The sequence below is a fragment of the Psychromonas sp. SA13A genome (genome assembly GCF_011378715.1).
Lineage (GTDB): Bacteria > Pseudomonadota > Gammaproteobacteria > Enterobacterales > Psychromonadaceae > Psychromonas.
Genome location: NZ_WTKU01000008.1, coordinates 57,672 through 173,014, shown reverse-complemented (window position 1 = coordinate 173,014; position 115,343 = coordinate 57,672). Strand labels below are relative to the sequence as shown.

Below are 115,343 nucleotides of genomic sequence, written 5' to 3'. Positions count from 1 at the left end.
CGGCCAAAGGCTATGGTTTATCTGAACAACGAATTGGCCAATATATTAGTCATCGTCGAGATGAGTTTAAATTATCAACCAAGGTGGGGTATGGCGTTGAAGGGCAACAAGACTGGACCTATGACTGTATTATTACAGGTGTAGATCAAGCGCTTAAAACCATGAAGACTGACTTCCTTGATGTCGTACATTTACACTCTTGCCCTACTTCAGTATTGCAAGATGGCCAAGTAATCGATGCGCTTGATCAAGCCAAACAGCAAGGAAAGATTAAAGCTATTGCCTACTCTGGAGAAAACGAGGATTTACAATACGCAGTATCAAGTAATCGATTCGACAGTATTATGGCGTCATTGAATTTTTGTGACCAACGCATTATTCATAATCAACTGCCAGAAGCAAAACAGCAAGGCTTAGGCATGATTGCCAAACGCCCCATCGCTAATGCGCCCTGGCGTTTCAATAGTCAGCCAAACGATGACTACGCAGAAGAATATTGGCTACGCCGCAAGAAAATGGCTTTAGAGTTTGGTATGTCCGAATTAGAACTTGCCCTGCGATTTACAGTATTTACCTACGGAGTAGATACCGCTATTGTTGGCAGTGTCAATATCGCACATTTACAAAAAAACATTGAAATAATCAAAGCAGGCCCGTTATCTCAAGAGATCGTCCAATATATATACGCCCGTTTTAGGGAATGTGATGATCACTGGATAGGTCAAATTTAAGGTGAATGATAACGATTAGAAATCAGTTAAAATAGAAGAAAATAAACAAGGTTAAGTTTACAACAAAGTCTAAAGTTGATAGTTCAGACATTGCAGAGCAGTAAGCTGCACAGGTTGCTATTAGTAATACTAACGGTGAATTAATCTGCTTTATGCGTATGGGTATGGGTATGGCTAATTGTAGCTTGCAAGCGGCTGTGTTGCCTAAAAGATAAAGATTATGCTTACGCAAGAGACCTTAGACTTACAGCTTTGAGCAAAAGAAACAGCTAATAAAAAAGCCTGAATATTGCTATTCAGGCTTTTTTTAACTACTTAAAGTAATCTGTATAGGGTTAAAAAACCACTACTACATCATACCGCCCATGCCACCCATATCAGGCATTGGGGCAGCTGATGCTTCTACTGGTAGGTCTGTGATCATACATTCAGTTGTGATCATTAGGCCAGCTACTGACGCTGCAAATTGAAGTGCGCTACGAGTAACTTTAGTTGGGTCAAGAATACCCATTTCTAACATATCGCCGTATTCGCCCGTTGTTGCGTTGTAACCGTAGTTTGCAGTGCCTTTTTGTACGTTGCTTGCAACTACTGATGCTTCTTCACCACAGTTTGAAACGATTTGACGTAACGGAGATTCCATCGCACGAAGTGCAACACGAATACCTACGTTTTGGTCGTCGTTGTCGCCTTTAAGATCTTTTAATAGACCGGCAACACGTACTAGTGCAACACCACCACCAGCAACCACACCTTCTTCAACTGCTGCGCGCGTTGCGTGTAATGCATCGTCAACACGATCTTTTTTCTCTTTCATTTCTACTTCAGTTGATGCGCCAACTTTAATCACTGCAACACCACCTGCTAATTTAGCAGAACGTTCTTGAAGTTTTTCTTTATCGTAATCAGATGAAGAAGCTTCAATTTGTTGTTTGATTTGGCTAACACGTGCTGAAATAGCATCTTGTTGACCTGCACCATCAATGATTGTTGTTTCGTCTTTATTGATAACGATACGTTTAGCTTGACCAAGATCTTCAAGTGTTACTTTCTCAAGGTCTAGACCAATCTCTTCAGAGATAACTGTACCAGCTGTTAGGATGGCAATATCTTGTAGCATTGCTTTACGACGATCACCAAAACCAGGTGCTTTAACAGCTGCTACTTTCACGATGCCACGCATGTTGTTTACTACTAATGTTGCTAACGCTTCGCCTTCAACGTCTTCAGCAATAATTAATAATGGTTTTGATGCTTTAGCAACTGCTTCTAATGTTGGTAATAATTCACGGATGTTACCGATTTTTTTATCAACGATTAGGATGAATGGGCTATCTAGCTCAACAGTACCTGCTTCTTGGTTTGTCATGAAGTAAGGAGATAGGTAACCACGGTCGAATTGCATACCTTCAACCACTTCTAGCTCAGTTTCTAAGCCTTGACCTTCTTCAACAGTGATAACGCCTTCGTTACCTACTTTTTGCATTGCTGTTGCAATTATTTCGCCGATTTCCACATCAGAGTTAGCAGAGATAGTCCCTACTTGTGTAATCGCTTTAGAATCAGAACAAGGTGTCGATAGTTTTTTCAATTCAACAACAGCCGCTTTAACTGTTTGGTCGATTCCACGTTTCAGGTCCATTGGGTTCATACCCGCTGCAACTGCTTTTAGGCCTTCAGTGATGATTGATTGTGCTAATACAGTCGCTGTTGTTGTTCCGTCACCAGCTGCATCATTAGTTTGAGAAGCAACTTCTTTAACCATTTGTGCGCCCATGTTTTCAAACTTGTCAGAAAGTTCGATCTCTTTAGCAACAGTCACACCATCTTTAGTGATTTGAGGAGCACCAAAGCTTTTGTCGATAACTACGTTACGGCCTTTAGGACCTAGTGTTACACGTACAGCATTGGCTAAAATGTTTACGCCATCTAGCATTTTGATTCGAGCATCGTTACCAAATTTTACTTCTTTAGCAGACATTATATTTTCCTTTTACTTTTTCTTTAATTTTTGTTTTCAAAACAAGAGAATAAACAGCAATCGTTAACGATTATTCAACAATCGCTAAAATGTCATTTTCACTTAAGATCAGAACTTCTTCACCTTCAATTTTTTCTGTTTTCAAACCGTAGCCTTCACTGAAAATAACAGTATCACCTACTTTTACATCTAATGGTCTTACTTCACCATTTTCCAAAATACGACCTTTACCCACGGCGATAACTTCACCACGAGTTGATTTTTCAGCAGCGCTACCAGTTAAAACGATACCACCAGCAGATTTAGTTTCTTTCTCAGTACGCTTTAAAATAACACGATCATGTAGAGGACGAATAGACATTGTGACTTCCTTTGATAGTTAACAGACTTAGTTGTTTGATTAGTTGTTTAAACTGATGGGGCCAAAAAAATATGATTCAAGGTGATTGATAAAAAAATTGCTAAAAAAATTTCGTTTCGGGCATAAAAAAACCAGCTTAGTGAGGCTGGTCTTGTTTTAGACATAAACAACTGTATTGAAAATTAAACGGTAATCGTTTTTGGTTGAGAAAGCTCTAAAACCATTTTATTTATTTCGCTTACTGCGATCATTATTTTTTGCTCTGCAATAAGGTGTTTATAGGCAACAACTTTACCATCCACTACCCTAAAGCGACCTAAGCCAGCAATAAAAATACGTCCATTAAAGAAACCTTTGGCAAATTTTGCAATTTGACGCGGTTGATATTTTTTAAAAACTCTTAACGTGCTAGAACGACTAATTTTCATCGTTATCCCTCTGCTATTTATCACTTTTATAATTCATTATTATTTGCAGCGCATATCCTACTTAGGAATGATGACACTTTTATTAAAAAAATGTCATTAAAATAACGATATTAAAGTGATGTTATTAAAATAGTTTGATCAATCACTAATTAATCTAGTTTTTTATCTTCTTTATGTTCGAATTCACCTTCGATGATTGAATCATCTTGTGCTGTTCTTTGTGTAAAACCTTGGCTAGAAAATCCGCCCATACTTGCTTGAGGTGCAAATTTAACATTGGCTAAGATAACTTTGGCAATGCCAGCTCGAATACTTGGCTGTAACAATAACAAACCACAGATGTCGGTTACAAAACCTGGTGTCACTAATAACACACCAGTAATAATTAACATCATGCCTTCAATTAACTGTTGTCCCGGCATTTCACCAGCAGCCATACGTTGTTGTAACTTTTGAACCAATTGTAAACCTTGACTACGCACTAACGCAGAGCCAATTAAAGCGGTTAATATCACTAATGAAATAGTAGGCCAAGCACCTAAAAAACCACCGACTTTTACTAGAACAAATATTTCTAGTAAAGACACACCAGTAAAGATTAAAAATAATCGTGCAAACATAGAGACCTCAATTAACAAAGTGAATACCTAAATATAATGGGGGTTATTTTGCTAATATCAACCTATTGGATAATAAAAGGGGCTAAAAGTTCAAATACAAAAGATGATCTCATCACTTAAAAGGAGTGAATAGGATGCTTGCCATCGATAGAGCAACACTATTGCAGTTGTCCGCGATAGTGATGCTCTAAGCAGAATCGAGACTAACTGTCTCTTAATCAGTGGATTCAACATTGTTGTCTTGATCGCAATTCCATCGTTTTAACAATAAGAAAACCGGTAATAAAATAACTGCCATCCAAACAAAAAGCGTGCTTTCCTGTGGTACATAGATCCAACCAGATACGTAGGTTAATATTGCCATCACTAACCCTAAAGCAACACTGGCATATAAAGTTTGATAACCGACCATTAGGTGCTCTGGTTGTTTAGCAATAAAACGCATGGCAGCTAAATGTGCTAATGCAAATGTGAAAGCATGGAATGTTTGTACCAACAATAGCCAAAAAAGATCCGTTGTTTGCGCCAATACGCCCCACCTTATCAATCCAGCCACGACGGCTAACAAACACATTTGCTTAATTGTCCAATGATGGAACCACTTATCGTTAAAGCGCATCAGTAGTACTTCAGCAAAAACACCTATTCCCCATAATAAAGCGATATTAAATTCAGATATATTCATTGAATTCCAATATAAAGCACTAAATGAATAATAAGCAGCATGGCTACCTTGGATCAGTCCCATTACTAAAATAAAATAAATAACACTCGGTTTTTTCAGCAAAGACAGTAAGTTGTTGTGTTTATTTTTAGGTGGCAAACTTTGTTGTTGTAATTGCGGCTCTAGACTTATTAGGGTTAAACAATAGTTTAAGAAAATCGCTATAATAATTAACCACAAAATACTTTCATGTCCAAACTCACCAATTGTCCAGCCGACAAAAGTTGAACCAACAATAAAGCTGACGGATCCCCATAACCTGATCTTGCCATAATTAATTTGGATTTGTTTAACTAGGCGAGTACCGATAATGTCACCAATCGGTACCATCGGCGCCATTAAAAAATTAAGTAATAAGGTGGCAGCAGCTAGTGCATACCAGCCCTGAAAATAAACCAATAAAAGCAAACACATTAAGCTTGTGAAGGTTAAATAACAAGCCAAACGTATCGGTCCATTGGCTGTTTTTAAGCGCGGTAATAAACCAATGGTGCTAACAAAACGCAATACTAAACCTAGTGAAAATAAAGTACCTATTTGTGCAGGACTCACGCCTTTTTCAGCTAACCAGATGCCCCAGAAAGGTAAAAAAATCCCCCATATAAAAAAGAAACAAACAAAATAAGAGGTTATCCAGGACTTAGCAGCGATATTCAAAAGTATTACTTCCTATTAGTATTTTATGGCATTTAGTATTGCATATTTAGCATTTCATAGTGGTGAAATGGCACATTGATGAAGTTGTATGCTCAAAAAAATACCATTGTATCGCTTTTTGATATTTAGTAGGTATATAAAATATTAAAGGAGGTTTATTGAATATTATCAATGAAATTCAGGGTTGCGTACTTGTACCTTTGTGGTTATTTGGTGGGTATATTCGCTGTTACTTTTCAACTGTGCTTTTATTGTCACTTCAACACTACGCATTGTTGCTTGTGCGTTGGAAGCGATACTTTCCACAAAGCTCAACTCTGTCACCTTTAGAAATTTAGGATCCGTTAAATTGACCCAACTACCACTACTATAACAATTGATAGCCTGCGAGTTTAAACCTCTTCCAAACTGTACACTATGCGAAGTTGATGAATAACGAAAAGCCATAAAATGGGAAGGTAAAGCAGCAACCGCATGATTATAGTTATAAGCATAAACAATACAGTGTTGCGTACCGCTATTGATACTATCAACAACTTTATTATTGGTTTGGCCTACCATAAAATGACTACCACCAAATCCAGCTCGGCGGATATCATTTTCCATTACCCCTACAAGCGATTGTATATCTGCATGGAAACGAGAGAGCTTCATGCCTTTGTGACCAGCACTGACATTAGTAACGTATAAACTAATGATCATCGCCAATAGTAAGGAACCTAGTAGTAATGAAATCAGCACTTCTATCAGGCTAAAGCCAGACTTTAATGATATGGGCGCTAACATTTTTTATATCCAAGTTGAGCTTGGTCTGGCGCACAGACTCTTAAACGCATCGCACTTTGTATAATCGATAAAGAATGTTGCTCGCTATTAGTCATTGTGACGCTGCCAGTTTCTACTGAAAAGCGTAATGAGCCATAGGATGCCTGTGTCCCTGTAAAAGTTAATGTTGAACTATCAATAACAATCGTTTTTCCATCGGCAAGATCTTGTACTTTTTCAACACCATCTAATTGGCAAGAATTAGCACTAAAACAATCACAATGATTGGTATCACTGATACCCATCTTCCAGAGGTTACCTTGTTGACAAAAATTAACGTAAATCTTTTGATTGCGTTTAATTGCTTCTACTTTTGCAAGTTGTAGTGTGTAATAAACTTCTGACGTGCGACTCAGCAAGGTTTGGTTTGCCAGAATCCCTTGGTATGAAGCCGTGGATATTGAAATAATAACGCCTAAAATAGCGAGCGTAATGATTAACTCAATAAAGGTAAAACCGTGATCATGGAAGTGAGTCATTGCTCCTCCTAATATTTTACAGTTTATAATTTGAGGTTAAATATTGCATCGTAATGATGTTTAAGACTGTGCACCTGTATTGCAGAAACATAACTGAAGCATCAAACAATAATCTATTCAGCGTAGAACAAAAAAATCAATTTAGCATGAGTCACAGTTCGCAGTTATGTTGATTTCTTTAAACGTGGGCAGTGAAATTTACACGGAGGAATAGCTTAGTTTATAAGGTAAACAAATATAAATGATTGTTCTCTTTAGCAAATTAAGAACAAGTAAAAAGCAAATGCGGCCAACTTAAAAGGAATGCCACAATTAATAAAAGTGCAATATATTTGTCATAAAAATGCCATCTCATCAGCTTATTGTATTCAGCACACACACTTGGACAGTAAAGTTAAGGGGATAACATGCAACAGCTTCAATTAAATGATAGCGATATCAAAATTAATAACCTATTCCACACTCCCGTTAAACGTAAACCTAAACCTCGTAAGTGGCGAGAAATTGAAAATGCCAAGGCGCAGTTGATGCTTGCTAAAGAGTTACGAGAGATTGATCCTTCATTTAGCTTTTCTCAATCAGAATTAATATAGCCCGCCACTAGAACAGATATAAAATTTATCGGCAGATATAAAAAACACATCCATTGGATGCGTTTTTTTATTAACTTTTCAATTAAACTATTGAGTTAAAATATTGATTTCAAACTATTAAGATTGAAAAAGAGCTTCAATAGATAACCCTTGTTTTGATAACACTTCACGTAGCGCTTTTAATGCTTCTACTTGAATTTGACGCACACGTTCGCGTGTTAAACCAATCTCTTTACCCACATTTTCTAATGTCGCCGCTTCGTATCCTAATAAACCAAAGCGTCTTGCTAATACTTCTCGTTGTTTTGCGTTTAAATCCTCTAACCAATCCACGATACGCAATTTCATATCGTTAGTTTGTAATGTATTTTCTGGTGTTGACTCGTTACTGTCTGGAATAATATCTAATAATTCTTTGTCTGAACTATGGCCAAGTGGTGTATCTACAGAACTTATACGTTCATTCAGCTTTAATATCTTTGATACTTCTTTTGCTGATACATCCAACTCTTTAGCGATGTCTTCCGGCGTTGGCTCATGTGTCAGTTTATGCGCCAATTCTCGTGCTGTGCGTAAATACACGTTCAATTTTTTAACAATATGAATAGGTAAACGTATCGTGCGAGTTTGATTCATGATCGCTCGTTCAATGGTTTGACGTATCCACCATGTCGCGTAAGTAGAAAAACGAAAACCTTTTTCTGCATCAAACTTCTCAACCGCGCGAATTAGCCCTAAGTTACCTTCTTCGACTAAATCTAATAATGATAAACCACGATTATTATAGCGACGTGATATTTTAACAACGAGACGCAAATTGCTTTCAATCATGCGTTTACGAGACACTTCATCACCACGATGAGAACGGCGTGAGTAATAGACTTCTTCTTGGGCAGTTAATAGCGGAGAGTAACCAATTTCACCCAAATACAATTGAGTGGCATCCATTACCTTAAATTCACTGCCTGTTGCATAGCGTTCAGGCTCTGCAGGGGTTTCTGCCTCAGCTTTATCAATATCTAATCCATCATCCATTTCAAGATCATCAACGATTGGCTGATTATAGTTGTCTAAATCCTTGTTCTCTGAATTAACTGAAGTTGTTCCTACCATGGTTGCACTCCCTTTTTACCGCTTCAATTTGATGAACTATTACTTTTAAATTGGGCCTTTTAAATATTCCTAAATTATTTCAATCATTAACTGAAAACTTGATCGCGTTATTAACGTTTAGGTAAGTAACGCATGGGATCAACAGACTTACCACGATAGCGAATATCAAAATGTAATCGCACGGTATCTGTATCACTATCTCCCATCACAGCTATTTTTTGGCCCATTTCAACTTGTTCATTCTCTTTTATTATTAGTTTATCATTATGTGCATAAGCACTTAAATAATCATAATTATGCTTAATAATGACTAGTTTTCCATAACCTCTTAAACCGCTACCTGCATAAACAACTTTCCCTTTTGCCGCTGCATATATCGGTGTTCCTCGAACGTTAGAAATAGAGATACCCTTCATTCCTTGCGGGGAGTTAGCAAAGGTTTTTGTTAATTTACCTTTAGTTGGCCACTGCCAATCCGCCACTTTATTATTCGAATCTTGTTGATTAATCGTTTTCTTTTTAATCACTTTTTCATCAACATCATTAGCAGAATATGCTTTCGATGATTTTTTGACAACCTCTATTTTATTGTTTTGTTTACAGGTTTGAACTGTGCAACTTCCTGCGCTATTTTTTGCCTTATTTGATGAAGAAACCACCACTTTTGAGGTACTTGAGCGTAAATTTAGGACTTGTCCCTTCTTAATAATATAAGGCTTTCTTAAATGATTACGTTTAATTAACGTGTTCACCGCCATACCCGCTCGCCAGGCAATGGAATAAAGTGTATCGCCCTTTTGAACAACGTACTTTTTTTGCCCTGGTTTAATACTTTTACCACTTGCAATATAAGTGCCACCACCTTTGTTGAGCGCACCTTTATTTGATTTCACATCATAAACTGGTGCCCTACCACCGGGAGAAGAGCATGAAAACAAAAAAAACAATGTAGTAAATAATATAATTTTCACAATAAAACTAATGCTTTAAAGTAAAATATAAAATAGCAGCGGCAACAATTGTTAACCAACCTAAGACGTCGATATATTTACTTAATTTCGCTTCCATTTTTTCACCACCTAATACCATTAAACCTGCGACTAAAAAGAAACGTAATCCACGTCCCACTAAAGCCGTCAATAAAAAGGGCCAAAATGCCATATTCATGACACCTGCAGTTATGGTAAATACTTTAAATGGAATAGGTGTAAAGCTGGCAATAAAAATCACCATCACTCCCCAGTCATTGAACCATAATTGTGCAGTTTGCATTTTATCTTGATACCCCATCACCTCTATAAATGGCAACACAACGGGTTCATATAAAGCACTACCAAGGTAATACCCTACGGCACCACCTAACACTGAAAATACAGTTGCCCCGAAAGCAAAGCGCCATGCAAGATGGCGTTTTGCTAAAGCCATTGGTGCTAACATAATATCAACAGGAATTGGCCAAAAAATCGACTCAATGAATGCTGTTAAGTATAAATAAAAAGGAGCATATTTATGCTTAGACCAACGCATTACTTTTGTATAAAGTGGGGCAAATATTTTCACAGTTTTCTCTTTTATGAATAAAAATAATGGGAGACGACTAATTGCCGCCTAACCAATGCAATAAACAGTTAATTTTTGAGTCGCCGTTAAATCAGGTATTAGTGGGATACCACATATAAACGTCAAACTCAGTTGTCCTAATCAAATAGGATTGTATCGTTAAGATGATGTTAAGGAGCAATCGTCAATACTTGTTCCTATTTCATGCGGCTTTATTGTAGCTATATGAATAACCTAATAGCTCGCCACCACATAACAACTCATCATAGACTTGTATCAATAAGCTCGCGGATCACACTGGTTGCATAGCAGCCCGCAGGCAAATAAAATTTTATTGTTAACGTTGTTTCATCCAACCATTGATAGCTAAACTGCTCAGGAATTAATAATAGCGGTCGACGCTCTTGTTTTAAGCCCTCTTTCGCCAATCCTTTTTGTATATCTTCAAATGAAGACAAACACGCTAATTCATATTGCTTTGCTTCGTCAGATGAAGTGAGCTCTCCCGCTCCCCATAAAGGGGCCGTTAAACAAACTTCGCGTATAGCTAAACGTTGTAATGTTTGTTCGGATAAATCAGGTAATGGAAAAAAAGAACGGTTAGCAACAAACTGAACACAATCACCGAGTAGAGGTTGCACCTGTAAATTATCAGCAATACGCTGTGATATAACGCGATTAAATAAATAACTTCTCGCCGCACTCAGGTAGATACCGCGTTTAAAACGATCTTTTATTTTTCGCCCATTAAACATTTGTAATGCAGCATTAACGTTATGACCATCAAAACCAAAACGTTGATTTCCAAAATAATTTGGCACCCCTTGCGCAACTTGTTCTAATACTTTTTGTAATCTTTCTTTATCTGATATTTCACGTAAAACAATGGCGAAATGATTACCGGCAAGGCAGCCTGTACGCAGTTTTTTATTGTGCCGTATCACCTTTAAGATACTCACACCAGGTGACTCAAAAGTACTGAAGTCAGGAGTCACTTTGCCTGGAATATAAAGCGAAAACCATTGATAGGTTTCAGCTTGACGATCTTTCAATCCTGCATAACTCACATTCTTAGCTGCGATACCTGCAAACTTAGCCAACTGTCTCGCTAAATAATCAGTATTTTCACCTACTTTTTTAATCCATAAACAAACATGCTCGCCTTCACCAGTTAAATCAAAATCTAAATGTTCTTCAACACGAAAATCTTCACAATGCTGTTTAAACCGACCTGTACTGCTAGGTTTTCCATATAAATAATTAAAGTCTAATGGATAAACCATTTTTTCAGGTTGTGTATCACTCATTGTGCATCCTTTAACAAAATAACCACAGCATGCGAGGCAATGCCTTCTTTACGCCCCATTGGTCCTAATTGCTCAGTGGTAGTTGCTTTAACATTTATGTTACCTAAGTCTGTATCGAGCAGACGGGTTAGTTCTGCACACATAGCATCAATGAAAGGTGCCATTTTAGGTGCTTGAGCAATAATGGTGATATCTGCATTACCTAAACGATAGCCTTTTTGTTTCGCTTGTTGGTACACATCAAGCAATAATTCTCGGCTATCAATACCTTTGAAAGCCGCATCATTGTCAGGAAAGTGGCGGCCAATATCACCGAGCGCTAATGCACCTAGTATCGCGTCACAAAACGCATGGATAGCAACATCTCCATCAGAATGTGCAAGTAAACCTTGGCTGTAAGGGATCTTCACGCCAGCAATGGTAATTGGGCCTTCGCCACCAAACTTATGTACATCATATCCATGACCAATACGGATCATATTATTTCCTTAATTGTGGGCGTTAAATTTAGAGAGATAAAATTCAGCGAGTAATAAATCTTCAGGCTGAGTTACTTTTAAGTTATCACTGCGCCCTTCAATGACAGTGATTGCTGCACCAACTAATTCGATAGCAGACGCTTCATCAGTAATTAAGTGCTGATCTTGTATAGACGTTATAGCAGAGATTAATTGCTGATTGTTAAACATTTGTGGGGTGAGTGCGTGCCATAGATTGTTGCGGTCGACCGTACGTTCAATATTATTATGTAAATCAGTTCGTTTCATGGTGTCACGGACTCTACAACCTAACATTGCACCAGATTTATAAGTGTTTGCATGAGCGATCAGCTTATCGATATCCTGTGTTTGTAAACAAGGTCGAGCGGCATCGTGAACTAAAATATACTCACTATCAGGCAAAACTTTGAGGGCACTCAGTACTGAATCCACACGTTCTTTGCCACCCTCTACTATCCTCAGTTTAGGGTGGTTAGCTAGACCTAACAGGTGAAACCATTGATCATTTTGAGCGATAGAAACCACTACTTTATTAATATCAGGGTGATTAAGAAAAGGTGTAATACTATGTTCAATAATCGTTTTATCTAAGAGAGGTAAATATTGTTTAGGGATCTGCGCCCCAACTCGCTTGCCAATACCTGCAGCGGGTATCACCGCAGAAAAAGAAAGTTTACTCATTTAATTTTCTTCCTTCGGTACAATACGGAAAAAGGTCTCACCTTCTTTAATCAACCCCAGTTCATTTCGTGCACGTTCTTCGATTGCATCCGTACCAGTTTTTAAATCGTCAATTTCAGAAAACATCATTTGATTACGAGTGGTTAGCTCAGCATTGCCTGAAATAGCTAATTCAACCTCCTGTGTAAATTCATGATGATCCTGCAATCCATTTTTACCGAACCATAAATGGTACTGTAGTAATGCGAATATAAAAATAAAGATAAACAACAGTAAGCGCATGATTTTATGACTCAGTATTAAAAAGTTAATCATCCCACATTCATCGGAAAATTAAAATCAACCCAAGACAGCTAAATCGTACTTATTGTCAGAATCTAAGTATCAAAAAATGCAGGTTAACGATTAAACCCACTTTAATAAAAGATTGAGCTGCATTGTAAGATTGACTATAAGGTTGGCTATAGAGTTGATGGTGGTGAAGGATAAAGCCTAATACACCATAGATTTAGTCGTTGCGAAGCTTCAAACTAAGGTAAATACCTAAGTAAAATAAATGATTGTTGGGTGAGATATTAAGGACAAATCTTAATAGTAAATAATAGGCCCAACCAAAACGAAAGTTAATTCAACAAATAAATGAGCCTTTTGGTACCCGCTATAAAAACTAATAATGGAGATAGAAGATCTGACTTAAGTACTCTCCCCCGTTCTTATTCCACAGGGGAAGCATAATATTTAAATGGCAAAAATCAATTTTTCCAAAACAGTAATTTACCTTCAAGTTGAGGATAAAACGGATGGATGAATAACTTATGCGTCATAATTAATGCAACAATAGTTTTAATTACAATCATTTGTTCAATTCCTAACAGGTAATAAGCATAACCACCGACGAAAGCCGAAATCCACATAAAATACTGGAATAGACGTAATTTCTTAACGCTTAGGGCAGTCAAAATAATCGCAAAATCAGCCCAAGTAAGTAACAAACCTAATGATGGATTTGCAAGATAATCATTGATAGAAAAATACGTAGCATACAATAAAAAAGCGATCATAATAACAAGAATAAAACGCGTCATCTTGCGAGAGAGTTCAGTAAAGTCACATAAGTAACGGTATAAAGTCACACTACCCACTACCAAATTTAATAATACTTTAGGCATCACACCAATTAAAATCCCCCAAGATACATCATTAATAACCGAAAGGAATGAAGCAAGACGCACATTTTTCATGCCATTAAAAATCATTAAAAATATGTAAAAAAAGACACTTGTCCAACCAAGTAGATCAATAAGTGAAGGCATAGTAGCTCCAATAAGGGGGTCAATAAGGGATTCAATATCAATAAAGCGCGCATTTTACGCTGAGTTAGCAAAATAAGATATGATTTAGCACATTGTTAATGTGTATTTATGAAAGACTATAAGAATTGAATACCTAATGAATGTAAACCTGTAACAAGTTCACAATACTCCTTATCCAATCCAAAGATCAACCTGCGTTGAGGACTTCTAATCTAAGGATTCAAAGTAGAATATTAGCCCAAACTGAAGTTAAGAATGGTGCTGCTGCGCCTAAATCAATCGATAGGCAAAAAAAATCCCCAACCTAAGTTGAGGATTTTCTAATCTAAGATTTAAAAATCAAATTCTATTAAAAGAATTACTGACCTTTAACTTCTTTAAGACCATTGTAAGGTGCAGATGCGCCTAGCGCTTCTTCGATACGTAGAAGTTGGTTGCCCGTAGTTAACAAAGAGTAGCAACAGGGTCAGAACGGCTTAATGCTCTTTCGCCAAACAGCAGGCAAAAAAAATCCCCAACCTAAGTTGAGGATTTACAAATCAAAGCAGAATACTTTTCTTAACCCAAGTTAAGATTAAATATTACTGACCTTTAACTTCTTTAAGACCATTGTATGGTGCAGCAGCGCCAAGAGCTTCTTCGATACGTAGAAGTTGGTTGTACTTAGCAACACGATCAGAACGGCTCAATGAACCAGTTTTGATTTGGCCAGCAGCTGTACCAACAGCTAGGTCAGCGATAGTTGAATCTTCAGTTTCACCTGAACGATGAGAGATAACAACAGTGAAACCAGCATCTTTAGCCATTTTGATTGCTGCTAACGTTTCAGTTAGTGAACCAATTTGGTTAAATTTGATTAAGATTGAGTTAGCAATACCGTTGTCGATACCACGCTTAAGGATCTTAGTATTTGTTACGAATAGATCGTCACCAACTAATTGGATTTTATCACCCATTAGTTTAGTTTGGTGTGCAAAACCATCCCAATCAGACTCGTCAAGACCGTCTTCGATAGAAACGATTGGGTATTTGTTAGTAAGATCTTGTAAGAAGAAGTTAAATTCTTCTGAAGTGAATTTTTTGCCTTCACCTTTAAGGTCATAGATGTTTGCTTCTTTGTCGTAGAACTCAGATGCAGCACAATCCATCGCTAATGTGATGTCTTTGCCTAAGACGTAACCAGCATTTGCAACTGCTTTTTCGATAGCAGCAAGTGCAGCTTCGTTAGACTCAAGGTTAGGAGCAAAACCACCTTCATCGCCAACAGCAGTTGAGTGACCGTCAGCTTTAAGTACTTTAGCTAGGCTATGGAATACTTCAGCACCCATACGTAGGCCTTCACGGAAGTTAGGCGCGCCAACAGGTTGGATCATGAATTCTTGGATATCTACAGAGTTGTCTGCGTGCTCACCACCATTGATGATGTTCATCATTGGAAGAGGCATAGAGTAAACACCAGAAGTACCGTTTAAGTCAGCAATGTGAGCGTATAGAGGTACTTTTTTAGAGATTGCAGCAGCTTTAGCAGCAGCTAGAGAAACAGCTAAGATAGCGTTTGCGCCGAATTTAGCTTTGTTTTCTGTTCCATCTAGGTCGATCATGATTTGGTCAAGCTCAGCTTGTGCTAGAGCATCTTTACCAGCTAGTGCTTCAGCGATTGGACCATTTACAGCAGCAACAGCTTTAAGTACGCCTTTACCTAAGTAACGAGCTTTATCGCCGTCACGTAATTCAAGAGCTTCACGAGAACCAGTAGATGCACCAGATGGCGCAGCAGCCATACCGATAGAACCATCTGCTAAATGAACTTCAGCTTCTACCGTTGGGTTACCACGTGAATCCATGATTTCACGACCAAGTACTTTAACTATGTTTGACATGATTATTCCTTTGTTTAAGTAAAAATAAAATTTTAAAAATTCTTTAAAACAAGCTGCTATTACATCCAGCAGCTTTTATTGTGTAATTTTTTAACAAACTAATGCGATCGGGTCAACAAAAACTATAAAAAACGACCTTGTTGATGATCTATCGCAGCTTTTATAAACCCTTTGAATAACGGATGTCCATCACGCGGTGTTGAGGTGAATTCAGGGTGGAATTGCGCAGCAACAAACCAAGGATGATCTGGGTTTTCAATTATTTCGACTAATTTTTTGTCTTCTGATAAACCAGTAATTTTTAAGCCTGCTTTCTTGATCGCAGGTAATAAATTGTTATTAACTTCATAACGATGACGATGGCGTTCAAAAATTTCTTTGCTACCGTACATTTCTAATACTTTAGACTTATCGGCTAAATGACATTTTTGCGAACCTACACGCATCGTACCACCTAAGTCAGAGTCTTCAGTGCGTTGTTCGACTTCACCTGACTTATCAATCCATTCGGTAATTAAACCAACAACTGGGTATTTAGTCTCTGCATTAAATTCTGTTGAATGTGCATCTTTAAGGCCTGCAACATTACGTGCATATTCAATCAATGCGACTTGCATACCTAAACAAATACCTAAATAAGGTATTTTATTTTCACGAGCATACTGCGCCGCTAAAATTTTGCCTTCAACACCACGCTCACCAAATCCACCAGGGATTAAGATAGCATCGATACCTTCTAATACGCCTAAACCTTTAATTTCTACATCTTGTGAATCAATATATTTAATTTTCACTGTTGCAGCATTTTTTAAGCCGCCATGTTTTAAGGCTTCGTTAACCGATTTGTATGCGTCTGGTAACTCAGTGTATTTACCAACCATACCGATAACAACCTCACTGGTTGTATTTGCTTCTTCAGAAACAACTTTAGCCCACTCACTTAAATCAGCTTCAGGACACTCTAAACCAAAACGTTCAATACAGATTTGATCTAGCCCCTGTTGTTTTAACAATGCTGGAATTTTGTAAATTGAATCTACATCACGTAATGAAATAACTGACTTTTCTTGCACATTACAGAACAACGCAATCTTAGCGCGTTCATTTGCAGGGAAACTCACTTCACTACGGCAAATAAGAATGTCAGGTTGAATACCTAAACTACGTAATTCTTTTACAGAATGCTGCGTTGGTTTAGTTTTAACTTCACCCGCTGTTTTTAAGTAAGGTAACAATGTTAAATGCATAAACATCGCATTAGCTTGACCTACTTTTAACGCTAATTGACGAATAGCTTCAATGAAAGGTTGTGATTCAATATCACCAACAGTTCCACCTAGCTCAACAATGGCTACATCATGTCCTTCACCACCAGCAACAACACGCGCTTGGATTTCATTAGTGATATGAGGAATAACCTGAATAGTTGCACCAAGGTAATCACCACGACGCTCTTTTGCTAATACATCAGAATAGATACGACCGGTTGTAAAGTTATTACGTTTAGTCATCTTGGTACGAATAAAGCGTTCGTAATGGCCTAAATCGAGATCCGTTTCAGCACCGTCATCGGTAACAAATACTTCACCATGCTGAGTTGGACTCATTGTTCCAGGGTCAACATTAATATATGGGTCAAGTTTTAGAATAGTCACGTCTAAACCACGTGCTTCTAAAATTGCGGCAAGAGAGCCAGCTGCAATACCTTTACCTAGTGATGAAACAACACCACCAGTTACGAAAATATATTTTGTCGTCATAGTAACCCTAAGAATTAAAGAGTAGAAAGAAGCCGGTATTCCACATAAAAACAATCACACAGCAAAAATCATCAACTTAGCTAAGTTAAGTGATGTTTATACGTTATGTGACATTGTTATCAAAAATGAAGAATATTGAACATTTAAATGGGATGACATTATAGCAAGCGCACTTATTTTCGACAATCTTTTCTCTGCATTTACTCATATTATTTATTTTACCTGCAAAAACAAGGTTTAAGCTCTCTCTTAATAACAACTAAAGCAACAATAAACGCAACATAATGTTTCATAAATGGTATTGCGCCAGTAAAAGATGCTGCTTCATTGATTATACAAATATAAGGTGATTAGTAATGCTGGCTATTATCACTTAATAAGTTGAATTTTTAAGGCTAGAAAAGTCATAAAAAACATTACCTTCTCTATTAATAGCGGTATGCCCAAGCCCTTTATCGCATAGACTATCTAGCATTTCGGTGGCTCGTTCAATATTAACTCGACAATGAGTTGCGATATCAAAAGGTGTGAGCTGATAGTTATTTGCTTTGATCATGTTGAGCACTAAACGTTCAAATTGCTCATCTTGAATTGTTTTTAATGACTTCGATGCATGTTGAAAACAAAACCAACCTAACCCACCTAACAGACAGGCAAGCGGTAGAAATAAAATTCGACTAAAGGTTAATAAAACCAGTAATGCTGCAATGCCCATCAATAAATAAGATAAAGACTGTAGTTTTTTATATTTATCTACCGCAGCTTTATTCTCGGCTTCAAAGGAAGCGATCTCTTGCTGTAACGTATTCGATGCTACGCTAGCTTTAGGAGCGACATAACGTAACTTAGGTGGAGAGAACTGATAACGTTGACCTATTTTATCTAATCCACCTGAAAACCCTTGGCCTACGGCTCGAATCGACCACCCCTGTTGATTACGATAGAAGTTCAGCAGCACCATAGTATTATAATTTTTATCAGTGGTTTCGCAGACGTACTTAGCCATCTTTTGTTCGGTATAAGTATTACTCACGCTCAGCTCAATAAAATCGGCGCTATTGATACGCTTACTGGTCGCACGCCTAGTTACTAAAATTTGAATCTTAGTGACATCATGAGGTAGTTTATCTAAGTTAATCGATACTTCTGCATCGCTTAGCTTGACTCCTTCCCCACGTAATATCGTATTTTCATGATATAAAAAATCTTTAATATTATTGACTTTATTATCACGATTGATAGCAACGACGTTAAGTGCCAAATCATCTATTTTAGGTACAACATTAAGCTTACAAGTGATCGCAGTGCAATGTGTAAAATGCTCACTAAGTGATAAATTCTGACCTTTTTGTAGTTGTACATTCTCAACGATACTTGGCTCTAATGGTTGAGTTATAACCTCTGCCTCGGTGCTTTTATGCTCAGAAGTCACTGAAGGCTTTTGTTCACGTTTTTCAGGCTTGATAAAGTTCACCCCTAGCTCTGTTAACGTCGTTAAATATCCTGTTTTTAGTGGCTGGCGTTTATAGCCTAATTTCCATACGTTATTATGTAGGTAAAACTCAAAAAACATCACACCTTTATGCGTGTCATTAAAAGATTCAACATCCATTTTTGCCAATCGACCGAGAGATAAATCATTAACTCTAATTTGAAAGTGACTCATCTGCTTTAAAGAATAACGACTGTTTTCAGGTAAAAAACCATAAAAAGCAAGACGATCTATTTTTGTATCAAGTTGTGGAAATTGAACAGTAAAATGCCGGCCTGATTTATCTAGACTCAACGACTTGGGTAGCGGCCATTGATTAGGATCTATATTCGTTTCAGCGAGTACTTTCCCATCGCTAAAAGCCACAGCATAAATCGCGAGATTTAAATCACTTTTCAGGCTACGCCATGCAAAATCGATTTCAACACTCCCAATTTTTTCAATTAAGATATTTTGGCCAACTATTAATGTCATAAATCACTACTTTCAATGAATAAAAAGGTACTTAAACGATTGCTATCAAAACCAATCAGACGATATTAGTAAATATAAAAAAATCTAGCACAATCAATGTTAAGTTAACGAATAAGCTCAACATCGCCCTCTAAGTCCATAACAATGCAACAATGTTAATATTAATGATATGGGGTTAAAATTTAATTTTTAAATACTTTCTCAACGGATCTTTACCTTGATGTTACAACAATGCATATCAGCCAAGCTAAGTAATTACTTTAATATCGCATTAAATCCGACGCACAAAATAAGAGATAGCAAATTATTTGATAGGGATTAATTTTAACTTTTAGTTTTTAGTTTTTTAATGTCATTCCATATGACATCTAGCTCGTTTAACGTACAATCCCCCATCTCTTTACCTAATGATTTTACATGTTGCTCAACTAAACGAAAACGAGATGAAAACTTTTGATTTGCTTGATTTAACACTTGTTCAGGGTTTGCTTTTAAATGGCGAACTAGATTAACGTTAGCAAATAATAAATCCCCTAGCTCATCTACAATACGCGCTTTTTGCTGTTCCTGTGTTAAATCAGTTCGTTTCACTTCGACTAATACTTCGTCAATCTCCTCATGGATTTTAGCAATAACAGGTTCTAACTCAGCCCAATCGAAACCAACACTGGCGGCACGTTTTTGAATTTTATAAGCGCGTGTAAGTGACGGTAATGCTAATGGGATATTATCTAAAATACTTTCTTCGGCATTTAATGATTTAGCTTTTTTGAGACGCTCTTTTTCTTTTTCAGCTTCCCAATTGGCGTTGATTTCTGCATCACTTGTAAACTCAGTGGTCGAGAATACATGCGGATGACGTCGAATCAGTTTTTCGTTTAAGACGGCTAAAATATCATCAAACTCAAACAAACCTTGCTCTTTTGCTAACTGAGCATAAAAAACCACCTGAAATAAAAGATCGCCAAGCTCACCTTTTAAATCATCAAAATCTTTATTAGCAATCGCATCGGCGACTTCATAGGCTTCTTCTATGGTATGTGGCACCACACTATCGAAGGTTTGTTTGATATCCCATGGGCACCCTGTTTCAGGAGTGCGTAATTGCTGCATGATAGATAATAATTGCGATAAATTTGCTGACATGATGATTCCCAAAGCGATGATAATTAAAAACTTAGGTTCAAATAGTAAATGCTCAGGTCGGCTTATGCAAAGCTTTAATCGATACGCTGAAAGATGAGAAAATAGAGATCAAGTTAATGGGTGTGTAAAAGTCAGAGGCTGTATTTATAGACATATTGATGAAAACGTCTATAGGCAATAATGATGGGCAGTATTTATGCGAATCTAGGTGAATAGAAAAGTAGTTTATTTTATAACATGTGAATGGTGAGCCAATAGCCTTGCTTTCTTTGCTTCTATATCCACTACCAATCAACATGCATTTTTTGCACATTGAATGGTAACGGGTAGATATATTAGTTAAATGCTCGGGCCACACGGCCTGTTGAAGTTAACTGGTATTGTTTTGTGTAGGCAGGAATAAATACTGATTGCCCTTTATTGATCACAACCGTTTCGCCACTTTCATGGGTTAGGGTGACATCATTATCCAAGGCTAATAATATTTCAGCACTATCAACTGTTAGCGTCAAATCTGTAATAGATTCAAACAATGCAAATTTAAAATCTTCAACTGGGATTGCGTAATACTCACCCCCCTCTTTTAATTCAGGAGTGAATTGTAATGAGTCAAAAGGAATAGCATCGAATTTAGTACATGCAACAAGCTCTTCAACATCCATGTATTTTGGCGTTAAACCCGCACGTAATACATTGTCAGAGTTTGCCATAATTTCAAGACCTGTACCTTTCAAATAAGCATGTGGTGTACATGCATATAGGAACATAGCTTCACCTGGTTGTAGCGTGATCACATTCAGCATTAATGGTGTAAACAAACCAATATCACCGGGGTGTTGAAGTGATAGTTCTAAAATAAGGGCAAATAATGGATCTTCTTTATTTTCATTGGCATATTCAAGCAGCTCATTAACGGCGCATTCTTTTACTTCGCCTTTCAAAGAAAGTAACTCAGAAAAAAATGTTTCTAATCCAGCTGAATTTAATGCAGAAGAAAAGGCATCAACAAGATCACCGATCGCTGCTACGTTAATTTTTTTAAATAACGCGATAGTCTGCTCGAACTCACGAAAGCCATTCATTGCTTGGTAAGGTGTTAATGCATAAACCAATTCAGGTTTATGGTTTGGATCTTTATAATTACGATTGCCAGCATTACGTGGAATGCCTGCAGCTTCTTCTTTTGCAAAACCGACTTCTGCTTGTGCTTTACTTGGGTGAACTTGCACAGATAGCGCTTCGCCTGCGGCTAGTACTTTAAATAAATAAGGTAGTTCAGCAAATTGAGCATTCGTTTTAGGTGTTAAAATAGCATCTTTGTCTTGTGCTATAAAATCAGATAAAAGCTGTGTATTACCGTTGTTGATAATTTTAGAACAACCATTAGCATGAGCGCCCATCCAGATTTCAGCTTGATGCTTATTTTCTGGATTGTTAATACCTAATAGTTTGCTAATAGAAGTACGGCTTCCCCATATATAATCTTGGATCACGTTTTCCATGGGGAAAAAGCAAGGTGAAAGTACTTGAGTCATGATGAGCCCTTATCAATTCGTTTTTAGTTTTATAAGTAGTAATTTAAAAGTAGTAACTTAAAAATAGTTATTTAAAAAAAGCTATTTAAGAGAAAGTTTATTTCCCATCGCTAATGTTGCCGCTACGTTTCTTGCGGTACGTGTTAAGTTTTTGTCTGCTTCATTTAATACTTGCGGTAGCGATTGTGGTGACCTCACCGTACCAAAAATACTGCCCATGGAGTCATACAAAGCATCCACTTCAGTACCTAGCGAGCCCGCAATTGCAATCACTGGAATACCGCGTTGTACCGCGCGTTGAGCAATACCAAAGGGTGTTTTTCCGTTCAGCGTTTGGTTGTCCATCATGCCTTCACCGGAAATGACTAAATCAGCCCCTTGAAGTAGTTGATCGACATTCAAAATATCCAGCACCATATCAATGCCAGCTTTTATTTGAATATTAAACGCTAATGACAAACCTAAAGGAGCCCCACCGGCCGCGCCAAAACCAACACTTTGTTGATGATTAATATGCGTTGTTTTTTCTGCGATGTTAGCAAAGTGACTTAAGGCATTATCAAGTAACTCAACCATCTCTGCAGTGGCACCTTTTTGCGGGCCAAAAATAGCACTGGCACCATTTTCACCGGTTAATGGGTTAGACACATCACAGGCAACAATAAATTCAACATTGGCACAGCGTTTATCAAGATGAGTTAAATCAATACTCGCGAGGTTAGCTAATGCAGCACCGCCAAGGGGTAATTCATTACCTTGTGCATCTAATAACTGACCGCCTAATGCTTGCAATATTCCTGCGCCACCATCATTGGTTGCACTACCACCTAAACCAATTAGAATCTTTTGCACACCTAGGTCTAATGCTTGTAATATGGATTGTCCAGTACCAAAACTAGTTGCACGTAGCAGGTCACGCTGTTGCGGTGTAATTAAATCAAGACCAGAAGCGGCTGCAATTTCAATTAATGCGGTTTTGCTTTCGCCATCATCCAGTAATGCCCAAACTGCATTAACATCATCTTTAATAGGCCCATGCACGATTTGCTTTTGTCTTTGTCCATTAAGCGCATCAACTAATACATCAACAGTCCCTTCTCCACCATCGGCAAGAGGGACTTTGATGTATTCACTATCGGGGAAAATTTCTGAAAAGCCATTTTCTATACAGGTTGCTACGTCAGCAGCAGAAAGTGATTCTTTGAATGAATCAGGGGCAATAACAATTTTCATCATTTCACCTATAAACCCCTCTGGCGAGGGGTTCTAATTATAGTTAACTAAAAAATAGTTTATATCAAGGGAGCGAATCAACTCATTAAGTGTATTGCCCCTTTTTGATTAAAACTTAACGCGGAACGTTTTAGCCTGACATGGACCTAAATCACCAAAATCTTGCGATTGTTGAGCAACTACGCCTGGTTTTGGCGTTTCATCCATTAAGGTTTCTAACCATTCAGTGACCGGTGTTGTAAATTCGATATCACCTTTAACCGTTTCTGTTTCTGAAGGGTTGTAAACACGGATAATTAACGCATCTTCATCTTCAGCTTTTTTCAGAACACTTAACACTAAACCATTTTTATTTGCACTACATAAACTATAAGTTAATGGGATATTTTTCTCACCCACATTTAGTTTCATCGCATTAAATGGAATTTTGTTGTAACACTGAATAGGTGTTACGTTATCACGTGCTTCAGCCATTACATTAGCAGTAATATGATCACCAGCAAACCCAAACAAAGTGAATTCACAAACAATTTTACCACGTACTTGCGAATCAGGAGCTGGGATCTTGATTCCAGACGGACGACCAGGGCGAAGTAATAAATTCTCTTTACCTAATACACCGATACCACGGAATAAAGTTAAAGCAAATGTATCACGCTGTTCAGTTTCATTAGCAATGACTTCAAATTCACGTAAACCATTAGTCATAACAGCCATTCCAGCTTGACCATTTTCAAGCGCAGCAAAGTTCATTAATTGGTAAACAGGTACTGGCGCTTCTTTCCATTTTTCAGCTTCCCAAACTTGCATTGCAGGGTCATCGGTCGTACGAGTGATCAGACCAAACTGGTTATCAGCGACGACTGTATCTGTTACAAATGGTGTTGGAATAAGCACACGTACACGGTGATCATCAGCTTGGTTATCTAATTCCATGCGTACTTCGATGCGACGAGTATCTTGTTTTAATACAACCTGACAGACCACATCAACATAACCATCTTGGTTGCTACGTTGTTCACGTGACTCAAGGTTGGTAGGCACATTCATACGGAATTTAATATGCGCAACAGATTGTAATGCTTGATGCTCAACATTGGTTTCAACATCAAAGTCATTTGAATATAATAACCACTCTTTACGTGAAGGAGAGTAATCGTATTCATCACCATCATCAGAACCATCTTCAAGGCGTAATACCTGCTCAAACGTTTGCTCTGTTTCTTTATCAAATACAGCCAACGTGCCGTCATTGTTTACAGTAATTTTGTAGAAGCTGTTTTCTAATACGTTTTGCTCATTTTGTGGTGCAACTTGTAGCGCGCCTTTTTCATTCGCTTGTACATGTAACGTAGTAAAGCCCATTGCCGGTACGTTAACTTTCAATTGAATATTGAATTCCATGAACGGGTCATAGTTACCATAATGTACAATTTGACGGTCAATTTTACCTGGGTCAATTTCTTGTTGATCTTCAATAAAGTACTCAACATCATTGCCAGCATCATCAAAGATTTTAAATTCTTGAGCACGAATAGTAATCATTGTGTTAACAACTTCTTCACGTGCATAAGGCGATAAGTTAAATAATGCTAATTTATCACAGCCCTCTTTTTCAGGCATATGATCGACGATTTTACGTTTGTAGAAATTAATCAGGTTAGTGGCCATATCGTCAGCAAGAATATAACGATTTAAGATTTCTGCGTGAACCTTATCGCTACAACAACAACCGATAGAATCATGAGCATGATTTTTCATGCTTTCTTTCCACATTTTTTCAATTAAACCATGGTGATAATCAAAACCAAGTTTGAATGCAATTGAAGCAAGCGGCTCTAGAATGTTAACAATTTTGTTTTCAACTTCAGCGTGAATAAGTTTAATATCCATACGAGTAGAAGAAATTGTGCGGTGAACACGCATGTATTTACCATCGTTAAATTCACCTTTAATAGTATCTAATTGATCGCGTTGTGCTTCAATTTTTTCAAATACGTCTTCGAAACGGCTCATCAAGAATTCACGGTCAGGGTAAGCTTCGCGTAAAATGTCCATAACCTCAAAGATATTTTTTTGAATAGGCATTTGATCATGGCCATTCGGTAATAGAATATCTTTAGTGACAGATGCGTTTTCTAATACTTTTAAGTAGGTATCTAAACGTGTGGTTAATGCATCTTTATCTTCTGGTAAGTATTTACCAATTGCATAACCTAATGGAAGAACTTGTGCAGTGACTTCACTACCGTCATTTGACTGCCATAAGAATTCGGTTTTGTTAGTGCCGTGACGTTCAGAACAACCACGCCAAAACATAGTACGGTCAATACCAAAGCCGTTATAGATCATTGGTAATTGAGAACTCATTGAGAAAGAGTCTGGTAGGTAACCAATTTTCATCGGCTCACCTAATGCTAAACAATCACGCATGCCGTATAACATATTACGTACAATTGATTCACCAGAAACCTGCATCGTATCGGTTTGTGAATACCAAGGACCTACAATTAATTTACCAGCTTGAACCAATGCTTTAACACGTTCTTTACCACCTGGGATAACGGCAAAGTAATCTTCTAATAATGCTGTTTGTCCATCAAGTACGTAGTATTTGTAATCAGGGTCTGTTTCCAGACGACCCATAATTTCTTCCATGTTGTTCACTAATAAAATACGAGATTCTTCCGTAGTGAAATACCATTCACGATCCCAGTGCATGTGTGGAGTAATGTGTACGCGAGATGTAGTCATAATTTTATACCTTAAGATAAGTGGTTAATGGATAGAATAACCAGCTACTTTGAGAAAATTGCAAAAAAGGCATAGTGATGAAACTCACTATGCCAATCATTGTTTTTACTAGTTAGTTGCAGTCATACCCGCTAATTTTTCTTTTTTAGCGTGATGTGCTCTCCAAGTAATTAACATTGCTGTCGAGATAACCGTACCAATCAGTGCAGCACCGAACCAGATACCTGCTGCCATAAAGCTACCAATACCAGCATCATGCAATAAGAAGATTGAGAAGATACCAGCGCCCGGTGTTGAAAGGCCAATACCCGCACCACCAACAATTGCACCTGTCACCATAGAGCCTACAAGGAATGAACCGATAACACGTACTGGATCTTCAATCGCCATAGGAATCGCACCTTCGGTAATACCTGCTAGGCCTAACAACCAGGTTGATTTACCCACTTCAATTTCAAACTCTTTAAATAAGCGAGGAGCAATCATAGTAGAGAAAGTAACGGTAAAGGCAGAAACCATTTTAACCGAACCAAAGATTGCGTAAGGGCCATAAACACCATTTGCCATCGCACCTAAACAGAATGCATAAGCCGCTTTGTTAACCGGACCACCTAAGTCGAAAGATACAAATATACCGATAATTGCACCTAGTAACAATGTGTTGCTACCCGAGAGGCTGTTCAACCAATCAGTCAATCCTTGGTTTAGGAAAGCAACAGGTTTGCCAACAACAAATAGCATCAAGCTACCGACTACAACCGTACCAATAACAGGGTAAAGGTAGAAAGTTAAAAAACCGTTGAATGCAGGGCTTAAACGTACGTTTTCTTTTACCCAACGCATTACATAACCGGCTAATAGACCACCAACAACACCACCTAAGAAACCAGAACCGATTAAGTTAGCCGCAAGACCCGCAGCAAAACCAGGACCTAATGCAGGTTTATCGGCAATAGAGTAAGCCGTATAAGCTGCTAATACCGGTACCATCAAGGTGCCTAACATACCGCCACCTAATTTACGGTACATCCATAGCCATGAACCATCTGTTCCGTACAGTTCTTGCAAGTCAAAAATTTGTGCAATCAATACGGCAATAGCCAATACTGAACCACCTGCAACGATTAATGGAACAGCAAATGAAATACCACTTAATAAAGCACGTTTCAATTCTGTTTTAAGCGGTAATCTTTTAGGTTTATCTTCTGTCTGTGCAACACGTGCCGCACCAGTACCGTTTTTACCCGCTTCTAATGCTTCATTAAGAATGCGCTCTGCATGTTTGATAGGCTCAGCCACTGCTGTTTCAACACGTGGGATACCATCAAATCGTTCAATATCTTTAATCGATACTTCAGTAGCAAAAACACAGGCAACCGCTTCATTTAATTGTGCAGCAGTTAAACGGTCTTCAATGCCGTTTGCACCTTGTTTTTCAACATAGACATTAATGCCTAATTTCTTACCTGCTTTTTCTAAGTATTCCGCAGCCATGTAAGTATGTGCAATACCTGCTGGGCAAGCTGTCACACAAACAACGGTTGGTTTGCTTGAATCTAATTCAACTTGTTCCTTAGCAACTTTTTTACCGTCTAATAAAGCAAGCACTTGCTCTGGAGTAGTTGCATTAAGTACTGCTTCACGAATGTCATCATCTACTAAAGTAGTTGTTAATTCAGTCAACACTTGCATATGTGTAGACCCCGCTTCAGCATTAGGGATCGCAAGTAAGAAGATTAAATTAACATCTTCGTCTTCATCTTCATCAATACCTTTCCACTTTAAATCTTGCTTCAAAGTAGCAACGGCAAAGCTTGCTTCTTTTACTGCATCAGATTTACCGTGCGGTACAGCAAGCCCTTCACCTAAAGCGGTAGGTCCTTGCTCTTCACGTGCAAATACTGCCGCTAAAAATTCTTCTTTGTTATGTAATTTACCTTGCTGATCTAACTTTTCAGTTAGCGCATGAATAGCATCATCGCGACTAGCAAACGTAGTTTGCAATGTCATCAAAGATGCATTCGTTAATGTTGTCATTTTCATAATCTTTGTCCTATTTCCACAAGTCCCACAAATAAAATCGGTTACATTTCAACGAAACGAATTGTAATACCTATTTGATACAAATTGTGTGATTTAGATCACCCAAAGCAATATTTGTATTAAAATTTGTATTGAAAAACACTAATTAGCTCAAAAATACGACTTAGATCGCACAAAAAGTATCTCTAAAATAAATTGTAGACAATAACAAAATAAAGAATTTAATTTGTATTACTTTTAAATATTTGTATTAAAATCTATTTACCAGTACTCTATAAATATTAATAAATTGATTCACACCTGCTAAGAGGATCACATGGCTAAACTACCAAGATATCGTCAAATAGCCGATATTATCCGTACCAAAATAGATACTGGAGAGTGTAAAGTAGGAGAAGCGTTACCCACTGAAGCAGAATTAGTTGAAGAGTTTGCAGCGAGTCGCGTCACTGTTAGACAAGCTTTAAAGCTCTTAATTGAAAATGGTGAGCTTGAGAGTGTGCAAGGTAGCGGGACTTACGTTAAAGAAAAAAAAGTTAATTATGATATCTACCAACAATCCAGTTTTGATGAAAAATGGGCGCATTTAAATTTAGCCACTCACAGTGATATACTTACTTTCGAAGTAATGAAACCTAGCTTAACCCTGGCAGATAATCTCAACATCACAGAACAAGATCCTGTTTATTATGTCAAACGCGTACGTTATATCGAAAATAATCCGATCACTGTAGAAGAAACTTGGATGCCACTAGCGCTTTTTCCAGACTTAACTTACGAAGTAATGCGCAAGTCCAAATATGAATATATCGAAAAACAGAAAGGACTAGTGATTGATCGCAGTGAACAAGAGATCATACCAATATTGCCATCAATAGATATTGCGACGTTATTAGGTATTGACCCCAATCAACCTATTATTGAAAAACGAACGCGCAGCTTTTTACAAGACAATACAGTATTTGAATATAGCATTAATTATTTCAAAACCACCGATTACAAATTTACCTTGATTTCAAAACGTCATTAATGATTAGGGCAGTAGATCTTTTAAACTATTATTTACAGCTAATTACTGGTTTTATGAACTTGACTGAGCTTAGCTAATGTTGTCTTGTCACTTGGATTCAAGAATAAATAAACTTATAAATAAGCTAGTTAGGCAACTAGCTTATTTTCTACATAATATCTTTCAACAAGTATTATAATACTCTATGAATTTAAGCTTATAAAACGGTAAATACGTCGTCCATAGGCAAACGAGCTTTAGGAAGACCGTGGTTATAATCTTTTTCGCCTAAATGATAACCCATTGCTAGAGCAACGTGACATACATAACCATCTAGTTCCTCTTTAAAGACTTCACTGATTAACTCAGGATCTACCCCTTCCATTGGTGTCGAGTCTATTCCTAAACGAGTAAGAGTGTGTAATGCGTTACCAAAAGCGATGTATGTTTGCGCTTTTGACCAATGGCCATTAAAGCCGGTTTCGTCTGTATTTAAATCAACAAAACCAAAACCGCCCTTCATCATGTTTTCTTCCATTTCAGCAGGTAAATGCCCTGAAGATACTTCGACATCGAGCACTTTTTGGAAATCAGATTTAGTATAGTTTGGATTGTGAGCAAACAAAATAGTGTGTGACGCTTCTTTTGCGTGATGTTGATTAAATTGAAATTTATTAGCAAAAGTATCATGTAAACGTTGTTTCGCTTGATCACTTTCAATCACGATAAACTTCCAAGGTTGGGAGTTAATAGAAGAAGCTGATAAGCGCATTGCTTCTTTGATTATTTCCATATCCTCTGCTGAAATACGTTTAGTTGCATCATACATTTTAGCGGTGTAACGATTGTTAAGATCTGTAATAATTTGATGAGTCATGATTTTTCCAAATATAAATTAATAATTAAGAGTGTTACCGATGGCAGTCATCTTAGAGTTAAGCGAGCTTAAGAAAAAGAGATAATAAATCCAATCATTGTGGATCAATACATCCATAATAATTGGATTTTTTATTTTAAAAATGCTTTGTGTAGCTTACATTTCTGCGGTCCTAGCTTGCGAAAATCAACATTAAGCTAGTCCGTATGAAAAATACTATCGTAGAAATAAATAGTACTTTGGAGTAAATATCCGTTAAGTTTTTTACTTAACTTTAACTTCGGTAACAGCATTTAAAAATACTTATAACCAAATGATATAAGTCATGCATTATCTGGCTTTGTCATTTTGCGATTAGATAATTAAAATCTCAACTTACTATCATCTAGCTCTACAGTTTCAAAGTACAAATAACGTTAAAAGCTGTTCATTTCACTCATATTTATCATTATTAAGGAAATCCCATGTCAATTGCAGTTATCGCTAATCTTGCGATATTTGTTTTCATCCTTTTGTTCCTGTTTCAACAACAAACAAAAGCGACTACCTTGTCTCGTCAGGTATTACTCGGTTTAGTTTTTGGTAGTGCCTTTGGTCTTATTATTCACATGTTTTATGGTGAAGGAAACCCTATCATCAGTGAAACATTAGCATGGGTAAATGTAGTAGGCAGTGGTTACGTTGGCCTATTAAAAATGGTGATTATGCCATTAGTATTAGTGTCCATGATTGCAGCAGTAGTGAAGCTCGAAAATTCAGGATCATTAGGTAAAATTAGTGCATTAACCATTGGCGTTTTATTATTTACGACCATGATTGCAGCGCTGATCGGTATTGCGGTCACGCAAATTTTTGGTCTTTCTGCAGCGGGCCTTTCTGAAGGCGTTCGTGAGACCGCTCGTATTAGTGTGCTTGAGACTCGTCTAGGTAGTGTAGCCGATCTCACTATTCCGCAAATGCTAGTCAGTTTTATACCTACTAACCCATTTGCAGATTTAACAGGCGCACGCTCAACCTCGATTATTGCAGTAGTTATTTTTGGTATTTTAGTCGGTATTGCAGCACGTCGAGTGATGATTGAAAAGAAAGAGCTTGAATCGCCAATCCGCACTTTTATTGAAGCGGCTCAATCAATTGTTATGCGTCTTGTTAAAATGATTATTGCGCTAACACCTTACGGTATAGCGGCATTAATGACAAAAGTTGTCGCAACATCGAGCTTAGGTGATATTTTAAGTCTGCTCGGCTTTATTGTTGCTTCTTATATCGCGATTTTCTTAATGTTTATCGTGCATGGATTATTAGTTTCATTAGTAGGAGTGAGTCCAACACAATACTTTAAACGTATTTGGCCTGTACTAACATTTGCTTTTACATCACGTAGTTCTGCTGCCACCATTCCACTGAATGTTGAAGCACAAATTACTAAACTAAATGTGCCACCTGCGATTGCAAACTTATCTGCGACCTTTGGTGCAACCATTGGCCAAAATGGTTGTGCTGGTATTTACCCTGCGATGCTTGCTGTTATGGTTGCTCCAACCATGGGTATTAACCCGATGGAATTTAACTTCATTCTTTCATTGGTAGCGATTATTGCAATCAGTTCATTCGGTATTGCGGGTGTTGGTGGCGGTGCGACTTTTGCAGCTTTGATAGTATTACCAGCAATGGGCTTACCGGTAACGATAGCTGCTTTACTGATTTCAATTGAGCCTTTGATCGATATGGCTCGTACTGCGTTGAATGTTAGTGGTTCGATGACAGCAGGCACCATCACATCACGCTTATTAGGTGATAAAAAAGAGATCAACAAAGCGTTTAAGTTAACACCTACACAAGCCGTAGAGTAATTGATGCACTAACTGCAATAGTTAGCAGTTAGCGCTCATTTCAATAATAAAGCGTCATAATAAACAAAAGTCCCACTACCCTTCTCTGTAATAAAAAGCAGAGAAGATTAGTGGGATTTTTAATTTGATGAGACTTTTAATTTAATCGACCTTTAATACTTTTATCTAATGGCCCTTTTATCTAGTATCCTTTTGACCTAGCTTGATTTATTCCTGCAACATTTGAATGACGTTTTGTAGTGCCTTAATAAACACTTTCGCTTCGTCTAGCGTGTTATAGACTGAAAATGACACACGAATAGTGCCACTGTATTGCAGTACTGACATCAATGGCATAGCGCAGTGTGAACCACTTCTAACGGCAATGCCCTGTGCATCTAATAACATCGCAATATCAGTACTGTGTTCGCCTTTAACAATAAAACTAATGGCACCAGATTTATTTAAATCTTGAGCAAATACAACAACATCTTGTATCCCTTTTAAAGCAGCCTCGGTATAAGCTAATAATATTTGTTCATGTTTTTCAAGAACACTTCTTTCTAAGCTATTTACAAAATCAATGGCAGCGCCTAAACCAATCGCGCCAGCAATATTAGGCGTGCCAGCTTCAAACTTAAAAGGCAGTCGATTATAAGTCGTCTGTTCAAAGCTAACCGTCTCAATCATTTCTCCCCCGCCTTGCCAAGGAGGGAGTTGTTGTAATAAATCATATTTTCCATACATTACACCAATACCCGTTGGGCCAAATAACTTATGTCCGGAAAATAAGTAAAAATCACAATCTAAGCCTTGTACGTCAACCTCAAGGTGCGCCACTGCTTGGGCACCATCAATAATGACTTTAGCCCCTTTCTGATGCGCTAAATCAATTATTTTTTTAATTGGATTAATAACACCTAAAACATTGGAAACATGGGCAATAGAAACCAGTTTAGTATTTGCGGTTAATAATGCTTTAAACGCTTCAACATCTAAACAATGCTCTTGAGTTAAGGGAATAACCTTAATGATAGCGCCCGTTTGTTTAGCAAGCATTTGCCAAGGGACAATATTGGCATGGTGCTCAAGGGCACTGATAATGATTTCATCGCCTGCTTGCAATTGCCGAGCAAAAATATTTGCTAATAAATTAATGCCTTCTGTTGTACCTTTAGTCCAAATAATCTCTTCTGAACGACGTGCATTAATAAACTGTTGTACTTTAGTGCGGCTTTGTTCAAAGCATGTAGTTGCCTTGTTACTAAGGGCATGGCTTGCACGATGCACATTAGCATTACTGGTTTGATAATAATCACAAATAGCATCAATCACAGACTGTGGTTTTTGCGTAGTAGCAGCATTATCAAGATACACCAGCTGATGCTCATTGACTTGCTGATCTAAGATAGGAAACTGTGCGCGTAATTGCTCAATATAAAGATCTGAACTCACGTGACACCTCTGTAAAGGAGAAGAATAAGGAATGTGTTCTGAATTGCCAACTTACGAATAAAAGCAGATTAATAAGCACTAATCTCTCTGAATGACTAATGCTTATCTTCAAACGTTGATTTGTTGGCTGTCATTTATAGACTGTGATTTCGGCCTTCAATCATTAAACGTTTCATTTCGCTAACAGCAACAGCAAACCCATCAATTAACGCACGAGCAACAATTGCGTGACCAATGTTAAGTTCAATAATCTCAGGTAAAGCTGCAATCGGTTTAACGTTATGATAATTCAAACCATGCCCAGCATTCACTTTAATACCCGCTTGATGACCATAAGTTGCGGCTTTAGCAACACGTGCTAATTCAGCTTCTTGAATCTCTTCCGTTTTGGCATCAGCATATTGACCCGTATGCAATTCAACATAAGCAGCCTTCATTTTTACAGCGGCATCTATTTGCGCAGCTTCTGGGTCAATGAATAAACTTACCTGAATATTAGCGGCGTTTAAACGGCTCACTGCTGCGGCTATTTTGTCGTAATTACCGACAACATCTAAGCCACCTTCTGTCGTCAATTCTTCACGCTTTTCAGGCACTAAACAAACAAAAGTAGGTTTAGTTTTTAAGGCAATCTCAACCATTTCATCGGTTACTGCCATTTCTAAATTCATACGTGTTTGTAGTGTTTGTGCCAGTACAGCAACATCACGATCGTTAATATGACGGCGATCCTCACGAATATGAATAGTAATACCATCTGCACCAGAGGTTTCAGCTACCGCCGCTAAATGTGCAGGTTCTGGATAACATGTACCACGTGCATTACGAAGTGTTGCAACATGGTCGATATTCACACCTAATAATATTTTGCTCATGCTCTTTCCTTTATTGTATTTATTTGGCCGCAAACAAAGCACGGCTATGTAATGGTTTATCACCTAATAAGTTAGCAAGTGCCTGTCGACAAAAGCGCTTAGCCATCTTTAATGTGGCTTCATTATCAAGCTTACGCTGTGATAAGTTAATTATATCTGCACCATCATAAACCTGTTGAGGGTTACAAATAGCCTGCTTAGCAAAAAAACCAAGCTGTTGTTTATATTGATATTGAAAGCCTGCTTCAATCGCTTCATCACTGTATACATCGTGATCAAAATTAACACCATAACCGAGCGTTTCTAATAATGTTAATTCAAATAAGCGCAGGGCTTTTTGCGGATCATCGTCTCGAGCGACACTGATCAAAGTGCGTTGGTAGCACTCAAATAAACCATCACAAGCAGTTTCAGCTTGTAATAGGCGATATAACAGTTCATTCATATACATCGCAATATACAAACGTTGCCCCTGTAAAGGTACCACCTGTGTTTGTGCTTCTAATGACTTAACTGTCTTCAAACTACTACGACCAAAGTAACTAGCGAGTAGTAGTGTGAATGGTTGTGCCATACCGCGTTTCATACGAGTACTGCTGCGACCACCTTTAAAAACAAGGCTAACTTTACCGACATCTTGGCAAAACAAATCAACAATTTGACTGGTTTCGCCATAGGGACGTCGGTGTAATATAAATGCATTATGGCATTCTATGGACATAAATTACGCCGCTGTATTAACCGTTGTAATCGTCACCGTAACCAAGCGAACGTAGCGCTCTGTCATCATCTGCCCAACCCGATTTAACTTTAACCCAGATTTCTAAGAATACTTTTGAGTCAAATAATTCTTCCATGTCTAGTCGCGCTTGTTTTCCAATCGCTTTTAGTTTTTCGCCTTTATTACCAATCACCATACGTTTTTGGCCATCACGCTCAACTAAAATAAGTGCATTAATATGTAAAAGTCCATTGGCTTTTTGTTTAAATTGTTCTATTTCTACGGTCACAGAATAAGGTAATTCATCACCTAAGAAGCGCATTAATTTTTCACGTACAATTTCTGACGCCATGAATCGAGATGAACGGTCAGTAATATAATCTTCTGGAAAATAAAACTCAGACTCCGGTAACACGGCTTTTGCCCATTCACGAATTTTTTCAACGTTATCACCGGATTTAGCGGACATAGGTAATATATGAGCAAAGTCATAAAGTTTACCGATTTTCTGTAAATGTGGCAGCAATAACTCTTTGTCTTCTACATTATCAATTTTATTAACCGCTAAAATAACCGGACATTTTAAGTACTGGAATTTTTTTAATACCATCTCGTCATCGGCAGTCCAATGTGTACCTTCAACCACAAACACTATCATTTCAACATCATTGATAGAACTTGATGCGGCACGGTTCATTAAACGGTTAATGGCGCGCTTTTCTTCAATATGTAATCCAGGAGTATCAACAAAAACAGTTTGGTAATCACCATCTGTATCGATACCTAGAATACGGTGACGCGTCGTTTGTGCTTTACGCGAAGTGATACTTACTTTTTGTCCAAGTAATGCATTAATAAGCGTTGATTTCCCTACATTAGGGCGCCCGACGATTGCGACTAAGCCACATTTTTGTGTCATTATTTAGCTCCTAAATAGATGAAAGTTAAAGTTAAAAGTACAGGTAAATAAATAGTATTGAGTAGTAACATTATTGCTCACCTAATAATGCAGTTAACATGTTTTTCGCCGCGACTTGTTCAGCTTTACGACGACTAGTGCCTTTACCTTGCACTTGCTTCATGCCTTCAATTTGACAACTCATGGTAAATTGTTGGTTGTGCGCTTCACCTTTTACATCTAATACTTCATAAAGTGGCAATGCTTGTTTACGCGATTGTAAGTGCTCTTGTAGGCGAGTTTTAGGGTCTTTCTGGCTAATTCCTGGTTGAATTGTCTTAAGGCGACTTTCAAACCAACTCAATACCAGCTTGTTTGCAGTATCGATATTAGAATCTAAAAAAACCGCACCGATAATTGCTTCCACACCGTCAGCAATAATTGAGTCACGACGGAATCCACCACTTTTTAGTTCACCAGGACCTAAAATTAAGCAGTCACTTAATACAAATTCACGCCCAACTTCTGACAACATTTTTCCACAAACTAAGGTGGCACGCATACGGCTTAAGTCGCCTTCGTCCACTTTAGGAAAACGTTTATATAAATCAGTCGAGATAGCAAAACTTAAAATTGAATCACCTAAAAATTCTAATCGTTCATTATGTAAACCCAATGCACTTCGATGTGTTAGTGCTTGTTTTAATAATGAGAAATCTGAAAATTCATATCCAATACGCTTCTCTAAACGTTTTAATTCTTGTTCTTTGATCTTCATTTTATGCTACCTATACGTTCAAAACGTACATTACTTGGTACCCAACTCGGTAAGAAACTATCAGCACCACGGTCAAACTCAAAGCTGATCCATTTAGCAACGGCTTTACCGACTAAATTACGCTCAGGTACAAATCCCCAAAAGCGGCTATCACGGCTGTTGTCACGGTTATCACCCATCACAAAATAATTACCTTCCGGTACCACCCACTCATAAGCATAAGTTGTGACATCTTTTTGTTGGAAATAAGCTTGCACAGGCTCACCACGTAATGGATTGATTAATAACTGATGTTTCACGTCACCTAATACTTCTGAATAAACTTTGACAGTATTTGCTTCATGTTTGAAGTTTTGTTCCCCTAGGAATTCCATGTCTAACTTTTTATAATCACCGCACTTGGCTTCTTCACAGGCAGCAATGATGTACAACTGTTTATCTTTATAAACAATACGATCACCAGGTAACCCCACCACGCGTTTAATAAAATCAACGCGTTGATCTTCAGGGTATTTAAATACAGCAACATCACCACGTTCTGGATGCCCCGTCGGTATAAGTGTGTTTTGCCAAACAGGTTCTTTAATGCCGTATGAGAATTTCTCAACGAGAATAAAATCCCCCACCAACAGCGTTGGCATCATCGACCCGGATGGAATTTGAAACGGTTCATAAATAAATGAACGTAAAATAAATACCGTTGCAATCACTGGAAATAAGCTACGAGCATTCTCAATAATTGGATTTTCCGGGTACATTTTAGCTAAGGTTTTATCGTCTAATTCTATTTCAGATTGCGCTTGAAAATCGGCATAAGCCTGTTTACGCTTTTTCGCCCACTTTATTTTATCAAACAGCCAGGCCGCGCCGGTTAAGAGCGTTAAAACCACTAATATCAATGCAAATGAATTTGCCATTTTTTTTCCTATCAATTTTATAAATCATATTAATTAATATTTTTAACTAATATGACTCGTTTAAAATACAAAATGCGCGGGTTAATAAACCAGCGCATTAGCTTTTATTAATTGCTATCGCCCTTTTGCTTAACAAGGGGGTTAGCAATTGAAGACTACTTATCTTTACCTATGTGTAATACGGCTAAGAAAGCCTCTTGAGGCACATCAACATTACCCACAGACTTCATGCGTTTTTTACCCTCTTTCTGTTTCTTCAGCAGTTTTTTCTTACGGCTAATATCACCACCGTAACATTTTGCTAATACATTTTTGGTCAACTGTTTAACCGTTGAACGAGCAATAATTTTACTGCCAATCGCTGCTTGTATTGCAATATTAAACATTTGACGAGGAATGAGCTCTTTCATTTTTTCAACTAACTCACGCCCGTATGTTTCTGAGTTATCACGGTGTGTAATTAATGCTAAGGCATCAACACGATCGCCATTGATCATAACGTCTACACGTACCATGTCAGCTAACTGATAACGTATAAAATTATACTCTAATGAGGCATAACCACGGCTGGTTGATTTTAAACGGTCGAAGAAGTCCATTACAACTTCACCCATTGGGATTTCATAAGTTAATGCAACTTGATTACCGTGATACGCCATCTTAGTTTGTACACCACGTTTGTTGATACATAACGTGATGACATTACCTAGGTAAGCTTGCGGTACTAAAATATTACATTCAGCAATTGGTTCACGAATCTCATTAATGTCATTGGTAGCAGGCAATTTAGCTGGGCTATCAACGTATTCTATTTCACCATTATTTTTTTCTACTTCGAAAATAACCGTTGGTGCGGTCGTGATCAAATCAATATCGTATTCACGCTCTAAGCGTTCTTGAATGATCTCCATATGTAATAAACCAAGGAAACCACAACGGAAACCAAAACCTAGTGCAGACGAGTTTTCTGGCTCATATAATAATGAAGCATCATTAATACTCAATTTACTCAAAGCATCACGGAAGTTTTCATAATCATCAGAGCTTACAGGGAATAAACCCGCGTAAACTTGTGGCTGAACACGTTTAAAACCAGGTAATGCTTTTGGTGATGGATTATCGGCAAGTGTTAACGTATCACCTACTGGTGCACCTAAAATATCTTTAATACCAGAGATCACATAACCTACTTCGCCTGCTTTCAAAATACCTGTTTCTTTCTGTTTCGGCGTGAAGTAACCCACTTTAGTCACTAAATGAACTTGACCCGTGGTCATTACTTTCATTCTATCGCCAACTTTAATTTGGCCGTGCTTGATACGTACCAATGACACAACACCTTGGTAGTTATCAAACCATGAATCAATAATTAATGCTTGAAGTGGACCATTAAGATCGCCAACAGGTGGCGGGATCATGCGTACTATTTCTTCTAATACTAAATCAATACCTAGACCCGTTTTAGCTGAACAACGAACCGCATCTGTTGCATCGATACCAACAATGTCTTCAATTTCTTCAGCAACACGATCAGGTTCAGCAGCCGGCAAATCGATTTTATTTAAAATCGGTACCACTTCTAAGTTCATTTCTAATGCGGTGTAACAGTTTGCTAATGTTTGTGCTTCTACGCCTTGTCCAGCATCAACTACCAATAACGCGCCTTCACAAGCCGCTAAAGAACGTGATACTTCGTAAGAGAAATCTACGTGTCCAGGGGTATCGATGAAGTTAAGTTGGTAAGTTTCACCATCTTTAGCTTTATAATCCAGAGTTACACTTTGCGCTTTAATGGTAATACCACGTTCGCGCTCAATATCCATAGAATCGGTTACTTGTGCCGCCATTTCACGTTCGGTTAAACCACCACAAGTACTGATTAAACGGTCTGACAATGTGGATTTACCATGGTCGATATGGGCAATGATTGAAAAGTTACGAATATTTTTCATGAATACTTTAAATACCTTGTTAGTGACGACATTGTGCATTGCGATACAAGTTCTTCAAAATTGAGAACCACTTTATCGCAGCTTATACCAATCGTAATTATTAAGAGATCTATTCTACTTGTTAAAATAGCTTGTTTTTAATTGCCAGTTTCGTAAAGGGAACAACCATTTACAGCAATTTTTACATCAAACTAAGTATTCTTAACGTAAAATTAAAATCGAATATTTGATACCATTGGCATTACTTAACACTGCATTTTTGCAGTTATTAAGCGGCTTTAATGCTTATTTTTAATATCTGTTGATAGCACGCCTAATTTGCGCAGCTTAATTGCGGTGCATTCTAGCTAATTTCTGTTTTAATCTCCATCTTTAAACACTTCCGTCTTTATCATTTGAAGTCAATATTTTACATCCTATAATTTTACCTGTTCGAAAGTTTAACTTTTACAATGCAAATAAAACTTAGTATAAAAAAACAGCAGCCAACGGTCATATTTCATGCATAAGCAGCGAGGCTTGCTTCACATTTTTAACTTTTCATCAACAAGATCAAAGTGGATTTGCCAATCTATTAACGCTAAATCGTTTTTTTGACATACAATAGCTTAGCTTTTAATGGATTGACAATGGCAAGGATACAGCCACCATTCTCTAAAGCACTATGTGATGAATTCAAACAATGTCTTTGAATAAACACTTACGTTTCTAGTTATTTTTCTTTTATTATTTTTTTGAGGTTATTAAATTATGAAATCAAACACTCCAGTGTTGCTTTCTGTTGCAGTTGCCGTTATTGGCGCAGCTGTGATCACTTTACTTCCAATCACACTAGGTGGTGCAGTTTTATTTGCTGCGGGTGCTGTCATTAGTGGGTTCTTAATTCAATTTGCAAATTCAAGCACAAGTACTGCATCAAAAAGTACAAGCTCAGCAGCGGCTTCAGCAACCAGCGATGCAGAAAGCGACTTTGCAACTACCACGCTTTATGTTGGTAATTTACCTTACCGTGCAAATGAAATGGCAATCCGTACGCTGTTTTCAGAACACGGTAAAGTTATTTCAGTGCGTCTCATGAAGGACAAACATACTGGTAAACGCCGTGGTTTTGGTTTTGTTGAAATGCCTGAAAGTGATGCAGCCAATGCAATTCAAGCATTAAATGAACAAGAGTTCCAAGAACGTTCATTGAAAGTACGTGAAGCAAATGAGCGTACACCACGTGAAGAATCTAACGATTAACTTAGCGCTTTATTCGTTTCAGAGTAAGTAGCTTTAAAAATAAGCAGCTTATTAATCGAACGAGCTTGTTGAGTAGATAGATAACATAAAATCCGAGAACAGCTTCTGCTCTCGGATTTTTTTATGCATTACATTTTTATTCCATTATTTTTAATAAAATAAGGCTAAAAATAAGACTATCAGCTATCTAACCAATTGATTAAATTTTGTAATGTGAGGTTATTAGTGACCTTTGGGAAAACAAAATAATAGCCCTTTCCAGATTTAACCTGCAATGAATGAGGCTGACAAAGTCTTCCAGCTTCAAGCTCAGAAGCAGCTAGCGTGACATCCCCGATACTAATCCCAAACCCCTGAATAGCTGCGCCAACTGCCAAATCTAACGTTGCAAAATTTTGATGATGTTTGGCGGTTAATGATGCACAACCGGCTTCATTCAACCATAAACTCCAATCACTTTGCTGTGGTGTTGCATGCAACCATGGTAATTGCCCCATCTCTTCGATACTCAGCTGTGTTTGTGCCTCAGTTAATAAAGAGGGAGAACACACCGGTGTTAAATATTCTTCAAACAGTAGCTGACTACTTAAGTTTTTATCTTTAATAACCGTGCAATAGCAAATAGCAGCATCAAAGGACTCAAAGGCAAAATTGATATCATGTTTAATGGATGAAGTTAGCTCTACGGCAATATCTGGGAATGCTTGCTGAAATGCCATTATTTGGGGTAATAGCCATGTGGTAATGCAACTAGGCACTTTTAATCTAATGATAGGTTTAATATCAGATACTTTTTCGACCGCACTTTTCATCTGATTAATCACTTGCTTAACTAACGGCAAAAAATCTTTGCCTTTATCAGTTAAACTCAAGCCACGAGCGTGACGATGAAATAGAGGAATATTTAATTTTTTCTCAAGTGAAATAATCTGACGACTGACTGCACCCTGCGTTAAATTTAAAATTTGTGCCGCGACAGTAAACTTTAAATGTTCGGCAGTAACAATAAATGCCTGCATCTCCTTTGTAGATGGTAAACGGTTATCCATCATTACCTCATTTTTATAACGTGAAAGATTAGTCAGTTATTGTTTTCATTCAATGCTAGTGTTGCTATTCAAATAATAAGCTTTAAGGTTTTAAACCTAATCAATTAATTCAACACTTGAAATATGCACAGCACTAAAACGTTAATTTATGCGAATAGAACACTTACCTCGTCACCAATGAGTAGATACAATCATCAAGCTATGTTCTTTTCGCATACCTACTATACCAATTTTTCGTTTCTTCTTTCAATGAAGATTTGTTTAAATCGCTTACAATTCAAAAACTGAATATTTACGCACTTTTAAAGTATAAATATTCAATTTTTATTTTTGGCTGTATTTAACTTCAATCGGAAATACGTTAATGAAATCATTAGCATCAACATTAGTACCAAGCGCAGTAGAAAAGCTCGTTCCTTACCAGTCTGCACGCCGTTTAGGCGGTAGCGGACATTTATGGCTAAATGCGAATGAACTTGAAACGTGCGCTCAATATGGTGACCTCTCTAAAGGCAGTAATAACCATTACAATCGTTATCCTGATTTTTTACCACAGGATACTGCGCAAGCTTACCTCGCTTATTGCGAGCAAGGTGTTGGTAAACTAAATAGTGAAATAGTGACCGTACGAGGTGCCGATGAAGCAATAGATTTGTTGATTCGTACTTTTTGTACACCTGGGAATGACCAAATAATTATTTGCCCTCCCACCTATGGAATGTATGAGTTTTGCGCTGATTCGTTTGCAGTAACAACCAATAAAGTTCCGTTGCTAGATAATTTTCAATTAAATGTTGAAGAAATCAAAACACAGTTGCCCACCAGCAGCTTATTATTCTTATGTTCACCTAACAACCCTACCGGTAATAGCATTAACCAAGCTGATATTGTTGAATTATTAGAAGCCAGTAAAACATCTACCTTAGTGGTTATCGATGAAGCTTACATTGAATTTTCAGCACATCAGAGTGCGTTACATTTAATGAATAAATACCCACATTTAATTGTAATACGCACCCTATCAAAAGCGTTTGGGTTAGCTGCTATTCGTTGTGGATTTTTGTTAGCAGATAGCAGTGTAATGGCTTATGTGAATCGCCTTATTCCACCTTACCCTATCGCTGACCCTACTGCTGAAATTGCATTAAAAGCATTATCAGACTCTGGCTTACAAGCCATGTCCAAACAAACTGCTGAATTGGTTGAGGTTCGTGATTGGTTTAAATCTGAGTTACAACAATTAAATATTGTTGAGACGATTTATAGTAGCCAAACTAATTTTATTTTAATTAAGTTTAATCAAGGCCTTAACGTATTTGATTATCTTGTTAAACAAGGAATTATTGCACGTAACCAAGCTCATGAAGCAGCACTTAGTGACTGCGTACGAATCACTATTGGCTCCAAACAAAGTATGCTCGAAACACTCAATACACTTAAACATTTTCAATAACATTACGCTAGAAGGATCTAAACATGAAAGCATTACATATTGCAGCGATTGTATTATCGTCAATTTTTATAACCCCATTACAAGCCCAAGAAACTAAGCCTATACGCCTATCTTCTGACTTTACTTACCCACCTTTCAATTATAAAGATAATACCGGTAAACCTGTTGGTTTTGATATTGAGATCGCAGATGCTTTGTGTAAACAAGCAGAGTTAAAGTGTGAGTGGGTAACACAAAGTTGGGACGGACTCATTCCGGGTTTATTATCAAGAAAATCGGATGTCATTATGGCATCTATGCGTATTACTGAAGATCGTAAAAAACGTGTTTTATTTAGTAAAAAATATTATCAAACACCAGCCAGTTTTGTGACTGCTAAAGATGCAAACTTCAGTATCGATAAAGCAGGCTTAACAGGTAAAGTTATTGGCGTTCAAGTAGGTACCATACATGATAATTATGTGACAGATATGTACGGTGATGTTGCCACTATCAAACGCTATAGCGGACAAGACCAAGTATATCTTGATTTAGCCAATGGCCGTTTAGATACCGCCTTTGCAAACTCAGATCAATTAGTGTTAGCTTTTTTAGAAAAAGAACGTGGTGCTAACTTTGCGTTAAAAGGCAAGTTAGTAACCGATAAAGCTTATGTAGGGGAAGGCACTGCACTGGCTTTTCGTAAAAACAATAAAGCATTAGCAGAGAAGTTTAATGCTGCTATTGCAGAAATCCGTAAAAATGGTACCTATGATAAAATAGCAGCAAGTTATTTTAGCTTTGATATCTACGGTCAATAAATTTAACGGTACTCATTTAACGAAGCTAACATGTATATAGCTAAGATAAGCTTTCTTAAATAAGAATGAGCAACGTAGACATAACAAAAAAGCCATTGCTGATAACATAAGCAATGGCTTTTTAATATTTCACAGTAAATGAATCGCTGATTCAACATTGAAGTGAATAACACATATTTTTGGACAGGGTTACAGCATTTTTATTGCAGCCTCAAAAGCTAAATAGTCCCTCTTTAATCATCACCAGCACTAATCCACTAACTCATCCAAGGCATCCAATACCAGTTGATGATCTTGCTCCTGCGGTAACCCAGAAACCGTCACTACTCCTACTACACCTGAATTTTTAATAATAATTGGAAAAGCCCCGCCATGAGCACAATACAGATCAGCGTCAATATGATCTTGCTGTTCGAACACTCTATGCTTAGCGGTATTATATTGACCGATATAATAAGAACTATGTCCAAAACGCAACACGGTTTGACGTTTACGTTTTATCCAATGTAGATTATCTGGCTGAGTTCCTGGCATTGCGTAGCTAAATAGGCATTGGTTAAAAGCATAAACTTCGATCGTAACTTGCGCCTCTCTGGTTTCGGCTAATTGTTTCAATTTACAACCTAACGCCCAAGCTGTTTGATTGTTAAAAGACGCAAACTGTAGCTGCGATTCTTGTGCTAATAAATCATTTAATGAATAGTTTGAGCTCATAATTTAACTGCCATAGTTTTACCTAAACGTTCACTTTCCATGGCTAATTCAATCAAACGAATATTCCATAACGCATCTTCCGCAGATACAGGTACTTGGCCTGCATCATTAATAGCATTAGCAATACCATGATAAAAGTGTTGGTAACCACCGCGTTCAGTTTTAACCGCCTCTAACGCCTCTTCCGTATATAAAGTACCGTATTGCTCAACACTTTCATTGTTCCAATATTCACCGTCAGGTCGTACACCTGCTTTCAATAGATCTTCCTGCGGATCTAAGCCTAATTTTATGTAAGTACCTTGATCCCCCTGAATATTAAAACGTAAATTGGGTCCAGCAGAGAACAAAGAAGCACTCAAAGAAGCTAATTTATCGGGATAATGGAGTGTTAAATTAAAATAATCGATATTAGAAGAACCTTCACGCGTGATCTTACAATGTGCAGTAATCGCATCAGGTAGTCCAAATAGCTGTAAAGCTTGATCAATTAGGTGCGGTCCTAAATCAAATAAAATACCACCACCATCTTGAGAATTTTCTCGCCAGCGTTGACGAACGACAGGCCTGAAACGATCGAAGTGAGATTCAAAATGCTTAATGTGCCCCAGTGTTTTTTCTTCAATAAGCTTCTTAACCGTTAAAAAATCACCGTCCCAACGACGATTATGATAAACGCTAAGTAACAAACCTTTCTCTTTAGCAAGGCTTATCAAAGCATTTCCATCAGTGATTTTTGTCACAAATGGTTTTTCTAAAATAACATGCTTATTATTTTCTAACGCTAATTTAGCTAATGAAAAATGCACATCATTTGGTGCAGTAATAATTACTAATTGTGCATCGCTATTACCAATCATCTCTTCGGCAGTTAGGTAATGTTGTACTTTGGGCCAATCTTGCTCAACAGCACCAGCTTGACGACTACTGATCGCGGTAACATCAAATTCAGATAAAGTGTCAATAAAAGGAAGGTGGAAGGTTGTAGCTGAAAAGCCATAACCAACAATAGCCGTTTTAATGACGTCATTATTGAAGCTTTGAGTCATGGTAGTTTCCTTAATTTATTAAAAAGAAAATAATCACATAATAGATAGCAAATGATTATGTATTAATAGTACGAGGTTATTACATACGATGCTTTAATAAAAATCGGTTAATCAAATAAATTACATTACTATTTACTAAATTAAGATCGACTAAATTAAGATCGACTAAATTAAGATTTACTGCATCAATATTTATTACATGTTTTGACTACTACACTATTAACTGTTTCATTATCAAAGGCTTTACCATAAAAGAATTTGCACCTTTGTAATATACCGATAATTTTACTGATAAACACACGTAATTAAAGTTCAGGTTTAGGTTGTGTTCTAAATTGCAGTAATTTACGCTACTCATAACTGAGTATTTTTTTGCATTATTTAAAATCAACAAAAACAATAATATTAGTGATAAATAATTCAATAAGTGTCCCAATAGGATTTAATTGATCATTTTTTAATAAACAACCTAAAAGATACGTTATTATCTATACTCTGTCATAAAACCATCTTCACAAGCTTCTCATTTACAGCGGCTTGATAGATGCTAATACACATAATAATAATAATCATATGTATTAAAATTAGATGCTAGGTAATAGGAAAATGACTAAAGGGTAAATGAAGTTACACCTGTCCTATTTCATAAACTAATTCTTTAAAATTTAAGTGGAAGTACTATTGTGAATAACCAAAGACAAGTGGTGGTCGTTGATGATCAGTCAACGGGAAGGATGATCCTAGAAAAAATTATTCTACAGATTGCTGATGACATTACAGTGATTGATTTTGCTGATCCTAGAAAAGCACTAAACTGGTTAGAAAACAACCAAGCAGACCTGATTGTCACCGATTATAGAATGCCCGGTTTAAATGGAATAGAGTTCATTGAAGCAGTGCGTAACACAGCAACAGGTGAACATATTCCGATCATGATGATCACTGTTGTTAGTGAGAAAAAAGTGCGTCATGAAGCCCTAGAAGCAGGTGCAACCGCATTTTTAAATAGACCTATCGACCAAATCGAATGCCGTACAAGTTGCAGAAACTTATTAAAACTACATAAGCAACATGTGATCATTCAAAATAGAGCCGATTGGTTAGCAGAGCAAGTACATTTAGCCACAGAACAAATTCTTCAACGAGAACAAGAAACGATCTTAAGACTTGCGAAAGCAGGTGAATATCGCGATGAAGAAACCGGTAATCATGTTATTAGAATGGCAAAATATGCCAAAGAAATAGCTAAAGAAATCGGCTTAAATGAGAATGAATGTAATGATCTTGAACATGCTGCGCAAATGCATGATATTGGAAAAATTGGTATTCCTGACCGTGTCTTATTAAAAGAAGGAAAGTTTATTCCAGAAGAGTGGGAAATCATGCAAACTCATACCACGATTGGATATGAAATTCTTTCGGGTAGTCAATCAAAATATATGCAAATGGGCGCCATTATAGCCCTTAATCACCATGAGCGCTTTAATGGTGAAGGTTACCCTAATCAATTAACTGGCTCTCAAATCCCACTGATCGCACGTATTGTTTCCGTTGCCGATGTATTTGATGCATTAATGTCTGTTAGACCCTACAAAAAAGCCTGGCCACTTGAAGATGCGATTGATTTTCTTAAAAAACAATCCGGTACACAATTTGACCCAAAGTGTGTTGATGCATTCTTAAAGCGCCTGCCTAATATCACTGCAATACATAGCGAATATCCCGATAGCTAACAGTGGCACAGACTGCTAGTAATAAACTGTAGAAAGCAATTAATAGACCATAAAACGGATTCAATGCTTGAATGAACTTACTATGTAAAAAACTAAATGCAGTCAAAGTCTCGCTCAAAAAAACGGCTGATCCTGAATCAGAGCAAGCCTTCGTTCGTGTTATTATTGCCCTATTATTAATTCTAATTTTCTGTATTCCATGGGGTGCAGAGGAACAGTTTAGCGATTTATTAAACTCTACAATTAAGATAGTGATACTCGTCGCATCTAGTGTTGCTATCGCTCTCTTTACCGCTATTTGTATCAACCCTAAAGTCAGCCCAACGAGAAGAGTGATAGGTATATTTTTAGACCTTATCTCTCTGTCTGTATTAATGGCCACTGCGGCGCAAGAAACAGTGTATTTATTTGTTTTCTATCTGTGGGTTATTTTAGGTAATGGTTTTAGGTTCGGCGTTAATTATCTCTATATTTCTATGGTAATAGGCATTATTGGATTTATATCTGCGATTTATTGGGGTGGTTATTGGCAGACTGAAATGACGATAGCAATAAGCCTATTAATCGTGATCACTCTGATCCCGTTATATTCAATATTTTTAATTAAAAAACTATATGCTGCAATCGATATGGCAGAAAAAGCAAATCAAGCTAAAACTCGCTTTTTGGCTAATATGTCACACGAACTAAGAACTCCTTTAAATGGTGTATTAGGGCTTGGAGATCTCCTCATTGAAACTAAACTCGATCAAGAACAATATAACTTAGTTAGCACCATGCAAAGCTCTGCAAAAACGCTACTAGGATTAATTGAAAAAGTGCTAGATATTTCTAAAATTGAAGCAGGGAAAATAACAATCAATAAAGGATCAGTTGATTTACATACTTTAATTAATTCAGTTATTGATACACAAAAACTGATTGCAAAAGCCAAAGGCTTAACTGTTATATTAAACATTGATTCTGATGTTCCCTTACAAATAGAAGCAGATCAGCAATATATCCGTCAAGTTTTAGTAAACCTAATAGGGAACGCGATAAAGTTTACTGATCAAGGCACAATTAAAGTGCATATTTACCTTGTTTCCGAGCAGGAAAGCGCCACTGTTATTCGCTTTGATATTAAAGATACTGGTATAGGTATTGATAAAAAATCACTGCTCAGCGTATTTGACGATTTTACTCAAGTTGGAAAAGCTGCGATACGTCATATCAATGGTACAGGGCTAGGAACCACTATTTCAAAAGAGTTGGTTGAATTAATGGGAGGAAAAATAGGGGTTGAAAGTGAATTAGATCAAGGTTCAACTTTTTGGTTTGAACTTCCTTTTACGATCCTTCCTAATGTTTCTCTAACTGTAAATGACAGTGATTTATTAATTATGGCAACCGATACAACTAAGAAATCGGTACAGTCTTTTTTAAGAACATGGGATTTATCTGCAGATTTTGCTAAATCTCCAGTACAGACATTAAGAATGCAAAAAAATGCTCTCGGCCAAGCACGAGGTTATAAGATACTGCTCGTAGATAGATTTAGTCTACAGGGCATGAGTCCAATACAGTTTAGCAACCTTTTAGCATCGGAAAAATTATTAGATGGGCTATCGTTAGTACTGCTTAATCCAGAACCTGTACATCTACACAACGAAAAAATAAGACAAGACTTCATCTCGGTGATTGCTGAGATCAATGATAAACGCTCATTATTTAACGCCCTACATACAGCACAGCGCATTGATAGCAGTAACAAAAAAGTTGTTTCTTTAAGTGATTTTTATGACAGCCAGAATGGAGCGAAGGCATTAAACATACTCGTTGCTGAAGACAATAAAGTTAACCAACAGGTTTTATCTGGTATTTTAAAACGAGCAGGTCATTCTATTGTTATCGCTAATGATGGCGAACAAGCACTAGACAAGTTAAGCACCGATTTAGAACACTTTGACTTATTAATTGTCGATAAAAATATGCCTAAGTGCTCTGGTGATGAAGTTGTACAGGCATTACGCTTTATGGATACCAGTAATAAGCTGCCGATCATCATGTTAACTGCCGATGCAACACCTGAAGCTAGAGCACTAGGTATTAGTTTAGGTGTCGATGAATTTTTAACTAAACCTATTGATTCTCATGATTTATTGAAAAAAATAGCGGTAATTTCTAATACCTCCAGTTCAACGATTAGCAATTCAACTATCAGCAATACAGCCCCTACTCCAACAAGCATAGCAAACCTTAAAAAGCAGCATGCAGATAATGAATGGTATAATAGTGCCGTCCTTGAGGAACTATTTCAATTAGATAATGATGTTGAGTTTATGACGTGCTTAATTACAGGTTTTACAGAAGATGGTAATAAGCATATTAAATACTTACAACAAGCCATTATTGGTGACTATTTGCAATTCCGTGAATCACTACATGCTTTAAAAGGTGCAGCATCGGAACTTGGGGCAGACAGACTAGTAGAAATATGTAGGAAAGGAGAAGAGTGTAAACCTTATGATATTGGCACTCCAAAGCTCACTGTATTAGTAGGTGATATTGAATACAATTTTACTAAAACTGTAGAAGCTTTGAATAATGCCTTAGTAAAATCTTCTACAGGAAAATAAGATAAAAAGTATAGTGCTTTAGCTACGATTTTATATCTATTTTAAAATGGAATTGAGACCACAATAAAAACTATATAACTTAGATTATGAAATATTTTGATTATGAGATATTTTTTGCTGATTGACGCATCACTAATCTTTCCATCATTCGAAGATCTTTAGCTGTTAACTTTAACGCTGAATCGACCCAAATATTAGTAACATCTATTAACTCTTTATAAGGAATGGGAGCACAAATATCACGTACTTTACGAATAGCTTGGTAACTGTTTGCTTTTCGATTTGCTGCATTAATATAACGATAGACCTCTTTTTCTCCTTCTCCTTTCTCAGCCAATACGTCAACGATCCCTAGCTCAAACAACTCCTCAGCTAAATACAACTTACCACTTAAAATAATTTCTTCGGCTTTTGCTGCACTTACTTTTCGACTGAGTAATGAATAAGCCCCCATTCCTGGAAATAGATTAAACAAGACTTCTGGCAAACCAAGCTTGGTACCACGTTCAGCAATTAAAACATTACTTGATAAAGCACCTTCAAACCCTCCTCCTAATGCATCACCTTGAACTAAAGCAATGGTAGTCAGCTCTGAATCCAGATGGGTGATGTTATGGTATAAAACATCAATACACTTTGTTGCATAGGCTAGTAATCCTGCACGATCTTGTTTTTTTATCAATTCAAGAAAAACGGCTAAATCGCCACCTAAATTAAAAATACCATCAACATCAGAAGCAAGGATCAGATAATCATATTTTTGCTGTTCACTATTGACCATCTCTGTTTTAATATTTTTCGCATAATCATTTAACTCATCTAATAATAATGTACTAAAACATGGGCGAGGCTGCGCGTGCATAAAGTACCAACCTGCTTTATATTTTTCATCATAATGTGTTTTAAGCTGTAAGTATTCTTTATCCAACTGATCTTGTTGAGCGATAATATTTACTTTATTTTCTCTTGCTAGGTTATCAATCATTATTATTTCCTTTAGTTTTTAATGTGCTAAATCTAAGATCTAAAAGCACCTATTTAGCATCTGGCGACATTGACAGATACCTCTAAAGTGTAGCAAGAATGAAAATTATCGTTAGTTTACTTAAAGACCAATGAGATCAAAAACACCAATAAAATCAATAACTTTATTTTTCGATTATTCCCTATTAAATATCAGGTAAAAACAAGAGAGCTAAAACTAAAAATATAAATTCAAGTAAATGTCTTGAAACCTTAAAGAGAAATTAACACACTGCTCTAAGAGAAAGATTCGTTATTTTTATAATTACTTTTCAATCTCTTATGATTTTTATGCTAGTTATTATCAAACCAGAACAAGAAATTGAATTCATATCATTCGCTTGTCATATCAACACTATTAGTGACAAATAAATGAAATCAGCTAATACCTTATTTGCTATCTATTTTTATATAAAATCAGGAATAAAGTTACTCGCTAAATAGCTTAAATTGAACTTCTTATCAGCAACCGTAATAATCATTCTAATAGTGCTTCTCATTTTTATTATTTTTAAATCAATTAATTAGTGTATATTTATTACATGAATGCAGTTAATGCATGGGTTTTATATCGTTTTGGTGGTTTTATGTCAGTGCTCTCTACAAACAGCGTTTTTACTTCTCTTCAACAATCAGGGCCTTTCACTGTTTCTGAACACTCACTAAATATCGGACGCTTTTCTCAGCAAACGCGTCAATGGTTAAAAAATTTACAAAAGAATCCTAACAACGTCACAAAATATCGCGCTTTACGTAGCCAAATATTTGAATTTTTAGGCGTTGATGATTTTGAGCAAATTCAAACCCTCATTTCAGATAAAGCATTACGAGAAAAGCGCTCTGAGCGAGCATTATGCTTATTAGGTAATATGTTTGGCATCAACGGTAACCTCAATGAAATAAAGAGCCGTGTAGATGAGTACTCTCGTACAGCTGATGCCGTCATTCACTCTATTATTGGTAAAATCCTTTCTCCCTACGCTTCACATATTGAAGCGACTAATGAGATAGAAGTCACTAACAACCCCGTTGAATTGTTATTAATCATGTTCAATGATGGTTACCATAAAAAAGCACGCTTTGAAGCGCGACGTAAACTCATTTTAATGACCCTCGCTGCAAGTATTGATCAACGAGAACGAGAAACAGATATTGAAAGCAAATTCTCCGCTTTTCTAGCCTTTTTAAACGGTTATGTTTGGAGCCCAAATTTAAAAATAGGGGAACTGGATCCCGTCTATCTCTATTCAAAACATCGACCAGAGGACTTTAGCTGTAATGCAGTAACGGTTTTAGATCCAGCACAGGCTAAGTTAATACAACTAGCAAAAGGTGAAAAGTTAACTCTATTAAAACGCCGTAGCTTTACCGTCGGAGTGAAAAAAACTCCTATTTACGTTTCTATTAGAAAAAAACCACCGCAGGCAAAGGTTTTAAAACTATTACGAAAAAACCAAAAAAATCCAGCGGTTGCAGTAGATGATGAACTTGGACTGATGGCCGTACTTGATTCGGTAAGCGATGTAAAAGCTTTTCAACAACACCTCACGCGTAGCGCTTCAAAAGCAAACTCTTTAATGGTTTTAGAGGATATCTCCGACACTTTAAGTGAACATTCTCAATATCAAGGTCGCGCAGTAGGGTCTAGTGATAAAACAGCTATGATGAAGTTTTTTGCTCGTTTAGGCGGTATGCGAGTGGAATTTATTATTCATACGAATAAAACCTGGTTAAATTATAGATATCAACAAGATGTTGCTCATAATGAATACGAAGTAAAACGTATATTTGATACTGGTGTGATTGAACTACTATTCCCAATGGATATTTTTCACCTCAAACATCTTAAAACCCGTGATGAAATGGTGCAGTTTTTTCGTAAGCAAATAGAGTCATAACGGCGTGAGTCTTGTTAACCCAAATGAGAGTTAAATGCCCCGAGCTAAGCCGCTTATGCTTATTCGTTTATACCTTAGTTACTTTTGCTCGATGTTCAAAAAGTAACTCTTTGTACAAAAGTAACTCCTTATGCAAAAAGGAGCTCAGGGCGTAAAGGTACAGTTTAGTGATTTAAATGATCATTTCCTCCAATAAATAAGCTTAATCTTTATCGAGGGTTATGAATCGAATGTTATGAATCGAGCGTTACGACTATTTTTTAATACAAAAAAGTATTTAGGGAATTACTCAGATTTAAATAATAAGTGTATTTATAAGCTTTTAAATTCTAAACGATAGGACTTTTCTGCAATATAGGCTTTACTCAACTTCACGTGTGAAAACTCTGGAGTCTGGTCAATAATTGTTTTTATTTTGTCAGCAAGCTCCTCTGAAGCATTCGCTCCTAAAATAATTTCCTTAATGATTTCTTTAGGGTATTTAAATAAATGTATATCGCTATCCGCACATTCAATTAGCATATCTGAGTCGTGCAAAACTGCACAAAACCGCCACTCTTTTTCATGTGACCAGGTATCAGATTTATGTAATAGTAAATCTACACCGACATTAGACTTAATCACTTTAGTTGGATGTTGCTCAATATACTCAACTTTCCTAAGATGGTAAAAATCGTCCTCCATGGTTCTCTTTTGGTTAAAAAAGTAATTAGAAGTATCGAATTTAACGCAGAACCCTTGATGGGAATCAGCATAATGTGACCACATTAATAAATTATCTGGCTCCTCAGTTAAGCAAAGTACACCTATTACTTCTCCCTGATTTTGTCCGCTAGTTTCACCCGTAACACCATTAGTCTCTGGCGGCGAAGTTGCAAGCACTTGCTGCTCTTCTAATAAATTTTTATTCGCTTTAATAACTTTAAACTCTGAATCTGGACTCGTTGCTTTTATTGGTAGTTTATCTATTTTATTATATGAACCTAAGTTTTCTTCTGTACTGGATAGATCTGGCATAGCATCTTTGATACCACAAGTAGAAGTGACAGGCTTTAATTCAAAAGGATCATTAAAGTCGATAGGTTGCGTTAAACGAATACATCCACTTTCAATGACATCCAATCTAGCGGGCTCAAAATACTTAAATAGGTGCATTCAGGTCTCCATTGTTTAATGATTCAGAGGAAGAAGAATCTTATATTCACATTAATAACTAACTATTTCATTCGCTTGATAAATTCAATTCAACAATACTCGCATAAACTTTTAAATCAATAATTTAAAAGTTTAATTAAAAAAAAATAATCAAACTATAATCACAAATATAAGTTAATTATAGTAAATATACATATAACTAGATCAAGTAATTCGCGAATAAAATATGTTGATATGAAGATAATTTGAAGAGAGTAATAACGAGTTTTTTTATAACCACAAAAACTTCAAGATGCAAAGTTCTTCGATTCAAATCGATAATTAAAAAAAATAGCAACCTTCATAGCAATAATTACAATTTAACAGTCGGCAACTCCATATTAGTTATTAAAAACACATGAATTAGCCTATAGGTCGAAGATCAAAATAGGCATAACTTGATGACCATTCGAGTAAGTACCTGTGTGGATTTTTAACGATGCGTATAAAAATATGTACGTAATAAGCTAAAGTGATTTACAACGTTGGAGCGAGGAGAGAAATTACAGCCTTGGTGGTGAGAAAGTATTTTAATAAAGAAATTTGATAAAGAAATACCAAAGGTCCTGTTGAGGTAATTAATTTTCTAAATATCAGATAATCAGAAAATTTATAAAACTATAACATATAAATTCATACCTAAAATGAACACAAGTAAAACGACTATGCCGACAAACAAATAAGCTCAGGTAGTTTTCACTTAACCTGAGCTTATTACATATTATATTTAATAATTATTTAAAATTAATTAATATTATGATTTTTTGTTACGACGAGACAGACCAAATGCAAGTAATGTTAAACCTAATAACGCAGTACCTGCAGGCGCTGGAATTGAACTCGCTGAAAACGTTTCTTGCTTACCAGCTTGTGCAGTGTACAACCAACTAAACACAGTATCATCAAAGCCAGCAGCTTTAACAATACCAGAACCAGATACCACAACACCGTTACCAACAACTGAATTACTTAATACATTCAAAAGATCAAAAGTAAATCCGCCCACTGACCACAAAGCATTTGTTGCTGCTACAGGGTTTAAATCAGTAAAAGCAACACTTGAACCAAGAGGCACTACACCAAAATCACCTGTTGTTACAGCTACCAATTGACTTGTAAATTCAATCTTCGTAACCACTCCACCAGATGCAGTTGTGTCCGCTACACCAAAAAATTTAATTGCTCCATCGATTGGTACTGCAGAAGCGGTACTAACAACAAACAAGAGTGCGGCAGAAGTAAAAAGTGCAAATAATTTTTTCATTTTTATATTCCTTTATAGTAATTATAAACATGTAGTTATTAGCGGATAAAATGTAGCTATCGGCGAAAACTCAATAACATGTCAATGTGACTTGTATATATAGTAGATTGCAGGTTTCAGGCCAAGTATTTAAGTAATTGTTTTTTAAGTAAATTAATATAAAAGTAAAAATAAGATCATAGAGTTATATTTTTAAATGTAAAAGAAATCGTCAGTAAATATAAATATAAAAACTTAAAGAATAGGCATAAAGAAATGAAGAGTATGAGTAATAATAAATATTTAGAATGTAAAATAAATATCACAAAATATTTTTACTCTTTTATGAGTATTAAAAATACTTTTTTTGAATTCGACTACTCACAAGGAAGTGTAAATAATGTTATTTCATCATTTAAAATTGAATGATTATCGAATATTTGGATAAATTTTTATTTCAATTTAACCAAGTATGACTGTAAATTAATTCGACAAAATTAAAATAACCTTAGGGATAAGTATCGACAAATGCACTCTTTCAATAAAAACTCACCTTTTTGTTATTTTTTAAAGTAATTACGCCTTTATTTTCAGGCTCTTAATTTACTACTTTCCTAATTCACTACTTTCCTAATCCACTACTTTCCTAATCCACTAAAGTGGCGTACAAAAACAGAGGTGTTTTAGTATGAATTTGATGTGAATAGATTAAAGGATGTTAGCTAACATTATGTGTAAAAAATAAGTGATAAAAACGGGCGACATTTTCATCACTTATTAGTTGTTATCTAAGCGCTATCTATTATTCAGCCAAACTATTTTTAATTAAGTAAGCTATCTAAGGGTATCTAAGAGTCAAAATAAAGCTTAACACTTTGCGAGATCAATCAAGAAAGCAAACTCTCGGGCCGTATCTTCAAAATGTTTAAATCTTCCTGATTTACCACCGTGTCCTGCTTCCATATCCGTGTATAACATTAGCTGATTATCATCGGTTTTTAATTCTCGTAACTTGGCAACCCATTTTGCAGGTTCCCAGTATTGAACCTGAGAATCATGTAACCCAGTGGTAACTAGCATATTCGGATAAGCCTTTGCTTTAACTTGATCATAGGGGCTATATTCAAGCATATAATGATAAAATTCAGGATCATTTGGATTCCCCCATTCATCATATTCCCCCGTGGTTAATGGAATGGAATCGTCTAACATCGTTGAAACAACATCAACAAAGGGCACAGCAGCAACCACGCCGCGGTATAGTTCAGGTGCTTGGTTGATAACAGCCCCCATTAATAAACCACCAGCACTTCCTCCCATTGCAAATACGTTATCTTCAGCGCCATATTTTTTTGCGACCAGAGCCTTCGACACATCAACAAAGTCATTAAAGGTATTTTTCTTTTGCAGTAATTTACCTTGTTCATACCAATCACGACCTAACTCTTCACCACCACGTATATGCGCAACTGCATAAACAAAACCACGATCTAGCAAGCTTAGGTTAGCAGAGCTAAAACCAATATCTAAACTATGGCCATAGGAACCGTAAGCATAAACAAGTAATGGATTACTATGATTAAATAGTTCACGCTTATAAACCAATGAAACAGGCACTTCTGCACCATCTCTTGCGGTTACCCAAACACGTTCACTTTGATAATCTTCACTATCGAAATCCCCCATTACTTGGCTTTGTTTTAGCTGCACAATTTTGCCACTATCAAGGTCTAATTCGTAGACGGTAGAGGGTGTTGTAAAAGAGGTATATTGATAACGAAATTTACTCGTCGCAGGTTGTGGATTATGATGGCTGAACACAGTGTAAACGGGATCATGAAAAGTCAGAGCACGGGACTCTCCGGTTTTAAAATTGATTTGTCGTAATACTGGTAAGCCTAGTTCACGCTCCTCAACAATTAACCAGTCCTGCATTAACTCATAACCTTCCAACAAAATAGATTCTCTTGCCGGTACTAGTGTTTGCCAGTGTTCAGGTTGGACCGTTTGCAACTCGTCCAGTTGTGTCGTTATTGTGTGTAAAGCAAAGTTTTTGCCGCTGTAATTACTCAGTATAAAGAATTGGCCATGGAAATGATCAACACTGTATTCATGGTCTCTTTGTCTTGGTAAGAAATATTTAAAATCTTTATATGGTTGGTTTGCATCTATGATCAAACATTCAGAAGTCATAGTACTATCAGCACAAATTACTAAATATTCTTCTGATCGTGTTTTATATAAACCCAAAGAAAAAGTATCGTCAGTTTCTTCATAGATAAGTACATCATTTACAGATGGCTCACCTAATGTATGACGATATACCTGATATGATAATAATGTTTGCGTATGTTGTTTTACATAAAAAACAGTTTTGTTATCGTTCGCCCAAACTACATCTGTCACATCTTCAATACTATCTGCAAATATCTCATTAGTGCGTAGATCTTTAAAATGTAAAGTATATTGACGACGACTAACGGTATCTTCACTGAAGGCCAAAAGCATTGAATTAGGCGATAAAGCAAGTGCACCTAATTGATAGTAAGCAAAACCTTGTGCTCGTTCATTGCAATCAAAAAAGATTTCTTCGGTCGCTTCTAACGTACCTTGACGGCGTGTATAAACGCTATAATCCTTACCTTGATCGTAACGAGAGATATACCAGAAGCCTTTTTTAAAATACGGAACGGATTCTATTTCAGGCTCTTGTCTTGCAACCATCTCATCATACAAAGTTTGCTGTAACGCAGACAAAGGAGCCATTTGTTGTTCTGTGTAGTTATTTTCTTCTTCTAAATAAGCTAATACCGCAGGGTCTTCTCGCTTATCATCACGTAACCAAAAATAATTATCTTTACGTTTGTGGCCGTGCATATCATGTACGTAAGGTTTGATAGGGGCAGTAGGTATAACAACATCTACTTTATTCGTCATATTTTCTCTCTTCATCGCATGCATTAAAATCTAACCTATTACAGCTATATTGATGATAGCCATTGGCTAGCTACAATACATCTAGCCTAGATTGAAAGCTACCAATGAAAATGCCTAATCATTAAAATTTTATACCTATCAACACACCATTACATGAATCAAAAAATACCCTTTCTTGAGTTAAATAGGTTTTCTTAAATGCTTTACTAAATCAACTTTTAAATCGACTTTTAAATCGACTTTTAAATCGAAGTACGGCCTTAATTGACACTATTATGCGGCCTAATTAAGGTTTAAATACACAGATGAGCGCAGTAGATTTAATGAATAAAACATTAAACCTTTTATTACTGATTAATTAGCGGTAAGCAACCAACCTTTATCGACGGCAAGCTCAGTTTGTGAAACAACATATTGCCATAATTTAGGCGCTATAGTTTGTAAGTGATTGTTGCGTGCCAACACCTGTGCTTGACTGATTTTATGTTTAGCCCAACTACCGCCTTGGTTATTCATGTTTTGCACCAGTGGTAATATTCTATCCATGGATTTAGCAAATTGTGCATCGCTAGTGTTAGCTTCTTCAAACTCAAGCCACAGACTTTTATACTCTTCGCTTTGTGAAGTGGGCAATAAACCAAACAAACGTTGTGCCGCTTTTTCTTCTTTTAAAGCTTGTTGTTGATGGTCTTTTTGTTCGGCAAACGCAAATAGATCTCCCGCATCAATTTCAATAATATCGTGGATCAATAGCATCTTAATTACGCGCGTCATATTAATCGGCTTTTCTGCATAACCTTGCAATAACTGTGCAGTAAGAGTGATGTGCCAGCTATGCTCTGCACTGTTTTCATGGCGGTTTTTATCTTCTTTGACCGTGGTTTGACGGTATACCGCTTTTAGTTTGTCTATTTCGATGATAAACGCTAATTGCTGTTCTAATTCAGTCATGATTAATCCCTGTAAAGTAACCTTTTGTAGCTTTATTTTTCATTAAAACCTTCCTATGAAAAAGTATCATTTGAAAAGTAGCATTGAAAAAATAGTATTGAATAAATAATGTTAAATAAATAATGTTAAATAAATAAAATTGAAAAAATAGTATTAATATGGACATTATGAAGACACAATTACATAATTTATTCCTAATCAAAAGCAATAAGTTACAGTGAGCACCTTACATTCAAAACCTCTACCAACCATTCAACTAATACAAGCTTATGTTTAATGTCCAGCCGCCGCTGGGGCTGATTTGATAAAAGGGCCTTTTGCAAACCATATCAGACCAATTAAGACAAAAAATAAACAACCTAGCATATAAAAGTAATCATTCATCGACATCATATATGATTGCTGAGTAACAATGTTATTAACGGATGCGAGATTAGCTTGGGTTGCTCCCCCCATCTTATCTAAATACTCCACTGTACCTAACTGATATTGACTAACATGTTCCGTCAAAGTCGCGTGGTGATAGTCGGCTCGACGATTCCAAAACCATGTGGTTAATGAGGAGGCAAAACTTGCGCCTAACACACGTAAAAAAGTCGTTAAGCCCGACGCATCGGCTATTTGATGGCCTTTTAAATTAGACAAGAAAATAGTGGTCAATGGCATAAACATGAAGGCAATCCCAATCCCCATGAACAATTGCACCTCAGCCACGGAAGCAAAATCTACAAAGGTATTAAAGTTGGCGCGTAAGAAACAAGAAATGCCAATCACAATAAATGAAATGCTAGCGAGTAACCTTAGATCTGATTTATGCGCATATTTTCCAACTAATGGCGCTAATATTAATGGTAGTACGCCCATTGGAGCAGCCGCAAGACCAGCCCATATCGACGTGTATCCCATATACAGTTGTAACCACTGCGGTAATATAATATTGATTGCAAAGAAAGCCGCATAGCTTAAAACTAAAGCGATAGTACCAAAGGTATAATTGCGATCTCTAAATAAATATAAATCTACAATTGGGTTTTTCTCTGTCAGCTCCCAAATAACAAATGAGATTAATGCAATCACAGAAATAATACTCATGATCACGATTTGTGTGGATTCAAACCAATCTTTATTATTGCCTAAGTCTAATACTACTTGTAATAAACCAACCCCTAACACTAACAATGCAATACCAATATAATCAATGGGCATTTTTACAGTTGTTTCTACTCGATCTTTTAACTGCTCCCAGACCACTACACAACAGAAAATACCGATTGGAATATTAATAAAAAAGATCCAAGGCCAAGAATAATTATCGGTGATCCAACCCCCTGTGATCGGCCCTACTATCGGAGCAACGACTGTCACCATCGCTATTAAGGCTAACGCAGCGCCACGCTTTATCGAAGGGAAGATAGCGAGTAATAACGTTTGGCACATGGGAAACATTGGCCCAGCAAAAAAGCCCTGCAACGCTCTGAAGGTAATCAACTCTGGCATGCTAGTGGCGATACCACATAAAAAAGAGGTTAGCGTAAACAGTGAAACAGAAATAATAAATAACTTCAGTTCACCAATACGTCGTGAAAGCCATCCTGTGAGTGGCAATGCAATAGCATTACATACCGCAAAAGAAGTAATGATCCAGGTACTCTGCTCTGAACTCACTCCTAAATTTCCAGCAATCGTTGGCAAAGCAACGTTAGCAATAGTGCTATCAAGCACTTGCATAAAAGTTGCTAAAGCCAATGCAATAGTTGCTAGAACAATACTCGGCGGCGTATAGGTTTGATCATTCATAACCGCCCCTATTCAGGGATAATATTATTAATACCTACATTCTCATGCAGTATTTTGGTCACTAAATGGTCAACCTCTTGCAGCGTATTCTGATAAACATCGGTATCGAAGCGCGCTTCTTGTTGAGGACTTTCTGAAAGCAATGCCCCACTGCTATCTTCAATATCCACTTTTGCTAACATCGATAAACCTATTCTTAAGGGGTATTGTGCTAGGTTATCTTTTTGTAAACGAATTTTAACCGGTAGACGTTGTACAATTTTAATCCAATTCCCACTCGCATTTTGAGCGGGCAACAATGAAAATGCACTGCCAGTACCGATCCCCAGACTTTCAATTTCACCTTTATACTCTACTTCTTTACCGTATAAATCTGAGGTCAAAATAACCGCTTGTCCAATACGCATGTCACGCATCTGGCTTTCTTTAAAGTTTGCATCAACCCATACTTGATGCAAAGGAACAATCACCATCATTTGTGTGCCAGGTTGAACTTGACTACCTAACTGGACGGCGCGTTTTGCTACATAACCGCTGATAGGAGCAACAATATCTGCACGCAGATTATTTAAGTATACTTGGCGTAAATTAGCGACTGCAGATTTAATCGCTGGATGGGTTTTAAGTACCGTATTATCGACTAATGAAACAGCCATTTTAAGCGCCTGTTGTGAAGCAAGATATTGACTCTTAGTGGTTTCAACCAAGTCTTTGTAGTGATTCAAATCTTCCTGAGAAATTGCCCCTGATTTAGCCAGCTTTTGACGGCGCTTATAATCACTAATCGCTTGATTATATTCGACCTTAGTAGCTTCCAGACTCGCTTTCGCGTTATCAGCAGTTGCATATAAGCTACGTACTTCACGAACCGAGTTCGCTAATTTAGCTTCCGCTGCTTGCAGTGCTATTTGCGTATCATTGGAATCTAAACTAATCAGTATTTGACCTTTTTCAACATAATCCCCTTGATCCACAACAACTTTACTCACCGTGCCTGAAATTTGTGGGGAAATGACCACTAAATCACCATTCACATAGGCATCATTGGTTTCTTCAGAGTATTTGGCATAAACCTCATAATAAAAAAACCAAGTTGCAGCAATAACAACCAATACAATAAACAAAATAAAGAAAGAGGTTTTACGCTTACTCTTTTTAACTGGGTCATTAGCCATAGTACTTGTTGTTTTTTCTGATGTTTGCATGCTTTACCACTTATTTGTTAACGATCTCTCTGGTTATAGGAGATAAATAAAATAGGAATGTGACACTCAAAGTTATTCTTATAATTAGGTTGCTTAGGCTGGTAATAAACGCTTTAGAAGCGCACTCAACTGTTCTATCTCTTGTACAGAAAGGTCCCCAGTCAACAAGGGAGCCACTTGATTGTCCATACACTCCAAACATTGCGCTAATAATAATTTTCCAGTGATTGTTAGTTCGAGTATGACACCACGTTTATCTTTAGGGTTAGGCTGTTTATCTATTAATTCTTTTTTCACTAACCTGTCCACCATTCGGGTCATTGAGCCCCCATCAATAGTGAGATATTTACTAAGGTCAGCCGGAGAATCAATCCCATAATAATGCACTGCAGCTAATACTTTAAATTGTGCAGAGCTGATATTAAAAGGCGCTAAATATTGATTTAGTAACAGCTCTTTACGTTGATTAACTAAACCGATCAGTTTCGCTAATGGAAGACCTAATGATTTAATGTTTAGTTGATGAGTCATAGGGAGTTTGTTTCCAGATTATTAGTTGCCTAGGCAAGAAAAAATAATACTGCCCAGGCAGGTAAATTGTCAATATTAATTATTCATATCAATATGACAGTTAGCGACTTATTTCTTTATATTAGTTAAAGAATATTTGAATTGGCTTAAGGTTATTTAAATTTACTAAAGGTTATTTGAATTAGCTAAAAGGTACTTGCTTTAAGCAATTTGATTAGAAAAAATTACTTAAAGCAATGTTTTTTAAGGTAATGTTATTTAAGGTAATGTTATTTAGAATAAAGTTAATTAGGGTAAAGCAGTCTAACCCCAATCGCCAGTGACTTGATAATTATTGCTTTAAATTTCTAAAGCTAACTGTTGCAGATAACTTTCCATAAACTGCGTGCGCTGCGCTGCAATATCTTGCGCTGTTTGGGTATGCATTAAGGAAGCTAATTTTAATAACTTTTTATAGAAGTGATCAAGGGTGAAGCGTTGATCATCTAACGTTCTTTGCTCAGCAAATGCATCTTCAGGCGCATATAGTGGTCGCTTTAATTGGCTACTTACTTGAATACAACGCGCAATACCAATCGCGCCAATCGCATCTAATCTATCAGCATCCTGCACAATTTTTGCCTCAAGGGTATTAGCTATTAACCCACCACTATAGCTATGTGCTGCAATCGCATGATGGATAGCATCTAGGTACTGTTTTGGATATTCGATACTTGATAAAAATTGAATGGCTTTATCTGCCGCATGTAATGAGCTTTGACTGCGTAGAGGATGATTTTTAGGGTAGCTAACACAGTCGTGCAACCAAGCAGCAGGTAATACTACGTTTAGTTCTGCCTTCTCTTTCTTCGCTATCAGTGTTGCTAACTTAACTACGCGTTTAACGTGCAACAAGTCATGTGCTAAATCCGTTTTCATATTTTCAGCAATAAAACTTTCACACTGAGCTTGATACTGTTTAAACATTTTTTCTCATTCCTATCACTTTCAATGAAAGTATCACCCTCCTAATTAGCAATCAGTAATATGCTGCTCTAACAGTTCAATCAATAAACTTGGTGATATCTCAGCCAGTGACACTTGCTTAATAAAAGTAAAATCTTCAGTCCCGGATTGACCGGTACCAATACCTACAACTTCAGGATGAGCATCAAGAATAATAAACATTAATCTCTTTTTAAGCTTAACATTATCAATAGTCACTGCATTAGAGGCCTGTAAACTTTGCTCTAGCAGGCCCACTGCAGTAGAAAGTTGCGGATACTTTTCCGTTAATTGATCATTACAGTTAGCCACTAACGTTAACAGTTGTTCAATATTTTTATTCATTTATTATTCCCGATTTTCTACTACTCTAGTTAGCAACTAACATTACTTATTTCTGAATCAAATTATTCTTTAACGCCTATTTAGCTGTTCCCTGTAACAAAAGCTTAAGCGCTTCAACCCGTTTTTTATTCGCACCGAGGTCACTTTTCCCTACACGCGACGCAGATCGAAAATGTAATAAATTATCATCACTGACTCTCAGTTCCAAATCATCAACAAATCCAAAGATACCTGATGTAAAGGTCGCCGCGATATAATCATCTTCAATATTGACAATTTTACCACCCATCGATTCAACGCTAGTTTTTAATTGAGTAAGGAACACGGCTTTGTCTCCATTAAAAGCAAAGGGTTGGATATTATTATCAACACCATCAATGATTTCACTAAATACACAATTTTCAATACTGGTACAAGCCTGTAGTTTTCCTTGTTTTAATCCGGGAGCATGTCCTGTTTTAGACATTACGCCTAGCACAAAAAAAGCAATCACTATCACAACAACAATTGCAGTCAGTATAATTAGAATTTTATTCATTTTCTTAAATCCTTATTTTTTTTATTTCAATTTAACTATTTATGCTGGTTATATGTAGTATTTATATCGCTAACTGATTATGTTTTAACTCGCGATATATAGCTCTCTAACTCTATTCAGGTTGCAACTGGGCTAATACTTCTACAGCTTTGGGAAATTGCTCAATATTAAATAACTTATCTCTGACCTGCCAAAATCGCCCTACTTTATTAGCAATGACTATTTCAGGTGCTTGTAATCGGTGTTCATTAAGCATCACTTTAGTCACTGATGAGTGAGTAAAAGGGCGAAAACGATCAATTAAGTGTGGTTGAATAAAGCGTTGTAAAAATTGTGCTTTTTGCTTTGCAGTGGTTAATTGCCACACTTCACTTATTTGTCCTTGGCCGCCGCTATAGGTAACCTTTAATTGGTTTTTCCCATGTTTATTCTTGCTAGCAGTAAGCGCCATATCATCACAACGAATAATCATCGCATCTTTCAATTTTAATGCTTCTCTTAACTTTTTATCGGGGTCAACCAACACGGCTTCACAATGCCCACAAACGCGTGCTGCAATATCATTATCCATTCCACATTGGTCACAAAACTTAGCCCGAAAACGATAGTTACAATGCACGCGTTGCTCAAATTTATTGCCATCATCATCTTCGGTAATTTTTAACGAATAGCCCTGGCATTTACGACCATAATGTTCAATTACAAAACCGGCTGGATCCACCTTACCCCAAAAGTTATTAGTAAACTGGCAAGCAGGACATGGAATACTCACTATTTCACTGCCACTTTCTGGTTTTTCTTGCCCCACTTCTGGTTGATACAAGTCATAACAATTACCAGCAAACTCCATCACTAAACAATCTTTTTTACCCTCGGATAAACGTAACCCTCGGCCTACTATTTGTTGGTATAAACTGATCGACTCAGTGGGACGCAAAATAGCGATTAAATCAACGTGTGGTGCATCAAAACCAGTGGTTAAGACCGACACATTAACTAAGTATTTAATTTTTTTATTTTTAAAGTCTTGAATGATTTGATCGCGATCTTTACCTGCGGTATCACCAATAATTAATGCCGCACTTTCACCTTGTAAATAACCTAAAATTTCTTGTGCATGTTTAACTGTTGAAGCAAATATCATCACACCTTGACGGTCTTGAGCGTGAGTAATCACTGACTTGATAATTTCAGGCGTAGCTCGGCCCGACTTTTCTATTACTTTATTTAAATCAGCTTCTTTATAAGCTCCCGTATTAGCCGGAGAAATTTGCGAAAAATCATAGCTGAGCACAGCCATATCCATCACTTTTGGCTCAGTTAAAAAATGCTCATCTAATAAAAATCGAATTGGCAAATCAAAAATGCAATCACGGAAAAACCGTGCTTCTTCACTGCGCACTTGGCCGCGGGTATGATATTGATAAATCCAACCTAAACCTAGACGATACGGTGTTGCTGTTAATCCTAAAACCTTTAAATTTGGGTTGATAGCCTGTAAGTGTTTAATCACTTTTTGGTAACTAGAATCACCTTGCATGGGTACACGATGACACTCGTCTATCACTAACAATGAAAAGGCATCTGCAAACAGATCAAGGTTGTTTACGATAGACTGTACCGAGGCAAAGACGACTTGTTGGGATGTTTCTTTACGCCCTAACCCTGCAGAAAAAATAGATGCTTTCACGCCATAACTTTCATATTTAGCATGATTTTGTTCAACTAACTCTTTAACGTGAGCGAGTACTAACACTCTACCTTTCGCTATTCTGGCAAGCTCCGCGATGATCAGGCTTTTACCTGCACCAGTCGAAAGTGCTAAAACGGCAGGCGAACTATGACGACGAAAATAATGCAGTGTGGCATTAACGGCATCTTGTTGATAAGGACGAAGTTGATACATAAAACAATACGCAGTGAGTGATTAAAAAAAGAGTAAGCATAGCATTTTCAATACTTTTTTGATGAGAAAAATCAGTGGCTGATCAGTAATTACTGCTAGCAACTATCGCCAGCAACTACCAATAAGCCATTTTTAGGTAAAGAGGCTGCTATTTTTTAATTAACACTCATCGACGAATAATAACTTGTGCTTCAAGGATAACTTTTTGTTGTAGCTGTGATTCAATAGTTTGTTTAATCAAATCTAACTTCGCAGTGGTTAAGGTAGTTGGGGTCATTAATTTAACCGATATTTCTACTGGTTGAAGTGCTCTTGCATGCACTTCTCTAATCACTACTTCACCTATTTTTTTACCTTCAAGCTGTTGCATAATAGCGGCTTCATCGGATAAACGCATAAAACTAAAAATTAATGGAATAGAAACTAGTGCAACACCTATAAAAGCAATCGTTAGACCTTTTTTGGCTCGGGTAAAGGGAGCAAAACCTAATGCTAAAAAGGTCAAAGCGGCAGCAAACACAATGCCTGCCAAGTTAGTCAGGAATAACAATAGCGCTCCCCAAGCCACATGTAAGTCTAACCAGCCAATACCTATACCGGTCACAGCAAGTGGCGGAACCAGTGCCACAGCGATAGCGACACCAGCAAGACTTTTAGCTGCATCAACGCGTGCATGCGCGTAGGCACCTGCAATACCTGAAATAACAGCAACACCCAGATCTAATAAACTTGGGCTTAGCCTGGCGGCAATTTCAGGGGTCACAATTTCCATTGGAATAATAAAGCTAGCAAAGGAGGAAAACCCCAAGGACACTAATATACCGATACACAAAGTAGTGGCACTGGCAGTCAGTAGAGAAGGGTCTTGCCTGGCCAGTGCCATCGACAGTGAAATAATAGGCGCCATTAACGGTGCAAGGATCATCGCACCGATAATAACTGGTGCAGAGCTTGCAAATAACCCCACACTGGCTAATAAAGTCGATAACGCCATCAAAGTGAGGAATGCTGTGGTGGTTGTCGCGTTGTCACGTAATAATTGATATAACTCTTTAAATTCATCCGTTGCGGCATGCCCAACAAATGCTAGTGTTTTGCCCGCTATTTCCATTACAGCTTCACCGGCGGGTAATCTTTCTATTTTAATCTGTTCTTTTTGCGCACTTGTTGTGTCTATTATAGGTAGCTCTTCACCTGCTAATAAGGTTAATACGTGATGATCAATGGTCACTAATAACGCATCTGATTGTTGCTCTTGTCCATCCAATTGATAGGTTAATTGTTGATCGTTTTTAATCTCTAGTTGTTTGGTTTTTAATAATCCTAAAAAGCTGGGTAAGCTATAGTGTCTGCCTAAGGTGGAAACGACAAAAAATCGTAATAACTCCATGATACTGCGCGGGGCAATAATCATAGCGTGGCACATTCCATCATTAATGTGACTATTGGGTAATATGCTTTTAGCTAACCATGAACCGTGCACGTGCGCAGTCACAACAACACCTAATGCCGCAGTAGTAAAATTAGTTTCATTTTCTGTGCTAAAGGATATTTTTTGAGGGCAAGCTTGGCGAATTTTAGCAACGTTCTGCCAAGCTAATTTAGCTCTTTCTACAAAGTCTAATATTTTAACACTTGGTAATAAATTAAAACTTTCACCAATCACCAGAGATGAAAGCAAAATATTGCCATTACAACGTACAATATCAACTTGTTCAGGGCTACTTAACTCAGCTTCTTGAATCGCTTTTTCAAGGTTACGATGAGCACAAAACCCACGTTTCGCATAACGAGAATCAGGGTGAGGTAAAATAGCAAGGTGCCATCCACCTTCTATCGCAGCCTCTATAACAGCGGGTGCTTGCTGATCGTTAAGGTACGCATAAACACGACTACCTGCGCTGAAGTGAATATCACCTTCATCCCAAGCTCGAGGTAAAATGGCTTGTTTAAAAAAAGGTAACAAATGCTCAGCTAACTGATCTTTTTGCTCGATATCAAAAAGTAAGAAACTATCAGCCATATTCGAATCTCAACACAAATATTAAAAGGAATTCTAGTATGCGCATAGCTTATTAGGAGTGCAATCAGTACAGGAAAGAACTGTTATCAAAGAGGAAATTTACGATTAAAAAAGAAATAATGGAATATATCATTTCACCGTATAACTTATTAGAAATACAGTAAATAAACGTTGAAAAAAAGAAATTGAGGATTAGAAAGTGAAATAATGCTATCCATTATTTCACTTAGATAAAACCAGTAGACTATTTATAGAACTATTAGTATTTATAAAACCAGCTGTATTTATAAATAAAAGGTTTAGTCTTGTAGTTGTTTTTGTACATCTGCCACAATGCTTTCAGGCGCACCAATATATTGAGCATGATTCAATAATACGGCGTTGTCATTATGTACTAATAACAATGCGGGGAAAGCAGCTGTTCCCATAAAAGCTTGTAAATCAATAATTTCAGATTGCACAAACATCGCATCTTTGCTTAATTCTTCTTTAAATACTTTGTTTGGAATTGATAACTTAAGATCTTCAGCTAACTCATTAAAGTCTATCTTTTTACCTAAAGAGTTACCGCTAACAAAGTGTTCATATTGTAAAGCTTGTAAAACGGGTAAAAACTTGTCTGACTGTTTAGTTGCAATCCAAGTTAATAGATTCGCGCTGATAATACTATTTTTAGGGCTATCCGCAAAACGCACATATTCCTGTGAAAAAGTCACATCACTTTCTCTCTCAACCGCTTTAATGGTATTAAAGCCAACGCTATTACCACCATCGTAATTAGCACAATGCCAAGCATGTAATTCCATCTCAGGAAATGCTTCAGTTAAAGCAACAACCAAAGGCGTTGCAGCATAACTCCATGGGCAATGAGAGTCGTAAATAAAATATAATTCTGAGCTCATAAAACCTACCTTTTTCGACCGATTAACTATCGAGTTCTAAATTTATCAGGGTACAACCTTTACTGCATTGCACACCACTTTCGCCTTCACTGATGACAGTCAACGTTAACGGTTGCTGGCATTGCTCGCAAAGTACTGTTTTGCCCTTAGCAAGGCGTTTGATTACATTACGCTGCTGATTAAAAGAGTCAGCGGCAGTTTTATTTATTTGAGAAAAATCTATTTTAGTCATCTTAACTATGCCAATCTATTTCAATATAAATTTCATTTAAAATGCTGAGCTTTGTTTAAAAATCTCAGCTTTATTTTAAAGATCTAAATTTGCTAAACGTTTCGGTGCAATTAAACCATCATCGTTCATTTCACCAACACCAATGAAAGTATGCTGCTCACCAACAGTGATCCTAACAATCGTATTATCTGGCGCACCAAATACTTGTACTGGTTGGCCATGTAAAACATAAGCGCCCATCTCATCTGAAATATTAACTTCAGGATAGTTTTTAACTGCAGTATCCATTTCTAACAATAGCGGATCCAACAAGTCATAAGGACTAACATCTTCTTCTTTAGCTTGCTCAATTAACGCTTCGAGCTCGTCAATAGTGATCATGCGTTCATAAGGATAGTCTGCAACCTGTGTACGGCGTAACATCGACACATGTGCGCCACAACCTAATAATTCCCCCAGGTCATCTACAATTGTTCTAATGTAGGTACCTTTACTAACATGAATATCAAGATCAATTTCATTTTCTTCGAAACGTAGCTGATTAATTTCATAAACCGTAATAGGACGAGCAGGACGATCAATCGTAATACCTTCACGTGCGTACTTATATAGTGGTTTTCCTTCAAATTTCAATGCTGAATACATTGAAGGAACTTGCATGATATCGCCGCGAAAAGTATCTAATGCAGTATCGAGTTGTTGTTGCGTTACCGAAACTGGTTTTTCACATACCACATCACCTTGCGAGTCACTGGTATCGGTGCGAATACCTAAAGTAGCGGTCACGGTATAACGCTTATCTGAATCTAATAAGAACTGCGAGAACTTAGTCGCTTCACCTAAACAAACAGGTAACATACCAGTAGCAAGTGGATCTAATGCACCGGTATGACCTGCTTTTTGAGCAAAGAAAATTCGTTTTACACGTTGTAATGCATGATTGGAACTGATGTCCGTAGGTTTATCTAATAATACGATGCCATTGATCGGGCGACCCTTTCCACGTTTTGCCATTACTTCGCTTCCTCTTCTTCTGTTGCTTCTAGCTCGTCTTCTTCACGGCCAGCTTCTTTAAGCTTAACTTTATCGTTTTTCACTGCACCGCTTACTAATTCAGAAATACGTAAACCTTCAGTTAGTGTTTCGTCAAAGCAAAAACGTACTTCAGGAACAATACGTAATTTCATTGCTTTACCCAGTAAACGACGGATATAACCAGCAGCAGCATTTAAGCCCTTTAATGATTCATCGTTTGTCTGTTCACCAATAGTAAAAAAGGTTACGTATACCGTTGCATAAGCAAGGTCACGGGTAATATCAACACCAGAAATAGTCACCATTCCAATGCGTGGATCTTTCACTTCTTGTTGTAAGATTCGAGCAAGTTCTTTTTGTACTTGCTGAGAAACTCGAGAAGCACGGCTATATTCTTTTGCCATTTTTAACTCCTAGCACAGCACTTATTAAGCGCTGTTTTAAATGAGAATGGAGGCAAAAGCCCCCATTATTAATCATTATTTATAAATTGAAATTATAAAGTACGTTTAACTTCAATAATTTCAAATACTTCTATTTGGTCGCCTACGCGTACATCGTTGTAGTTCTTAACACCGATACCACATTCAACACCATTACGTACTTCAGTTGCGTCATCTTTAAAGCGACGTAGTGATTCAAGTACACCTTCGTAAATAACCACGTTTTCACGTAGTACACGAATTGGGTTGTTACGTTTAATAGTACCTTCTGTCACCATACAACCAGCGATTGCGCCGATCTTAGGAGATTTAAATACTTCACGTACATCAGCAACACCTGTGATTTCTTGTCTAAACTCAGGTGCTAATAAACCACTCATTGCAGCACGTACTTCGTCAATTAAGTCGTAGATAATACTGTAGTAACGTAGTTCAACTGCTTCGTTATCGATTAACTTACGCGCAGATGCATCAGCACGAACGTTAAAGCCGATTACGATTGCCCCAGAAGCTGATGCTAATGAAGCGTCAGTTTCAGTAATACCACCAACACCACGGCCGATAATGTTAACTTTAACTTCATCAGTAGATAGTTTGTTTAGTGACTCGCAGATTGCTTCAAGTGAACCTTGTACATCCGCTTTAAGTACTAAGTTAAGCTCAGATACTTCGCCAGATTCCATGTTAGAGAACATGTTTTCAAGTTTCGCTTTTTGTTGACGAGCAAGTTTAATATCACGGAATTTACCTTGACGGTATAATGCAACTTCTCGTGCTTTTTTCTCATCTTTAACAACGGTTGCTTCATCACCCGCTTGTGGAACACCAGACAAACCTAAAACTTCAACTGGAATAGACGGACCAGCAGATTCGATTGGATTACCATTCTCATCACGCATTGCTCGAACACGTCCGTATTCAAGACCACAAAGTACGATATCACCCTGTTTCAGTTCGCCTTGCTGTACTAGAATAGATGCAACTGGACCACGACCTTTATCAAGACGAGATTCAATAACAACACCAGATGCAGGACCCGTTGAAACAGCTGATAAATCTAACATTTCAGCTTGTAATAAGATGCTATCTAATAATTCATCAACACCAGTACCTACTTTCGCAGATACGAATGAGAAGATATTTTCACCACCCCATTCTTCAGAAATAACATCATGCTGTGAAAGTTCAGTTTTAACACGGTCAAAATCTGCCCCTTCTTTATCGATTTTATTCACTGCCACCATTAGCGGAACACCCGCAGCTTTGGCATGTTGAATCGCTTCGATAGTTTGTGGCATAACACCATCATCCGCCGCTACTACTAGTACAACGATATCCGTTGCTTTAGCACCACGAGAACGCATCGACGTAAACGCCGCATGTCCAGGAGTATCTAGGAATGAAATCATACCTTTATCAGTATCTACATGGTAAGCACCGATATGCTGTGTAATACCACCTGCTTCACCGTCAGCAACTTTAGCGCGACGAATGTAATCTAGTAATGAAGTTTTACCGTGGTCAACGTGCCCCATGATAGTAACAACTGGCGCACGAGATGTTTTCTCACCACCTTGTTGTGCTTCAGCTAGTACTGATTCTTCTAACTCATTTTCTTTCGTTAGGATAACTTTGTGACCCATTTCTTCAGCTACAATAGTCGCTGTTTCTTGGTCGATAACTTGGTTGATAGTTGCCATAGCACCCATCTTCATCATTACCTTGATCACTTCAGTTGCTTTAACAGCCATTTTACTTGCTAGTTCTGCAACCGTAATCGTTTCACCAATTTTAACGTCACGTTCAACTTTAGCGGCTGGTTTTTCAAACGCTTGTTGTAATGCAGATGGCGTTGCTGTTGCACCTTTTTTACCACGACGATTATTACGGTTATTACGACGTGAGTAAGGTGTTTCAAGTGGTTTATCAGCAACCGCTTTCTTTTTCTTTTTACGGTGTGTTGGACCTTCCGCTTTAGCATCAACTGAATCTTCTGCAGCACGCGCTTCTGATGATGTAGTTACATGGTAATCTGCACCTTCAGCAGCTTTACGGTCTGCTTCTTCTTTAGCCCAACGTGCAGCATTTTCTTCAGCTAGTTTTTTAGCATTCTCAGCTTGTAGTACCGCTTCTTTTTCAATTTTAGCTAGCGCTTCTGTTTCTGCTTTCTTCTGCAGATCAGCTTCTTCTTTTTCAAGTTGCAGCTGTTCATCTGTTTTAGTTGACTTAGCAGCGGCTTGTTTTTGCTTATTTGCTACTGCAGCAGCTTTTGCTTTTGCTTCGGCTTCTTTCTTAGCTGCCATTTTTTCAGCTAATACTTTTTCAGCTTGTTCTTTTTTAGCATCAAGTTCAGCTTGAATTTTAGCTTCAGCCTCTACTTTTAATGCTTGCTCAGCAGCTCTTTCAGCTTGAATTTCTTCATCACTACGCTTTACAAAAGTACGTTTTTTACGCACTTCAACATTGACAGCGTTTGATTGACCTTTAACATTTAACGTTGTTTTTGTTTTACGTTGTAAAGTCATTTTTTGTTTTTGTTCGCCACCGTGTTGCTTTTGCAAATAAGTAGTTAATTTTTCTTTTTCTTCAACACTCACTGAATCACTTGCTTTTTTAGTTATACCTGCATCGGCAAACTGTTTAACTAAAGTATCTTCAGATTTATTTAAGTCTTTAGCGAGGTCTTTTAATAGAATTTCTGACATTATTTATTTCTCCATACTGACGCTATTAAGCATCTTCACTAAACCAACAGATATTACGTGCAGCCATAATTAGCTCTGCTGCTTTTTCTGCATCTAGTTTTTCAATCTCTAGTAGATCATCAACAGCTTGCTCTGCTAAGTCTTCTAACGTAATTACACCTTTACTTGCTAATACAAATGCAAGGTGCGGCTCTAAGCCTTCAAGTGCTAATAAATCATCAGCTGGTTTTGCACCTTCTAAACTTTCTTCTTCAGCAAGTGCTTTTGTCGCTAATACATCTTTAGCTCGAGTACGTAACTCTTCAACCATCTCTTCATCAAAACCGTCAATCGCTAGTAACTCATCAGCTGGAACATAGGCAATTTCTTCTAGAGAACTAAAACCTTCTTCAACTAATACACCAGCAAAGTCTTCATCAACCTCTAATGCTGACGTAAATAATGAAATTACGCCATCCGCTTCAGCTTGATGCTTAGTTTTTAATTCCGCTACAGTCATTACATTTAATACCCAACCAGTCAGTTGTGATGCTAAACGAATATTTTGACCATTACGGCCAATTGCTTGTGCTAAGTTTTCTTCTTCTACAGCAATATCCATGCTGTGTGTATCTTCATCAACAACAATTGATGCTACTTCAGCCGGCGCCATTGCATTGATTGCAAATTGTGCTGGATTCTCATCCCAAAGGATAATATCAACACGCTCTCCGCCTAGCTCATTTGAAACCGCTTGTACACGTGCGCCACGCATACCTACGCAAGCACCGATTGGGTCGATACGTTGGTCATTTGATTTCACTGCAATTTTTGCACGTGAACCAGGATCGCGAGCAGCACCCATTAAGTCGATCATCTCTTCCGCAATTTCTGGCACTTCTAAGCGGAACAACTCAACTAATACTTCAGGTTGTGTACGTGTCATAAACAATTGAGCGCCACGAGCTTCAGGGCGAACAGCAAACAACAAACCACGTAAACGGTCACCTGGACGGAAATTTTCACGAGGTAGCATTTCATCACGGAAAATAACCGCTTCTGCATTGTTACCAAGATCTAATAAGATGCTATCACGTGTCATACGTTTAACAACACCAGTGATTAATTCACCTTCTTTTTCTGCATATTGTGCAACAACTTGTGCACGCTCAGCTTCACGTACTTTTTGTACGATAACTTGTTTTGCAGTTTGTGTTGTAATTCGGTCAAAAGTAACAGAATCAATTTCATCTTCAATAAATTCGCCAACTTGGATCTCAGGGCTATCATATTGAGCAGCTTCAAAAGTCATCTCTTTTGCGGGATTTTCCATTTCAGCATCTGACTCTAATACTAACCAACGACGGAAAGTATCAAAATGTCCAGTTTCACGATCAATGTCAACGCGCACTTCAATTTCTAATTCGTACTTCTTCTTTGTTGCAATAGCCAGTGCACTTTCCAATGCTTCAAAAATCGCTTCTCTTGGTAAGCCTTTTTCATTTGAAACAGCTTCAACAACCAATAAAATTTCTTTATTATTCATTTTTAACGCCTTAATTAATCAAATTTCGGAACTATGTTCGCTTTTTGGATATTACTCAGCGCAAAACGCTCTTCTTTACCCTCTACTGCAATACAAATGATTTCACCATCGACATTGCTGATCACACCTTTCCATCTACGACGATTTTGAATCGGCATACGTAGTTGTATTTTTACTTCTTCACCTAAAAACGCAGCATATTGTGCCGCATTAAATAGTGGTCTTTCTAATCCCGGAGAAGATACTTCTAGTGTGTATTCGTTAGTGATTGGATCTTCAACATCCATAATAGCACTGACTTGGCGGCTTACAGCTGCACAGTCATCTACTAAAATACCTTCTTCTTGGTCAATATAAACACGTAATGTGGAGTGTTTACCCGCACGAACGTATTCAATGCCCACTAACTCATAGCCAAGATCTTCAACACTTGGCGCTAACATTTCAGTTAGACGCTCTTCTAAACTTGCCAAATCTATCCCCTTTCAGAAACAAAAAAAGGGCATATAGCCCTATTTCAAATAACAACTTATGTTTATTTTTGATAAACATAAGTTGTCAGTTAAACGTATTAAATACAAAATCAAATACGCAAATAACAAAAAAGCCCCAATAAATTGGAGCTTCATTCGTTTTGTTTGATTGAATCAAACAGATATTGCGATAGGAAACTACAATATCGAATGTGGTTCAGGGAGTTCAATTTAACAACTACAACCTTCGCCAGTGTTTTATTAAGAGTCAAGCCCGACGAGCTTCCCTTAAAACATACACTAAAATGTGGTTGCGAGAGCAGGATTTGAACCTACGACCTTCGCCAGTGTTTTATTAAGAGTTGAGCCCGATGAGCTTTTCTTAAAACATACACTAAAATGTGGTTGCGAGAGCAGGATTTGAACCTACGACCTTCGGGTTATGAGCCCGACGAGCTACCAGACTGCTCCATCTCGCGTCCGAACTATTATTCAAATGTTTAATTAACATTTAAATTAAAACTTTATCTAAGTGAGAACACTTGTTACGAGAGCAGGATTTGAACCTACGACCTTCGCCTTTTCTTATAAAGAACGAGCCCGACGAGCCAAATGACAGCTCCATCTCGCGTCCGAACTATTATTTAAATGTTTAATTAACATCTAAACTAAAACTTTATCTAAGTAAGAATACTTTTTATTTTCTATCACGCTGAAAACGAGGTCATTATATATAAAGTGTGATCTCAGTGCAATCTAAAATCTAATGTTTGGTGCGGATAGAGAGACTTGAACTCTCACGGCCTAAGCCACAGCCCCCTCAAGGCTGCGTGTCTACCAATTCCACCATATCCGCTTTAAAAATATTACTCAGGAATCTGAGTCGAGGTATCTACTTCAACAGGTACTTCTACAACTTCTTCAACCGCTAGGTTTGAAAAGTCATCATTTACAGATACTTTATGCGTAGAAAGGTTACCTAGTACTAAGCTTAATACAAAAAATGCTAATGCTAAGATACCCGTAGTACGGGTCATGAAGTTACCAGAACCACCTGCACCAAATACTGTATTAGAAGCGCCAGAGCCAAATGATGCACCCATGCCTGCTCCCTTACCTTGTTGGATTAAAACAAAACCAACTAAAATAATTGAAACAATTAAATAAACAACTAACAGTATTTCATACATATTTATATTACCTAATTTATCTTATTAAAACTTTATGCTCTCACAAAGAAGCGGACGAATACTACCCAATGCAAGTGCGGATCACAAGTGAATATTAATACAAATTAATAACTGTTGGTGCTTCTTTACAAAACCGCATAAAAAAGCATCAACATTTTCTATTTTAACAGTATTTAAAACAGACTTTATTATTTTGAGTTGTGTATACCCACTTAAATTTTTACTTTACTCGCTAATGATTTTGCATAAGCGATAACTTGCTCTTCACTTTCATCGGCTTCAACCATAACTCTAAAAACAGGCTCGGTACCTGACTTTCTCAATAAAACACGACCACGGTTGCCTAATAACCCTTTGATACGAGACAGTTCTTCTAACACGTCTTTATCCTGTAACGGATCTATTTGATTATTATAGCGAACACTCTCAACAATCTGAGGATATTTACGTATACCTTGTCGTAAATCATGCAAATTCATTCGGCTACCTTGCATCGCACTGATCACTTGTAAACCAGAAACAATACCATCACCTGTTGCTAAATAATCGGCGCAAATAACATGACCTGATATTTCTGAACCAATACTCCAACCATTTTTTTTCATGAGTTCCATGACATGGCGATCACCCACATCAGAACGATCGAAAGGAATACCTAATGTTTTTAATGCTTGCTCCAAACCAAGGTTGGACATTATTGTGCCCACTGCCCCACCATTTAAAGTACCTTTACGTAATTTATCGCGTGCGATAATGTACAATATCTCATCGCCGTCAAGTACATACCCAGTATGGTCAACCATCATCACACGATCGCCGTCACCATCAAATGCGATACCAAAATCAGCTTTTTCATTGATCACACGTTCAGCAATTGCAGCCATACTAGTAGCACCGCAATTTAAATTAATATTAATACCATTTGGCTGAACGCCCATGGTAATCACTTCTGCACCTAATTCACTGATCACTAACGGAGCAATATGATAGGTTGCGCCATTAGCACAATCGACAACAATTTTAAGACCACTTAAATCATACTGAGAAGGAAAAGTACTTTTACAAAACTCAATATAGCGACCTGCCGCATCATTAATACGATAAGCCTTCCCCATTTCGCTACAATCGACGCAAATTAATTCTTTATCAATTTCAGCTTCAATTTCTAACTCTACTTTTTCAGATAATTTAAGTCCTTCCTCAGAGAAGAATTTAATACCGTTATCATAATATGGATTATGAGAAGCACTAATTACGATGCCAGCAGTAGCACGGAAAGTATGTGTTAAGTAAGCAACAGCTGGGGTAGGCATCGGCCCCATTAAAACAGGAATAACACCTGCAGAAGTAAGCCCTGCTTGGAGTGCGGCTTCGAGCATATAACCTGAAATTCGCGGATCTTTACCAATTAATACTTTTTTATTACCAGATTTAGCTAAGACTCGGCCAACAGCCCAACCTAGCTTTAATGCAAATTCAGGGGTAATTAAAAATTCACCAACTTTGCCGCGAATACCATCAGTACCAAAATATTTTTTCTTCATTGAAAAGCTCTTATTATAATAAGTAATAGTAATTGCATCTTGAATTCAAATAATAAGCACTCTAACTTTTTGCATTAAAAGTCTTAGTTTAAGGTGTAAACTGATACAAATGATTGAGTCACTTGTAAAACTTACAACCAAATCAAGTCATGTTAGTCAGTAAAATAGAGCATTTAATCGGTGTCATTGGCTAATACCAATAAGTTAATTAAAAGTATTTATCTGCTTTAATACTTTCATAACATCAACCGTCTCAGCAACATCATGAACCCGAATTATTTTTGAACCCTGCTGCATGGCAATCATTGCCCCAGCTAAGCTTCCTGCTAATCGCCCATTTATATCACGATTTAAAAGCTGTCCAAACATTGATTTACGAGAAACGCCTGTCAACACAGGAAAACCTAGCGCCATAAATTCCTGCGTAGCATTTAACAATTCAAAATTATGCTGTAAAGACTTTCCAAAACCAAAACCTAAATCGAGAATAATATTTTCAGCCTTAATACCAGCGTCAATACAGGTCTTGCTGCGGTCCATTAAAAATGTTTTTACTTCAGCAACTACATCTTGATAATCAGGTGCTGTTTGCATACTTCTTGGTTGTCCTTGCATATGCATTAAGCAAACAGGCACTCCAGCATCAACGGCAGCTTTTAACGCTCCCTCTTCTCGTAATGCCCGTATATCGTTGATGATATCAGCGCCCGCTTGGACAGCTTCCGTCATCACTTTTGCTTTGCTAGTATCAACAGAAATCCAGCAATTAAGTTCTTTTTTAATGGCATCAATGACAGGAATAACCCGTTCTAGCTCTTCATTTAATAAAACATCACTTGCACCAGGACGCGTTGATTCGCCGCCGATATCAATAATCGTTGCCCCCTGCTCAATCATCTCTTTAGCACGAGAAACAGCTTGTTCAATATGAGCATACTGTCCACCATCGGAAAATGAATCCGGTGTGACATTCAAAATACCCATTATTTGGGGGTATTCAAGGTTAAGTATTTTTTTACCGTTAGTTAATATCATTACAGTGTACTTTTATTAGCCAGAATTAAGATTAAAAAAAACCTAAGCAAGCTTAGGTTTTTTTAGAGAAATGAGACAATAAATACTTTATTTATTGTCTTTATCCTGATCAGTTACCGTGTCAGTTGTTTCCACCGTTTCTGGTTTTTCAACATCTGCAGGTTTTTCAAGATCAACATCTTTTTCAGTATCTACTTTCTTTTTCTCAGGTCTAACCATATTGATATTAGATTTTTCAGACTTATCCATATCAATTGTCGATTTCTCTGGTTTAACCATATCGATAGTCGATTTTTTCTCTTTAAGTGACTCAACTTCTTTTTCATCATCCCAATCACTTGGAGGACGAACAGTTACACGCGCCATTAAGTCATCAACTTGATTGGCATCGATAGTCTCATATTTCATTAATGCTTCTTTCATTGCATGTAAAATATCAATATTGTCACTTAATAACTTGAAAGCGCGTTTATAGTTAGTATCGATAAATAGTTTTACTTCATCATCAATCACTTTACCCGTTTCATGTGAGACAACATTAGAACGTAAGCTACCTTGTTCACCTGTTAATAGAATAGGTCCTAATTTCTCAGAGAAACCCCACTCCGTAACCATTGCTCGTGCAATAGCAGAGGCTTGTTTAATATCCTGTGACGCACCCGTTGATACTTTTTGTGCGCCATAAATAAGCTCTTCAGCAATACGACCACCATAGGCAACCGAAATACTACTTTCTAACTCATCTTTGTTTTGAGAAATTTGATCGCCTTCAGGCAAGAACTGAGTTACCCCTAAAGCACGTCCACGAGGAATAATCGTTACTTTATGAATTGGATGATGCTGTGGTACTAATTTAGCCACGATTGCATGTCCCGCTTCATGATAAGCAGTTGACTCTTTATCTTTAACTGTCATCACCAAACTACGACGTTCAGAGCCCATTAATATTTTATCACGCGCTTGTTCAAAGTCTTCTTTTGACACAGTGCGTTTGTTACCACGTGCAGCAAACAATGCAGCTTCATTAACTAAGTTAGCTAAATCGGCACCAGAGAAACCAGGTGTACCACGCGCTAAGACGGTTGCTTTCACATCTTCATCCAGCGGTATTTTACGCATATGCACTTTTAGAATTTGTTCACGACCACGTACATCAGGTAAACCAACAACAACTTGACGGTCAAAACGACCTGGACGTAATAAGGCCGCATCGAGTACATCTGGACGGTTCGTCGCAGCAACCACAATAATACCTTCATTACCTTCGAAACCATCCATTTCAACTAGCATTTGGTTTAATGTTTGCTCACGTTCATCATTACCACCACCCATACCAGCACCACGAGCACGACCGACTGCATCAATTTCATCGATAAAGATGATACAAGGTGCCGATTTTTTAGCTTGTTCAAACATATCACGCACACGAGATGCACCAACACCGACAAACATTTCAACAAAATCAGAACCTGAGATTGAGAAGAATGGTACTTTAGCTTCACCAGCAATCGCTTTAGCTAAAAGTGTTTTACCTGTACCAGGAGGACCAACTAATAAAACCCCAGTTGGAATACGTCCGCCTAATTTTTGGAATTTAGTTGAATCTTTTAAGTAATCGACCAGCTCCACAACATCTTCTTTGGCTTCATCACAACCAGCGACATCAGCAAATGTTGTTTTAATTTGGTCTTCGCTCATCAATTTAGCTTTACTCTTACCAAATGACATTGCGCCGCCTTTACCGCCACCTTGCATGTTGCGCATAAAGAAGATCCAAACACCAATTAATAACAGCATAGGGAACCACGAAACAAAAATAGACGCTAAGAAACTAGTTTCTTCTGGAGGTGTTCCTTCTACTTTTACATCATTTTTAATAAGGTAATTCATTAAGTCTAAATCTGGCGCAGGAATATAAGTAACAAACGGAGTTTGGTTACTTTTTAAACCTTTAATTTCTTGTCCATTAATTTGTACTTGTTGGATCTGCCCTTGGCTTACTTCTTTATTAAAAGTGGTGTAGTCGATTTGTGATTTTTTTGTTTCGTCTGATCCAAAGCCTTGGAATAAAGACATTAAGACTACTGCGATGACTAACCACAATATCAGGTTTTTTGCCATATCGTTCAAGATGTAAACCTCGTGTTAAAAATGAAAAGAATATAATATTAAATCAGATTACTACAGTTTAAAACCAGTCGCCACTAAATAAACTTCTCGCGATCTTGCTCTTGAAGAATCTGGTTTTCTTGTTTTGACGGATTTAAATAGTTTTCGCACTTCGTTAATATAGAATTCATACTCTGCTCCCATAAATACTTTAACGATAAAACTACCGTCTTTCACAAGTACATCACGGCACATTTCTAATGCTAGCTCAACTAAATACATCGATTTTGGTTGATCAATACCAGTGTTACCACTCATATTTGGTGCCATATCCGATAACACCACATCAACTTTATTATCACCAATACGTTCTAGCAATGCATTTAAGACCACTTCTTCACGAAAATCGCCTTGTAAAAAATCAACACCTGCAATTGAATCCATTGGTAATATATCACAGGCAATCACTTTTCCCTTTGAACCCACTTTATCAACAGCCCATTGTGACCAACTTCCCGGTGCTGCGCCTAAATCGACCACAGTCATACCAGAGCGGATAAGTTTGTCTTTACCGTTAATTTCATCCAATTTAAAAACAGCACGTGAACGTAAACCTTGTTTATTAGCTTCTTTCACATAAAAATCATTTACATGCTCATGCATCCACCTCTTTGAACTGCCCGATGCACTCTTTTTAAGACGATTTGTACTGTCTGGTTTTGCCACAATTACTTCCTTTAGTGGATGAATAGTTAGGATAAATAATAATCTAAATAGTAAAGGTTAATATTTAAGGGTAGAATGAACCGTTTTCAACCCTTAATGAAAGATATTTGCATGAAATTATCAAACAAACAGAAACAATTTTTAAAAGGTTTAGCTCATCCTTTAAAACCAGTTGTATTACTGGGACAAAATGGCTTAACCGAAGGTGTATTAGCTGAGATTGAAAACGCTATTAGCCACCATGAATTAATTAAAGTAAAAATAGCGACAGATGATCGTGAAACTAAACAACTCATTATCGATGCGATTGTGCGTGAAACAGAATCACTAGCGATTGCTAAAATTGGACATATAGTTGTTTTATTCCGCCCAAGTGAAGCTAAGAAAATAGAATTACCACGTAAATAATTTACGTTTAATACTATTTTTGTAATAAAAAGCCCAGATATTCTGGGCTTTTTATTATCTATTACAAAGCAATATAATCAACTTTGATAATATCATAATCAATCACACCACCCGGTGTTGTAATTGATATTTCATCATCCACACTTTTTCCAATTAAACCACGTGCAATCGGAGAGTTGATTGAAATTAAGTTCTTTTTAATATCAGATTCATCATCACCAACGATTTGATACGTAACTTCTTCGTCTGTTTCTGCATTAACAATCGTTACTGTTGCACCAAAAATAACTTTACCATTGTTGGCAATTTTACTTACATCAATAATTTGTGCATTTGATAACTTTGCTTCGATATCTTGAATGCGGCCCTCACAAAACCCTTGTTGCTCACGCGCAGCATGGTATTCAGCATTCTCTTTTAAATCACCATGTTCACGGGCTTCAGCAATAGCGTGAACAATTTCAGGACGTTTTACTGTTTTTAATTGCTCTAATTCAGCACGCAAAATATCAGCGCCTTTTGCTGTCATTGGATATTGAGTCATTAACCATCACCTTATTCTGGAAACAATGTTTCACTAACTGTATTTAGAAAAGCGGCTATTTTACGCTAGTTAGTAGCATTAGTCATCGTCTATAGAGAAAATGCTTAAGGTGTTATTATAAACTTGGTGTTCAAGCACGCTTGCTGACTCTTCACGTAGTTCACAAAGTGCATTAAAGATGATCGGTAAATTAGCAGGGGAGTTATTTGTCGCAATTTGTTGATATACAGGCATATCAGGGGCATCGGTTTCTAATATTAGGCTAGAAAGAGGCAATTGTTGTAATGCACTTCTGGTTTTTTTAGCACTCGGATAAGTGATCACACCTCCGATACCTAACTTAAAACCTAATTTAATGAACTCTTTGGCTATTTCCGCGCTCCCTGAAAATGCATGGTAAACCCCTCCATAGCTAAAATTTACCTGTTTCAATAGATCCAGTACTCGGGATTGTGTTTTTACGACGTGTAAAATAACCGGAAGCTTTAATGACTGGGCAATGGCAAGTTGCGCTAAGAACACGCTTTCTTGTAAGGCTAAATCGCTATCAATGAGCTTATCTAGACCAATTTCACCTAGGGCAACACATTTACTTCCTGATTGTTGACACGTTTTAGTTAATAGGTGTTCAAGTTGTATAAGTTGTTGTGGTTCGAAATCAGTTAAAAAATGAGGATGAAGCCCTAACGCAAAATATAACCCCTCATATTGCTCAGTTAATTGGATAATTTCAGGCCAACGTTGCGCATCTGTACCAGGAATAACGAGTTTATTAATGTGAGCATTATTAAGTGCAAACATAAGTAATTTACGATTAACTTTAAAGTGTTCAAAATTAAAGTGACAATGACTATCAATAAACATATTCCACCTTGCTGTAAGGGCCTACAATGATTGATCATGGCATTATTCTATAATACGTCGAGATATAAACTCAGAAAAGAAAATTTATATAAAAATAACGACACCGTCTACAGAAGGGCTGGGTAAGGATATTTAAAAGGGAGATAAACAACATATGATGGGAGGAATAAAAAGAAAAAAGCGCCCTGAGACGCTTTATTGTTGTGACTATTAGCTGTTTATCTGCATCAGTTTATCTAGAATAAAACCTTTTCAGTTTTTCCAAAGCAATTAGCTAATTAACAATAACTAATAAAGAAGGCCTAATAAACAATATCGAATAAACGTATCTAATAGATAATATCTAATTAGTGTTCACGCGTCTTACGGAAACGCACATCCGGATAACGTTCAATAGCTAAGTTTAAGTTGACCATTGTTGGTGCAACGTAAGTTAAATTATTACTGCCATCTAATGCTAAGTTATCGAATGCTTTTTTCTCGAATTCAGCCATTTTAACTGGATTTTCGCAATCCACCCATAATGCGGTGGCAACACTAATACCTTCGTAAATAGCATCCACTTTATATTCTGATTTTAAGCGCTGTACAACCACTTCGAACTGCAATACTCCAACAGCACCAACAATCAAATCGTTACTACGTAATGGACGGAACACTTGAACAGCACCCTCTTCAGATAATTGCATTAATCCTTTCAACAATTGTTTTTGTTTTAAAGGATCTTTTAAACGGATGCGACGGAACATTTCAGGGGCGAAGTTTGGAATACCAGTAAATTTAAGATCTTCACCAGTAGTAAATGTATCGCCGATTTGAATGGTACCGTGGTTATGTAAACCAATAATATCACCAGAAAATGATTCTTCTGCTGCAGCTCGGTCACCGGCCATAAAGGTTACCGCATCTGAAATACTGACCATTTTACCAGTACGCACGTGATGCATTTTCATGCCTTTCTCATATTTACCAGAGCAAATACGCATAAATGCAATACGGTCACGATGCTTCGGGTCCATGTTAGCTTGAATTTTAAAGATAAAACCGGAAAATGCTTCTTCTGTAGGCTCTACAACACGTTGCACTGTTTCTCTTGGCAATGGCTTTGGAGCCCATTCAACTAAACCATCTAAGACATGGTCGACACCAAAGTTACCTAATGCCGTACCAAAATATACAGGAGTTAACTCACCAGATAAAAACAGAGCCTGATCAAATTCATTAGATGCACCTATTACTAACTCCATTTCTTCACGCAAATCATCAGCATGGTTAGGTATTGCTTTATCCACTTCAGGGTTATTCAATCCTTTAATGATACGAACATCTTGGATAGTATGGCCTTGCCCTGATTCATATAAAATAACTTCATCACGTAATATATGGTAAACACCTTTAAATTCTTTACCCATGCCAATTGGCCAAGTAATAGGTGCACAGGCAATATTAAGTACGTCTTCAACCTCATCCATTAAATCAACGGGATCACGTGTATCACGGTCACATTTATTCATGAAAGTGATAATTGGTGTATCACGTAAACGGGTTACTTCCATTAATTTAATAGTACGTTGCTCAACACCTTTTGCGGCATCAATAACCATTAAACATGAGTCAACTGCTGTTAGCGTACGGTAAGTATCTTCAGAGAAATCTTCATGCCCAGGCGTATCAAGTAAGTTAACTAAGCCACCGCCATAGGGAAATTGCATTACCGATGTAGTGATAGAAATACCGCGGTCTTTTTCCATCTCCATCCAGTCAGACTTTGCATGTTGTCCAGACTTTTTACCTTTAACTGTTCCTGCTTTTTGTAACGCATTTCCGAATAAAAGTACTTTTTCTGTGATCGTTGTTTTACCAGCATCAGGGTGAGATATGATTGCGAATGTGCGTCTACAGTTGACGGCTTCTAAGAACTTAGCGTCTGCCATTTTTAGTTTTCTCTTAATATGTAGATAACTACATGCACTGTTACGCGCATAGCTATGTACATAATTATATTTTGCGAAAATGAGTGATTTGTAAATTTCGCTGAACTATAGCAAATTGAGAAAACTAATTCATTTCCTATTACGTTCAATTTTACAACAAAAGGACGCTTTAAATCGCTTAGCTACACAAAACATACCCCTAACAGATAAGCAGTTGCAATAAACACCTTACTATGAATCGCGGCTAAAACACTTTTAGCCGCCCTTACTCTATAACAGCAACACCGCCATAAAGATAAACTGCATAATTAATGGCTTAACCAGCTACTTTAACTAACTTATCAGCAACATGAGGACTGTTTTTTATCAATAACCAAAGCCCTCCCCCTGTCAGGCCAATAATTAATTGAATTAAGCCTAGATTTTCGATCAATGACTCAGGACGTAACGATACTAATGTCATTCCCAATGCGCCAAAGATCATGCTTAAAAATTGTATAATAGCGACAACTGAGCCAGTATCGCTATCATGTTGATCTAACATAAGATTAGTGCCAGGTATCCTCATCATGATCACAGATAACGTGGCAGGTCCCGCTAAGAAAGCAAATAACCAGGGTGAAGTATATCCGTAGGTGTAAGTTACACAGCCACAAACCGTTAATAGTAAAAAACAACCTGTAATGATTTTTTGTACGTTAATGACTTTTGATAACTTGATATAAATAACCGGTCCAAATGAAGCAAAAAAGGCATTAAAGGCAAATGCATAACTAAATTCCTGCTCAGTTAGTCCAAAGTCATTAATATAGATGTAAGAACCAGCGGCTAAAAAAGCCATTAGAGCCATTGGTACAATCGAAAAAATGGCTAACAATGAAATAAATTGAGGATTTTTTAATACTGTTCCCAAACGCCCCCATGAACGCAATACAGAGCCAGTATATCGAGTGGCAAGTGTTTCGCGGTAACATAGTGCAAATAACGTAGCAAACACACCAAATGCAGCAAGCGTATAAAACATCATGTGCCAAGAAGCAACTTTTAATAAAAATGCCCCCAAAACTGGAGCAACCATGGGAGCAATAATCACTAATGACATAATCGTTGCCATTATTTTCTCGCGCTCTCTACCATCATAAAGATCTTTAATGATCGCGGTAGCGACCACTGTGATAGCACTACCACCAAAAGCTTGGACAATACGAGAAAAAATTAAATGTTCAACTGAAGTCGATAAACCACAAAATACACTGGCAATAATATAAATAAGGATACCGGTTAATAGGATCGGTTTACGGCCAAATTTTTCACTTAAAGGCCCCCAAAAGAGTAACCCTATTGCATAGGTAACAAAATAGGCACTTAACGTTAAATTGACCATCGATTGATTAGTATTTAATACCTCGACCATCTGCGGCAATGCGGGCAGGTATAGGTCCATCGTTAGCGGAGGGAAAGCACTAATGATGACTAAAAATAGCAATGTGCCTTTACGCCCTAAAATTGGCTGTACTTGTTTCAATTTTTTCTCCACTTGAATTTTTATTAAAGATAATTGGGTATTTTGATAAGGTGTAATCTGTTTGTAAAAAGTGCTCAAATAATACCGTTAAGTCGGCTTTCAATCTCAATTGAAATAACCTCAACAGTACATAAGTGAAGCAATACAGCACAGTGAAGCTGTAAACTTAACTGCTTGCTATAATCACGACTTTCATTTCTATTATTCTGATCTGGTGTCCACCATTATAATCTTTGCAAGGTTAACTTAGGGTTAATATGTATTTTTATTATGCCTACAGTTAGTTCAATAAAAACGTTTTTTCATCCTGGAACATCGAAATAATAGCGCCTGTGATAAAAGGTAAATATCAACAAAAAATTCAGCCATTCTGAACGTAGATTCACCTAACAGGTGCATTGTCGAACAATAAAATGTTTATTACTTGAATCATCTATTTCAACTAATAAAATTGATCACACGAAATGAATACGCACCTTTTTATTACATCTTTTATTAAAAATAGCCTATAAGCTTTATTCATTACGCTTTAATCAGCAATCGATTTAACTTCCTGCTAAAATAAGAGAAATTATCCAATTAAGTGAGTTCCAATGAAATTATTAGTCCGTAATCTAGCAAAAGCCACCACCGAAGAAAAACTACTGTCCCTGTTTAAAGAGCACGGTAATATACAATCTTGTAATCTGGTATTAGATAAAGAAACAGGTGCTTCAAAGGGGTTTGCTTTTGTTGAAATGCCTAAAGTAGGTGAAGCAAAAGCTGCTATTAAACAATTAAATGGATATAAATTAGCGGGTAATATAATACGAGTTAAAAAAGCAGAAGTAAAAAAAGAATCTGAAGAAACGCCTGCAATTGAAGCCGTAAAAGTAAAACCAAAACAAAAGAAAGCAACTGAGTCTGCCGAGCAAAAATCAACAATGGTTGATCCTGCGGCTGTCTGGGGTGAAGTTAAAGAAGAGTAAAGTAAGTTAATTATACAGGCAAAATATCTACTGACAGCTAATAATTATTGACTGTCTTAATATCAGCCTTACTCTTCACTTTATTGTTCAGATAATTTTATTTGATAATGCTGACGAGAAACAGGATCAAACCTATTTGAGCAGAGCTGGAGCATACTAGCGCTGCTCACTTTCCTTAATAGAGAGAGTGCTTTAGCTCTTTCTTTTTCAATTACCTGCCATTTACCTTCAGTGTAGCCTTGATATTCAAGCTCACTTAACTGATGCATTTGCGCATAATAAAAACCCATCACTGGGTCATTGTTTTGTTTTGCTAATAACTCACAGACTTCATAATTGGCAAGTGTATACCCCACTGTTGTTAACTCTGCATCGGAATTACTGTCCTTTGCAATAACGCCAACGGAGAGGAATAACAAACTTAAGCCAAAAACAATAAAATGCATCATTACTATTAATCCGAACATACAAAAAAGAGGCCGTAACCTCTTTTTTATGACTGTTAATTATGCCAATGCTTGTTCAAAGTCAGCAATCAAGTCAGCTGTATTTTCAATGCCAATTGAACAGCGGATCATATTCTCACTGATCCCCATTTGTTGACGCAGCGCGAGTCCCATTTCAAAGTATATAGTTGGAGCAACGGGTAATGCTAAGGTACGATTATCGCCTAGATGTGTTGCACTAATAACTAGATTTAATTTATTCAAAAAATCACAACAATCAATACCATCAATTAAATCAAAGCTTAATAGCGCACCATATCCATTAAATAATGTTTTAGCACGTTGATGTTGAGGATGATTTTCTAAACCAGGGTAATACACTTTAGCCACTTTAGGATGTGCATCTAACAATTTAGCTAGCGCCATTGTATTAATAGCTTGGCGATCCATGCGCAACTCCATGGTTTCACTGCCAACTGAAATAAGGTGTGCGCCCTGTGAGCTTAAACAAGCTCCCATATCACGTAATCCTTTTTTCTTAATTTGACTGATCCCCCACATTTTAGAATCACCTTTCCGGTAACCTTCATAAATATTTGGATAGTTTTCCCAATTAAATAAACCAGTATCTGTAACAGAGCCCCCCATCGCATTTCCATGACCAGCAACGTATTTAGATAATGAAGTAACAATTAAACTTGCTTTCACGGTAGTCGCATCGAATAAATAACTTGAAGTGATTGTATTATCAATAACATACACGAGGCCATTTGCTTTACACAAATCGCCAATTTCAGCTAACGCACTCACTTGGGTTACTGGATTAGCAATCGTTTCTACAAAAACCATTTTAGTATTACTGTTTAGCGCATCAGTGACATCATTGATATCTGTTGCATCAACTAATGTTACATCGATACCATAGTCCTGTAACGTCCCTAAAAGTGACGTTGTATTGCCAAATAAAAATCGACTACAAATTAGATGATCACCAGATTTTAAAAGTGTCAAAAAAGTAGCCACTATAGCTGACATACCACAGGAAAAAACAGCCGTTGCTATACCATTATCTATTTTTTGAATTTTTTTACATAAAGCATCTAAAGTGGGTGTTGAAGAGCGAGCATAAGCATGACCAGGCTGACCTTGAAATACGTCAATTAACCCTTGAACATCTTTAAAACCAAATGGTACTGAGTTATGTATTGGAGCATGGACGGCACCTGCTTCTAATCCTAATTGATGATCTGCATGTACTATTTTTGTAGTAAAACCTAACGCTGTCATTTAAATTCCTTGCCTTTAATCTCAATAATGATCGCTTTGATCTCAAAATCTATAAATTTAACGTATTATGCCTAATCTAGAGTGATTTAGCATTAGATGGTTTAAGGAAATAAATTGAAGTCAAATATTTACTGTATTTTTGTTTTTTTAATTGGATTAAGTATTTCATACTTTATTTCTGCACAACTTATTAAAGAAGAAATCAAAGTACAACAAAACAATATTGAAGTGGAAGGTAAAAGTATTAGTTTTAATATTCGAGGGGCAATTGAAAATAATGCTGAAATAATTCAATTAGTCACCAACCGGTGGTTGACTCTTGAAGACCTTAATCAACACTGGCAAAGTGATACGAATGCATTAAAACGAATCAACCGCACGATTAAAAAAATACAATTATTCCCACTGGTTGAACAAAATCAATTTTCGTTACCACCCGGAGACCTGATTGAGCACTCAGATCCTATGCTTAGAAAGCAGCAATTACGTGCTCGTAGCCATCTCCCTATGGAAAAAGAAAAGGTTATTTCAACATTTGTTTATACTAGCCGCTCAAGCTATTCCGAAGATAATAAATTAGAACTTAATTTACAATTTCCCCTTATCATAGAACAGGCGCTGGTTGGTTATATCGAAGTATCATTAAATATAGATATGTTAATGAGGCATAAAATAGATACCTATCAGATAACCAAGCCTTTTGCCTTATCAGAAAATGGCATTACATTATTTAGTTCTTTGCCTGAAAAAACGCACATTAATGATATTACCAATCAACTAACAATCACTTTGTATGGGCATCAATGGCAACTTATGATTTGGTCGCATATCTCAGCTCCAAATGGTGATTTATTCCTTATTTTTTCATTACTTATTTCATTGTTAGCTGCAATTACGGTCAAGTTATTAACCTTATATTACAGCATGAATAAAAAACATATTAAGGACAAAGAACAATATAAGCGCATTAATGATGAATGGAAAAATAGCCAAGCCAAGCTTATTCAGTCTAACAAGTTAGCCTCATTAGGCGAGATAGCTGCAGGTATTGCACATGAAATAAATCAACCTTTACAGGTTATCTGTATACACACCGATATGTGTCTAGATAATTTACATAATGGGAATTACCATTTAGTTGAAAAAAGCTGTAAAGCGATCGTAGAACAAAGTGATCGAATAGAAAAAATAGTTAAACAAGTAGGTAGTTTTGGACGAGATAGTGAATTAGATAATTACCAGAATGAAATACCAAACACTATTTTCAGTAATGTTATTGGTATAGTTATTAATCAATACAATCAGGACAATGTTGAATTAAGGCAAGTTATTCCCCCTTCTCTACCTGCTTTATTTTGCAACAAAACACAAATTGAACAGGTACTTATTAATTTATTAATAAATGCAAAAGACTCCGTTGAAACATCACAAAATAAAGTTGTTTTCTTCAAATCCCATGTACAAGAGAACAACTTATACATTCAAGTATCAGACTCAGGATCTGGTATTGATCCTAATAAAATCAACGATATATTTACTCCATTCTATACAACAAAAGCGCTAGGGAAAGGAACTGGCCTAGGGCTATCAATTAGCTATTCAATTATTCACCAACATAATGGAGAGATTAAAGTTAGTAGTGAAATAGGTAAAGGTTCTATATTCACCGTCATATTACCCTTTGAAAAACGAAAATTAATACGTCATTAATAGCTATAGTTTAAGGCTTCTAAGCAGAAATAGCTTAGTAGCCTATTGTAACCATTGAAACCTCTTGTCGTATGTGATCGTCGTCTAAGCTAATTACCATTCAAGATGTAGAAATAAGTAGATGGCAGTGAACAAAGCCTAAATATAAAGATCAATAGCTGACGAACTAGAACGAACTTATGGCTATTTATAAGAGCTTAAAACAGCAATGATAAGAATTACCGTCTTTAATCGCACGAAGGGTCTTATTTTATAATTTTAACGTAATAGCTCGAGTAGCGGTTGAATAATGTGTGTTGATTGATAACAGCCATAGAAGCAGTTTTTTTGATAAAATTTATTGATGAAAATAGTCACAATATACGAAATATTTTAACTAGCCACGACTAAAAATGGAATTGAAAGAATAATAATAAAGAGGTTTAACAATAAGAAAGTAGCAAGGTTAATTAGCTAGATAGGAAGAATAATTAGGTTGATTGTATAGGATATTTTCTTTCAGGTATAAAAAAAGGCAAGTCAGTAACCTACCTTTTTTTCAATCAGAATGAGCGGTAAACGCTCATCGAAGCAATATTAAAGAGCTACGATGTTTTCTGCTTGAGGACCTTTTTGACCTTGAGTAACAGTGAACTGTACTTTTTGGCCTTCAGCAAGAGTTTTAAAACCAGTGCTTGCGATAGCAGAGAAATGTGCGAAAACGTCAGGACCGTTTTCTTGCTCGATGAAACCAAAACCTTTAGATTCGTTGAACCATTTAACTGTACCAGTAGTAGTAGACATGTGTATATCCTAATATATTTGAGTAATTTAACCTTAAAAAAATCAAGGCAGTTGGCTAGAAGTGTTGCTATTACTTATGATGTATAGGATTCGGTACATTAATACGGAACAAAGTACATAAATATAAAACGAACTTTCAAGCTAAAAAAGATTATATATAGGTTTAAAAAGGTGTCAATAGCTATTTAATTAAAATATAAAAAAAACATTAAATAAATTCGTAACAATAAATAAAAACGCATATTTATCAACACACTAAAATACAAAAAAGAATGTGAATTAATATTATTTAGTAGAAAAGTAAGAAACAAGTAATACCTTCATTTGTAAAAGTAAGCTCTCACTTCTCTTTTTAATCATTTAACTAGTTTAAATGATTGAGCATATTCCCCCTTAAACTAATTTTTAAATAAACCCCGCTTACTATGCGAATCTAGGAGGTAAAGCTTTCTTCAATATCATCAACAATACTTTTAACAATACACTTAATAACATTATTACCGACATTATCAAAAACTTCATTATCAAAGCTATCACCATCATGAACCTTTCGATAACACCGGTAATAATCAAAAAAGAAAATTGAATACTCTAAAAATAATGAACTTTATATTGCCAACCAGCACCACAACAAAACCAAGCTAACTAATTAATATTTAAATAAATTATAATTTAATCGTTAAATAATGAGTGAAATATAATGATTAATTAATAATAGTTTTTTTGTTATATTTAACCTTTAAAGATCAAGGAATAACTATGACAATTTGGATTGATGCAGATGCTTGTCCAGTATCTGTAAGAGAAATGGTATTAAGAGCAAGCATAAGAACACAGACCGAGCTTATCTTTGTTGCAAACTCCCCCCTTCCTGTAAAAAGGACCGCTTTAGTAAAAACAGTTCAAGTATCACAGGGTTTTGACGTTGCGGATAACTACATTAGTCAGCATGTCGCCTTAAAAGATCTAGTGATCACTCAAGATATTCCATTAGCCGCTGAATTAGTTGAAAAAGGCATCATTGCATTAAACCCACGCGGAGAGCTATACACAGCTGATAATGTCAGACAACGACTCGCAATGCGGAATCTGGCAGAAGAACTACGTAGTGTTGGTCAAATCAGTGGAGGGCCTAATAAATTTTCAGACAAAGATAAACAAAACTTTGCGAACTCACTAGATAGGTGGTTACAAAAAGCAAAAAGGTAACATTATCTATTACTTAATACCGCCATTTAATGGCGCACAAGCATAGAAATACTACCTTTTGAAGTAAATGTAAAAGAAGATTATAGAATACGAGTTTCAGCTTGTAGCTTTAACGTACGGGCTTCTTCTGCTTCTTTCTTTTTACGATTATCACAAGGTTCAGGACAATCACATTCTTTATCGATACCAACAGAGGCTAAACCACCACAGCTCCCACCAATTGTTTTTTGGTTAACTATATAACCAATTGCCATCGCAACAATAACCAATAAAAAAACAACAAACGTGGCAATAAAATAGATCATGTTTATTCCTTTACAAAAAAGGGTTCAAATTCAGGCGTATAAGATTCAACAAATCCATCGCCTTGTTTAGTTAGTAAAAAAACGGGTTGATGAAGCTTATTTGCAAATTTTAACCCATTTTCAGGTCCTAATACAGTAATAGCCGTCGCTAATGCATCGGCGACCATACTACTCTTATCAATCACTGTCACAGACACTAACTTGTGATTAATCGGACGACCAGTAGTTGGATCAATAGTATGAGAATAACGAATACCATCAAACTCAAAATAATTACGATAGTCACCAGAGGTGGCAATTGCATTATCGCCGATATGCAATAGGCGCTGCACATTTTGACCGAATTCAGGACGCTCTACTGCTAATGTCCATGGCGCTTTATTAAGCTTAGTACCGCTTGCTCGCAATTCACCGCCAATGTCTACTAAATAGTTTGTGATACCCTGTTTAGTTAAAAACTCAGCAATTACATCAACACCGTAGCCTTTAGCAATGGAAGACAGATCAACATAGAGATCCGGCTTAGCTTTTACTAATTGGTTACCTTCGATAGAAAGATATTGGCTACCTATTTTTTGTTTAGTTTGTTCAATTAATTCAGCACTAGGTACTTTATTTGGTTTTTTATCTGGACCAAAGCCCCACAAATTGACCAATGGACCAACCGTAACATCAAACGCACCGCCACTTTGCTGATAAACCTTAAGAGCACGTTTAACGACCTTAATCGTCGCATCAGAAACCTCATAAGCATGTTTACTTTGGTTAAATAATGACAACTCAGATTGTGGACGATAGGTAGACATTTGATCATTTACCAACTCTAATTGTTGATCAATTAATGTCTGTAAGTGATTAGTTAAAAGTTGCTTATCTTTAGACTGTTCGCTAGAAAGCGCATAAGAAACTTGATAATAGGTGCCCATGGTTTGTCCCTGAATATGCAATAATTGCGCTTCAGGTTTTGAGCACGAAGATATAAAAAAGGCCAGCCCTATTAAGGCTAGCCATTTAATTGATGAGTTAATCATCAGGGTTAACCGCCGAAGTCATCAAGTAAGATGTTTTCGTCTTCTACGCCTAAATCTTTAAGCATAGCAATAACCGCAGCATTCATAACTGGTGGACCACACATGTAGAACTCACAATCTTCTGGAGCTTCATGGTCTTTAAGGTAGTTTTCAAACAATACATTATGAATGAAACCAGTGTAACCATCCCAGTTATCTTCAGGTTGTGGGTCACTTAATGCGACATGCCATTCGAAGTTTTCATTTTCAGCTGCAATCGCATCAAAATCTTCAACGTAGAACATTTCACGCTTAGAACGCGCGCCGTACCAAAAACTTGCTTTACGCGTTGTTTTTAAGCGACGGAATTGGTCGAAAATATGTGAACGCATTGGCGCCATACCAGCACCACCACCGATAAATACCATTTCATTTTCAGTTTCTTTGGCAAAGAACTCACCAAATGGACCAGAAATAGTTACTTTATCACCGGCTTTTAAGCTGAAGATGAATGATGACATTTTACCACAAGGTAATGACAGATCACGTGGCGGAGGCGTAGCGATACGCACGTTCAACATGATAATGCCTTCTTCGCCAGGGTAGTTAGCCATTGAGTAAGCACGAATCGTTTCTTCGTCAACTTTTGACTCTAAATCAAAGAATTTAAAGTGTTCCCAGTCACCACGGTACTGTTCTTCAATATCAAAATCTTTATACTTGATATGGTGTGCAGGCGCTTCAATTTGAATATAACCACCGGCTTTAAACGGTACAGATTCACCATCAGGAATTTGTAATTTAAGCTCTTTGATAAATGTTGCTTCGTTACCATTAGAGATAACCGTACATTCCCATTTCTTAACACCAAAGATTTCTTCTGGTAGTTCAATGCTCATGTCTTCTTTAACATTTACCTGACATGATAAACGTTCGCCATCTTTTGCTTCACGTTTAGTGATGTGATCAAGCTCAGTGGGTAGAATATCACCACCACCTGATTTAATTTTCACGCGACACTGGCCACAAGTACCACCACCACCACATGCAGAAGAAACAAATACACCAGCATTTGCTAATGCACCTAATAACTTACCGCCTGCTTGGGTATGGATGCTTTTGTCCGCATCATCATTAATAGAAATTGTAATATCACCTGTGCTTACAAGTTTTGCCTTTGCCGATAAAATAATAACGACCAATGCTAAAACGATAATTGTAAACATGGCAACGCCGAGAAAGATTTCCATCGACTTTTTCCTTGTTTTGAGAGGGAATAAATTCCCTCGAATTCATCTAAGCTAAAACAGCAACGATTACAGCTGGATACCAGAGAATGACATGAAACCTAATGCCATTAATCCAGCCGTTACAAATGTAATACCTAAACCACGTAAACCATCGGGTACGTCAGAGTATTTCATTTTTTCACGGATGCCCGCTAGAGCAACAATCGCAAGCGTCCAACCTACACCACTACCAATGCCATAAACTGCTGATTCTAGTAAGTTATACTCACGTTGAACCATAAATGATACACCACCGAAGATGGCGCAGTTAACAGTAATAAGTGGTAAGAATATACCTAATGCTTGATACAAAGCTGGGAAGTATTTATCCAATACCATTTCCAAAATTTGTACTAAAGCAGCAATCACACCGATAAACGTAATAAAGCCTAAAAAGCTTAAATCCGCATCAGGGAAACCCGCCCAATCAAGTGCACCAGGTGCTAATAGGTTAAAGTAGATAATTTGGTTAGCAGGTACAGAAATACCTAATACTACAATTACTGCTACGCCTAGACCCATTGATGTTTTAACTTTCTTAGAAACAGCAAGGAAAGTACACATGCCTAAGAAGAAAGCGAGTGCCATATTTTCAATGAAAATAGAACGCACAAATAAACTAAGATAATGTTCCATTCAAATTACTCCTTTGGCTCAACTTGTTCTGGTTTAATTACTCGAATTGCCCAGATAATGCCACCTATGATAAAGAAGGCACTAGGAGGTAGAAGTAATAAACCATTACTTTGATACCAGCCGCCATTTGAAATTAACGGTAATATTTCAATACCGAACAGAGCACCTGAACCAAATAGTTCACGAACAGCACCAACTAAAACAAGGATTAAGCCGTAACCTAAACCATTACCCACACCATCCATAAAACTTGGGAAAGGTTTGTTTTTCATTGCAAATGCTTCAGCACGTCCCATTACAATACAGTTTGTAATGATCAGACCAACATAAACAGATAACTGTTTAGAGATACCAAAAGCAAATGCTTTTAGCGCTTGGTCTACTACTATTACTAACGAAGCAATAATCGCCATCTGTACGATAATACGTACACTGTTAGGAATATAGTTACGTATTGACGAAATAAATAAGTTAGAGAAAGCCGTTACAAACAATACCGCTAAGGTCATTACTACTGCGTTTTGTAAGGTGGCGGTTACTGCTAATGCAGAACAAACACCTAATACTTGCAGCGCAATTGGGTTATTGCTTACTACCGGAGAAGTTAATACTTCTTTTAATTCACTTGATTTAGCCATTGTTTAGCGCTCCTTTACGAACTTTGCTAAGAAATGGACCAAACCCTTGCTCACCTAACCAGAAAGTAAAGGTATGCTCTACGCCAACACTGGTTAGTGTCGCCCCAGATAAACCATCAATTTCATGTTTAGAACCAGCAGCAGCTTGTCCTTTAACAATTTTAATAGCAGGATTGCCGTCAGCATCGAATAATTCTTTACCAACAAACAGTCCACGCCAGCGAGGGTTTTCAACTTCACCACCTAGTCCAGGCGTTTCGCCCTGTTCATAGTAAGTGATAGCATCAATCGTATTACCATCTGGTTGCACAGCAACAAAAGCATACATAGTCGACCATAAACCAGCGCCGTGTACAGGTAGGATAATACGTTGCAATTGACCGTTATCATCAGACACTAAATATACAGTCGCTAAATTAGCACGACGGTTTATTTTAGCGACATTTTGATCCGCAGTTAATTTAACACTCTTCTCTGGATCTTTTGATGCTTTACGTTGGTCATATTTAGCAACTTCTTCTTTACTCAGATCAGTTACAAATTCACCCGTCGCTATATCAACTAATTTAGTTTCAATATTTGATGCAAAAACTTCTTTAGTTGATTTATTGGTCGTTAAACCAGCAACAGCCAGAATATTATTTTGCTTATCGATCTCTTTATTAGCGATTTGCATTGGACGTAAGCCAACTGCAGCACCAGCAACAATAATTGAACAGACTAGACAAACTGCCAGTACTACAATAATCGTTCTGCCAAATGTTTCTTGTTGATTAGACATTACGTGCGAGCCTCCGTTTGATATTGCCTTGCACCACAAAGTAATCGAATAACGGTGCAAATAAGTTAGCGAATAAAATAGCTAACATCATACCTTCTGGGAAGGCTGGATTTACAACACGAATTAATACCACCATCAAACCAATTAGAATACCGTAGTACCATTTACCTTTGTTAGTAAATGATGCTGATACTGGATCGGTTGCCATAAAGATCATACCAAAGGCAAAACCACCCATGACTAAATGCCAGTACCAAGGTAATTGGAACATATGGTTTGTATCACTGCCAATCACATTAAATAATAATGAAGTCGCAATCATACCTATCATAACGCCTGAAATAATACGCCATGAAGCTATACGCGTGATCACAATAAAGGCACCACCGATCAGAATAGCCAGTGTAGAAACTTCACCAATACTACCTTGCATATTACCAAGGAAAGCATCCATCCAAGACAGGTTAGATTGAACAGCTTCTAAGCCGCCTTGAGACATCACACTTAATGATGTTGCGCCCGAGAAACCATCAACAGCAGTCCAAACCGCATCGCCTGAAATATCCGTTGGGTAAGCAAAGAATAAGAATGCACGGCCCGCAAGAGCTGGGTTTAAGAAGTTACGGCCAGTACCACCAAAGATCTCTTTAGCAACAACAACACCAAAGGTAATACCTAAAGCAACTTGCCATAGAGGAATGGTTGCCGGTACGATCAATGCAAATAATACAGAAGAAACAAAGAAACCTTCATTTACTTCATGCTTACGCACACTCGCAAATAACACTTCCCAGAAGCCACCAACTATAAAAGTAACAGCATAAATAGGTAAGAAATAAGCGGCACCAAACAGGAAGTTATCAAATAAACCAGCACCAGAGCCAAGTGTGACTCCTAGCATATCTAATAATGCAACACGCCAATCTTCCAAAGCAGAGTAACCTGCAACGATTGCTTCATTAGCTTGTACACCAGTGTTGTACATACCGTAAAACATTGCTGGGAACGTTGCTAACCAAACAAAAATCATCATGCGTTTAAGGTCAATACTATCGCGAACGTGAGTAATACCTTTGGTCACATAACCAGGTGTATAAAAAAATGTCGCAGCGGCTTCATACAGTGCGTACCATTTTTCATAACGGCCCCCTGCTTCGAAATGCGGTTCCATTTTTTCAATTAAGTTCTTAAGACTCATTATTAGCCTTCCTTCTCAATTTTACTTAGACATGAGCGCAAGATTGAACCGTATTCATATTTGCCAGGGCAAGCATAAGTACATAGTGCTAAATCTTCTTCATCTAATTCTAGGCAGCCTAATGTTTGTGCGCCATCTGTATCACCAACGATCAAGTCACGTAATAATACTGTTGGTAAAATATCTAATGGCATCACACGTTCATATTGACCGATTGGTACCATCGCACGCTTACTACCGCCAGTAGTGGTAGTAAATGCAAATTTCTTCGCACTATTTAATGCTGATAAGAATGCACTAGATACAGAGTGTTTATTAAAACCAGGAACACCCCAGCCAAATAGCTCTTTCTCATAACCTTCAATCAATGCTGATATTTGGTTATGGTAGCGACCTAAGTAGCCATGTGGGCCCGCTGCTGTAACACCACATAACACTGATCCAGAAATCACACGAACTTGACCTGTGATTAACTCGCCAGCAGTTAGTTCAGATACCGATGCGCCGAGCAATGTACGTACTAAACGAGGCTTTGTAACAGCAGGGCCAGCGACAGAAATCACTTTTTCACTGTATAATTCACCGGTAGTAAATAACTGGCCAAATGCAATTACATCTTGGTAGTTAATTGACCAAACTTGTTTAGTAGCGGAAACAGGATCAATAAAGTGAATATGTGTACCGGCTAAACCAGCAGGATGAACACCGGTGAAGATTTTTTCTTCCACGGTTGCCACTGCGCTTTTAGGCAATGCAGCTTCACCTTTACAAACATACACTTTACCCGATGTTAAATGCGATAAAATCGCTAGTCCATCGGTAAAGGCTTGTTGATTTTCATTAATGATAATCGTTGCATCTGCTGCTAATGGATTAGTATCCATTGCCGTCACAAAAATAGAAGCGGGTTGAGCATCAATAGCAGGTACTTTGCTGAATGGGCGAGTACGTAATGCAGTCCACGCGCCGGATTCAACTAAGTTTGCAACTATTTTACTGCGTTCAAGATTTGCTAATTGTTTACTTTCATACTTAGCAAATTGCACACACTCATTGCCTTGTATAGAGATAACAACAGATTGCAGTACACGTTTAGCACCACGGTTTATTTCTTTCACTACACCAGACGCTGGAGCGGTAAAAAGTACACCTTCATTTTTCTTGTCAGAAAATAAAACTTGCCCTTTTTTTACGCTGTCGCCGACTTTAACAGCCATTGACGGACGCATACCAACGTATTCTTCACCCAGTATAGCAACTTCAGAAATGGCAGGGCCATTTTGAATGACTTGCTCTGGCGCTCCTGATATAGGGAGGTCCAGTCCTTTTTTTATAGTAATCATATTCTCTTGCACTATGTTACGGGAGGAAAGTTAGATGCCTTTCGGCAATAAAACATTACATGTAATTGCTGCTATTAACAAACAATTAACACGTACGCTAAAAATTTCTCGCAAATATTAACATTAGAGAGGGGCTAATTGCTATATCAAATAAAAAGCTAACCGTAGTAAGTTCAAATTTAATAGAAAAAGTGTAACAAAATGTAGAGAGTCTATTAACACTTTGGCAATTTAGCTTTTCTCTCGCGTTTTATAGAAAAGCAATACTACGCTTTTATTTACCACCACCTAAACATTGTGCCGAATTAGGTGAGACTTGATTTTTTTCTGCCCATTGAGAAGGTGTGTAAGTATGTATTGCTAATGCGTGTACCGGTCCTGCAAGTTCTTCAGCAAGTAATTCATTAACCAAACGATGACGCATGATCAAACGTACCCCTTCAAACTCTTCACAAACAAGCGTGACTTTAAAATGAGTTTCGGAGTTAGGTGGGACAGAATGATTATTGCTTTCATTTTCTACTTGTAAATAATCAGCTTGAAAGCGTTTTTTTAGCTTATCTTGAATGGTTTGGTGGACGGTCATAAGGCCTCACATATTAATTTATGGCTGGAAGTTGGGCTGACGTTTATCGATAATACAGAAAACAGTTTATGTTACATGCTTAAGAAAAAATAGTTAACCTTTGCATTCATTGCCAAGGTAAAAATTTTTATGATGTAAGATGTTGGCATAGTTGTTTAATTTTAAATATCCACAATGAATACTATAGTCAGATTCACATAATAAAATTATCTATTTTACGATACACTGAAGTAAGTTTGAATTAAATAAAGACAGGGTTAAAATTTTGTTTATCCTAGACATACAGAAAGTTATCCAACCAATACTTAATCATATTAAAAAATAAGGATAAAATTCACCATGTCTAATGCTTCTGATCTTCGAGTAGGTTTAACCGCTGCTTTTGCTTGTTCCTATTTAGCCGATAAAGAAGAACAGCTCATTATGCTGGTTGATCCTGAAGTTTATGCAAAACAACATTATCCTGCATTAATGTTGATAGGTTTTAGGCGTAGTGGTGATCAAGTGTATCGGCCACATTGCCCAGAATGTAATGGCTGCGAATCATTACGTGTGAATAGTCAAAATTTCAAGTTATCCAAAAGCCAAAAACGCTTAGTAAACAAAAATAAACATTTCACTACATTGATAAGCACTACCCCTAAAGCATCCTACTACCCTCTATACGAACGCTACATTAATCAGGTTCATAAAGAAGGTGTCATGTATCCTGCTAGCTCAGAACAATTTGAATCTTTTTTAGCATGTAGTTGGGGAGATATGCTATTTATTGAAGTCTATGATGCTGAACAGTTAATATCAGTCAGTGTTACAGACCAACTATGTACAGACTCAGCAACCGATTGGAGTGCTTTTTATTGCTTTTATGATCCTGATTATAGTGAACATTCATTAGGAAAATATGCCGTTTTACAACAGCTAGATTTAGCAAAACAAAAAAACATAACATTTCTGTATTTAGGTTATTACATTCACAACTGTCAAAAAATGAATTACAAAAATCAGTTTAATCCACATCAGCGCTTTATAAACCAACAATGGAAGTCCTTTGATTAGGGTTTCATTCACTATTTAGTTTGATTAATGAGCAACAATCCTTTACCACTCCCAATTATTCTGGCATTATGCGCCGATTGAAAGTAGCACAACTTACCTATACGAAGGATCCATCGCCAATGGCAAAAGAAGACAGTATTGAAATGCAAGGCACTATCTTAGATACTCTGCCTAATACAATGTTCCGTGTGGAATTAGAAAACGGTCACGTTGTTACTGCACATATCTCAGGAAAAATGCGTAAAAACTACATCCGTATTCTAACTGGCGATAAAGTGACAGTTCAATTGACCCCTTACGATCTATCAAAAGGTCGTATTGTTTTCCGTGCTCGTTAATTAGCCGGAAACCAAGTCAGGCTTTAAATAGTCATAAAAAAACCAGCTTTATCGCTGGTTTTTTTATGACTAAAATTTGTAACTACAATTGAAGTACGTAATAAACAAAGAAAAAGTTAGCAAATAAATGATTAATTACTCATTTCCACTTCTTTCTCAGTCTTTTTATCATAGACAAACTCAATACCATCCGCCGTTTCGTTTAAACGCACTGAGACACTACCACCCTCTTGTAATCCACCAAATAAGATTTCGTTCGCGAGTGGTTTTTTAAGTTTCTCTTGAATTAAACGTCCCATTGGTCTCGCACCCATCGCTTTATCATAACCATGCTCAGCTAACCAATTACGAGCTTTGCTATCTACTTCAAGTGAAACTTGTTTTTTATCTAATTGCACCTGTAACTGCACTATAAACTTATCAACCACTTGGCTGATCACTTTTAAGTCTAAATGATTAAACCAAATAATATTATCAAGACGGTTTCTGAATTCAGGAGAAAAAATCTTATTGATTTCATCCATCGCTTTTGCACCTTCTTTCTGCTCTTTAAAGCCAATGGATTGTTTAACCGTTTCTTGCACGCCTGCATTAGTTGTCATCACCAAGATAACATTTCTAAAATCAACTTTGCGACCATTGCTATCAGTTAATGTTGCATGATCCATTACCTGCAATAAAATATTATAAACATCAGAATGTGCTTTTTCTATTTCATCTAACAGCACCACAGAATAGGGATGTTTAACTACCGCATCGGTTAACAAACCTGCTTGTTCATATCCAACGTAACCAGGTGGAGCACCAATCAATCTTGATACCGTGTGTTTCTCCATGTATTCGGACATATCAAAACGTAACAACTCTACGCCTAATGCTTTGGCTAATTGCTGTGTAACTTCCGTTTTACCCACCCCAGTTGGACCAGCAAACAAAAAAGATCCCACAGGTTTTAATTCATCAGATAAACCAGAACGATTCAAATGAATAGCATCAGTTAATGCATCAATAGCTGTATCTTGGCCAAAAACCGTCATTTTCAAACGGTCATGTAATTTTTCTAGTGCGTCTTTGTCTGAGCTAGACACGGACTTTTCTGGAATACGTGCGATTTTAGCAATAATGGTTTCAATTTCTGCCACACCAATGGTTTTTTTGCGTTTGCTGACAGGCAATAAACGCATTTGAGAACCCGCTTCATCTATCACATCAATCGCTTTATCAGGCAACTGGCGATCATTAATGTATTTAGCGCTTAATTCAGCCGCGGCCATCAATGCTTTGTTGGTATAACGAATATTATGGTGTTCTTCGTAACGCGAACGTAAACCGAGAAGAATTTGGCTAGTTTCTTTAACCGAAGGTTCAAGTACATCTATTTTTTGGAAACGTCTCGCCAGGGCATGTTCTTTTTCAAAAACCTGACCAAACTCTTTATAGGTTGTGGAACCAATACAACGAAGTTTGCCCCCCGTTAATAAAGGTTTTAATAGATTAGCAGCATCTAGTTGGCCACCCGTGGCCGCTCCTGCACCAATAATAGTATGAATTTCATCAATAAATAAAATCGCATTTTTTTGATCTTGTAGTTTTTTTAATACAGTTTTGAAACGTTGTTCAAACTCACCTCGGTATTTTGTACCTGCTAATAATGCCCCCATATCTAAAGAGTAGATAATATGGTCATCAATCACTTCCGGCACATCATTATGAACAATGCGATATGCAAGTCCTTCTGCGATTGCGGTTTTACCAACTCCGGACTCTCCAACTAACAATGGATTGTTTTTGCGGCGACGACACAGTATTTGCACGCAACGCTCTAATTCTTTTTCGCGACCAATTAATGGGTCGATAACACCAGCAACCACTTGCTCATTAAGATTAATGGTAAAGGGCATTTCATCGTTTTCTTCGACTTTAGATTCAATCTGCTCAGGCTCATGAAAGATCACCGTATCAGGGTGTTTTTCAACGCCATGGGAAAGGTAATTAACTACATCTAAGCGCGATACATTGGACTTTTTAAGGAAGTAAGCCGCTTGTGATTCTTGTTCACTAAAAATAGCCACCAGCACGTTAGCAGCACTAACTTCTGTTTTTCCCGATGATTGCACATGAAAAATAGCACGTTGCAGTACACGCTCAAAAGCGATCGTAGGTTGTATTTCTAGCTTTTGATTTTTAACCTCTGACAAACTGGGATTAGTATCTAAAAACTCTGTTAATTCAAGATGCAGGGAAACAATATCAACCGAACAAGCTAGCAAAATTTTCTTTATTTCTTCATTTTCCAATAAAGCTAATAATAGATGCTCTAATGTCATAAATTCATGGTATTTTTCATACGCAATTCGGAAAGCTAAATCGAGGCTATGTTCTAAAGGTTTATCTAGCATGGAGACTCCTTAGGAGAGTGGAAATAAAAAATGGCTTGGTTAACTCTCTTTTTCCATCGTACATTTCAATGGATGTTCATTTTCTTTTGCATAATTATTAACTTGCATTACCTTTGTTTCTGCAATTTCAGCACTAAATGTACCGCAAACACCGACACCTTTGTAGTGTACATTTAACATTACTTCCGTAGCAGCTTCATGATCTAATCGAAAGAAGCGTTGTAATACATCAATCACAAAATCCATTGGTGAATAATCATCGTTGTGTAATAACACACTATAAAGTGACGGCGGCACTAGCTTTGTTTCTTGGGATTCGATTGTTGCCGACTCATTTCCCGTTTGTGGAGAATTTTGTTCACTCATGTTTTAGTCTAGTCTTCATTATTAAAGTTATTGAAATAGTTAATATTATTAAAGCGATTTACGTTACCAGCATCTCATTTTTAATATTCTACTGAGTATAAACCTGTTTATAAAAGCCATTTATTCGGTAATCAACGCTGCAATTAAAAGCTAGAGTAAAGCTTAAGCAGATAATGTGCAATCGCGTAAAGACAAAAAGCGGTAGTGATGTGAAGTAGTCATAACTACATTTATTAATTTGCTCGTTTAACCAACAATTTTGATTATTCACTTAATTTTGCTTTTAAACGTTGCTGCACTAACTCTACTAATAAGTCAGGCTGAAACTTAGAGAGAAATTCATTGCAGCCTACCTTTTTTACCATGGCTTTATTAAAGTCACCACTTAAGGAAGTATTAAGCACCACAAATAAGTCCGACATACGCGGATCATTGCGGATCTCAGAAGTTAATTTATAACCATCCATTGCAGGCATCTCAGCATCGGTGATCAGCATTAATATTTCATCTTCAATTTTTTTACCTTGGTCTGCCCAACCTTTTAAAATGTTCAATGCCTCTAAACCATTTTTAGCCGGAATAATCTCGACCCCTAATTGCTCTAAGGTACTAGCAACCTGATTTCTAGCTGTTGGTGAGTCATCTGCATGTAAAATTTTGCGACCAACGAATTCAGAAATAATGCTCTCGTCCAACACTCCATCAGAAATATCCACTTTATAAACGAGTATTTCAGCGAGTACCTTTTCTACATCGATAATTTCAACTAACTCTTCAGTATCATTTCTTTTAAGCTTTGTTATCGCAGTTAAATAGTGCCCTCTACCTACCGTAGTCGGCGGTTCCATGATCTCACCCCAGGTCATATTAACAATATGATCAACTGGCCCAACTAAAAAGCCCTGAACACTTCGGTTATATTCGGTAATAATTAAATTTGATTGCTCATCGGGCACCAAGGGTTGCAGGCCGATAGCCGCCTTCAAATTGATAACGGGAATAGATTCCCCTCGAATAGTAGCAACACCATCGATATGAGGATGAGAGTTGGGTAATTTATTAAGGTAAGGTAATTTCACCACTTCTTTTACTTTAAAAACGTTTAAAGCAAACAGTTGACGACCTAAAAGATGAAATAACAATAATTCTAACCGATTTTCACCGACCAAATTGGTACGTTGATCAACCGTATCCATTAAGTTCGCCATACAAAATATCCTTTAAAAACAAATTTAAGAGTTGCTAAGTCTAGTTCGCTTTACAGAAAAGATATTGCGGATTAACAAAAAATGAGCAAAGTTTTAGAAACACAAATGAATTAATTGAATGTAAACCAAGTTATTAGCTATTAAAAAGTAGAGTTACAAACATAATCAATGGCTTATTCGCCCTCTGCAGTAGCTATTACGCCTTCGTCATAACCTGTTACAAGCGCGCTTAATAGTGAAGATAAACGCTGTATTTTTTGATTGGATAATTGCCGATAATCAAAATAAGGGCAAACAATAACCGCGTGTTCAAAATTAATAGCAAATTCTTCATCTAACCACAGTAAGTCGATGCTCAGTTGCCCATCATTAATCATTTTTTTCGCATAAGTTCGGCCACAAATTATATGCACGGTCTTGTTTTTTATTTTATGAATTCTAACCTTACTCTTATCAACATTTGTATTTTCAACATGGCTACATTCAATAAGCTTATTTTCAATCTCGCTATTATCAAGATAGCTATTTTCAACATAACTGCTTTCAATATTATTTAAACAAGGTGGAGTAAATATCAATGCAGTTGTGCTATTTTTTTGTAATAGAAATTGATCACGATATTGTTGCCACGTAGGCGCAAGTTCAGAAAAGTGAAAGTGATTTTTGTCTAAGGCATATAAAAGCTTGGCATAAACATTAAATACTTTACGCCAACCATTACCACAGGCTTTACCAATTGAATCAATTTCCCCAAGCTGTAAAGGCATTATATGTTTCAGAGATTCGTATTCAGGCATCTTTGGTTGATTGGCAATATACACAGCAAAGGTAAATTGAGTATCACCTAAAGCAACAACTTTATTTTTTATATGATTGTTCATTTTTTTGTTTATCATTTTTTAAGTGGAGACTGTTTCATTGTTGACGCATTGATACTGTAATAAAAACGGTGTAACCGCGTTATTGAAACATGCTTTATCAGCACTACTTATGAATGATTAACAGCCTTTATGCAAATAATGAATCACTTGGTTACTACTACCTCGCCATGCTAAAGCAGGATCAGCTAAACTTTGTTCAAATTTACCATCAATGAGCACATCGATTAAATCAATTATTTTTTGTTGCTCTTGGTTTAGTGCTTCACGCAAGTATCCAGTCCAAACCCAAATATCTTTACCTTCACACTCTCGTTTAACACGCTGCACCAGTTTAAACACTTGCTCGACATTAGCGGGATGCAGTGGATCTCCACCGGATAACGTTAATCCCTGTTTTTTTATCCGTTGATCATTAAGATCCTGAATTATTTGATCAGCAAGTTGATCGGTAAATAATTCACCTGCATCAGGCGACCAAGTTGATTGGTTATAACAACCTTTACATTGATGAACACAACCGGATACAAAAAGAGTACAACGCGTGCCTTCGCCGTTTAATACATCAATTGGGTAATATTTTGAGTAATTCATAACGAGTTCTTATTTGCTTACTATTAGTTTTTTTAATATTAGTTGTTTAATATTAGTTGTTTAATATTAGTTGTTTAATATTAGTTGTTTAATATTAGTTGTTTAAGATTAGTTTCTTAATGTCAGTCAGTTACTTAATATTCAGTTCGTCTGTGCCCACCAAAGTATTAAATGAAACCTTACCCTGGAGTCCGCTTTATCAGGGTGTTCATTTTTCTTATACAAACAAAAAAGTCGCTCCTAATAATTTATCAGCACAGACAAATCAAACCAAACAACTAAGGCGGTCAATAAAACACAAGTTATAGATGCTTGACGCGGCGTTTCACTTCTTCTTGCTTACCTTCATTAAACGGACGTGCATCAGGGCTCCCTAAATAACCACAAACACGACGGATCACTTCAACTTTTTCAGGATCAGAGTTACCACAACTTGGACAAACGAAGCCTTTACTGGTGCAATCAAATTCGCCGGTAAAGCCACATTCATAACATTCATCAATCGGTGTGTTCGTCGCGTAATAAGGGATACGCGTATAGCTATAATCCCAGACATCTTCGAGTGCCTTAAGGTTATGCTGCATGTTTGGGTACTCGCCATAACAAATAAAACCACCACTTGCTATTTCAGGGTAAGGCATCTCAAAATCAATTTTATCGTAGGGATTAACCGATTTTTCAACATCTAGATGGAAACTATTAGTGTAATAACCTTTATCTGTTACACCATCTAAAACACCAAACGCTTTTGCATCCAGACGACAAAAACGATCACATAGATTTTCTGAAGGTGTTGAGTATAAGCTAAAACCGTAACCTGTTTCTGCAGTCCAACGTTCCGTGGCTGCTTTTAAATAATGAATAACGGTAATTGCTTTTTGTTGTTTTTCTTTATCGTCAAATAGATGTTGCTCAGTTCCATACAACGCATTAATCGTTTCATGTAAACCCACATAACCTAATGAGATAGATGCGCGCCCATTTTTAAAGATTTCAGCGATACAGTCATCTGCTTTTAAACGCACACCACAGGCACCTTCCATATATAAAATAGGGGCAACGCTTGCTTTCACTTCAGATAAGCGCTCAATACGAGTATCTAGTGCTTTTTTAACCATTTTCAAACGGGTTTCAAGCAACTGGTAAAAACGTTTTTCATCTCCCTTGGATTCAAGCGCAATACGCGGTAAATTAAGGCTAACCACACCAAGATTGTTACGTCCATCGTGGATCTCTTCACCATTTTCTTGGTAATTATCAAGGAAACTACGGCAACCCATTGGCGTTTTAAATGATCCCGTTACTTCGATTACTTTTTCATAATTTAAAATATCAGGATACATACGTTTACTAGAGCATTCTAATGCTAACTGCTTAATATCATAGTTTGGATCAGAAGCTTTATGATTTACACCATTTTTAATTGCAAAAACAAGTTTAGGAAAAATAGCTGTCTTACGATTTTTACCTAAACCGGCGATACGAATCTTTAAAATAGATTCCTGAATTAAACGTGCTTCCCAACTTGTTCCTAAACCAAAGCCGAAAGTAACGAAAGGAGTTTGTCCATTAGCGGTATGCAGTGTATTCACTTCATATTCGAGCGACTGAAAAGCATCTAAACACTCTTTTTCTGTTTGTTTGGTGGCATAAGCCTGTGCGTTTGCAACGTTCCATTCTTCTGCCGTTTTCAAATGCTTTTGGTAACTAATAGAAACGTAAGGAGCAAGTATAATGTCGATACCATTAATGGTAGTGCCACCGTAAATGTGGCTGGCGACCTGTGCAATAATTTGTGCTGTTACTGCGGTTGCGGTTGAAATTGACTTAGGCTCTTCAATTTCTGCATTACCCATTTTAAAACCGTTTTCAAACATCCCTTTAATATCAATCAACATACAATTAAACATCGGGAAAAAAGGCGCATAATCTAAATCATGGTAATGAATTTCACCCGCTTCGTGTGCTCGCACGACATCACGAGGCAAAATATGTGATTTAGCGTAATGTTTAGCAACAATACCGGCCAATAAGTCGCGTTGCGTGGGAATTACCTTGCCATCTTTATTGGCATTTTCATTTAATAATGACGCATTACTTTGTTCAATTAATCCATCTATTTCGCTGTTTAAATGACTTTTCCGTTCTCGTGCAATATCTCTATCGTGACGATACTCAATATATATACGTGCCAGTTCAATATGATTACTTTTCATCAAACAGGCTTCAACGGCATCTTGAATATAATGGATATCTACTTGGTCTTGTCCTGCTAAGCTTGCTTCAACTTCAGCGGCAATCGCAAAAGCATCCACACCTTTACAACGAGCAGCGCCAGAGGCTTTTAAAACCGCTTCTGCAATGCGTAAAGCATTAAAAGGGACTTGACTACCATCTCGTTTGATCACAACAGGTTTCATTTACAGCTCCAATAATTAATTCACAAGACACAATATATAGTGCCCGTGAACTATACCTAGCACAATATGTAGCATATTGATGTAAATCAACTTTAAAAACACCCAGCTCAATTTGTGCTTTAAATATTCAACTGAATGAAATAAATAAACCTTATAATATTTTTTAAAAGATCTCGGTTTATGATGAAAATGAGCAACAAAAAATAAGTAAAAAGTTAAATCACTACGTAAACTCTCATTAATTAATACTTATCAACATGACACCTTCACCATAGTTACCCTTTTAAAGTTACCCTATTAAAATCTCCATTAATTGGGTTCTTTAATTGATTACAACAGCAAATAACTAGATCGCTAAAATTGATAATACTTTTACGCTGAACTTATCAACTTTTATTGTTATAATGCGCGTCATTTTCAACGCATCAAATCACCTACGAAAGTAGTGGAATTATTATTTATGAGCGATTATTTTTTACTCTTTTTTGGCACAGTGTTAGTTAATAACTTTGTGTTAGTGAAATTCTTAGGATTATGCCCTTTCATGGGCGTTTCAAATAAAATTGAAACAGCTGTTGGTATGTCATTGGCGACCACTTTTGTATTGACCTTAACGGCTGCGCTTTCTTATATTGTAAATAATTATTTATTAGAGCCTTTAGGATTACACTACTTACAAACTTTAAGCTTTATTTTAGTGATTGCCGTGGTGGTACAATTCACTGAAATGGTCATGCATAAAACCAGCCCAACTTTGTACCGTTTGCTAGGTATATTTTTACCGTTAATAACCACTAACTGTGCAATTCTTGGTTTAGCCTTACTGAATTTAACTGAGCAACATAATTTTGCTCAGTCTGTTATTTATGGGTTAGGTGCCGGTGCAGGTTTTTCATTAGTATTGGTATTATTTTCATCAATACGTGAACGTTTAAGTGCCGCTGATGTGCCATTACCCTTTAAAGGCGCATCTATCGCGATGATCACCGCTGGTTTAATGTCGTTAGCATTTATGGGCTTTACTGGGTTAATTAAATGATCATTAGTATTATTGTTGCGATTTTAACGCTAGGTATTTTAGGGCTTATTTTTGGCTCTTTATTGGGTTACTCGTCTATTCGATTTAAAGTGAAAGAAGACCCAATAGTTGAAGAACTTGATGCAATGTTACCGCAAACGCAATGTGGTCAATGCGGTTACCCGGGTTGTAAACCTTATGCCAAAGCCATTGCTGAAGGTGATGACATTAATAAATGCCCACCCGGCGGTGAAGCTGTAATGTTACAGTTAGCAGAGCGTATGGGAATTGAGCCTAAAAAACTAGAAGGTGAAGAAAAGCCAAAGGCGGTTGCCTTTATCCGTGAAGACGAATGTATTGGCTGCACCAAATGTATTCAAGCTTGTCCCGTTGATGCCATTTTAGGTGCAACAAGACAAATGCACACGGTGATCACCGATGAGTGTACCGGCTGTGAACTATGTGTCGCACCTTGTCCAACCGATTGCATCGATATGCTACCGATCAAAATAACGACCCAAAATTGGCAGTGGAACTTACAAACGATTCCAACTAAAACAATTCCAACTGAAAGCAATGACGAGCCGTAACATGACCCAGCCTAATTATTTATTAAGTGACAAAAAATTAGAACAAATTGCTGCCGGTAAGATGTGGGATTTTCATGGTGGTGTGCACCCTGTTCAAAACAAACAGCAGAGTAATCAAAGTGCTATTACCGATGCGGGTATTCCCGAAGAATTAATTATTGCCGTTGAACAAAAAGGGCATATCCCAGAGCTATTAGTAAAGGTTGGCGATAACGTATTAAAAGGTCAGCCTTTAACCAAAGTTTATGGCGCATTAGTGGTTCAACATGCCAGTAGTTCAGGCACAATAAAAGCGATTGAACCTAGAACCGATTGTCACCCATCAGGTTTACCAGTGTTATCTATTGTTATTGCCACTGATGGCTTAGACAGAATTTATCCATATCAAGGCTTTGAAAATTATCGTAATGAAAACCCTGCAACCTTAGTTGAAGCAGTTCAACAAGCGGGCATCATAGGATTAGGTGGCGCTGGTTTTGCTACGCATTTGAAGTTAGCGCACAGTGAAAACCGCTTATTAATTATTAATGCCATTGAGTGTGAACCTTACATCACTTCTGATGATCGTTTGATTCAAGAGCATGCCGATGAGATTATCGAAGGCATTGAAATAATGCAGTATATGCTGCAACCTAAACTGACTATTTTTGCGGTTGAAGATAACAAACCAGAAGCCATTGCAGCTTTTACTAAATCATTACAAGCATTACCTGACAGCATCAGAGAAAAAATATTACTCAGAGTGATCCCAACACGCTATCCGTCTGGTAGTGCTAAACAGTTAATTGAAGTATTAACTGGCGAGCAAACACCGGCTCACAAACATTCTTCAGAACTTGGCATTGTGATGCTTAATGTCGGTACTATATTTGCGGTAAAAGAAGCCATCATTAATGGCAAACCTCTGGTATCAAGAATAGTCACGGTCACCGGAGACGCTTTTGTTAAAAAAGGTAATGCGCGGGTACGTATCGGGACACCGATCCAGCATCTCCTAGATACTTATTGGTTAAATGAATTAGACCATCAGAAGCTTATTATCGGCGGTCCTATGATGGGATTTACCGTTAGCGATCCTGAAATGCCAGTAAGTAAAATTTGTAACTGCCTATTAGCACCAACGATTAAAGAACTACCAGAGCCCAAAGAGGAAATGAGCTGTATTCGCTGCAGTGAATGTGCAGAGGCTTGCCCCGTTGAGTTATTACCACAACAATTACTTTGGTACTCACAAAGTGAAGACCATAAAAAATTAGAAGAGTATGACCTATCAGCTTGTATTGAATGTGGAGCCTGCGCTTATGTTTGTCCAAGCCATATACCATTAGTGGAATATTACCGCGTCTCTAAAGCACAAATTAAAACTGAAAAAGTTGAAGCAGAAAAAGCTGCAATTGCACGCCAACGCCATGAAGACAGAGAGTTACGTTTAGAAAACGAGAAAAAACAGCGACAACTCAAACATAAACAAGCCGCTGAAAAACGTAAACAACAAATGAAAGACAATAATAATGGCGAAGACCTTGTTGCAGCAGCATTAGCACGTGCCAAAGCGAAAAAACAAGCTAATGCAAATTTAGACATCAGCAAAGAGGCTGATACAGCTAATGTAGAGAAACCAAGTTCTCAAAATAGCCAAGTAGCCGCAGCGATTGCTCGCGCAAAAGCAAAAAAATTAGCAGCTGCAGGAGCAGAGACAGAACCCACAACTCAGCAAGCTGATCCTAAAAAAGCAGCTGTAGCAGCCGCTATCGCCCGCGCAAAAGCAAAAAAACAAGCTGCTGCAAATGCTGACTCAGAGACAACTACTGAATCAGTGACTGAGCCAACAACTCAACAAGCTGATCCTAAAAAAGCAGCCGTCGCAGCCGCTATTGCCCGTGCAAAAGCGAAAAAATTAGCTGCAGCAAATGCTGACTCAGAGACAACTACTGAATCAGCTACTGAAGCATCAACTCAACAGGCGGATCCTAAAAAAGCCGCCGTCGCAGCCGCTATTGCCCGTGCAAAAGCAAAAAAATTAGCAGCTACAAATGCAGACTCAGAGACAACTACTGAATCAGCTACTGAACCAACAACTCAACAGGCGGATCCTAAAAAAGCCGCCGTCGCAGCCGCTATTGCCCGTGCAAAGGCGAAAAAATTAGCTGCAGTAAATGCTGACTCAGAGACAACTACTGAATCAGCGACTGAGCCAACAACTCAGCAAACTGATCCTAAAAAAGCAGCCGTTGCAGCCGCTATTGCCCGTGCAAAAGCGAAAAAATTAGCTGCAGCAAATGCTGACTCAGAGACAACTACTGAAGCAGCGACTGAGCCAACAACTCAGCAAACTGATCCTAAAAAAGCAGCTGTA

At 37.1% G+C, this 115,343-nt stretch carries 100 protein-coding genes, 2 tRNA genes and 1 pseudogene (2 of these 103 cut by a window edge); 19 read left to right on the top strand and 84 right to left on the bottom strand.

Features of this window, described 5'->3' with window-relative positions:
* Nucleotides 1-731: the 3' portion of an aldo/keto reductase gene (locus GQR44_RS09905; protein ID WP_166371661.1), read on the top strand. It extends 148 nt beyond the left edge of the window; the window shows 731 of its 879 coding nt (coding positions 149-879); the start codon falls outside the window, past its left edge; the stop codon is at nucleotides 729-731.
* Between the two features lie 349 nt (nucleotides 732-1,080).
* On the opposite strand, the gene groL is transcribed toward GQR44_RS09905, so the two are convergent.
* From groL to GQR44_RS09870, 7 genes are all read right to left on the bottom strand, one after another.
* Nucleotides 1,081-2,712: a chaperonin GroEL gene (gene groL, locus GQR44_RS09900; RefSeq protein WP_166371660.1), complete on the bottom strand. Its 1,632-nt coding sequence runs from the start codon at nucleotides 2,710-2,712 to the stop codon at nucleotides 1,081-1,083.
* A 70-nt stretch (nucleotides 2,713-2,782) separates the two neighbouring features.
* On the bottom strand, nucleotides 2,783-3,073 hold the full coding sequence (locus GQR44_RS09895) for a co-chaperone GroES (RefSeq protein WP_025565176.1): 291 nt from the start codon (nucleotides 3,071-3,073) through the stop codon (nucleotides 2,783-2,785).
* A gap of 182 nt (nucleotides 3,074-3,255) precedes the next feature.
* Entirely contained in the window at nucleotides 3,256-3,501 is a 246-nt protein-coding gene (locus tag GQR44_RS09890; RefSeq protein ID WP_166371659.1) for a DUF1107 family protein, read from the bottom strand.
* A gap of 149 nt (nucleotides 3,502-3,650) precedes the next feature.
* Nucleotides 3,651-4,121 carry an FxsA family protein gene (locus tag GQR44_RS09885; protein WP_166371658.1) on the bottom strand — a complete coding sequence of 157 codons (471 nt, stop codon included), beginning with the start codon at nucleotides 4,119-4,121 and terminating at the stop codon, nucleotides 3,651-3,653.
* A gap of 214 nt (nucleotides 4,122-4,335) precedes the next feature.
* Entirely contained in the window at nucleotides 4,336-5,502 is a 1,167-nt protein-coding gene (locus GQR44_RS09880; protein WP_205963025.1) for a 3-phenylpropionate MFS transporter, read from the bottom strand.
* Nucleotides 5,503-5,670: 168 nt separating this feature from the next.
* On the bottom strand, nucleotides 5,671-6,288 hold the full coding sequence (locus tag GQR44_RS09875) for a prepilin-type N-terminal cleavage/methylation domain-containing protein (protein WP_166371657.1): 618 nt from the start codon (nucleotides 6,286-6,288) through the stop codon (nucleotides 5,671-5,673).
* On the bottom strand, nucleotides 6,282-6,806 hold the full coding sequence (locus GQR44_RS09870; protein ID WP_166371656.1) for a GspH/FimT family pseudopilin: 525 nt from the start codon (nucleotides 6,804-6,806) through the stop codon (nucleotides 6,282-6,284). The genes GQR44_RS09875 and GQR44_RS09870 overlap by 7 nt, the downstream gene beginning before the upstream one ends.
* Before the next feature lie 407 nt (nucleotides 6,807-7,213).
* On the opposite strand from GQR44_RS09870, the gene GQR44_RS09865 reads away from it, so the two are divergent.
* Nucleotides 7,214-7,399: a DUF3545 family protein gene (locus GQR44_RS09865; RefSeq protein WP_166371655.1), complete on the top strand. Its 186-nt coding sequence runs from the start codon at nucleotides 7,214-7,216 to the stop codon at nucleotides 7,397-7,399.
* A gap of 117 nt (nucleotides 7,400-7,516) precedes the next feature.
* On the opposite strand, the gene rpoS is transcribed toward GQR44_RS09865, so the two are convergent.
* The 16 genes from rpoS to mngA all read right to left on the bottom strand — a co-directional run bounded on the left by rpoS (nucleotide 7,517) and on the right by mngA (nucleotide 28,190).
* On the bottom strand, nucleotides 7,517-8,512 hold the full coding sequence (rpoS, locus tag GQR44_RS09860) for an RNA polymerase sigma factor RpoS (RefSeq protein ID WP_166371654.1): 996 nt from the start codon (nucleotides 8,510-8,512) through the stop codon (nucleotides 7,517-7,519).
* A gap of 110 nt (nucleotides 8,513-8,622) precedes the next feature.
* Nucleotides 8,623-9,405, bottom strand: a complete 783-nt coding sequence (locus GQR44_RS09855) for a peptidoglycan DD-metalloendopeptidase family protein (RefSeq protein ID WP_346774339.1) — start codon at nucleotides 9,403-9,405, stop codon at nucleotides 8,623-8,625.
* An 85-nt stretch (nucleotides 9,406-9,490) separates the two neighbouring features.
* Entirely contained in the window at nucleotides 9,491-10,072 is a 582-nt protein-coding gene (locus tag GQR44_RS09850; protein WP_166371653.1) for a YqaA family protein, read from the bottom strand.
* Between the two features lie 263 nt (nucleotides 10,073-10,335).
* On the bottom strand, nucleotides 10,336-11,379 hold the full coding sequence (gene truD, locus GQR44_RS09845; RefSeq protein ID WP_205963024.1) for a tRNA pseudouridine(13) synthase TruD: 1,044 nt from the start codon (nucleotides 11,377-11,379) through the stop codon (nucleotides 10,336-10,338).
* Nucleotides 11,376-11,858, bottom strand: coding sequence for a 2-C-methyl-D-erythritol 2,4-cyclodiphosphate synthase (ispF, locus tag GQR44_RS09840; protein ID WP_166371652.1), 483 nt, complete (start codon nucleotides 11,856-11,858; stop codon nucleotides 11,376-11,378). The genes truD and ispF overlap by 4 nt, the downstream gene beginning before the upstream one ends.
* A 9-nt stretch (nucleotides 11,859-11,867) precedes the next feature.
* The gene (gene ispD / locus GQR44_RS09835; RefSeq protein WP_166371651.1) at nucleotides 11,868-12,560 is read right to left on the bottom strand and encodes a 2-C-methyl-D-erythritol 4-phosphate cytidylyltransferase; all 693 of its coding nucleotides are present in this window, start codon (nucleotides 12,558-12,560) and stop codon (nucleotides 11,868-11,870) included.
* Entirely contained in the window at nucleotides 12,561-12,842 is a 282-nt protein-coding gene (gene ftsB / locus GQR44_RS09830) for a cell division protein FtsB (protein ID WP_028868786.1), read from the bottom strand.
* Between the two features lie 470 nt (nucleotides 12,843-13,312).
* Complete coding sequence (locus GQR44_RS09825; protein ID WP_166371650.1) at nucleotides 13,313-13,873, bottom strand: phosphopyruvate hydratase; 561 nt, start codon at nucleotides 13,871-13,873, stop codon at nucleotides 13,313-13,315.
* Between the two features lie 581 nt (nucleotides 13,874-14,454).
* Nucleotides 14,455-15,753, bottom strand: a complete 1,299-nt coding sequence (gene eno / locus GQR44_RS09820; RefSeq protein ID WP_166371649.1) for a phosphopyruvate hydratase — start codon at nucleotides 15,751-15,753, stop codon at nucleotides 14,455-14,457.
* Nucleotides 15,754-15,875: 122 nt separating this feature from the next.
* A complete protein-coding gene (locus tag GQR44_RS09815) occupies nucleotides 15,876-17,513 on the bottom strand; it encodes a CTP synthase (RefSeq protein ID WP_166371648.1) in 1,638 nt (545 codons plus the stop codon).
* 373 nt (nucleotides 17,514-17,886) lie between these two features.
* Complete coding sequence (locus tag GQR44_RS09810) at nucleotides 17,887-19,479, bottom strand: TerD family protein (RefSeq protein WP_166371647.1); 1,593 nt, start codon at nucleotides 19,477-19,479, stop codon at nucleotides 17,887-17,889.
* 324 nt (nucleotides 19,480-19,803) lie between these two features.
* Nucleotides 19,804-20,625, bottom strand: a complete 822-nt coding sequence (mazG, locus tag GQR44_RS09805) for a nucleoside triphosphate pyrophosphohydrolase (protein ID WP_166371646.1) — start codon at nucleotides 20,623-20,625, stop codon at nucleotides 19,804-19,806.
* A gap of 335 nt (nucleotides 20,626-20,960) precedes the next feature.
* Nucleotides 20,961-22,160 (bottom strand): mannose-6-phosphate isomerase, class I, encoded by a 1,200-nt coding sequence (gene manA, locus GQR44_RS09800; protein ID WP_205963023.1) that lies wholly within the window; start codon nucleotides 22,158-22,160, stop codon nucleotides 20,961-20,963.
* A gap of 81 nt (nucleotides 22,161-22,241) precedes the next feature.
* Complete coding sequence (locus GQR44_RS09795) at nucleotides 22,242-23,393, bottom strand: glycerate kinase (RefSeq protein ID WP_166371645.1); 1,152 nt, start codon at nucleotides 23,391-23,393, stop codon at nucleotides 22,242-22,244.
* A gap of 108 nt (nucleotides 23,394-23,501) precedes the next feature.
* The gene (mngB, locus tag GQR44_RS09790) at nucleotides 23,502-26,147 is read right to left on the bottom strand and encodes a mannosylglycerate hydrolase (RefSeq protein ID WP_166371644.1); all 2,646 of its coding nucleotides are present in this window, start codon (nucleotides 26,145-26,147) and stop codon (nucleotides 23,502-23,504) included.
* Nucleotides 26,148-26,255: 108 nt separating this feature from the next.
* Nucleotides 26,256-28,190, bottom strand: a complete 1,935-nt coding sequence (gene mngA / locus GQR44_RS09785) for a PTS 2-O-a-mannosyl-D-glycerate transporter subunit IIABC (RefSeq protein WP_166371643.1) — start codon at nucleotides 28,188-28,190, stop codon at nucleotides 26,256-26,258.
* Nucleotides 28,191-28,506: 316 nt separating this feature from the next.
* Between mngA and GQR44_RS09780 the strand changes: the two genes are divergently transcribed.
* Nucleotides 28,507-29,220, top strand: coding sequence for a GntR family transcriptional regulator (locus tag GQR44_RS09780; protein WP_166371642.1), 714 nt, complete (start codon nucleotides 28,507-28,509; stop codon nucleotides 29,218-29,220).
* 196 nt (nucleotides 29,221-29,416) lie between these two features.
* Here the strand turns inward: GQR44_RS09780 and GQR44_RS09775 are convergent, their stop codons facing one another.
* The gene (locus GQR44_RS09775) at nucleotides 29,417-30,076 is read right to left on the bottom strand and encodes an NAD(P)H-dependent oxidoreductase (RefSeq protein ID WP_166371641.1); all 660 of its coding nucleotides are present in this window, start codon (nucleotides 30,074-30,076) and stop codon (nucleotides 29,417-29,419) included.
* Nucleotides 30,077-30,540: 464 nt separating this feature from the next.
* Between GQR44_RS09775 and GQR44_RS09770 the strand changes: the two genes are divergently transcribed.
* Nucleotides 30,541-31,929 carry an L-cystine transporter gene (locus tag GQR44_RS09770; RefSeq protein ID WP_166371640.1) on the top strand — a complete coding sequence of 463 codons (1,389 nt, stop codon included), beginning with the start codon at nucleotides 30,541-30,543 and terminating at the stop codon, nucleotides 31,927-31,929.
* A gap of 207 nt (nucleotides 31,930-32,136) precedes the next feature.
* On the opposite strand, the gene GQR44_RS09765 is transcribed toward GQR44_RS09770, so the two are convergent.
* The 7 genes from GQR44_RS09765 to lepA all read right to left on the bottom strand — a co-directional run bounded on the left by GQR44_RS09765 (nucleotide 32,137) and on the right by lepA (nucleotide 39,504).
* Complete coding sequence (locus GQR44_RS09765; RefSeq protein WP_166371639.1) at nucleotides 32,137-33,363, bottom strand: cysteine desulfurase; 1,227 nt, start codon at nucleotides 33,361-33,363, stop codon at nucleotides 32,137-32,139.
* Nucleotides 33,364-33,497: 134 nt separating this feature from the next.
* Nucleotides 33,498-34,238, bottom strand: coding sequence for a pyridoxine 5'-phosphate synthase (pdxJ, locus tag GQR44_RS09760; protein ID WP_166371638.1), 741 nt, complete (start codon nucleotides 34,236-34,238; stop codon nucleotides 33,498-33,500).
* Between the two features lie 19 nt (nucleotides 34,239-34,257).
* On the bottom strand, nucleotides 34,258-34,959 hold the full coding sequence (recO, locus tag GQR44_RS09755) for a DNA repair protein RecO (protein WP_166371637.1): 702 nt from the start codon (nucleotides 34,957-34,959) through the stop codon (nucleotides 34,258-34,260).
* 16 nt (nucleotides 34,960-34,975) lie between these two features.
* Nucleotides 34,976-35,878 carry a GTPase Era gene (era, locus tag GQR44_RS09750; RefSeq protein WP_166371636.1) on the bottom strand — a complete coding sequence of 301 codons (903 nt, stop codon included), beginning with the start codon at nucleotides 35,876-35,878 and terminating at the stop codon, nucleotides 34,976-34,978.
* Nucleotides 35,879-35,948: 70 nt separating this feature from the next.
* Nucleotides 35,949-36,635 carry a ribonuclease III gene (gene rnc, locus GQR44_RS09745; protein WP_166371635.1) on the bottom strand — a complete coding sequence of 229 codons (687 nt, stop codon included), beginning with the start codon at nucleotides 36,633-36,635 and terminating at the stop codon, nucleotides 35,949-35,951.
* Nucleotides 36,632-37,552 (bottom strand): signal peptidase I, encoded by a 921-nt coding sequence (lepB, locus tag GQR44_RS09740; protein ID WP_166371634.1) that lies wholly within the window; start codon nucleotides 37,550-37,552, stop codon nucleotides 36,632-36,634. Before lepB ends, rnc begins: the two co-directional genes overlap by 4 nt.
* A 155-nt stretch (nucleotides 37,553-37,707) precedes the next feature.
* A complete protein-coding gene (gene lepA, locus GQR44_RS09735) occupies nucleotides 37,708-39,504 on the bottom strand; it encodes a translation elongation factor 4 (RefSeq protein WP_166371633.1) in 1,797 nt (598 codons plus the stop codon).
* A gap of 750 nt (nucleotides 39,505-40,254) precedes the next feature.
* Between lepA and GQR44_RS09730 the strand changes: the two genes are divergently transcribed.
* Nucleotides 40,255-40,746, top strand: coding sequence for an RNA-binding protein (locus GQR44_RS09730; RefSeq protein WP_166371632.1), 492 nt, complete (start codon nucleotides 40,255-40,257; stop codon nucleotides 40,744-40,746).
* Between the two features lie 179 nt (nucleotides 40,747-40,925).
* Here GQR44_RS09730 and GQR44_RS09725 read toward each other — a convergent pair whose 3' ends face one another.
* On the bottom strand, nucleotides 40,926-41,795 hold the full coding sequence (locus GQR44_RS09725) for a LysR substrate-binding domain-containing protein (RefSeq protein WP_166371631.1): 870 nt from the start codon (nucleotides 41,793-41,795) through the stop codon (nucleotides 40,926-40,928).
* Nucleotides 41,796-42,159: 364 nt separating this feature from the next.
* Between GQR44_RS09725 and hisC the strand changes: the two genes are divergently transcribed.
* The gene (gene hisC, locus GQR44_RS09720) at nucleotides 42,160-43,248 is read left to right on the top strand and encodes a histidinol-phosphate transaminase (protein WP_166371630.1); all 1,089 of its coding nucleotides are present in this window, start codon (nucleotides 42,160-42,162) and stop codon (nucleotides 43,246-43,248) included.
* 23 nt (nucleotides 43,249-43,271) lie between these two features.
* A complete protein-coding gene (locus GQR44_RS09715; protein WP_166371629.1) occupies nucleotides 43,272-44,048 on the top strand; it encodes a transporter substrate-binding domain-containing protein in 777 nt (258 codons plus the stop codon).
* 249 nt (nucleotides 44,049-44,297) lie between these two features.
* Here the strand turns inward: GQR44_RS09715 and GQR44_RS09710 are convergent, their stop codons facing one another.
* Nucleotides 44,298-44,762 carry a heme-degrading domain-containing protein gene (locus tag GQR44_RS09710; protein ID WP_166371628.1) on the bottom strand — a complete coding sequence of 155 codons (465 nt, stop codon included), beginning with the start codon at nucleotides 44,760-44,762 and terminating at the stop codon, nucleotides 44,298-44,300.
* Complete coding sequence (locus tag GQR44_RS09705; protein ID WP_166371627.1) at nucleotides 44,759-45,811, bottom strand: oxidoreductase; 1,053 nt, start codon at nucleotides 45,809-45,811, stop codon at nucleotides 44,759-44,761. Before GQR44_RS09705 ends, GQR44_RS09710 begins: the two co-directional genes overlap by 4 nt.
* A gap of 683 nt (nucleotides 45,812-46,494) precedes the next feature.
* On the opposite strand from GQR44_RS09705, the gene GQR44_RS09700 reads away from it, so the two are divergent.
* Nucleotides 46,495-47,544, top strand: coding sequence for an HD domain-containing phosphohydrolase (locus GQR44_RS09700; RefSeq protein WP_299665194.1), 1,050 nt, complete (start codon nucleotides 46,495-46,497; stop codon nucleotides 47,542-47,544).
* A gap of 71 nt (nucleotides 47,545-47,615) precedes the next feature.
* Nucleotides 47,616-50,162, top strand: coding sequence for an ATP-binding protein (locus GQR44_RS09695; protein ID WP_166371626.1), 2,547 nt, complete (start codon nucleotides 47,616-47,618; stop codon nucleotides 50,160-50,162).
* A 100-nt stretch (nucleotides 50,163-50,262) separates the two neighbouring features.
* On the opposite strand, the gene GQR44_RS09690 is transcribed toward GQR44_RS09695, so the two are convergent.
* Nucleotides 50,263-51,147, bottom strand: a complete 885-nt coding sequence (locus tag GQR44_RS09690) for a crotonase/enoyl-CoA hydratase family protein (protein ID WP_166371625.1) — start codon at nucleotides 51,145-51,147, stop codon at nucleotides 50,263-50,265.
* 580 nt (nucleotides 51,148-51,727) lie between these two features.
* On the opposite strand from GQR44_RS09690, the gene GQR44_RS09685 reads away from it, so the two are divergent.
* Nucleotides 51,728-53,083 (top strand): hypothetical protein, encoded by a 1,356-nt coding sequence (locus GQR44_RS09685; RefSeq protein WP_240923612.1) that lies wholly within the window; start codon nucleotides 51,728-51,730, stop codon nucleotides 53,081-53,083.
* A 312-nt stretch (nucleotides 53,084-53,395) separates the two neighbouring features.
* On the opposite strand, the gene GQR44_RS09680 is transcribed toward GQR44_RS09685, so the two are convergent.
* From GQR44_RS09680 to rlmE, 27 genes and pseudogenes are all read right to left on the bottom strand, one after another.
* Nucleotides 53,396-54,238, bottom strand: coding sequence for a DUF2971 domain-containing protein (locus tag GQR44_RS09680; RefSeq protein ID WP_240923611.1), 843 nt, complete (start codon nucleotides 54,236-54,238; stop codon nucleotides 53,396-53,398).
* 793 nt (nucleotides 54,239-55,031) lie between these two features.
* Complete coding sequence (locus GQR44_RS09675) at nucleotides 55,032-55,541, bottom strand: hypothetical protein (protein WP_166371624.1); 510 nt, start codon at nucleotides 55,539-55,541, stop codon at nucleotides 55,032-55,034.
* An 846-nt stretch (nucleotides 55,542-56,387) separates the two neighbouring features.
* Nucleotides 56,388-58,457, bottom strand: coding sequence for a S9 family peptidase (locus tag GQR44_RS09670; RefSeq protein WP_166371623.1), 2,070 nt, complete (start codon nucleotides 58,455-58,457; stop codon nucleotides 56,388-56,390).
* Between the two features lie 354 nt (nucleotides 58,458-58,811).
* Nucleotides 58,812-59,408: an HD domain-containing protein gene (locus GQR44_RS09665; RefSeq protein WP_166371622.1), complete on the bottom strand. Its 597-nt coding sequence runs from the start codon at nucleotides 59,406-59,408 to the stop codon at nucleotides 58,812-58,814.
* Between the two features lie 273 nt (nucleotides 59,409-59,681).
* Nucleotides 59,682-61,205 (bottom strand): DHA2 family efflux MFS transporter permease subunit, encoded by a 1,524-nt coding sequence (locus GQR44_RS09660; RefSeq protein ID WP_166371621.1) that lies wholly within the window; start codon nucleotides 61,203-61,205, stop codon nucleotides 59,682-59,684.
* Nucleotides 61,206-61,213: 8 nt separating this feature from the next.
* Nucleotides 61,214-62,410, bottom strand: coding sequence for an efflux RND transporter periplasmic adaptor subunit (locus GQR44_RS09655; RefSeq protein WP_205963022.1), 1,197 nt, complete (start codon nucleotides 62,408-62,410; stop codon nucleotides 61,214-61,216).
* A gap of 93 nt (nucleotides 62,411-62,503) precedes the next feature.
* Nucleotides 62,504-62,941: a MarR family transcriptional regulator gene (locus GQR44_RS09650; RefSeq protein WP_166371620.1), complete on the bottom strand. Its 438-nt coding sequence runs from the start codon at nucleotides 62,939-62,941 to the stop codon at nucleotides 62,504-62,506.
* Between the two features lie 339 nt (nucleotides 62,942-63,280).
* Nucleotides 63,281-63,907: an HD domain-containing protein gene (locus GQR44_RS09645; protein ID WP_166371619.1), complete on the bottom strand. Its 627-nt coding sequence runs from the start codon at nucleotides 63,905-63,907 to the stop codon at nucleotides 63,281-63,283.
* A 45-nt stretch (nucleotides 63,908-63,952) separates the two neighbouring features.
* Entirely contained in the window at nucleotides 63,953-64,270 is a 318-nt protein-coding gene (locus GQR44_RS09640; protein WP_166371618.1) for a hypothetical protein, read from the bottom strand.
* Nucleotides 64,271-64,346: 76 nt separating this feature from the next.
* The gene (locus GQR44_RS09635; RefSeq protein ID WP_166371617.1) at nucleotides 64,347-64,808 is read right to left on the bottom strand and encodes a DUF1499 domain-containing protein; all 462 of its coding nucleotides are present in this window, start codon (nucleotides 64,806-64,808) and stop codon (nucleotides 64,347-64,349) included.
* A 112-nt stretch (nucleotides 64,809-64,920) separates the two neighbouring features.
* On the bottom strand, nucleotides 64,921-66,714 hold the full coding sequence (locus GQR44_RS09630; RefSeq protein WP_166371616.1) for a DEAD/DEAH box helicase: 1,794 nt from the start codon (nucleotides 66,712-66,714) through the stop codon (nucleotides 64,921-64,923).
* Between the two features lie 166 nt (nucleotides 66,715-66,880).
* Nucleotides 66,881-68,737, bottom strand: coding sequence for a TIGR00341 family protein (locus GQR44_RS09625; RefSeq protein ID WP_166371615.1), 1,857 nt, complete (start codon nucleotides 68,735-68,737; stop codon nucleotides 66,881-66,883).
* Nucleotides 68,738-69,036: 299 nt separating this feature from the next.
* A complete protein-coding gene (locus tag GQR44_RS09620) occupies nucleotides 69,037-69,639 on the bottom strand; it encodes a protein-disulfide isomerase (RefSeq protein WP_166371614.1) in 603 nt (200 codons plus the stop codon).
* A 22-nt stretch (nucleotides 69,640-69,661) separates the two neighbouring features.
* Nucleotides 69,662-69,871, bottom strand: coding sequence for a hypothetical protein (locus GQR44_RS09615; protein ID WP_166371613.1), 210 nt, complete (start codon nucleotides 69,869-69,871; stop codon nucleotides 69,662-69,664).
* Between the two features lie 75 nt (nucleotides 69,872-69,946).
* On the bottom strand, nucleotides 69,947-70,885 hold the full coding sequence (gene truB / locus GQR44_RS09610) for a tRNA pseudouridine(55) synthase TruB (RefSeq protein ID WP_166371612.1): 939 nt from the start codon (nucleotides 70,883-70,885) through the stop codon (nucleotides 69,947-69,949).
* A complete protein-coding gene (gene rbfA / locus GQR44_RS09605; protein WP_028867992.1) occupies nucleotides 70,885-71,310 on the bottom strand; it encodes a 30S ribosome-binding factor RbfA in 426 nt (141 codons plus the stop codon). The genes truB and rbfA overlap by 1 nt, the downstream gene beginning before the upstream one ends.
* A gap of 92 nt (nucleotides 71,311-71,402) precedes the next feature.
* Nucleotides 71,403-74,054, bottom strand: a complete 2,652-nt coding sequence (gene infB / locus GQR44_RS09600) for a translation initiation factor IF-2 (RefSeq protein ID WP_166371611.1) — start codon at nucleotides 74,052-74,054, stop codon at nucleotides 71,403-71,405.
* Between the two features lie 25 nt (nucleotides 74,055-74,079).
* Nucleotides 74,080-75,579 (bottom strand): transcription termination factor NusA, encoded by a 1,500-nt coding sequence (nusA, locus tag GQR44_RS09595; RefSeq protein WP_166371610.1) that lies wholly within the window; start codon nucleotides 75,577-75,579, stop codon nucleotides 74,080-74,082.
* Nucleotides 75,580-75,593: 14 nt separating this feature from the next.
* Entirely contained in the window at nucleotides 75,594-76,052 is a 459-nt protein-coding gene (rimP, locus tag GQR44_RS09590) for a ribosome maturation factor RimP (RefSeq protein WP_166371609.1), read from the bottom strand.
* Nucleotides 76,053-76,454: 402 nt separating this feature from the next.
* Nucleotides 76,455-76,531 (bottom strand) — tRNA-Met (locus tag GQR44_RS09585).
* A 66-nt stretch (nucleotides 76,532-76,597) separates the two neighbouring features.
* A pseudogene (locus GQR44_RS09580) lies at nucleotides 76,598-76,683 on the bottom strand.
* A gap of 140 nt (nucleotides 76,684-76,823) precedes the next feature.
* Nucleotides 76,824-76,908, bottom strand: a tRNA-Leu gene (locus GQR44_RS09575).
* A 10-nt stretch (nucleotides 76,909-76,918) separates the two neighbouring features.
* Complete coding sequence (gene secG, locus GQR44_RS09570; protein WP_166371608.1) at nucleotides 76,919-77,242, bottom strand: preprotein translocase subunit SecG; 324 nt, start codon at nucleotides 77,240-77,242, stop codon at nucleotides 76,919-76,921.
* 212 nt (nucleotides 77,243-77,454) lie between these two features.
* On the bottom strand, nucleotides 77,455-78,786 hold the full coding sequence (gene glmM / locus GQR44_RS09565; RefSeq protein ID WP_166371607.1) for a phosphoglucosamine mutase: 1,332 nt from the start codon (nucleotides 78,784-78,786) through the stop codon (nucleotides 77,455-77,457).
* A gap of 204 nt (nucleotides 78,787-78,990) precedes the next feature.
* Complete coding sequence (gene folP, locus GQR44_RS09560; RefSeq protein WP_166371606.1) at nucleotides 78,991-79,821, bottom strand: dihydropteroate synthase; 831 nt, start codon at nucleotides 79,819-79,821, stop codon at nucleotides 78,991-78,993.
* 87 nt (nucleotides 79,822-79,908) lie between these two features.
* Nucleotides 79,909-81,942: an ATP-dependent zinc metalloprotease FtsH gene (gene ftsH, locus GQR44_RS09555; protein WP_166371668.1), complete on the bottom strand. Its 2,034-nt coding sequence runs from the start codon at nucleotides 81,940-81,942 to the stop codon at nucleotides 79,909-79,911.
* Between the two features lie 60 nt (nucleotides 81,943-82,002).
* Entirely contained in the window at nucleotides 82,003-82,656 is a 654-nt protein-coding gene (gene rlmE / locus GQR44_RS09550; RefSeq protein WP_166371605.1) for a 23S rRNA (uridine(2552)-2'-O)-methyltransferase RlmE, read from the bottom strand.
* Nucleotides 82,657-82,767: 111 nt separating this feature from the next.
* Between rlmE and yhbY the strand changes: the two genes are divergently transcribed.
* Complete coding sequence (gene yhbY, locus GQR44_RS09545) at nucleotides 82,768-83,064, top strand: ribosome assembly RNA-binding protein YhbY (protein WP_028867984.1); 297 nt, start codon at nucleotides 82,768-82,770, stop codon at nucleotides 83,062-83,064.
* Between the two features lie 61 nt (nucleotides 83,065-83,125).
* Here yhbY and greA read toward each other — a convergent pair whose 3' ends face one another.
* The 4 genes from greA to GQR44_RS09525 form a co-directional block, all read right to left on the bottom strand.
* Entirely contained in the window at nucleotides 83,126-83,608 is a 483-nt protein-coding gene (gene greA, locus GQR44_RS09540; RefSeq protein ID WP_028867983.1) for a transcription elongation factor GreA, read from the bottom strand.
* A 78-nt stretch (nucleotides 83,609-83,686) separates the two neighbouring features.
* On the bottom strand, nucleotides 83,687-84,472 hold the full coding sequence (locus GQR44_RS09535; protein ID WP_166371604.1) for a TatD family hydrolase: 786 nt from the start codon (nucleotides 84,470-84,472) through the stop codon (nucleotides 83,687-83,689).
* A 347-nt stretch (nucleotides 84,473-84,819) separates the two neighbouring features.
* Nucleotides 84,820-86,406 carry a peptide chain release factor 3 gene (gene prfC / locus GQR44_RS09530; protein WP_166371603.1) on the bottom strand — a complete coding sequence of 529 codons (1,587 nt, stop codon included), beginning with the start codon at nucleotides 86,404-86,406 and terminating at the stop codon, nucleotides 84,820-84,822.
* Between the two features lie 316 nt (nucleotides 86,407-86,722).
* Nucleotides 86,723-87,931, bottom strand: a complete 1,209-nt coding sequence (locus GQR44_RS09525; protein WP_166371602.1) for a multidrug effflux MFS transporter — start codon at nucleotides 87,929-87,931, stop codon at nucleotides 86,723-86,725.
* Between the two features lie 593 nt (nucleotides 87,932-88,524).
* Here GQR44_RS09525 and GQR44_RS09520 point away from each other — a divergent pair.
* On the top strand, nucleotides 88,525-88,899 hold the full coding sequence (locus tag GQR44_RS09520; protein WP_166371601.1) for an RNA-binding protein: 375 nt from the start codon (nucleotides 88,525-88,527) through the stop codon (nucleotides 88,897-88,899).
* 80 nt (nucleotides 88,900-88,979) lie between these two features.
* Here GQR44_RS09520 and GQR44_RS09515 read toward each other — a convergent pair whose 3' ends face one another.
* The gene (locus tag GQR44_RS09515; RefSeq protein WP_166371600.1) at nucleotides 88,980-89,348 is read right to left on the bottom strand and encodes a hypothetical protein; all 369 of its coding nucleotides are present in this window, start codon (nucleotides 89,346-89,348) and stop codon (nucleotides 88,980-88,982) included.
* 57 nt (nucleotides 89,349-89,405) lie between these two features.
* Nucleotides 89,406-90,632 carry a cystathionine gamma-synthase family protein gene (locus GQR44_RS09510; RefSeq protein ID WP_166371599.1) on the bottom strand — a complete coding sequence of 409 codons (1,227 nt, stop codon included), beginning with the start codon at nucleotides 90,630-90,632 and terminating at the stop codon, nucleotides 89,406-89,408.
* A gap of 114 nt (nucleotides 90,633-90,746) precedes the next feature.
* Here GQR44_RS09510 and GQR44_RS09505 point away from each other — a divergent pair, with 114 nt between their 5' ends.
* Nucleotides 90,747-92,342 carry an ATP-binding protein gene (locus GQR44_RS09505; RefSeq protein ID WP_166371598.1) on the top strand — a complete coding sequence of 532 codons (1,596 nt, stop codon included), beginning with the start codon at nucleotides 90,747-90,749 and terminating at the stop codon, nucleotides 92,340-92,342.
* A 576-nt stretch (nucleotides 92,343-92,918) separates the two neighbouring features.
* Here GQR44_RS09505 and GQR44_RS09500 read toward each other — a convergent pair.
* Nucleotides 92,919-93,125: a cold-shock protein gene (locus GQR44_RS09500; protein WP_019613006.1), complete on the bottom strand. Its 207-nt coding sequence runs from the start codon at nucleotides 93,123-93,125 to the stop codon at nucleotides 92,919-92,921.
* Between the two features lie 759 nt (nucleotides 93,126-93,884).
* Here GQR44_RS09500 and GQR44_RS09495 point away from each other — a divergent pair.
* On the top strand, nucleotides 93,885-94,334 hold the full coding sequence (locus GQR44_RS09495; RefSeq protein WP_166371597.1) for a YaiI/YqxD family protein: 450 nt from the start codon (nucleotides 93,885-93,887) through the stop codon (nucleotides 94,332-94,334).
* An 80-nt stretch (nucleotides 94,335-94,414) separates the two neighbouring features.
* Here the strand turns inward: GQR44_RS09495 and nqrM are convergent, their stop codons facing one another.
* The 9 genes from nqrM to GQR44_RS09450 all read right to left on the bottom strand — a co-directional run bounded on the left by nqrM (nucleotide 94,415) and on the right by GQR44_RS09450 (nucleotide 102,120).
* Nucleotides 94,415-94,639 carry a (Na+)-NQR maturation NqrM gene (gene nqrM / locus GQR44_RS09490; RefSeq protein WP_166371596.1) on the bottom strand — a complete coding sequence of 75 codons (225 nt, stop codon included), beginning with the start codon at nucleotides 94,637-94,639 and terminating at the stop codon, nucleotides 94,415-94,417.
* Nucleotides 94,640-94,641: 2 nt separating this feature from the next.
* On the bottom strand, nucleotides 94,642-95,670 hold the full coding sequence (locus GQR44_RS09485; RefSeq protein ID WP_166371595.1) for an FAD:protein FMN transferase: 1,029 nt from the start codon (nucleotides 95,668-95,670) through the stop codon (nucleotides 94,642-94,644).
* Between the two features lie 5 nt (nucleotides 95,671-95,675).
* Entirely contained in the window at nucleotides 95,676-96,899 is a 1,224-nt protein-coding gene (nqrF, locus tag GQR44_RS09480; protein WP_166371594.1) for an NADH:ubiquinone reductase (Na(+)-transporting) subunit F, read from the bottom strand.
* Nucleotides 96,900-96,965: 66 nt separating this feature from the next.
* Nucleotides 96,966-97,574, bottom strand: coding sequence for an NADH:ubiquinone reductase (Na(+)-transporting) subunit E (nqrE, locus tag GQR44_RS09475; protein ID WP_166371593.1), 609 nt, complete (start codon nucleotides 97,572-97,574; stop codon nucleotides 96,966-96,968).
* Between the two features lie 5 nt (nucleotides 97,575-97,579).
* Nucleotides 97,580-98,212 (bottom strand): NADH:ubiquinone reductase (Na(+)-transporting) subunit D, encoded by a 633-nt coding sequence (locus GQR44_RS09470; protein ID WP_166371592.1) that lies wholly within the window; start codon nucleotides 98,210-98,212, stop codon nucleotides 97,580-97,582.
* A complete protein-coding gene (locus GQR44_RS09465; RefSeq protein ID WP_166371591.1) occupies nucleotides 98,205-98,993 on the bottom strand; it encodes a Na(+)-translocating NADH-quinone reductase subunit C in 789 nt (262 codons plus the stop codon). The genes GQR44_RS09470 and GQR44_RS09465 overlap by 8 nt, the downstream gene beginning before the upstream one ends.
* Nucleotides 98,986-100,191 carry an NADH:ubiquinone reductase (Na(+)-transporting) subunit B gene (locus GQR44_RS09460; RefSeq protein WP_166371590.1) on the bottom strand — a complete coding sequence of 402 codons (1,206 nt, stop codon included), beginning with the start codon at nucleotides 100,189-100,191 and terminating at the stop codon, nucleotides 98,986-98,988. The genes GQR44_RS09465 and GQR44_RS09460 overlap by 8 nt, the downstream gene beginning before the upstream one ends.
* Before the next feature lie 2 nt (nucleotides 100,192-100,193).
* Nucleotides 100,194-101,534 carry a Na(+)-translocating NADH-quinone reductase subunit A gene (locus GQR44_RS09455; protein WP_166371589.1) on the bottom strand — a complete coding sequence of 447 codons (1,341 nt, stop codon included), beginning with the start codon at nucleotides 101,532-101,534 and terminating at the stop codon, nucleotides 100,194-100,196.
* A gap of 274 nt (nucleotides 101,535-101,808) precedes the next feature.
* Complete coding sequence (locus GQR44_RS09450) at nucleotides 101,809-102,120, bottom strand: BolA/IbaG family iron-sulfur metabolism protein (protein ID WP_166371588.1); 312 nt, start codon at nucleotides 102,118-102,120, stop codon at nucleotides 101,809-101,811.
* Nucleotides 102,121-102,459: 339 nt separating this feature from the next.
* Here GQR44_RS09450 and GQR44_RS09445 point away from each other — a divergent pair, with 339 nt between their 5' ends.
* Complete coding sequence (locus GQR44_RS09445) at nucleotides 102,460-103,176, top strand: arginyltransferase (protein ID WP_166371587.1); 717 nt, start codon at nucleotides 102,460-102,462, stop codon at nucleotides 103,174-103,176.
* Nucleotides 103,177-103,295: 119 nt separating this feature from the next.
* A complete protein-coding gene (infA, locus tag GQR44_RS09440; protein WP_007419779.1) occupies nucleotides 103,296-103,514 on the top strand; it encodes a translation initiation factor IF-1 in 219 nt (72 codons plus the stop codon).
* A 131-nt stretch (nucleotides 103,515-103,645) separates the two neighbouring features.
* Here infA and clpA read toward each other — a convergent pair whose 3' ends face one another.
* The 6 genes from clpA to nrdD form a co-directional block, all read right to left on the bottom strand.
* Nucleotides 103,646-105,913 (bottom strand): ATP-dependent Clp protease ATP-binding subunit ClpA, encoded by a 2,268-nt coding sequence (gene clpA, locus GQR44_RS09435; protein ID WP_166371586.1) that lies wholly within the window; start codon nucleotides 105,911-105,913, stop codon nucleotides 103,646-103,648.
* A 39-nt stretch (nucleotides 105,914-105,952) separates the two neighbouring features.
* Nucleotides 105,953-106,279, bottom strand: a complete 327-nt coding sequence (gene clpS, locus GQR44_RS09430) for an ATP-dependent Clp protease adapter ClpS (protein WP_166371585.1) — start codon at nucleotides 106,277-106,279, stop codon at nucleotides 105,953-105,955.
* Nucleotides 106,280-106,542: 263 nt separating this feature from the next.
* Nucleotides 106,543-107,487 (bottom strand): chemotaxis protein CheV, encoded by a 945-nt coding sequence (locus GQR44_RS09425; protein WP_166371584.1) that lies wholly within the window; start codon nucleotides 107,485-107,487, stop codon nucleotides 106,543-106,545.
* Between the two features lie 173 nt (nucleotides 107,488-107,660).
* Nucleotides 107,661-108,368 (bottom strand): hypothetical protein, encoded by a 708-nt coding sequence (locus tag GQR44_RS09420; RefSeq protein ID WP_205963021.1) that lies wholly within the window; start codon nucleotides 108,366-108,368, stop codon nucleotides 107,661-107,663.
* Between the two features lie 117 nt (nucleotides 108,369-108,485).
* Nucleotides 108,486-108,959 carry an anaerobic ribonucleoside-triphosphate reductase-activating protein gene (gene nrdG / locus GQR44_RS09415; RefSeq protein ID WP_166371583.1) on the bottom strand — a complete coding sequence of 158 codons (474 nt, stop codon included), beginning with the start codon at nucleotides 108,957-108,959 and terminating at the stop codon, nucleotides 108,486-108,488.
* Between the two features lie 302 nt (nucleotides 108,960-109,261).
* A complete protein-coding gene (nrdD, locus tag GQR44_RS09410) occupies nucleotides 109,262-111,379 on the bottom strand; it encodes an anaerobic ribonucleoside-triphosphate reductase (protein ID WP_166371582.1) in 2,118 nt (705 codons plus the stop codon).
* Between the two features lie 460 nt (nucleotides 111,380-111,839).
* On the opposite strand from nrdD, the gene rsxA reads away from it, so the two are divergent.
* The 3 genes in view from rsxA to rsxC are tightly spaced (at most 1 nt apart) and all read left to right on the top strand, a layout consistent with a single transcriptional unit that may run on beyond the window.
* On the top strand, nucleotides 111,840-112,418 hold the full coding sequence (gene rsxA / locus GQR44_RS09405; RefSeq protein ID WP_028870201.1) for an electron transport complex subunit RsxA: 579 nt from the start codon (nucleotides 111,840-111,842) through the stop codon (nucleotides 112,416-112,418).
* Nucleotides 112,415-112,987 carry an electron transport complex subunit RsxB gene (gene rsxB, locus GQR44_RS09400; protein ID WP_166371581.1) on the top strand — a complete coding sequence of 191 codons (573 nt, stop codon included), beginning with the start codon at nucleotides 112,415-112,417 and terminating at the stop codon, nucleotides 112,985-112,987. The genes rsxA and rsxB overlap by 4 nt, the downstream gene beginning before the upstream one ends.
* A 1-nt stretch (nucleotide 112,988) precedes the next feature.
* Nucleotides 112,989-115,343 carry the 5' portion of an electron transport complex subunit RsxC gene (gene rsxC, locus GQR44_RS09395; protein WP_240923610.1) on the top strand. It continues 483 nt past the right edge of the window, so the window shows 2,355 of its 2,838 coding nt (coding positions 1-2,355); its start codon is at nucleotides 112,989-112,991; its stop codon lies off the right edge, out of view.

Bases quoted from the DNA above. Each gene is read 5' to 3' on its own strand.
- groL (WP_166371660.1), bottom strand. From the start codon at position 2,712: ATGTCTGCTAAAGAAGTAAAATTTGGTAACGATGCTCGAATCAAAATG.
- GQR44_RS09895 (WP_025565176.1), bottom strand. From the start codon at position 3,073: ATGTCTATTCGTCCTCTACATGATCGTGTTATTTTAAAGCGTACTGAG.
- GQR44_RS09890 (WP_166371659.1), bottom strand. From the start codon at position 3,501: ATGAAAATTAGTCGTTCTAGCACGTTAAGAGTTTTTAAAAAATATCAA.
- GQR44_RS09885 (WP_166371658.1), bottom strand. From the start codon at position 4,121: ATGTTTGCACGATTATTTTTAATCTTTACTGGTGTGTCTTTACTAGAA.
- GQR44_RS09875 (WP_166371657.1), bottom strand. From the start codon at position 6,288: ATGTTAGCGCCCATATCATTAAAGTCTGGCTTTAGCCTGATAGAAGTG.
- GQR44_RS09870 (WP_166371656.1), bottom strand. From the start codon at position 6,806: ATGACTCACTTCCATGATCACGGTTTTACCTTTATTGAGTTAATCATT.
- GQR44_RS09865 (WP_166371655.1), top strand. From the start codon at position 7,214: ATGCAACAGCTTCAATTAAATGATAGCGATATCAAAATTAATAACCTA.
- rpoS (WP_166371654.1), bottom strand. From the start codon at position 8,512: ATGGTAGGAACAACTTCAGTTAATTCAGAGAACAAGGATTTAGACAAC.
- truD (WP_205963024.1), bottom strand. From the start codon at position 11,379: ATGAGTGATACACAACCTGAAAAAATGGTTTATCCATTAGACTTTAAT.
- ispF (WP_166371652.1), bottom strand. From the start codon at position 11,858: ATGATCCGTATTGGTCATGGATATGATGTACATAAGTTTGGTGGCGAA.
- ispD (WP_166371651.1), bottom strand. From the start codon at position 12,560: ATGAGTAAACTTTCTTTTTCTGCGGTGATACCCGCTGCAGGTATTGGC.
- ftsB (WP_028868786.1), bottom strand. From the start codon at position 12,842: ATGCGCTTACTGTTGTTTATCTTTATTTTTATATTCGCATTACTACAG.
- GQR44_RS09825 (WP_166371650.1), bottom strand. From the start codon at position 13,873: ATGCCTTCACTTATTGATCTACTTGGTTGGACAAGTGTCTTTTTTTAC.
- eno (WP_166371649.1), bottom strand. From the start codon at position 15,753: ATGTCAAACATAGTTAAAGTACTTGGTCGTGAAATCATGGATTCACGT.
- GQR44_RS09815 (WP_166371648.1), bottom strand. From the start codon at position 17,513: ATGACGACAAAATATATTTTCGTAACTGGTGGTGTTGTTTCATCACTA.
- GQR44_RS09810 (WP_166371647.1), bottom strand. From the start codon at position 19,479: ATGACATTAATAGTTGGCCAAAATATCTTAATTGAAAAAATTGGGAGT.
- mazG (WP_166371646.1), bottom strand. From the start codon at position 20,625: ATGTCAGCAAATTTATCGCAATTATTATCTATCATGCAGCAATTACGC.
- manA (WP_205963023.1), bottom strand. From the start codon at position 22,160: ATGACTCAAGTACTTTCACCTTGCTTTTTCCCCATGGAAAACGTGATC.
- GQR44_RS09795 (WP_166371645.1), bottom strand. From the start codon at position 23,393: ATGAAAATTGTTATTGCCCCTGATTCATTCAAAGAATCACTTTCTGCT.
- mngB (WP_166371644.1), bottom strand. From the start codon at position 26,147: ATGACTACATCTCGCGTACACATTACTCCACACATGCACTGGGATCGT.
- mngA (WP_166371643.1), bottom strand. From the start codon at position 28,190: ATGAAAATGACAACATTAACGAATGCATCTTTGATGACATTGCAAACT.
- GQR44_RS09780 (WP_166371642.1), top strand. From the start codon at position 28,507: ATGGCTAAACTACCAAGATATCGTCAAATAGCCGATATTATCCGTACC.
- GQR44_RS09775 (WP_166371641.1), bottom strand. From the start codon at position 30,076: ATGACTCATCAAATTATTACAGATCTTAACAATCGTTACACCGCTAAA.
- GQR44_RS09770 (WP_166371640.1), top strand. From the start codon at position 30,541: ATGTCAATTGCAGTTATCGCTAATCTTGCGATATTTGTTTTCATCCTT.
- pdxJ (WP_166371638.1), bottom strand. From the start codon at position 34,238: ATGAGCAAAATATTATTAGGTGTGAATATCGACCATGTTGCAACACTT.
- recO (WP_166371637.1), bottom strand. From the start codon at position 34,959: ATGTCCATAGAATGCCATAATGCATTTATATTACACCGACGTCCCTAT.
- era (WP_166371636.1), bottom strand. From the start codon at position 35,878: ATGACACAAAAATGTGGCTTAGTCGCAATCGTCGGGCGCCCTAATGTA.
- rnc (WP_166371635.1), bottom strand. From the start codon at position 36,635: ATGAAGATCAAAGAACAAGAATTAAAACGTTTAGAGAAGCGTATTGGA.
- lepB (WP_166371634.1), bottom strand. From the start codon at position 37,552: ATGGCAAATTCATTTGCATTGATATTAGTGGTTTTAACGCTCTTAACC.
- lepA (WP_166371633.1), bottom strand. From the start codon at position 39,504: ATGAAAAATATTCGTAACTTTTCAATCATTGCCCATATCGACCATGGT.
- GQR44_RS09730 (WP_166371632.1), top strand. From the start codon at position 40,255: ATGAAATCAAACACTCCAGTGTTGCTTTCTGTTGCAGTTGCCGTTATT.
- GQR44_RS09725 (WP_166371631.1), bottom strand. From the start codon at position 41,795: ATGGATAACCGTTTACCATCTACAAAGGAGATGCAGGCATTTATTGTT.
- hisC (WP_166371630.1), top strand. From the start codon at position 42,160: ATGAAATCATTAGCATCAACATTAGTACCAAGCGCAGTAGAAAAGCTC.
- GQR44_RS09715 (WP_166371629.1), top strand. From the start codon at position 43,272: ATGAAAGCATTACATATTGCAGCGATTGTATTATCGTCAATTTTTATA.
- GQR44_RS09710 (WP_166371628.1), bottom strand. From the start codon at position 44,762: ATGAGCTCAAACTATTCATTAAATGATTTATTAGCACAAGAATCGCAG.
- GQR44_RS09705 (WP_166371627.1), bottom strand. From the start codon at position 45,811: ATGACTCAAAGCTTCAATAATGACGTCATTAAAACGGCTATTGTTGGT.
- GQR44_RS09695 (WP_166371626.1), top strand. From the start codon at position 47,616: ATGAACTTACTATGTAAAAAACTAAATGCAGTCAAAGTCTCGCTCAAA.
- GQR44_RS09690 (WP_166371625.1), bottom strand. From the start codon at position 51,147: ATGATTGATAACCTAGCAAGAGAAAATAAAGTAAATATTATCGCTCAA.
- GQR44_RS09685 (WP_240923612.1), top strand. From the start codon at position 51,728: ATGAATGCAGTTAATGCATGGGTTTTATATCGTTTTGGTGGTTTTATG.
- GQR44_RS09680 (WP_240923611.1), bottom strand. From the start codon at position 54,238: ATGCACCTATTTAAGTATTTTGAGCCCGCTAGATTGGATGTCATTGAA.
- GQR44_RS09675 (WP_166371624.1), bottom strand. From the start codon at position 55,541: ATGAAAAAATTATTTGCACTTTTTACTTCTGCCGCACTCTTGTTTGTT.
- GQR44_RS09670 (WP_166371623.1), bottom strand. From the start codon at position 58,457: ATGACGAATAAAGTAGATGTTGTTATACCTACTGCCCCTATCAAACCT.
- GQR44_RS09665 (WP_166371622.1), bottom strand. From the start codon at position 59,408: ATGACTGAATTAGAACAGCAATTAGCGTTTATCATCGAAATAGACAAA.
- GQR44_RS09660 (WP_166371621.1), bottom strand. From the start codon at position 61,205: ATGAATGATCAAACCTATACGCCGCCGAGTATTGTTCTAGCAACTATT.
- GQR44_RS09655 (WP_205963022.1), bottom strand. From the start codon at position 62,410: ATGCAAACATCAGAAAAAACAACAAGTACTATGGCTAATGACCCAGTT.
- GQR44_RS09650 (WP_166371620.1), bottom strand. From the start codon at position 62,941: ATGACTCATCAACTAAACATTAAATCATTAGGTCTTCCATTAGCGAAA.
- GQR44_RS09645 (WP_166371619.1), bottom strand. From the start codon at position 63,907: ATGTTTAAACAGTATCAAGCTCAGTGTGAAAGTTTTATTGCTGAAAAT.
- GQR44_RS09640 (WP_166371618.1), bottom strand. From the start codon at position 64,270: ATGAATAAAAATATTGAACAACTGTTAACGTTAGTGGCTAACTGTAAT.
- GQR44_RS09635 (WP_166371617.1), bottom strand. From the start codon at position 64,808: ATGAATAAAATTCTAATTATACTGACTGCAATTGTTGTTGTGATAGTG.
- GQR44_RS09630 (WP_166371616.1), bottom strand. From the start codon at position 66,714: ATGTATCAACTTCGTCCTTATCAACAAGATGCCGTTAATGCCACACTG.
- GQR44_RS09625 (WP_166371615.1), bottom strand. From the start codon at position 68,737: ATGGCTGATAGTTTCTTACTTTTTGATATCGAGCAAAAAGATCAGTTA.
- GQR44_RS09620 (WP_166371614.1), bottom strand. From the start codon at position 69,639: ATGAGCTCAGAATTATATTTTATTTACGACTCTCATTGCCCATGGAGT.
- GQR44_RS09615 (WP_166371613.1), bottom strand. From the start codon at position 69,871: ATGACTAAAATAGATTTTTCTCAAATAAATAAAACTGCCGCTGACTCT.
- truB (WP_166371612.1), bottom strand. From the start codon at position 70,885: ATGGCAAAACGTGGAAAGGGTCGCCCGATCAATGGCATCGTATTATTA.
- rbfA (WP_028867992.1), bottom strand. From the start codon at position 71,310: ATGGCAAAAGAATATAGCCGTGCTTCTCGAGTTTCTCAGCAAGTACAA.
- infB (WP_166371611.1), bottom strand. From the start codon at position 74,054: ATGTCAGAAATTCTATTAAAAGACCTCGCTAAAGACTTAAATAAATCT.
- nusA (WP_166371610.1), bottom strand. From the start codon at position 75,579: ATGAATAATAAAGAAATTTTATTGGTTGTTGAAGCTGTTTCAAATGAA.
- secG (WP_166371608.1), bottom strand. From the start codon at position 77,242: ATGTATGAAATACTGTTAGTTGTTTATTTAATTGTTTCAATTATTTTA.
- glmM (WP_166371607.1), bottom strand. From the start codon at position 78,786: ATGAAGAAAAAATATTTTGGTACTGATGGTATTCGCGGCAAAGTTGGT.
- folP (WP_166371606.1), bottom strand. From the start codon at position 79,821: ATGATATTAACTAACGGTAAAAAAATACTTAACCTTGAATACCCCCAA.
- ftsH (WP_166371668.1), bottom strand. From the start codon at position 81,942: ATGGCAAAAAACCTGATATTGTGGTTAGTCATCGCAGTAGTCTTAATG.
- yhbY (WP_028867984.1), top strand. From the start codon at position 82,768: ATGAAATTATCAAACAAACAGAAACAATTTTTAAAAGGTTTAGCTCAT.
- greA (WP_028867983.1), bottom strand. From the start codon at position 83,608: ATGACTCAATATCCAATGACAGCAAAAGGCGCTGATATTTTGCGTGCT.
- GQR44_RS09535 (WP_166371604.1), bottom strand. From the start codon at position 84,472: ATGTTTATTGATAGTCATTGTCACTTTAATTTTGAACACTTTAAAGTT.
- prfC (WP_166371603.1), bottom strand. From the start codon at position 86,406: ATGGCAGACGCTAAGTTCTTAGAAGCCGTCAACTGTAGACGCACATTC.
- GQR44_RS09520 (WP_166371601.1), top strand. From the start codon at position 88,525: ATGAAATTATTAGTCCGTAATCTAGCAAAAGCCACCACCGAAGAAAAA.
- GQR44_RS09515 (WP_166371600.1), bottom strand. From the start codon at position 89,348: ATGATGCATTTTATTGTTTTTGGCTTAAGTTTGTTATTCCTCTCCGTT.
- GQR44_RS09510 (WP_166371599.1), bottom strand. From the start codon at position 90,632: ATGACAGCGTTAGGTTTTACTACAAAAATAGTACATGCAGATCATCAA.
- GQR44_RS09500 (WP_019613006.1), bottom strand. From the start codon at position 93,125: ATGTCTACTACTACTGGTACAGTTAAATGGTTCAACGAATCTAAAGGT.
- GQR44_RS09495 (WP_166371597.1), top strand. From the start codon at position 93,885: ATGACAATTTGGATTGATGCAGATGCTTGTCCAGTATCTGTAAGAGAA.
- nqrM (WP_166371596.1), bottom strand. From the start codon at position 94,639: ATGATCTATTTTATTGCCACGTTTGTTGTTTTTTTATTGGTTATTGTT.
- GQR44_RS09485 (WP_166371595.1), bottom strand. From the start codon at position 95,670: ATGATTAACTCATCAATTAAATGGCTAGCCTTAATAGGGCTGGCCTTT.
- nqrF (WP_166371594.1), bottom strand. From the start codon at position 96,899: ATGGAAATCTTTCTCGGCGTTGCCATGTTTACAATTATCGTTTTAGCA.
- nqrE (WP_166371593.1), bottom strand. From the start codon at position 97,574: ATGGAACATTATCTTAGTTTATTTGTGCGTTCTATTTTCATTGAAAAT.
- GQR44_RS09470 (WP_166371592.1), bottom strand. From the start codon at position 98,212: ATGGCTAAATCAAGTGAATTAAAAGAAGTATTAACTTCTCCGGTAGTA.
- GQR44_RS09465 (WP_166371591.1), bottom strand. From the start codon at position 98,993: ATGTCTAATCAACAAGAAACATTTGGCAGAACGATTATTGTAGTACTG.
- GQR44_RS09460 (WP_166371590.1), bottom strand. From the start codon at position 100,191: ATGAGTCTTAAGAACTTAATTGAAAAAATGGAACCGCATTTCGAAGCA.
- GQR44_RS09455 (WP_166371589.1), bottom strand. From the start codon at position 101,534: ATGATTACTATAAAAAAAGGACTGGACCTCCCTATATCAGGAGCGCCA.
- GQR44_RS09450 (WP_166371588.1), bottom strand. From the start codon at position 102,120: ATGACCGTCCACCAAACCATTCAAGATAAGCTAAAAAAACGCTTTCAA.
- GQR44_RS09445 (WP_166371587.1), top strand. From the start codon at position 102,460: ATGTCTAATGCTTCTGATCTTCGAGTAGGTTTAACCGCTGCTTTTGCT.
- infA (WP_007419779.1), top strand. From the start codon at position 103,296: ATGGCAAAAGAAGACAGTATTGAAATGCAAGGCACTATCTTAGATACT.
- clpA (WP_166371586.1), bottom strand. From the start codon at position 105,913: ATGCTAGATAAACCTTTAGAACATAGCCTCGATTTAGCTTTCCGAATT.
- clpS (WP_166371585.1), bottom strand. From the start codon at position 106,279: ATGAGTGAACAAAATTCTCCACAAACGGGAAATGAGTCGGCAACAATC.
- GQR44_RS09425 (WP_166371584.1), bottom strand. From the start codon at position 107,487: ATGGCGAACTTAATGGATACGGTTGATCAACGTACCAATTTGGTCGGT.
- GQR44_RS09420 (WP_205963021.1), bottom strand. From the start codon at position 108,368: ATGAACAATCATATAAAAAATAAAGTTGTTGCTTTAGGTGATACTCAA.
- nrdG (WP_166371583.1), bottom strand. From the start codon at position 108,959: ATGAATTACTCAAAATATTACCCAATTGATGTATTAAACGGCGAAGGC.
- nrdD (WP_166371582.1), bottom strand. From the start codon at position 111,379: ATGAAACCTGTTGTGATCAAACGAGATGGTAGTCAAGTCCCTTTTAAT.
- rsxA (WP_028870201.1), top strand. From the start codon at position 111,840: ATGAGCGATTATTTTTTACTCTTTTTTGGCACAGTGTTAGTTAATAAC.
- rsxB (WP_166371581.1), top strand. From the start codon at position 112,415: ATGATCATTAGTATTATTGTTGCGATTTTAACGCTAGGTATTTTAGGG.